Here is a 109,866-nt window from a genome sequence, read left to right as displayed (position 1 = left end):
GCCGCTGCTTGAGGATGTCAGGGATGAAAGCGCCGAGGACGTCCGCATTGTGCTCGTACCGAAGAGCCGTTCGGTCGATCCCGGCATTCTGATGGAATCGCTGTTCAAGCTGACCGAGCTCGAAAGCCGATTTCCCCTCAACATGAACGTTTTGTCGCGCGGCAAGGTGCCTAACGTCCTGTCGCTGAAGGGCGTGCTGAAGGAGTGGCTCGACCATCGGCGCGATGTGCTGATCCGCCGCTCGAAGCATCGGCTTGGCGAGATCGAGAAGCGGCTGGAAATCCTTGCCGGCTACCTGATCGCCTATCTCAACATCGACGAGGTCATCAGGATCATCCGCGAGGAGGATGAGCCCAAGCAGGTGATGATGGCCCGTTGGTCGCTCACCGACACCCAGGCCGAAGCCATCCTCAACATGCGGCTGCGGGCCTTGCGCAAGCTGGAAGAGTTCGAGATCCGCAAGGAGTTCGACGGTCTCACCACCGAGAAGAAGCAGATCGAGGCATTGCTCGCATCCGACGCCAAGCAATGGTCGACGATCAAATGGGAAGTCACGCAGGTTCGCGACAAGTTCGGCCCCGAGACCGAACTCGGCAAGCGCCGCACCCAGTTCGCCGACGCGCCGGAGCATGATCTGACCGACATTGCGCACGCCATGATCGAGCGCGAGCCGGTCACCGTGGTGGTCTCGGAAAAGGGCTGGCTGCGGGCGATGAAAGGCCATCTGGCCGACCATTCCACGCTCACCTTCAAGGAAGGCGACAGCCTCAAGCTCGCCTTCCATGCCCAGACCACCGACAAGATCCTGGTCTTCACCACCGGCGGAAAATTCTACACCATCGGCGCCGACCGGCTGCCGGGCGGCCGCGGCCATGGCGAACCGATCCGCATCATCGTCGACATGGACAACGACCAGGACATCGTCACCGCCTTCGTCCACGACCCGAAGCGCAAGCTGCTGCTCGTCTCCTACGATGCCAATGGTTTCGTCGTGCCGGAGGAGGAGGTCGTCGCCAACACCCGAAAGGGCAAGCAGGTGATGAACGTCAAGGCGCCCGACGAGGCCAAGGCCTGCGTCCCCGTGTCAGGCGATCATCTCGCCATTGTCGGCGAGAACCGCAAGATGCTGGTGTTTGCGCTCTCCGAAATTCCGGAGATGGGCCGCGGCAAGGGCGTTCGCCTGCAGAAATACAAGGATGGCGGTCTGCTCGACCTGAAACCCTTCACGCTGGCGAGCGGCCTGTCGTGGCAGGATTCCGCAGACCGCACCTTCGTCAGGTCGCGCGAGGAGCTGGCGGAATGGATCGGCGCGAGAGCGTCGGCCGGTCGCATGGTGCCGAAGGGATTCCCGCGGACCGGGAAATTTGGTTGAAGCTGCTGATCTCCCCCCAAGTGGGGGAGATGGCCGGCAGGCCAGAGGGGGGCGCTGTCCCGCCAGCGCATCAAATGGTCATGGCTCGCCACTCGGTCGCAACTCTTGGGTCTTCAATGTGGGGTGCCAGGCTGGCGATCCTTCGCGCCCCCCTCTGTCCTGCCGGACATNTCGGCCGGTCGCATGGTGCCGAAGGGATTCCCGCGGACCGGGAAATTTGGTTGAAGCTGCTGATCTCCCCCACAAGGGGGGAGATTGGCAGCTTCACCAACCATTTGGACTATCGTCACGATTGCGGCACTATAACAGTGCATAAACGCTGTGTAGGCTGGGGAGAATTGACCGTTTGAAGGAAGCGAAGATCCAGAAGCCGGAACGTCAGCAGCGCCTGTTCGGCCTGTCGACACCGTTGCGATCCGCCGTCATTCCGCCGCTGTCGGCTGCGCGCTGGCTGTTGGTGCTGATCGTCGCCGCCGGCGTCTATTTCTTCCACGGGTTCCTGTTTCCCGTGCTGGCAGCCCTCGTCATTGCTTTTGCCAGCTGGCCGCTCTACCGCCGGCTGCTTGCCGGTGTCGGCGGTAACCGCACCGTCGCCGCGACGCTCGCCATCCTGTTCATCCTCGCCTTCCTGGTGGTGCCGATAGCGCTCGCCGGCACCTACGCCATCAACGAGGTCCGCGAATGGGTGGGCTGGGCGATCGAGACCAACAGGCACGGCGCGGTCACACCGCACTGGATCACCTCGCTGCCTGTCGTCGGCGAGTGGCTGAACGAACAGTGGATCGACAATTTCGGCCATCCCGGCGGCATCGGCGAGCTGATCCAGCTGGTCAGCGGCGCCAATATCGGCAGCATCTATCGCGGCGTGCTGGCTGCCGGCGGCAGCGCCTTCGGCCTGTTGCTGACGCTGCTGTTCATGATGATCGCGCTGTTCTTCGCCTACCGCGACGGCGAACACTTTGCCAGCCAGATCGACCGGCTCGGCGAACGCATCCTGCCGACGCGCTGGGAGCGGATTTCGCGCGTCGTGCCGGCGACCATTTCCTCGACCGTTACCGGCATGACCGTGATCGCCATCGGCGAGGGGCTGGTGCTCGGCATCGCCTACTGGCTGGCCGGGGTGCCGTCGCCGGTGACGCTGGGCGCATTGACCGGCGTGATGGCGCTGATCCCCGGCGGCGCGCCGCTGTCGTTTACGCTTGTGTCGATCTACCTCGCCGCCAGCGGCTCGCCGATGGCGGGTCTGGCGCTGTTCATCTGGGGCGCGGTGGAACTGTTCATCGTCGACAAGACCTTGCGCCCGAAGCTGGTCGGCGGACCGATCAAATTGCCCTTCCTGCCCACCTTTTTCGGCCTGATCGGCGGCGTCAAGACGATGGGCTTTCTCGGCCTGTTCATCGGCCCCGTGCTGATGGCGCTGCTGGTGGCGATATGGCGCGAATGGCTGCGCGAGGTGGAACTGGCCGAAGAAACCGTTCCCGACGGGGCGGCCGAGCTCGAAGGCGGGCCGCCGCAGATCGAGATTGTCGCCGGCCCGGCGAAGAAAAGTCAGGCTGGGTAAGCGACGGCGGGCGCTGCCCGGCGCTTGCGCCCTTCATGCAACTGCCACAGGGAATGCGCGACCAGCGTGACGATCAGGATCACGCCGCCGATCAGGCTGTTGCGCGACGGCGCCTCGGCAAAGATCATCCATATCCAGACCGGCGCCAGAACCGTTTCCAGGAGATAGAACATCGCCACTTCCGGGCCTGAAATGTATTTCGGCCCATTGGCCAGGCAGAAGAAGGCGAACGGCATGATGACGGCGCCGTTGAAAACGATCCACCATGGCGCTTCCACCTGGAAACCGGTCCTGGAGACCATGAGCGCCGCCAGCCCGAACGGCAGCAGGACGCCGGTCAGCGCGGTGAATCCCATATCCCTGCCGCTGGCGCGTGAAACGGTGATGGCGCAGGCAATCGCCAAGGCCGAACACAGCGCCATCACATCGCCGAACAGATTTCCCGTGCCGACGGAATCGCCGACGATGATCGCGATGCCGACGATCATCAGCGCCATTGCCGCAAGCGTCAGCGGCTGTGGTCGCTCCTTCAGGAACAGCCACGACAGCAGCGCCGAGAACATGGTGGAGAAGGCCAGGATGAAAACCAGATTGGCGGTCGAGGTGTTGTAGACGGCAGTGATGAAGGCGATTGCGCCGAGCCCGTAGAGGGTGGCGACGACGAGCCCCGACCAGCCGGGTATCAGCTGCGGAGCATTCTTGCTGAACGAGCGCCAGATGGCCCATACGATCAGCCCTGCCACGAAGGTGCAGCCGGTGCGCAGCAAAAGGATCGTCCAGGCTTCGCCATGGGCGAGCCGGATCAGGGGAATGTCGATGGTCAGCGCCAGCCCGCCAAGCGCGGTGAGCAGGAGTCCTTTGGTGTGGGCATTGTGAGAGGACATGCAACGGCTTTCGCAATGATTTGAGCAGATGCCAGTCGGCGCAATCGCCCCGCCAACGGGCGGAAAGACCAGCATCGTCTCGGCTGAAAATGTTTAGATCAGGATCTGGTAAGAAGAAAAATCAGCGCGTGACCGCTTCGTGGTCGTAGCGTTCCCAGCCCTTCGGGCCGAGATGCTCCTGCGGCATGAAGCGCATCTTATAGTTCATCTTGCGCGAGCCGTTGACCCAGTAGCCGAGATAGACGTGGGGCAAGCCCATGGCCCGGGCGCGGGCGATATGGTCGAGGATCATGAAGGTGCCGAGCGAACGGTCCTCGAACTCGGGATTGAAGTAGGAATAGACCATCGACAGGCCATCGGCCATCTTGTCGGTCAGCGCCACGGCGATCAGCTCGCCCTGGCCCTTGCCGGTGATGAATGTGTCGGGGCCGCGGCGCCGGTATTCGATCACCTTGGTGTCGACATGGGTATCTTCGACCATCATGGCGTAGTCGAGCACCGTCATGTCGGACATGCCGCCGCGGCGATGGCGAGCGTCGAGATAGCCGCGAAACAGGGAATACTGCTCCGTCGAGGGCTGCGCGTCGTGCATGGCGCCGATCAGATCGGAATTGCGCTGGATCACCCGCTTCATGTTGCGGCTGGCGGTGAACTCCTGCGCCAGGATACGCACCGAGACGCAGGCGCGGCAGGTCTCGCAGGCGGGACGGTAAGCGATGTTCTGCGAGCGCCGGAAACCGCCTTGCGTCAACAGATCGTTCATCTCCGGCGCCTTGTCGCCGACCAGATGCGTGAACACCTTGCGTTCGAACTGGCCCTCGAGATACGGGCACGGCGATGGCGCGGTCAGGAAGAACTGCGGCGACTGGGTCGGATGGTGCGTCATCGAACCTTGGGAACACTCCTGCGAATCGCTCTACCTTTGGCTTGGCTGGCGAAAAATTCAACAGGATTGTGAAGGCGAGGTTGAACGGACCCCTTCACATTTGCACACAAATGCCTGTTGGCGTCGGTTGAACTCGGTTCAACGGTCGCTGCGGCTGACGACCGTGCCAAGCAGCAGGTCGTGCAGTGTGCGCTTGCGATCGGAAAACAGCGTCACCAGGAGGACGAGCGGCGTCAGGATGACCGTGCTCGCCCAGAACAGCACCGAATGGACAACGGCGGTGAGGCCGTCGATACGGCTGCCGTCGAGACGATCGAGCCGAATGCCCATCATCTTCATGCCTGATGTGGCCTGGTTGCGACCGCCCAGCGTGTTCCAGATGTAGAGAATGGCGACCGCCGGCACGAGGATGGAATACAGCGCCCAGCCAAGACCGAATGTCAAAAGGCCAAGCACGGCCACCAGGATCGCGAACGGAATGGTGAGCAGCGCCACGATGCAATAGTCGATGATGAAGGCCAGGATCCGCCGCGTGCGCACACCGTCATAGGCCCTGACGTCGTCGAGCCTGCTGGTGATGATTTCGCCGTCAAGTACGCGCGCGTTCATGTCATGTCCTCGCAACAGGCGCCACGCTAGGGTGCGCCGCCACTGAAATGGTGAAGACCGCGGGCGGAATCAAGATCGGTTCGTCCATCGGTCCTGCTCGGCAGTGTGACGCGGTTGAGCCGATTGAATTTGGTGGACGGATGGCGTTAGCTTGCTGCGGCGCAACAAGACGCCGAGGGGACGGGGTTACATGGATTACGACATGCTGGTCATCGGCAGCGGCCCTTCCGGGCGCCGCGCCGCGGTGCAATCGGCCAAGCTCGGCAAATCGGTGCTGGTGGTCGACAGGGGCCGGCGCCTCGGCGGCGTCTCGGTGCACACCGGCACCATCCCGTCGAAGACGCTGCGCGAGACGGTGCTGAACCTGTCCGGCTGGCGCGAGCNTCTCGGTGCACACCGGCACCATCCCGTCGAAGACGCTGCGCGAGACGGTGCTGAACCTGTCCGGCTGGCGCGAGCGGGGCTTTTACGGCCGCGGCTACCGGGTCAAGCAGGACATCTCCATCGCCGACCTGGTCGAGCGGCTGCACAAGACGCTCGACCACGAGGTCGAGGTGCTGCAGCACCAGTTTATGCGCAACGCCGTCAAAAGCGTGCGCGCCATGGCGAAATTCGTCGGCCCAAACAAGGTCAGCCTGACGGCAGACAATGGCGACTACTCGGAGGTTGGTTTCACCAATGCGCTGATCGCGGTCGGCACCAGGCCGCACCGGCCGCGCGACGTGCCTTTCGACAAGATCCGCGTCTTCGACAGCGATGAGATGCTGGAACTCGACCATCTGCCGCGCACGCTGACGGTGATCGGCGCCGGCGTCATCGGCGTTGAATATGCGACGATCTTTTCGGCGCTCGACGTGCCGGTGACGCTGGTGGAGCCGCGCAACACCATCCTCGATTTCGTCGACCGCGAGATCGTCGACGACTTCATCCACCAGATGCGCGACCGCGGCATGACCATTCGCCTCGGCAGTACGGTCAAGGAAATCGTCTCAAAACCCGACTATGCCGAAGTGACGCTCGCCGATGGCCGCACCATCCGCTCCGAGATCGTGCTTTACGCCGCCGGCCGCAGCGGCAATCTCGGCAGCCTCGGCCTCGACGTGGTCGGCATCGAGGCCGATTCCCGGGGCCGCATCAAGGTCGATCCGCAGACCTTCCAGACCAGTGCGCCCAACATCTATGCCACCGGCGACGTCATCGGTTTCCCCAGCCTTGCCTCGACATCGATGGAGCAAGGCAGGGTGGCCGCCTGCCACGCCTTCGGCGTGCAACTGCCACCGCCGCCGGAAACCTTCCCCTATGGCATCTACGCCGTGCCGGAAATCTCCACCGTTGGTCAGTCGGAGGAGCAGGTGCGCGAGAGCGGCGCTGCTTATGAAGTCGGTCTGGCGCGGTTCCGCGAAACCTCGCGCGGCCACATAATGGGCGTCAACTCCGGCTTTCTGAAACTGCTGTTCTCGGTCGAAACGCGCCGCCTGCTCGGCGCCCACATCGTCGGCGAAGGCGCCACCGAACTGATCCATATCGGCCAGGCGGTGATCAACCTCGGCGGCACGGTTGATTTCTTCGTCAACAACACCTTCAACTATCCGACGCTGGCCGAAGCCTACAAGATCGCCGGGCTCGATGCCTGGAACCGGATGGGACAGGGCTAGGCGACGAGCATCTGCTCAGCCGTTCCGCCGGGCGCCGATGCGGTCTACCAAGGTCTCTTAGCCTGCCTGGCGTGCGACCAATGCTGGTCCCGCCAGCCATTGGCGGACGATGGCGGCATCCGGGTCGCCGATTTCGTGACCTGAAGGCACGATGCGCGCATCGACCTCGGCGCCATGTTTGTTGAGCAGCCTCACCAGTGGCGGCGCAACCGGCCCGTAGGTCTCGTCCGCGGCACCGGCGACAATCAGGACGCGCGTTCCGGTCAGATTGGTTGCCGGCGCATCGTCAAGCACGGGCATTGCTCTCAGCAACGCCGCTTTTCGGACGAGGCCGGAGTTGAGCAGCATCAGGCTGGAAACCAGATTGGCGCCGTTGGAATAGCCGAGGAAAGTCGCCCGGGCGAGGTCGAGCCCGTGGCGCTTTGCGGCCTCGCTTGCGAAGGCGGCAAAGTACGATGTTTCGGCACGGATGCTCGCCTGTTCGAAACTGGTCGGCGTGATCCGCTCGAACCAGCGGAAGCCGTCTTCTTGGCGGATGCGGCCACGCACCGCGACCAGCGTGGCGTTAGGGGCGATCTGCCTCGCAATCGGGACCATCGTCGTTTCGTCGACACCCGATCCGTGCAGTAAAAACAGGCTCTCGCCGCCGGCATTCTCCGGCTTGAGGAGGCGGTAGGGAAAGGCCAGATCCTGGTGCAGAAAGGCGTTCTCGTCGCTATATCGAGCACGCTCATATCTCGTTGTTTTCACGGAGACATTGGTCCTTTGCCAGCTTCAAAACGGAATATTTTCACGCTCCGCCAAATGTGATTGCAACAGGCTCATTTCAGACCGTTTCTGCGCCGATATGCTCCCTGCGGGAGGAATCGAAGCGGTGTGCGCCGATGGTCGCATCCCGGCATGAACAACGCGAGCATCCTTGCTCTCCTTTGAGGCCTTTTGTCGATGACCCTGCCAGTCCCGCCCGATCGCGCCCCGCGTATCGCCGATCGCGCTCCGCGTATCGCCGATCGCGCTCCGCGTATCCCCGATCGCGACACGCGCATTGACGTGTTCCGTGCGCTCGCACTCCTGACCATCTATATCGACCACGTGCCGGGCACCGTCTTCGAAACGCTGACCTACAAGAATTTCGGATTCTCGGACGCGGCGGAAGCCTTCGTGCTGATTTCCGGCATGTCGGTCGCACTCGCCTATGGCAACAAGTTCCAGCCGGGCGGCCGGCTGCTGGCGATGTTGAAGATGTGGCGCCGGGCCGGCGTGCTTTACAGTGCCCACATCGTCACCACCATGGTTGTGATGGCGTTGTTCTGCGCCGCGGCGGTGTACGGCCGGCGGCCGGAACTGCTCAAGCTGATCAACATCGAGCCGCTGATGAAGAACACGCCGGAGGTCATGATCGGCATTGTCACGCTCGGCCACCAGCTTGGCTACAACAACATTTTGCCGGTCTATGCGGCGCTGCTGTTGATGGCGCCGCTTTTCCTGCTCTTCGTCAGCTACCGGCCGCTCCCGGCGCTGGTCTTTTCCGGCGCGCTGTGGCTTGCCGCCGGCCTCTGGCAGATCGCGCCGCCGAACTATCCCGAGCCCGGCTTCTGGTTCCTCAACCCGCTGTCCTGGCAATTCCTGTTCAACATCGGCCTTGCCGGCATGCTGCATGCCAGGCGCGGCGGCACAATTCCCGTCAATCGTTGGCTGGTGGGCGCCGCGGCGACCTATGTCGCGGCAGCGGCGGTCTGGGTGCACAGCCCGCTCTGGGGCGAGATAACGTGGTTTAACCTGCCCGTGGTGATCGGCGGCTTCGACAAGACGTTCCTGTCGCTGCCGCGGCTCCTGCACATATTGGCGGTGAGCTATCTGATCGTCGCCCTGCCGGCTTTCTCGAACCTGTTCCGTCTCAGCCCGGACCATCCGCTTGCCCTGCTCGGCAAGCGCTCCTTGCCGGTGTTCCTCGCCGGCACGCTGATCGCCATGGCGGCGCAGGTGATGAAGCTGATCAATCCGGGCGGCTTTGCCTATGACGTCTTGCTGATTTCGGCCGGCATCGCCATGCAATTCGCGCTCGCCTTCTATCTTGAGTGGCTGTCCGGCATCGGCTTGGGCAAAAAGCCGGTTCGCAAAGAAGCGCCAGCCGTTCACCAGACCTTCGGCATGCCCGCGATGCCAAGGCTAAGCCGATGATCCCACATCAGCCGCCTAGCTAGCAGGCGAGGGGCCGGACGACCCCCGCACCACAAGATCGACCGGCAGCAATTGCCGGTGCTGCGAGCCGTCATTTTCGAGGATCGCCTTGACGGCCAGCCGGCCCATCTCGGCGATCGGCTGGGCGACAGTGGTTAGTGGCGGCTCGGAGTCGGCGCCTTCCGGCACGCCGTCGAAGCCGACGATTGACACATCGCCCGGCACGGCAATGTTACGCTCGCGCAGCCAGTCGAGCGCATGCAGCGCGATCTTGTCCGACATGGCCAGGATTGCCGTCGGCGTCTGCGGCAGCGCGAAAATATGATCGAGGCCGGCCCGAACGCTCGCCTCGTCATTGAGGGTTTCGTAGATTGGCACTTGCGAGACGTCGATGCCGAAGCGGGAGAGCTCGCCGAAATAGCCACGCAGACGGTCGCGTGTGCCCGAGTAGAGGGATGTCGTCTCGACTTGCTCCTGCGTGACGGGACCAAAGCCAGCGTCGGCAGATTCCAGGGCGAGTACGGCAAAGCTGCGATGGCCGAACTCGGCCAGATGGCGCGCCGCCAGACCCGCGCCGGCGACGTTGTCGACGCCGATCGCAGCGACCGCCTCATTTTCCGAATCGAGATCAAGCGCCACGAAAGGCAGTTTGCGTTCGCGCGCCAGTTCGACCAGCCGCGACCCACCCTCGATGCAGAACACGATGAAGCCGTCGACCAGGGCGCTCTGGATGTTCCAGGCGAGCTGCTCGCTGTTGGCGGCCGAGACCAGCGAAATTCCGGCGCCGGTGGCGTCGCAGGCCTGCGAAATGCTGGCCATCATGACGCGGGCAAAGGGATCGTCGAAGAAATAGGACAATGGTTCTGCCGTTGCCACGCCGATGGCGTTGACCTTGCCGGCGCGCAGCAGCCGGCCCTTGGGATCCGGGCCGGCATAGCCCATCGCTTCCGCCGCCGCCTTGACCCGCTCGCGGACCTCTTCGCGCACGATTTCCGGGCGAGCGAACACGTTGGACGCGGTACCGTGCGAGACCCCGGCCGCCTTGGCGATGTCGGCAAGCCGCACTGGTCTCGTCTTGCCGGAGGTCAATGCCGTCATTTTCGTCTCCTGAACCGGAGCCTGTTTAGCACTTTCGTTGGATCGGTTCAAATTTTCCCTTGATCGGACGGCGGAGAGAGTCTATATTTGAATCGATCCAAGGGATTCACCAAGTACAACTTGGATCGATTCAAGAGGAGGGTGCCATGCATCCCGTGAATTATCTGTTCGAAGACATCTATGGCAATGATTGGGGCATAGTCTCCGACGCCGCCACCCGCAAGCGCCGCGACAAGGTCGGGCCGTGGAGGCGTGACCTGCAATACCTTGTGAAACGCAAGCGCAGCTGATCGGCCCCGGCATTTTCGTGCCAGCTGATTGGATCGATTCAAGTTCTTGAAGAGGAGCACGAACATGCATCCCGTGAAACATCTGTTCGAAGACAGTTATCGCAATTACTGGGGTATCTCGCCTGCCACGGAGCAGCCGCAACGGCGGCGGCCGACCAAGCCTGCCAAGCGCAACCGCGACCTGCTGCCGGAAAACCGGCAGGATTAAGCCTCGTGTGGTATCTGATGGGGCAGGGTTCTTGCCTCGTCAGGACCGTTGCCGCACGAGCGCCGAGGCCGCGATCACCAGCCAGCCCGCGATGAGCAAGGTGCCGCCGATCGGCGCCGACATCGGGAACAGCCGCGATCCCACGAAATCCCGTGCCAGCAGATCGCCGCAGAACAGAACAAGCCCGACGAGCAGCACCAGGCTGCCGATCCGCAAGATCCGGTTTGCGCCGGCGAGGCCGACGGCCAAAAACACCGGCGCATGCATGAGCAGGAAGGATGCGGCCGTGCCGACGAACGCGCCGCCGAGATGCGCTGAAGCCGCCGACAGCGCCACGCCCGCCGCGCCGGCAATGCCGCCGGCGAAAACGAGGATGCGCGCGCTGTTTGCTGGTGCTGACTCGGCGATGCTCATGTCTCGGGCTCCGTGATTGACGATAGGCGGCGCGACCTGTCTGTCAGGATTTTTCCGATATCGCCAGCATGTCGCGCGTGCGGCGCGCCTGGGCCAGCCAATTATACGCGGCACCGCCCGCCATCAGCAACGACGTGCCGAGAAACACCGCGCGCATGCCGAAATGGCCGCCGACGAAGCCGCCCAGCAGCGGCCCCGCAACCTGGCCGACATATTGCGCCGAGATTGCCAGGCCCAGCACATTGCCGCCGACCCCATCGGGAACATTGTGGCGGATGACGCTGGTGATGCAGGGCAACAGCCCGCCCAGCACCAGACCCATAAGGAACCGCAGCCCGACCAACTGCCAGCTCTCGGTGACGAAGGCCTGCGGTATCAACAGCAGCGCCGAGACGGCCAGCGATGCGACGATGACGTTCCAGTGGCCGATGCGGTCGGCGAGTTTGCCCAACCGTGACGCCGACAGGATGGCGCCGAGTGCGGCCGCCGACATGACGACACCTGAGACCAGGGTCACCCGGCTTGCGTCCGCGACCAGTTGCTGGACGTAGACGGTGATGATCGGCTCGATCGACATGTTGGCGAAGGTGAACAGCATGCCGGTCGCCAGCATGGCCACGACAGGGCGTTTGTCGGGGATCTGCGCCCAACTTCCCTTTGGTTTCTCCTCGCGTTTTGCCTGTACTGGCGGGCGAGGCATCTCCTTTATCAGGAACGTCGTCGCCAGCGCCGCCAGGAAAATGACGCCGCCCGCGATGAGGAAGGTGGCGCGAATACCGATCAGTGGCGGCAGCGCGCCGCCAAGCAACGGGCCGACCAGGGAGCCTGCGGTGATGCCGGCCGACAGCACGCCAAGCGCCCAGCCGGAGCGCTCCTTCGGCGTCTGCATGGCGACAAGGATCGTCGAGCCTGAGGAATAACCGCCGGCAAAGCCGATCAACAGGCGCAAAAGCACCAATTGCCAGACGGTCTGCACCATGCCGGTCAGCGACATGCAGATCGCCATGCCGAAACTGGCGCGCACCAGCATCACCTTGCGGCCATAACGGTCACCCAGCCGTCCCCACAGTGGCGCGACAAGGGCGGCGGCAAGGAAGGTGGCGCCGAAAGCGATGCCGGACCATTGCACGATCGCCGCGTGGCCGACGGCGCCCAGCTGTTCGACATAGAGCGGCAGGAACGGCAGCAGCAACGTCATCGCCACAAGCGTGCTGAATGATCCGGCAAAGCACACGAACAGGTTGCGCCGCCAATGAATGTTGTAGGTGGAAGGCGCTTCGGCGGCCTGCGCTGCACTGTCCTGCGGCATGTCCTGTCCTGTCCGCTTGCTGCGGATACCATTTTGGGATACCAACTTGGTACCTCATGGACGCAAAGCCCGGCTGCTGTCAATCAGGCGCTCTCAAAGTGATCGGCAAGACCAACGGCCGATCGCCAGCAATGGAAGCAACTATGTCGCAGATGCAGATCGTCGAAAAAGCGCTTCGCGAGATGATCCTTGGCCTCGAGATCGGTCCTGGCGAGCGGCTGACGGAGCGCTGGATCGAGAGCCGCTTCGGCGCCTCGCGCACGCCGGTCAGGGCAGCCCTGCTGCGGCTGGAGACGGAAGGGCTGATCTGCCGCGACGGGCGCGGTTGGACCGTGTCGCCGATCAACCTTGCCGAATTGGAACAGATCGCTGTGTACCGCGAAGCGGTCGAGGTCGCGGCGGTCAGGCTGACTTCGGCGCTGGCCGACAGGAGCGCAGCCGATGTCATCGAGGCGATGCTGGACTCCTGCGACACTGCCACGCCGCGCGAGGAATGGCACCGCGTCGGCATGGATTTCCATATCGAACTGGCGCGGCTCTCCGGCAACGAGTTCCTGTTTCGGGCCGTGCGCGATGCCATGACGCGCCTGTCGCGGGCGCGCTGGCTGGAGGTGCGCGACGAGGCGGCGCTTGGCCGCGCCTGGAGCGAGCATCACGCCATTCTGGCAGCGGTGCGGGCCGGCGATGCCGATGCGGCGGCGGCGCGACTTTCCGCCCATATCGCCGGCAGCCGCGCCCGCCTGGTGACGTCGTTGCACAATGACCGGCGCGGCCTGCGCGCCAGGGGTTTTGCCGTCGTCGCCGCTTGATACCGGTCACGAAAACGAAAGAACGCCGACGCCATCCGCTTTCGGCCTCGCTTCGCGGACGCCGATGGCGTAAGAGGCGGCCATGGAAAACAACCGATTTGAAACACCCGTGACCGTTAAGTCGGGCACGGAGGGAAGCACTCAGCTCTTGCGTACGGTGCGCGAGGCTTCCGATTACCTGCTCAACAGCTGGCCCGGCAAGCGCAGCCCCAAGCACCGCGAAGCGCTGCAGGCCTGCCATGACGCGCTGGCCGGCGACAAGCCGGCGATGATTGCAAGACGCGCCTTCATCGCCGCCGCGCGCGAGGTCAACGTCTTCGTCAGCGACAAGGCCCCGGCCTGATCACATCGGCCTGATCACACCGGCATTTTGCCAGGATCCGGCCCGTTTCGCGGGCCGGTGATCCTGTCTTGCCTATTTTTCTGTCTCGGTGTCGGTTTTGGAACTTGCCTCGTTCTCAGGCTCGGCGCGCTCCTTGGCCGCGACCTTGGCGGCGAGCTTCTCCGCCTTCTTGGCGGCCTTCTGCCGGTCGCGCTCTTTGCGTTCCTGACCGTAATTCGGTGGTCGAGCCATATCGTTTCCTTTCGCTGTGCCTGATCCTGCCTAGAAGCATTGGCCGGCAAACACAACAGCGCCGCGAGGGCAGATGCCAGCGGTTCTGGACTTGCGTGATGGCGAACACAATGGTTTAGAAAAGGCTGCGGGACAGTTGCTGGAGCCGCCGCCGACCGATTTCGAATCAAAACGACCGATGGCCACGCTTCAAAGAAACGCACAGAAGCTGATCTACTATGCGCGCAACGCCATGCGCGACATCGCGCCGCCGGTTCTTTTCCGGCGCCGGCTCGGCCGGCTGCTCGATCAGGCCAGGCTTTCCGACGCATCGGTCCGCCAGCGGCTCAATTACTACAACACGCTGCGGGAGCCTTTTAGCCCCAGCCCCGAGGCCGTGCCGGTCAGCCGGCTGCCGTCGGACCGCAGCATGTACTATTACGATCTGAAGGAGTTCACCCGTTATTTCGACCCAGATCTGCGCATCGACCTGGAATTCGGCGACGTCATCGAAGTGCCGAAGATGCCGTCGATCGTCAAGGACCGGCCGATAGCGGGCGACAACGGCAACGGCGTCCTGTTCAAGCTGAACAAGTTCCGTCATTTCTACATGCCGGCCGACCATGTCGCCTTCGCCGACAAGCATCCGCTCGTCGTTTGGCGCGGCGAACTCAACAATCCGATCCGCACCTTGTTGCTGGATGCAGCCCGCAATCTGCCGTTCTGCGATGTCGGCACGCCGAGGGCGACAGCACTTGCGGAATACCGCAAGCCCTATCTCAGCATCGATCAGCAGCGCCGCTATCGCTACATCATCTCGCTCGAAGGCAATGATGTCGCGACCAATCTGAAATGGATCATGAGCTCGAACTCGCTCTGCCTGATGCCGCCGCCGACTTACGAGACCTGGTTCGCCGAGGGGCAACTCGAGCCCGATGTCCATTATGTGCCGCTGGCGCCCGACTTCAGCGATCTGGCCGAGCGGGTGCATCATCTCGAGCAGCATCCGGCCGAGGCCCAGCGCATCGTTGCGGCGGCCAACGCCTATTGCCGCAAATTCGCCGACGAGCGGGCCGAGCAGGCGATCTGCCTGCTCGTGCTCTACAAATATTTCGTGCTCAGCGGCCAGATCGAGCCCGATCCGCAGGTCTGGCGGTTTATCGCGGGCTAGCCGCTTCCGGCGCCCTTAAGTCAGATAACGCTGCGGTCCATAACCAGATCGGCCGGGCCGAAGCGGTCCTTCGCCGTAAACTGCTGGTGCCAGTAGGGATAGAGCACCGGCGGCCGGCTGACGGCATCGAGGCGCTGGCGTTCATCAAAGGACAGCGTCAGGCTTGCCGCGGCGAGATTGTCTTTCAACTGGGCCTCGTTGCGTGCGCCAATCACCAGCGAACTGACGGCCGGCCGGCCAAGCAGCCAGGCCAGCGCCACCTGGGCCGCCGAGACGCCGCGAGTGGCGCCGATGTCGACCAGCACGTCGACGATCCGCCACAGCCGGTCCTCGTCGCGGATCGGTGGTTCCGACCAGCCGCCGATCTGGCGCGCCGTCGGACTGTCGCGGCGGTATTTTCCCGACATCAGGCCGCCGGCGAGCGGGCTCCACACCAGCACGCCAAGGCCCTGGTCGACCGAGATCGGCAAGAGCTCATACTCGGCCTCGCGTGCTTCCAGCGTGTAGTGGATCTGCTGGGTGACGAAGCGCGGCTGGTGCTGGCTGTCGCTGATGCCGAGCGCCTTCATGACCTGCCAGCCGGAATAGTTGGAGCAGCCGACATAGCGGATCTTGCCCTGGGCAACCAGCGTGTCGAGCGCGGCGATGGTTTCCTCGAGCGGCGTCGCGCCATCCCATTCGTGCAGGAAATAGATGTCGATGACATCTGTCCTGAGGCGCTTCAGGCTCTTCTCGCATTCGCGGATCAGATGATGGCGCGACAGGCCCTCGTCATTGGGGCCCTTGCCGATCCGCATGCGCGCCTTGGAGGCGATCAGCACGTCGTTCTTGCGCTTGCCGCCGAGCGCCTCGCCGATGATCTCTTCCGACAATCCGTTCGAATAGACATTGGCGGTGTCGATGAGATTGATGCCGGCATCGATGCAAGTGTCGATGATGCGCGAGGCCTCCGCGAGATCGGAATTGCCGACGGCAGCGAACGGCCCGCTGCCGCCGAAGGTCATGGTTCCCAAGGTCAGCGTCGAAACTTTCAAGCCGGAACGGCCAAGCGTGCGGTATTCCATGTCGGTCCTCGCAATTTTGGTGGGTGGGGATTTACTGGAGAAGGGCGGGCAGCCCGAACGGGTCGGCCATTTGTAGGACAATTTGAGCGGCTTGTCGCCATGCCACGGCGATGGATCAGCCATGCCTCGCCGATTTGCAGCGATGATCGGCTGGCTGGCGGGTTGCAATAAAACCGTCATTGCCGGCCTATATCAAGTCGGCTCAGGGTTTCATGTCAGCCGGCAAGCGGAGCAGTGGAAATGACCGAGTTGAAGCAGAATTCTCCGGCCAGGGATTGGCTGGAAGCCGAACTCGCCGACATGCTCGACGAGGACTATGAGCTTGAAATGTCGGAGCCGGCGCTGTCGCTGGAGATCTCCAAGATCTACAAGAACGCGCATCCGCCGTCGATCGACCGCATGCAGTATTTCCGCGACCTGATCGGCTTGCAGCCGGAACTAATCAAGCTGCAGTCCTGGGTCGCCTACCACAAGAAGAAGCTGGTGGTGGTTTTCGAAGGACGCGATTCCGCCGGCAAGGGCGGCGTCATCAAGCGCATCACCCAGCGCCTCAACCCGCGCATCTGCCGCGTCGTGGCGCTGCCGGCGCCGACCGAGCGCGAAAAATCGCAGTGGTATTTCCAGCGCTACGTGCCGCATCTGCCGGCCGGCGGCGAGATCGTGCTGTTCGACCGCTCCTGGTACAACCGCTCCGGCGTCGAGCGGGTGATGGGCTTTGCCGAACCCGATCAGGTCGAAGAGTTCTTCCGCGACGTGCCGGAGTTCGAGCGCATGTTGGTCCGCTCCGGCGTCACGCTGGTCAAATACTGGTTCTCGATCACCGACGAGGAACAGCAGATGCGCTTCATGATGCGCATCCACGACCCGATGAAGCAGTGGAAGCTGTCGCCGATGGACCTGCAGTCGCGCGTGCGCTGGGAGCAGTACACCAAGGCCAAGGAAGAGACGTTTGCCCGCACCAACATCCCCGAGGCACCGTGGTACATCGTCGAAGGCAACGACAAGAAGCGGGCGCGGCTGAACTGCATCGACCATCTCCTCAAACAGCTGCCCTATGAGGACGTGCCGCACGAAGAAATCACGCTGCCCGAGCGGGTGTTCAACCCGGAGTACGAGCGCCAGGTCCTGCCGCGCGAGCTTTACGTGCCGGAGAAGTATTGAGCGTCTTCGCAATTGAAGACACGAGAGGACGGCATTCTTTCGCGCCCCCCTCTGTCCTGCCGGACATCTCCCCCACAAGGGGGGAGATTGGCAGCTTCGCCGATGGCGCCCTTCTTGCTACGTTGATGAGTGGCGAAAGCCGGCGCGACATCCGATCTCCCCCGGCGTGGGGGAGATGTCCGGAAGGACAGAGGGGGCGCGACGGATCGCAATTTTCCCAAATGAGGCTTACACCCGCTTGATCGTCACATGCGTGGCGAGCGCTGTCGCCACCTGCTCGGTGCACTGGTAACCCAGCTTCAGCATATCCAGCCCGGCAAACAGGCTCTCGCCCCTCCCGAGCAACACCGGCGACACCGCCAGATGCAACTCGTCAATGAGCTTCTCTTGCAGATATTGCCGGATGGTGGAAACGCCGCCGCCGACGCGGACATCCTTGCCGCCGGCCGCGGCCTTTGCTTGTTCGAGCGCGGCGTGGATGCCGCCGGTAACGAAGTGGAAAATGGTGCCGCCTTCCATCACAATGGAGTCGCGCTCGTAGTGGGTCAGCACGAAGGTCGGCACATGATAGGGCGGGTTGTCGCCCCACCAGCCTTTCCAGCTCTCGTCTGGCCATTCGCCGCGGATTGGACCGAACATGTTGCGGCCGAGGATCCAGGCGCCGACATTGTCGAAGCTGCGGACGGTGAACCGGTCGTCCACATCGGTGCTGCCGCCATCCTTGCCGACCATCTCGTGGAAGGTGCGGGTGCCGGTCATCCATTTGTGCAGATCTTCGCCACCAACGCCGAGCGGATTTTGCAGGTCCTGGTCAGGACCGGCGCCGAAACCGTCGAGCGACAAGGTGAAGGCATTGACGCGGAGTTTGGACATGGAAGACTCCCTTTGATGACCAGTTGTGATTTGCAATCAGTATTCAAACTGATTGCATTTTGCAACTAGTATTTTAGAGGCAAGCCGATCTGTGGAATGCGCAGGGACCTCAAGCCGCCACGCGCTTCGGCATCACCGCAAACGGGCTGAGCCCAAGCCAGATCTGCATCTTGCCGGCGACGTCGAGATCGCCGGTCAGGCTGATCTTGTCGCGTTCCTTGTGAACTGTCGTCAGCCCCATCCAGATCGAGGTCATGGTGCACAGATCGGTCGAGACGTAGAGATCGACGTCGAAGCCCGGATCGTACCAGCAAAGATCGACCTCGCCCTGCTTTTCGACGATCAGCCACCACGATCGTTTTGACGCCGGCAGGTCATGGTACAGGAATTGTATCACGGTGCGCCCGTCCGGCAGCGGACTGGGGTTCAGATTGCGCCGCATGTCCCACATCAGCAGCGACGGATCGAGGTTTTTGAGCGACAGCCTGGCCTCGACCCATTTCTGGCCCCAAAACCCCATCGCCTCGACAACCGGGCGCAAATCCCGGCCCGCCTCGGTCAGCCGGTATTCGAACACGCCCTTCTCGGTCGCGATCTCGGTCCGCTCGACGATGCCGCCGGCCTCGAGGTCCTTGAGCCGTTGCGACAGAAGGGTTGGCGACATTTTCGGCACGCCGCGGCGCAAATCGTTGAAGCGGGTCGACCCCGCCACCAGTTCGCGCAGCAGCACCATGGTCCAGCGTGTGCAGAGCAGCTCGGCGGCCATGGAGAGCGGGCAGAATTGCTTGTAACCGGCTTGTGTCATGTGGTGAGCTCCAAAAGATGTTGCCGGACCTTATTCAGAAAACCTGAGTTCAGCCAGTACAGAAGCTGTACTGGCACCCCCGGTACAGTTCTGTGACTGGAGCGGTCCGGCGCCGCCATGCGAGGCAGCGGTCACGTCACCGGGCAGTCCGGTGCCGATCCATGAGGAGTTGGACAATGACCGCTTACGTGATCGCAGACATCAAGGTGAAGGACGACAAATGGGTGCCGGCCTATGCCGCTTCGGTGCATGACCTCGTCCACAAGCATGGCGGCAAGTATCTCGCCCGCAGCGGCAATGTGAAGACGCTGGAGGGCAAGCCGCTCGACACCAGCCTGATCGCCATCATGGCGTTTCCGTCGGCAAAGGCAGCCGAAGCCTTCACCAACGATCCGCAATACGCTCCGTTTGTGGCGGAGCGTCAGAAGGGCAGCGACAGCCGCTTCCAACTGATCGACGATACCGATCTCGCCGGAACGATTCCTTATTTGCCAAAGGCGTGAGGAAAAGCCGGAACCCGGAGCATCCAGGTTCCGGCTAACCCTTCAGCAGTTGCGCCACTTCCGGCGCGAAGTAAGTCAGGATGCCGTCACAGCCGGCGCGCTTGAAGGCGAGCAGCGATTCCAGCATCGCCTTTTCGCCGTCGATCCAGCCATTGGCGGCCGCCGCCTTGATCATCGAATATTCGCCTGACACCTGGTAGGCGAAGGTCGGCATCTGGAACTCGTCCTTCAGCCGGCGGATGATGTCGAGATAGGGCAGGCCGGGCTTGACCATCAGCATGTCGGCGCCCTCGGCGATATCCTGCTCGGCCTCGCGCACCGCTTCGTCGGAATTGGCGTGGTCGAGATAATAGGTCTTCTTGTCACCCTTGAGCAGGCCGGCGGTGCCCACCGCCTCGCGATAGGGGCCATAGAAGGCGGAGGCGAATTTCGTCGCATAGGACATGATCGCCACATCCGAAAAACCGTTGGCGTCGAGTGCGTCGCGAATGGCGCCGATGCGGCCGTCCATCATGTCGGACGGCGCGATGATGTCGGCGCCGGCCGCCGCCTGGATGACGGCCGCGGCGGTCACCTGTTCCACCGTCTCGTCATTGACGATGATGCCGTCGCGCAAGATGCCGTCATGGCCGTGCGAGGTGAACGGGTCGAGCGCCGCATCGGTGATGATGCCGATCTCCGGCACCGCGTCCTTGATGGCGCGGGTGGCGCGGTTGATGATGTTTTCCGGGTCGAGGATGTGCGATCCCGTCTGGTCGCGCAGGCTGAGTTCAACATTGGGGAAGGTGGCGATCGCCGGAATGCCGAGCTTAGCGGCCCGCTCGGCCTCCTTGACGGCGAGGTCCAGCGACAGGCGGAAGACGCCGGGCATGGCGGCGATCGGCTCGCGCGTGTTCTTGCCGTCGATGACGAAGATCGGCCAGATCAGATCGTTCACCGTAAGCCGGTTTTCCTGCACTAGGCGGCGCAACCAGTCGGCCTTGCGCATGCGCCGCAAGCGGCGGCTGCCGGTGATCTCGTCGACGCTGCGCGCACCGGCGGGCTTTGCCGGCGCGAATTTGTTGCTCGTCGCGGGGGTGAATTTGTTCATCGCAAAAACTCCGGGTCGAGGCGGCTTTTACCACGAGGCCTTGCCGCTGACCAATGCGACACGATTGTGCCAGCCGATGACGCGGTGCTTACGGCTTTGGCGGCCACGCCAGTTCTGGGCCGGTTTTGAACAACGACACATTGTTGGTGAAGGTGCTCTCCGGGGCGAGCCGGATCAGGCGCCCGTCCGGATGGCCGATGTCGGCGACATTGTCGATGAACCAGCGGTTCCAGGTCGCCTCCGGGCCGAGATATTTGTGCAGCAGCCGTTTGAAGCGGTTCGGCGCCATCGCTTCTATGGTGGCGACGCCGCGCAGGCCGAGATGCAGCAGGATGCCGGCCTCATTGTCGAAATGGACGATCTCCACGGCGCAGCGCGGGTCGCGTTCGAGGTGTTTGACAGCACTTGCGCCGGTCGAGCCGAGCAGCCAGATCGCAGCGTCCTCCCAGATGAACCACATCGGCGCGTTGCGCGGCGCGCCGTCAGCGGTCACGGTCGCCAGATTGGCCATCAGCGGGCGGCTGAGAACATCATCCGGGTCGAACTTTTTCGGCATCTCCCAGCCATGGCTCGGCGCTGCGGTTTCAAGCGTCATGCGTTTGTCCCTGCATCAGAAGAAAGGCTGTTTTGCCCGGCAATTTTGCGCGCATTTCTGTCGGGGGCAAAGCACGGTCGCGTTCCATTGCGAAAATCCAAACCGCGCCCGCCGGTTGACGCACCCATGCGCCACCTTTAGCACTTCAGTCCCGCAGGCGCGGGGAGGGATTCTCTGACGATGGATTTTGGCGGCGGCGACGAGATCCGCTTCGAACGGTTGGGCAAGGCAGGCGTCGTCACGCTGACGCGGCCGCAGGCGCTCAATGCGCTGACACATCGCATGATCAAGGCGCTGGACAAGGCGCTCGACGCTTTTGAGCGCGATACCGGCGTCGATGTCGTCATCGTCAAGGCCGAGGGCAGGGCGTTTTGCGCCGGCGGCGACATCATGCACGTCTACGAGGCCCGCGCCGGAAAGCCGCCGGTCGAGTTCTTCGCCGACGAATACCGGCTCAACGCCCGCATCAACAGTTACAAAAAGCCCTATGTCGCGCTGATCGACGGGATCGTTATGGGCGGCGGCGTCGGCATCTCTTTCCACGGTTCGCAGCGTGTGCTGACCGAGAACGCCCAGTTCGCCATGCCCGAAGTCGGCATCGGTTTCTTCCCCGATGTCGGCGGCAGCCATCTTCTGCCCGACCTTGGCGGCAGCTTCGGCATGTATCTGGCGCTGACCGGCAACCGCATTCGCTATGGCGATGCGCTGTGGTCTGGCCTGGCCACCCACACCATCAAGGCCGCCGACCAGGCTGCCTTTCTCGATCGGCTCTGCGCCAATGGCGATCCGGAATCGGTGCTGCGCGGCTTTTTCGTGCCGGCCAGGCGGGAGACCGGCCAGCCGGTGCTGGAAGCCATTGCCCGGCATTTTTCCCAACCCTCGCTCGCCGAAATCCTCGAGAGCCTGGAGCGGGCGGCAGGCGCCGACGAGTTTGCCGCCAAGACGCTGGCCACCATCCGCACCCGCTCGCCGACCAGCCTCAATGTCGCGTGGCGCCAGATCAGCGCCGGGCTGACGCTGTCGATGGAAGCCTGCATGAAGATGGAGTTCCGCATCCTCAACCGCATGCTGGCCGGGCACGACTTCTATGAAGGCATCCGCGCCGTCCTCGTCGACAAGGGTTCGACGCCGCAGTGGCGGCCGGCAAGCCTGGCCGAGGTCGACGCTGCTTCGGTGGACGCCTATTTCGCGCCGCTCGAACGGGAGCTCGAACTGTGAGCGAGGTCACGTCGCGGCGCATCGTGCTGCAGCCCTCGGGTGTCGAGATCATCTTCGCCTGGTTCCAGCGCGTCATAGCGGGCTATTGCCTGCTGTTCGGCATCCTGTACTGGATCCGGCTGATCGGCTTTTATCCCGGCCCGCTGTGGCGCTTCGACCTGATGCCGGTGCACTGGCAGGTCGTGGCGGTGATGCTGGCCGTGTTCTTCCCCTTCGCCGCCGCCGGCCTCTGGATGCTGGCGTCGTGGGGCCCGGTGATCTGGTTCATCTGCGCGGTGACCGAGACCATCATGTATGCCGGCTTCCCCGATCTGTACGGCCACCGGCCGCTGATCGTCTTCTCGCATGCCGCGGTGGCGCTGCTCTACATCGCCTTCCGCGCCGTTATCTGGATGCGCAAGCGCCCCGCGCGCGCCTGAAACGCCGCCCCGCAGCCATTGGGTAAATCTTTAGGTTAATTATCCTTGCTCGGGTGACCGTTCGTTAAGCGTCTTGCGAAACCTATTACCGGTAAGCTCTTGTTAGCCCTAGCGTTTAAGTCGAATTTTATGAGTATTCGATAGTGTCGCAATCAAGGTGAAAAACAAAAAATCACCAGGGCGACAAACGAGAGGCAAAGACAATGATCAATTCGCGTCCGGCGGCGAAGACCGCCAACGTATCCGACGATCGCCGCGAGGCTATCCGTTCGCTTTACATGGAATCGCTGCAGCTGGTGGAGCGTCTGCATCGCCGTCTGCTTGACGTGATCAAGGACGAGTTCGACCGCAACGGCCGTTCCGACATCAATGCCATCCAGGCGCTGCTTCTGTTCAATATCGGCAATTCCGAACTGACCGCCGGCGAGCTGCGCTCGCGTGGCTACTATCTCGGCTCGAACGTCTCCTACAATCTGAAGAAGCTGGTCGATCTCGGCTTCATCAACCACCAGCGCTCGCGCATCGACCGCCGTTCGGTCCGCGTTTCGCTGACGCCGAAGGGCAATGAAGTGGCGGAAGTCGTCGCCGGTCTCTATGAGCGCCATGTCGGCTCGATCGAACAGGTCGGCGGCATCAACAGCGAAGAGTTCAAGCAGATGAACCGCGCGCTGCAGCGCCTCGACCGCTTCTGGAACGACACCATCGCCTACCGGATGTAATCAGCGGGCCATTGAATAGCAGTTGCGCCGGAAGAAGCGCGGCCGGAGGCAAGTCTCAGTCAACAGGCCGGTGCCGAAAAGCACCGGCCTTTTCTTTTTCGAGCCGCCTGCGCTTCCAATTCGGCGCAAAGCCACGTTGCCGCCATATTCGCGGTGGAAGCGAGGGCTGTGGGTATGCGGCGGCGAAAGCTGTTCGCGCGCCTGTAAGGTCGCATCGCCGTCCGCTTTTGACGGCCAGGTGACGCAGGTCATGGTTGGCTAATTGTTAACAGTGCCAACTTTAGAGTGCGGGCGATATCGCCCAACATCGAGCACGTAGCCGAACGCTGCAACAGCCAAACGCTACAAGCCAAACACGACAAGAATGTCTGGAACGTCCATGAGAACCAGCCGCCGCTTTTTCCTTTCCGGAGCTTCCGCGCTCGCCGTTGCCATGGTTGCCAATGCCGCCAGCGCGCAGGATGTGATCGACGATATCCTGAAGTCTTCGAACCGTGGCAATTGGGACGACCAGTTCGACGCCCGCGTCTCCGAAGGCGGCAAGGTCGCCTCGACGCTGCCGATCTTCAGCCTGCAGACGGTCGCCTTCACCGAACAGGCGGTGGCGCAGTATCAGAACATCGTCGCCCAGGGCGGCTGGGGCGAGGTGCCGGCGACCAAGAAGCTGCAGCTTGGCGTCGACGATCCGGACGTGGTGCCGCTGCGCAAGCGGCTGATGGTTTCGGGCGACCTGGCGCAGAGCGCCGGCATTTCGACATCGTTCGATTCCTACGTCGACGCCGCGGTCAAGCGCTTCCAGGCGCGCCATGGCCTGCCGGCCGACGGCGCCATGGGCAAATACACCTACGCCGCGATGAACGTTTCGGCGCAGATCCGCCTCGGTCAGTTGCAGACCAACCTGGAGCGCCTGCGCGAAAAGGCCGGCACGCTGGGCAGCCGTTATGTGCTGGTCGATATCCCGGCGGCACAGATCGAGGCGGTCGAGAACGATCGCGTCGTGCTGCGCCACACCGCAATCGTCGGCAAGATCGACCGCCAGACCCCGGTGGTCAATTCCAAGATCAACGAGATCATCGTCAATCCTTACTGGAACGCGCCGGTCTCGATCGTGCGCAAGGACATCATTCCGCTGATGCGGAAGAACCCCGACTATCTCAAGGACAGCCATATCCGCCTGTTTGCGCCTGATGGCAGCGAAGTCGATCCGATGACTGTCGACTGGTCGACGGATGATGCCGCAAAATACCGCTTCCGCCAGGATCCGGGTTCCGGCAACGCCATGGCCTCGGTGAAGATCAACTTCCCCAGCCCCGACGGCGTCTACATGCACGACACGCCGCAGCAAAGCCTGTTCGGCAAGATGATGCGCTTCGATTCCTCGGGCTGCGTGCGTGTCCAGAACGTGCGCGACCTCGTCACATGGATCCTGCGCGACACACCCGGCTGGGACCGCCAGCATTTCGAGGCGACCATCAAGACCGGCGAGAACACGCCGGTGCAGGTCGTCAACCCGGTTCCGGTCCACTTCCTCTATGTGTCGGCCTGGTCGACGGGTCCGGGCGTCGTGCAGTTCCGCGACGACGTCTACGCGCTCGATGGCGCCAGCGAACTGCAGATCACCTCTTCGCTCTAAGCGGCTGATCTCCTTCAGGAAAGGCCACCGCAAGGTGGCCTTTTCCGTTCGACATCCCAACAGAAGAAGACTGGTGGCCGCCAGCCATGCAGGCCATGAACACTGCCGGACGTTGCGCCGCAGGCCCATCTGGACGGACTAACGGCAATTGCGCATGGTCCTCAAAACAGCCGGAATCGCGCCATGCAGGTCGCAATCTTCATCCTCGCCGTGCTGGTCTTCGTCGCTCTTTCCGGCGCACTGGTGCGGTTGGTTCGGGTGCCGCTGCCGGTGCTGCAGATTGCCATCGGCGCCGCGCTCGCCTGGCCGGTGAAAGGCATCCATGTCGAGATCGACCCCGAACTCTTCCTGCTGGTGTTCATTCCGCCGCTTTTGTTCGGCGATGCCTATGGAGCGCCCAAACGCGAGCTGATCGCGCTGCGCGGACCGATCCTCGATCTGGCCATCGGGCTGGTCTTCTTTGCCATTGTCGGCTTCGGTTATGCCTTGCACTGGTTGGTGCCGAGCATCCCGCTGGTCGTCGCCTTCGCGCTCGCCGCCGTGCTGTCCCCGACCGACGCCGTGGCGGTGTCCTCGATCGTCGACAGAAGCCTGGTGCCGGCGCGGCTGATGCATATTCTGGAAGGCGAGGCGCTGCTCAACGACGCCTCGGGCCTGGTCATGTTCCGCTTCGCCGTCGCCGCCGCCGTGACCGGCAGCTTTTCCTTCGCCGATGCATCGCTGTCCTTCGTCTATGCCGTCGCCATCGGCATCCTGGCCGGCATCGCCGCGTTGTTCATCGCCGCCAGGCTGCTGCAGCTTCTGAATCGCATCGGCGGCGTTCCGGCCGAGGCGCAGGTTCTGGTCATGGTCCTGCTGCCCTTCATTGCCTATCTCGTCGCCGAACATCTGCATGCCTCAGGCATTCTGGCGGCGGTCACCGCCGGGCTTTTGACCGGCGGCTCCGGCGTCTTCCGCTTCCTCGGCGTCTCGGCGCGCATGCAGACGATCTCGCTGTGGACGACCTTGTCCTTCGTCTACAATGGCGCGCTGTTCATCGTGCTCGGCATGCAGCTTCCCGAAATCATTCGCCGCGTGCCGCCCGAACTGACCGGCCATTACCCGATCATCCAGCCGGTCGCGACGGTGATAGCGCTGACGCTGTGCCTGATCGCGCTGCGCTTCCTCTGGATCTGGGTCGGCGATATCGCGGCAGGCCTCAAGGCAAAATGGGGAAAGCGCAAGGCCGAGCCGTTTGGCATGCGTGTGCGGCTTGCCGGCTCGGTGGCGGGCGTGCGCGGCGCGATCACGCTGGCCGGCATCCTGTCGCTGCCGGTTGCCATGCCGGACGGCTCGTCTTTTCCGGCGCGCGACCTGGTGATCTTCCTCGCCGCCGGCGTCATCATCTGTTCGCTCGCCATCGCCAGCGTGGCGCTGCCGAAGATAGCGCACGGACTGGTCGAGCCGGGCGAGGATGGCAGCGCCATCGAGGAGCGTCTCGCCCGCATCGGCGCCGCCAAGGCGGCCATCGCCCGCATCGAAAGCATGGCGGGCCCCAGCGACGACGACCAGGGCGAGGTGCCCGGCGCCAGGCTTGCCGCCGCCGAAAACATCGTCGCCGGCTACCGGCGCCGCATCGCCACCTCGGACGAGGCCGACGACGCCCGGGCGGAGGCCCGCGAAGCCGGGCGGCTGGAGCTCGAAATGCGGCTTGCCGGCATCGAGGCCGAGCGCATCGCCGTGCGCGACATGTTAAGCAGCGGCGCGATCAACGACCATACGGCGCGGGCGCTGTTTACCGAGATCACGCTCACCGAAGCCTTGCTGCAGGGGCGGCAGGAGCGAAAATAGCGGTTCAGGGCCGCTCTGGCGCAATCCGGCCAGCAAATTTCGCGCTGCAAACGTGGCGAGGCGAAAACAACTGTGTTAATGGCGCGGCAATGCATGTCGCCCGGAACCGTGCAGCGGTTTCGGGCAACGATATGCATAGATAAATGCCCCGAACCGAAGGATTTCAGGCCATGGCAACTGCAGCGGCAGCGTCGAACAAATTCGAATCCTTCTTCGAAACCACGCTGGAAGATGCCGATCCGGAGATCTTCGGCTCGATCCGCAACGAGCTTGGCCGCCAGCGTCACGAGATCGAGCTGATCGCCTCGGAAAACATCGTTTCGCGCGCCGTGCTCGAGGCGCAGGGCTCGATCATGACCAACAAATACGCCGAGGGTTATCCGGGCAAGCGCTATTATGGCGGCTGCCAGTTCGTCGACGTCGCCGAGGAACTCGCTATCGAGCGCGCCAAAAAGCTGTTCGGCTGCAACTTCGCCAATGTCCAGCCGAATTCCGGCAGCCAGATGAACCAGGCGGTCTTCCTGGCGCTGCTGCAGCCGGGCGATACCTTCATGGGCCTCGACCTGAACTCCGGCGGCCACCTGACGCACGGCTCGCCCGTCAATATGAGCGGCAAATGGTTCAAGGTCGTTTCCTATGGCGTGCGCAAGGACGACCATCTGCTCGACATGGATGCGATCGAAAAGACCGCGCATGAGACCAAGCCGAAGCTGATCCTGGCCGGCGGCACCGCCTATTCGCGCATCTGGGACTGGAAGCGCTTTCGCGAGATCGCCGATGCGGTCGGCGCCTATCTGATGGTCGACATGGCCCATATCGCCGGCCTGGTTGCCGGCGGCGTGCATCCGTCACCGCTGCCGCACGCCCATGTCGTGACCACGACCACGCACAAATCGTTGCGAGGCCCGCGCGGCGGCATGATCCTGTGCAATGACGAGGACATCGCCAAGAAGATGAACTCGGCGGTTTTCCCCGGCCTGCAGGGCGGCCCGCTGATGCATGTCATCGCCGCCAAGGCGGTCGCCTTCGGCGAGGCGCTGAAGCCGAGCTTCAAGCTCTATGCCGAGAGTGTCGCCGCCAACGCGAAGGCGCTGGCGTCGAGCCTCAAGGAAACCGGCCTCGACATCGTCTCCGGCGGCACCGACAACCATCTGATGCTGGTCGATCTCAGGCCCAAGAACGCCACCGGCAAGCGCGCCGAGGCAGCGCTCGGCCGCGCCAACATCACCTGCAACAAGAACGGCATCCCGTTCGATCCGGAAAAGCCTTTCGTCACCTCTGGCGTGCGTCTGGGCACGCCGGCCGGCACCACGCGCGGCTTCGGCCAGGCCGAGTTCCGCGAGATCGGCAAGCTGATCGCCGAAGTGCTGGACGGGCTGAAGGTCGCCAATTCCGACGAAGGCAATGCGGCTGTGGAAGCAGCCGTGAAGGCCAAGGTCGTGGCGCTGACCGATCGTTTCCCGCTCTATCCCTATCTCGGTTGACCGCCAGCGGCGCTTCGTCTTTTATCCCGCGCTCTGCGCCGCTTGCTGTCCGGGCGGCGCGGCCTGTGGAGATCTGACGATGCGCATGTTCCATCCTGCCGTTCTGGCCTTCCTCGGCTTGCTTGCCGCTTTCACCGCGTCAGGCGCGATCGCCCAGGAGCAGACGCAGCCGGGCACGGATATCCCGGCCACCAACACCTTTGGCAGGTGGACCACCATCATCGATGCGCTCGACACCGGCCAGGATTCGCACAAGACCTGTGCGGCCTCGACAGCCTTTGTCGACGGCAACGGCAATGCCGGCACGCTGACGCTTTCGATCTCGACCGGCGACGCCCTGCCGCCCGATGCCTATCCGGCGATCATGTTCACCATCGCCAACAAGGAGCTGCCGACCGGCAAGAAGATCGCCGCGACCTTCGGTGACCCCGGCGTCAAGGTTTCCGCGACCGTCTATTCCAATGATGCCGGCCGCCCGAGCTGGACCGTCGACAACCAGGCCAAGACCAGTCTCGCTTTGTTGCGGGCCATGCGCCAGGTCATCTCGCTCGACGTGACGTTCGGCAAGCAAGCCGTCGCCAGCATCCCTATGGACGGCTTCACCAAGGCCTACCGCAACCTCGGAACGTCCTGCGGCTTCCCGACCAAGGACGTCGCGCCCTGACATATCTGGCGCGGCTGGCAATTTTCCTCCCGCCTCGCTATCTCTGAGGGCGCGAGCGGCCGTTGCCGAACCTTTGCCGTCCCGGCAAAAACCTCTAAGCCTATCGTTCCGCCAGAATCGCCAACCTGAAGGCTCTCCATGCGCTGTCCCTATTGCCAGTCTGAAGATACGCAGGTGAAGGATTCGCGCCCCGCCGAGGATGGCGCGGCGATCCGCCGGCGGCGCGTCTGTCCCGATTGCGGTGGCCGTTTCACCACTTTCGAGCGCGTCCAGTTGCGCGACCTCGTGGTGGTGAAGAAGTCCGGCAGAAAGGTGCCGTTCGACCGCGACAAGCTCTTGCGTTCGGTGGAGATCGCGGTGCGCAAGCGCAATGTCGATCCCGAGCGCATCGACCGCGCCGTCACCGGCATCGTGCGCCAGCTCGAAAGCTCCGGCGAGACTGAAATCGCCTCGGGCGAGGTCGGCCGGCTCGTCATGGAAGCGCTGAAGTCGCTCGACGACGTCGCCTATGTCCGCTTCGCCTCGGTCTATCGCAATTTCCGTGAGGCCAAGGACTTCCATGACGTGCTGGGTGAGCTCAAAGGTGACGAACTCAAAGGCGACGAGCTGAAGAGCGAAGAGGACGCCGGCTGAGCATGGCAAGCCAAACGTCAGGGAAGGCCGATCAGCAGGCCCTCGATCGCCGCTTCATGGCCGCGGCGCTGAGGCTCTCGCGCAGAAATGCCGGCCGCACCTCGACCAACCCTTCCGTCGGCACCATAATCGTTCGCGACGATGGCGCCGGCCCGATGATCGTCGGCACAGGGGTCACCGCTGTTGGCGGCCGGCCGCATGCCGAGACCGAGGCGCTGACTGAAGCCGGCGAGTTGGCGCGCGGCGCCACCGCCTATGTCACGCTGGAGCCCTGCGCCCACCATGGCCGCACCCCGCCTTGCGCCAACGCGCTGGTCAATGCCGGAGTGGCGCGGGTCGTCGGCGCCGCCAGCGATCCCGATCCGCGCGTCTCCGGCAAAGGCTATGCCATCCTGCGCGCCGCCGGCATCGAAGTGGTCGAAAAGGTGCTGGTCGAGGAAGCCGCCGAGCAGATGGCCGGCTATTTGATTCGATCCATGAAAAAGCGTCCGGAAGTGACTCTGAAGCTTGCGCTTTCCAGCGACGGCAAGATCGGCAGGCATGGCGCCGGCCAGGTCGCGATCACCGGCGATATCGCCCGCCGCGAAGTCTATCTGATGCGCGCCGAAGCCGATGGCATACTGGTCGGCATCGGCACGGCGCTGGAGGATGATCCCGCGCTCACCGTGCGGCTGCCGGGGCTGGAGAACCGCTCGCCGGCGCGCATCGTGCTCGACCGCCAGATCAGGCTGCCGGAAGCCTCGAAGCTGGTCTCCGGCACCGACCGGGTGCCGCTCTATGTCGCCGCGAGCCTGGAGGCTGATCCGCTACGGCGGTCGGTGCTGGAGCGTGCCGGCGTGCGCTTCATCGGCACCGAAACCCATGAAGGCGGCGTGGCCTTGCCGGAACTGCTCGAGGATCTCGGCGCGCTCGGCATGGCCAGCGTTCTGGTCGAAGGCGGCGCCAAGGTGGCCAGCGCCTTCCTCGCCGAAGGACTGATCGACCGCATCGTGCTGTTCCAGGGACCGGAAGCGATCGGCGAGGGCGGCATTGCATCGCCCATCGACGCCAACCATATCCCGGCAGGCTTCCGCAAATTGCGCGAGATGCGCTTCGGGGAAGACAGCTATGCCGAATGGGTGAGAGATATCTGAAATGTTCACTGGAATTGTCACCGATATCGGCACCGTCGCGGCCGTCAAGCCGTTGAGCGAAGGCGTCGGCCTGCGCATCGACACCGCCTATGACCCCGCGACGATCGCCATCGGTGCCTCGATCTCCTGCGGCGGCGTCTGCCTGACGGTGACGGCGCTGCCAGATGGCGGCTCGAACGCCCGCTGGTTCGAGGTCGAAGCCTGGGAAGAGGCCCTCAGGCTGACCACGGCGTCGGGCTGGAAATCAGGCACCAAGGTCAATCTCGAGCGGGCACTGAAGATCGGCGACGAACTTGGCGGCCACATCGTGTCGGGCCATGTCGACGGCATGGCCGAAATCGTCGAGCGGAAGGATGAAGGCGATGCCGTTCGCTTCACGCTGGAGGCGCCGCGCGAACTGGCAAAATTCATTGCCCCAAAAGGCTCCGTCGCACTCGACGGCACCTCGCTCACCGTCAACAAGGTCGAAGGCGCCCGTTTCGATGTGCTGTTGATCCACCATTCGCTGACCGTGACCACTTGGGGCGAGCGCAAGGTCGGCGACAAGGTCAACCTCGAGATCGACACCATGGCCCGCTACGCCGCGCGCCTAGTCGAGGCGGCGAAAGAGGGGCTTTGATGGCCGCAAGACTCACAATCGAACAGAAAAAGCGGCTTACGCGCGAAGCAATGGCCGATGTAGACGCGGGTCGTGTAGTGGATCACGAAGCTGTTCTCGTCTGGGCTGAAAGCCTCTGCAGCGAGTGCCCGCTACCGACGCCCAGCCCAAAGACGCGCTAGGCCAGGCTTCGCCTCCAGCAATCTTCCGCTTGCGATCAAACCGGCTTCGGCCTAAGTCACCGGCTACCCCCGGAGACATTCATGGCAGGCACATCCCAACACGGCAAAGCGTTCATTCGCCCGAAGAAGAAGGCCCACCTTCTGATCATCGAGGCGCGCTTTCATGACGATCTTGCCGACGCGCTGCTCGACGGCGCGACGAGCGCGCTCGACGAAGCCGGCGCGACCTATGACGTCATCACCGTTCCCGGTTCGCTGGAAATTCCAGCAGTGATCACTTTTGCGCTCGACGGCATGGGCGAGGGCGGCAAGGACTATGATGGTTTTGTCGCGCTCGGCACCATCATTCGTGGCGACACTTATCATTTCGACATCGTCGCCAATGAATCGAGCCGCGCGCTGATGGATCTCTCCGTGCAGGAAGCGATTGCGATCGGCAACGGCATCCTGACCACCGAGAACGACGCGCAGGCCTGGACGCGCGCCAAGCGCTCGGAGGGCGACAAGGGCGGCTTTGCCGCGCGCGCGGCGCTGACCATGATCGCGCTCAAGGAGAAGCTGGGAGCGCAATCGTGAGCGAACCCGCTTCGCCCGGCCAGCCCGCGACACGCCATGCCAACAAGCGTGGCGCCGCCCGTCTGGCCGCCGTGCAGGCGCTTTACCAGATGGACGTGGCCGGCAGCGGCGTCTTCGAGATCACCGCCGAATACGAGGCGTTCCGGCTCGGCAAGGAAGTCGACGGCGCGCTTTATCGGGAGGCCGACGCGCAGTGGTTCCGCGCCATCCTGGCCGGCGTCGTCGAGAACCAGACGACCATCGATCCGATCATACGCCAGGCGCTGACGGAAGACTGGCCGCTGTCCAGACTCGATTCGACGTTGCGCGCCATCCTGCGCGCTGGCGTCTACGAACTGATGAAGCGCGACGACGTGCCGGTGGCCGTCATCGTTTCGGAATATGTCGACATCGCCAAGGCCTTCTACGAGGAAGACGAGCCGAAGCTGACCAACGCCGTGCTCGACCGTGTGTCGCGCCGGGTGCGGGGCGAGGGGCGCGGCAAGGACGCATTGTGACCGGCACCGTCGCCGGCGCAGCACGGGACGCGCGCCGCACGGCGATCATCCTGGCGACGTCGCAGGCGATTATCGGTTCGGCCGCGCCGATTGCCATTTCCATGGGCGGGCTGGCCGGGCAATATCTGCTTGGCCCCGATAAGTCGCTGGCAACGGCGCCAATCACCGGCTTCAACATCGGCGTGGCGCTCGGCGCGTTGCCGGCCGCGGCCATCATCCGTTGGCTCGGCCAGCGCGGCGGTTTCATGACCGGCACCATCGTCACCGCGCTTGGCGGCGTCATCTCCACGTTGGCTCTGTTCCACGCCAGCTTCTGGCTGTTCGCTTTCGCGCTGCTGGTGATCGGCGTCGGCGGCGCCTTCGTCCAGCAGTTCCGCTTCGCCGCCGCCGATAATGCTCCGCCCGAATTCAAGGCGCGCGCCATTTCCTTCGTGCTGGCCGGCGGCGTCATCACCGCGATTCTCGGGCCGCAGATCGTCATCTTCACCCGCGAATTGCTGGCGCCGGTGATGTTTGCCGGCTCGTTCGTGGCCATTCCGGTTCTGGCGGCGGCCGGCGCCATCATCCTGTCATTCCTGCGCATCCCGGCCAAGGCTCCCGGCCACGCGGAAGTCGCGTCAAGCGACGCCCGGCCGCTGTCCGAGATCGTCACCCGGCCGCGTTTCGTCGCGGCACTGTTTTGCGCCGTCGGCAGCTATGCGCTGATGAGTTTCGTCATGACCGGCGCGCCGCTGGCCATGGTCGGCTGCGGCCTGTCGACAGACGACGCCACGCTCGGCATTTCCTGGCATGTGATGGCGATGTTTGCGCCGAGCTTCTTCACCGGATCGCTGATCCATCGCTTCGGCGCCGAACGCATCGTCGCCACCGGCCTGGTCCTGCTCATCGGCTGCGCCGCGGTGGCATTGTCCGGCCTGCATTTGTGGCAGTTCTGGACGGCGCTGATCCTGCTTGGCCTCGGCTGGAATTTCGCCTTCATCGGCGCCACCTCCATGGTCGCCGACAGCTACCATCCGTCCGAAAAGAGCAAGGTGCAGGGCTTCCACGACTTCGTCCTGTTCGGCTCCGTCGCCTTCGCCTCGCTAATGTCGGGCGCCATCTACAATGCCTGGGGCTGGGAGATGCTGAACTGGCTGGTTTTCCCGGTCGTCGCCCTGTGTTTCGTCGCCCTTGGCGCGCTCAAACTGACCGGATCGCGCAAAGCCCGCGCCTGATCCGGTTCTATCTTTGGCTTGGCACGACCTGTCAGCATGGCGCCGACCGAATCGCGGCGACCGCACAAAATTATTGCGTCTGTACCCATTGTTATGAAACCGTGTGCCCCGACGGGGCGTTGAAGCCATGCTCATATGCGGCCACCGCATTTCGGTCCAAAGCAAGGGGTTTTCACAATGTTTTCAGTCAAGATTCTGGCCGGCGCGGCGTTGGCGCTCGGCATCACGGCCGCCTCCGCCAATGCCCAGGTGGTCGTCTCCTCGAAGATCGACACCGAGGGCGGCGTGCTCGGCAACATCATCCAGCTTGTGCTCAACGCCAACAACATCAAGACCACCGACCGCATCCAGCTCGGCGGCACGCCGGTGGTACGCAAGGCGATCACCGCCGGCGAGATCGACATCTATCCCGAGTACACCGGCAATGCCGCTTTCTTCTTCGAGAAGGCCGACGATCCGGTCTGGAAGGATGCCGCCAAGGCCTATGAGACCGCCAAGAAGCTCGACTATGATGCCAACAAGATCCTCTGGCTGTCGCCGTCACCGGCCAACAACACCTGGGCGATCGCGCTGCGCAAGGAGGTTGCCGAGACCAACAAGCTGGCGACCCTGACCGACTTCGGCAAATATGTCGCCGGCGGCGGCACGGTCGTTTTGGCGGCCTCGGCCGAGTTCGTCAATTCGGCGGCAGCCCTGCCGGCGTTCCAGACCACTTACGGCTTCACGCTGAAGCCCGAGCAGTTGATCACGCTTTCGGGCGGCGACACCGCCGCGACAATCGGTGCTGCCGCCAACCAGACCAACGGCGCCAACGCCGCCATGGTCTACGGCACCGACGGCGGCATCGCGCCGTCCGGCCTGGTCGTGCTCGCCGACGACAAGGGCGTGCAGCCGGTCTACCAGCCGGCGCCGATCATCCGCGAAGCGGTGCTGAAAGAGCATCCGGAGATCGAGACGCTGTTGAAGCCGGTGTTCGCCAAGCTCGACCTCGTCACGCTGCAGGAACTCAACGGCCGCGTCCAGGTCGGCGGCGAGCCGGTCAAGGGCGTTGCCGAGGACTTCCTGAAGAAGAACGGGTTTTTGAAGTAGTCAGCGCATAGCTGATCGTGACGCTGGTGCGAGACACCCCTCTCTGGAAGCTGCTGATCTCCCCCCTTGCGGGGGAGATGTCCGGCAGGACAGAGGGGGGTGCTGTCCCGCCGACCTCACAACCGGTAGCAGGTGCGTGCCTCGACAGGGTTGCTTCCGAACAAGCCGACGCTCGAAAGCTGGCGATCCTTCACACCCCCCTCTGGCCTGCCGGCCATCTCCCCCGCAAGGGGGGAGATCGGATTTCGCGTCGGCTTTCGCCGATCACCGGCGTAGTCTGCGCAACGTGGAAAATCGCTCCTCATGAGGGGCATCCATGACCCTGCGTTTCGACAAGCTCGGCGTGGTTATCGCGGCGATCGTTGCCTATGCGGCGTTTCTGGCCCCGTTCGCCACCTTCCGCGCCAATCGTATCGTTCCCGGTCAGGCGCGCTCGATCCTCGAGGCGCTGCCGGCCACAGTCGGGCCGCTGCTGCTGGCGGTCGTCGTCGTGGCCGCAATTGTTGCGTTGCTGAAAACCCCGCTTGTCCTGCGCCTGGCTGCAAGCGTCGTGGCGCTCGCCGCCCTTGCCATCCTGATCGGTGTCGCCGGCACCTTCCTGACGCCGGACGGCAACACCTTCGCCCGCATCTCGCCGGCTTCCGGGTTCTGGCTGTTGATCTTTGCCTTCACATTGTTGCTCGCCGACGTGCTGACCAGGCTCAACCTGTCGCCACCGGCCCGCATCGGCGTGCTCGTCCTCGCGGCGCTGGCCATCGGCTTGTTGCTGATATCGGGGCAGTGGGACAGCCTGTCGATCCTCAAGGAATATGCAAACCGCGCCGATAGTTTCTGGGCGGAAGGCTCTAAGCACATCACACTGGCGCTGGGGTCGCTGGCGGCGGCGGTGATCGTCGGCCTGCCGCTCGGCATCCTGTGCCACCGCGTCGAACGGGTGCGGGCCGGCGTGCTCAATGTGCTCAACATCGTCCAGACCATACCCTCGATCGCGCTGTTCGGCCTGCTGATCGCGCCGCTGGGCTGGGTCGCCGCGCATGTTCCGGGTGCCGCAGCGCTCGGTATCAGAGGCATCGGCACCGCGCCCGCCTTCGTGGCTTTGTTCCTCTATTCGCTGCTGCCGGTGGTGGCCAACACCGTGGTCGGGCTTGCCGGCGTACCCCGCGCGGCCAATGATGCAGCGCACGGCATGGGCATGACCGATGGCCAGCGCCTGTTCGGCGTCGAGTTTCCGTTGGCCTTTCCGGTGATCCTCACCGGCATCCGCATCGTGCTGGTGCAGAACATCGGCCTGGCCACCATCGCCGCACTGATCGGCGGCGGCGGCTTTGGCGTCTTCGTCTTCCAGGGCGTCGGCCAGACCGCAATGGACCTGGTGCTGCTCGGCGCCGTGCCGACGGTGGCGCTGGCCTTCGCCGGGGCCATCATCCTCGACGCAGTGATCGAAATGACCGCCACCAGGCGCAGGGTTGAAACGGCATGATCGAGATCGAAGGCATTACCAAGCGCTATGACGCGACGACCGTGGTCGACGACGTGTCCATGGTCGTCGAGCCGCGTACGGTTTGCGTCATTGTCGGTACCTCCGGTTCCGGCAAGACGACGCTGCTGCGAATGATCAACCGGCTGGTCGAGCCGACCGCCGGCGTCATCAAGCTCGACGGCAACGACAACCGCACGCTGCCCGGCTACGAGCTGCGCCGCAGCATCGGCTACGCTATCCAGGGCCACGGCCTGTTCCCGCACCGCACCGTTGCGCAGAACATCGCCACCGTGCCGGTCCTGCTGGGCTGGGACAAGGACCGCATCAAGGCCCGCGTCGATGAGTTGATGACACTCTACCAGCTCGACCCCGAGGCCTATGGCCAGCGCTACCCGCACGAACTGTCCGGCGGGCAACAGCAGCGTGTCGGCGTCGCGCGCGCGCTCGCCGCCGAGCCCAATGTGCTTCTGATGGACGAGCCGTTCGGCGCACTCGACCCGATCATCCGCACCAAGGCGCAGGAAGATCTGCTGGCGATCCAGAAGCGCTTCGGCACCACCATCATCCTCGTCACCCACGACATGGAGGAGGCGGTCCATATGGGCGACAAGATCGCCGTCATGGATGCCGGAAAGCTGGTGCAATACGCCAAGCCGGAAGAGATCCTGGCGCGGCCAGCGAACGCCTTCGTCGAAACCCTGGTCGGCGCCAGCGAAAAGCCGTTCCGGCTCTTGTCGCTCGGCCGCGTGCGCGACGCCGTGGAAAAGGGGACTGCCGAAGGCGAGGCGATCCCAGGCGACGCCAGCCAGCGCGACGCGCTGGCCGAGCTTCTGTGGTCGGGCCGGCCGGCGCTGCCGGTCAAGGGCGAAGACGGCAAGCTGCTCGGCCGCGTCACCGTCGACGGGCTGGTGAAGCGCGCGGCGAGGCCGGCATGAAAGGGGCCGGTCTAAAAGCCTGGCTGCCTTCGCTGCTCAGGCTTGCACTGGTGGTGCTTCTCATAGCCTTCGTCACCAATCCCGGCTGGTTCGAGCCGCTGTTGAAGCCGCTGACCGAAAACAATGCGCCGGCGATCTACAATCAGGGCAGCCTGCTGACGCTGACCCTGCTGCATCTCAGGACCGTGCTGATCGCTACCGTCGCCGCAACCATCGTTGCCGTGGCGCTTGCCATCCTGGTGACCAGGCCGGCGGGCGCCGAATTCCTGCCGCTGTCGCGCAGTCTGGTCAATATCGGCCAGACCTTTCCGCCGGTGGCGGTGCTGGCGCTGGCGGTGCCCGCCGTCGGTTTCGGCGAGAAGCCGACGCTGATTGCGCTGTTTCTCTACGGCCTGCTGCCGATCTTCGAGAACGCGCTGACCGGCCTCACAACGCTGCCCGGCAACATCATGGAGGCCGCGCGCGGCGCCGGCATGACGGGCTGGCAAAGACTGGTCAAGGTCGAATTGCCGCTGAGCGCGCCGATCATTCTGGGAGGAATAAGGCTGTCGGTGGTGATCAGCCTGGCCACGGCGACGATCGGCTCGACGGTTGCCGCCAAGACGCTGGGCGAGGTGATCATCGCCGGCCTGCTGTCCAACAATCTCGCCTTCGTCCTGCAAGGCGGCCTGATCGTCGCGGCGCTGGCGATGCTGATCTATGACGGACTGTCCGCCATCGAGCGCTATACGGCGCGCAAGATGGGGCAGGAGACTGGCGACTGACCTTCGCTGGACTGCGGGCAAAGCATTGACTGACGCAGCGTCATTTCAACCGATCTAATAGCAAGGCATCGGCCACGGGAATGTTCTGGCCTAAACCTTTTGGCTGAAAGCGGGGCAAAAACCGAACAATATCTTGACGTTCCGAGCCCTGTTTCGCATACACCGCTGCGAAGGACGGATTCCGCCTAGGCTTATCCGCTCCCCGCACCAACGGCCCAGGGAGGGGTTCTTTTGGGCCATCAATCGAGGAAAATTCGGCAATGACCATCATTTCTGCCGTCATCGCCTGCGGCTTGCTTTCAATCCTTTACGCCATCTGGGCGACACGATCGGTTCTTGCAGCCGATCAGGGCAACGCACGCATGCAGGAAATCTCCGCCGCCATCCGCGAAGGCGCGCAAGCCTATCTGGCGCGCCAGTACACCACCATCGCCATTGTCGGCGTGGTCGTGCTCGTGCTCGCCTGGTGGCTGCTTTCGATCACCGCCGCGGTCGGCTTCCTGATCGGCGCCGTGCTTTCGGGCGCCGCCGGTTTCATCGGCATGCACGTCTCGGTGCGCGCCAATGTGCGCACCGCGCAGGCTGCGTCCAACAGCCTCGCCGCCGGTCTCGACATCGCCTTCAAGTCGGGCGCCATCACCGGTATGCTGGTGGCTGGCCTGGCGCTGCTCGGCGTGTCGATTTACTACTATATTCTGACCGGCCCGATGGGCCTGCAGCCCAATGACCGCATCGTCATCGATGCGCTGGTTTCGCTCGGCTTCGGCGCTTCGCTGATCTCGATCTTCGCCCGTCTGGGCGGCGGCATCTTCACCAAGGGCGCCGACGTCGGCGGCGATCTCGTGGGCAAGGTCGAAGCCGGTATTCCCGAAGACGATCCGCGCAACCCGGCCACCATCGCCGACAATGTCGGCGATAATGTCGGTGATTGCGCCGGCATGGCCGCCGACCTCTTCGAGACCTATGCGGTGACCGTCGTTGCCACCATGGTGCTGGCTGCCATCTTCTTCGGCGGAACCGCCGCTCTGGGTGCGGCGATGCTCTATCCGCTCGCGATCTGCGGCGCCTGTATCCTGACCTCGATCGTCGGCACCTTCTTCGTCAAGCTCGGTTCCAACGGCTCGATCATGGGCGCCCTCTACAAAGGCCTGATCGTCACCGGCCTGCTGTCGATCGTCGGTCTCGGTGTCGCTACCTCGGCAACCGTCGGCTGGGGCGAGGTCGGCACCGTCGCCGGCATGACCATCATCGGCAAGAACCTGTTCATCTGCGGCCTGATCGGTCTCGTTGTGACCGGTCTTATCGTGGTGATCACCGAATACTATACCGGCACCAACAAGCGCCCGGTGAACTCCATCGCCCAGGCCTCGGTGACCGGTCACGGCACCAACGTCATCCAGGGACTTGCGGTGTCGCTCGAATCGACCGCACTGCCGGCAATCGTCATCGTCGGCGGCATCATCTCGACCTACCAGCTCGCCGGCCTGTTCGGCACGGCGATCGCGGTCACCACCATGCTCGGCCTTGCCGGCATGATCGTCGCCCTCGACGCCTTCGGCCCGGTCACCGACAATGCCGGCGGCATTGCCGAAATGGCCGGCCTGCCCAAGGAAGTGCGCCACTCCACCGACGCGCTCGACGCGGTCGGCAACACCACCAAGGCGGTGACCAAGGGCTATGCCATCGGTTCGGCCGGCCTCGGCGCGCTGGTGCTGTTTGCGGCCTATTCGAACGATTTGAAGTTCTTTGCCGCCAATGGCGACAAATATCCGTACTTCCAGGGCATGGGCGATGTCTCCTTCGACCTCTCCAATCCCTACGTCGTAGCCGGCCTGATCTTCGGCGGTCTGATCCCGTATCTGTTCGGCGGCATCGCCATGACGGCCGTCGGCCGTGCGGCCGGCGCCATCGTCGAGGAAGTGCGCAAGCAGTTCCGCGAGGATCCGGGCATCATGGCCGGCACCTCCAAGCCAAACTATGCCCGCGCCGTCGACCTTCTGACCAAGGCGGCGATCCGCGAAATGATCATCCCCTCGCTGCTGCCGGTGCTGGCGCCGCTCGTCGTCTATTTCGGCGTGCAGCTGATCTCGGGCTCCAAGGCGTCCGCCTTTGCGGCGCTCGGCGCCTCGTTGCTCGGCGTCATCGTCAACGGCCTGTTCGTCGCCATCTCGATGACTTCGGGCGGCGGCGCCTGGGACAATGCCAAGAAGTCGTTCGAGGACGGTTTTGTCGACAAGGACGGCGTCAAGCACCTCAAGGGGTCCGAAGCGCACAAGGCTTCGGTCACCGGCGACACGGTTGGCGATCCCTACAAGGACACCGCCGGCCCGGCGGTCAACCCGGCAATCAAGATCACCAACATCGTGGCGCTTCTGCTGCTGGCCGTGCTCGCGCACGGCTAAGGCAACGCCACTGCTTCAGGAACAAACCCGCGGGAGCGATCCCGCGGGTTTTTGTTTGAGATTTACGCTGGTGGCAGTCAACCCTCATCCGGCTCGGTCCCGGCATCGCCGCGCTTGCTGTAGCGATCGAGCAATTCGCTCACGCCAGGTTCGCGCTCAGGCATCGGCGCCAGGCCACGCAGGCGCCGCAGCTTGGCAAGGAAGGCGCCTCGCTTATACTTGCGGCGGAAGGCGCGGGCGCGGGGATGGATGCCAAGAGCCGCCATCAGCCTGCGCCTGAGATAACTCGATGCTGCCACGCGAATGGGTTCGCCCGCGCAGCCAAGGATTTTCACGCGCAAGGCGTCCGGCGTCTGCATGGCGTCCAGAAGATCCTTCTGTTCCTGCGCATTGTCGCCGAGATAGGAACCCTTGCGTATGCCGGAATGCAGCTTGATCACCGTGAGGTGCGGCATCGTCGCGATCACCGCGCCCTTTCGCCATGCCCGAAACAGCCAGTCCTGCGAGCTTTCGCAAAAGCACTGGCTGGCAGGTCGCCAAGGTCCGAGCAGGCTGAACGAAGCGCGGCGAAACATGTGTGCTGAGCCAAATCCTTCCGTCGTGACGGGGTCGTAAAAACCATCCTTGCCGATCCCGAAGATCGAATTGACAGGATTGCCGGCCGCCGACGGCGGCTGGATGACGGCACCGCGCGCCAGCACCACGTCGGCGCCCGAGGCGTCGATCCAGCCGGTCATCGCCGCCAAATGGTCGGGAAACCACAGATCGTCGTGGTTGAGCAAGGCGACGAAGCGGCCACGCGCCCTGGCAAAGCCGATATTGTTGGGACCGGACTGTTCGCCGAAATTGACGGGAAGATCGATGTAGACGATGCGGGTATCGTCAAATTCGGCGGCAACGGCCGCCGTATCCGGCCTGCAATCGTCGCCGATGACCAAGGCTTCCCAGTCTTGCAACGTCTGGCGCATGACGCTGGTCAATGCCTGCCGCAGTGCTGCCGGCCGGTTGTGCGTCGCGATCACGATCGAAACCAGCGGTTCGCCGCCGGCCTGATCGCGCTGCGCCGATGCTTCCACGCTACACCAGTCTGTAGGGAATGTGGTCGGTGTCTGGCGGCAGGCGCCAATGGTCGGGCTGATTGTAGGCATAGGCCTTGTCGACGAGGTTGAGCAGCACCGCCGTCTCCGCTCCGAGCGAAACAACACCGTGCCATATTCCGGGTGGAATGATGACGACCGCCGGGCGCAACGGGCCGATAATCTTGTGCCAGACGGCGCCGAAGGTCGGCGAGGCCTTGCGTCCGTCAAACAGCGAAATGCGAACGCTGCCGACGCAGCAGAACAGCCGGTCGGTCGTCACCGCATGGGCATGCCAGCCCGTCACCGCGCCGGGATACAAGGTGCGTTGGAAGACCTGGCCGACCGGCTCCGAATCGAGCTCCCACTCCTCGCGAAAGATCTCGGTCAGATAGCCGGTGGAGGTTGCGACCGGCCTGATCTCCTTGACCCTCACGCCATCGATCGTCACCGGCTCGATGGGCATCCAGTCAGGCGTGACCACTTGGCTGTCAGCCGTTCCGGTCGCCATCCAGCCTGTCGGTTTTGTCCGGGTTTTTTCCGGCACGGATGCTCCTCCCAATTCAGCGTGATGCTCCATTGGCCAGCACGGTCTGATACGAATTTGACCGGTCGCTGGCAAGTACGCGTCAAGGTTTGCTGATAGGTTTCGACCTCACGGCACTTGATGTTTCCGACGCAATCGGAGGGCCGCATTGCCCAAAACATCGTTCCATCCTACCCAAGCCCGGACCGTCCGCCTGCTTTAATACCCCGGCCATTGGCCAGGACATTGCAATAGGCGCGGTGTCGGGCTCGCCTCTGCGGCGATTTTGGCCAGGGAAACGACATTCGGGCAGGGAAAAGACATGGACATTTTCTTGATGGCGGCTTCGCTTGCGCTGGCTGGAATTATTGCCGGCATCTACGTGTCGGGCGTAATCCACGATTTTCGCATCGATGATCTTACCGCCGGCCAGTACATGGCCATGCATCAGATGCGCGACCGGACGTTTACCCGGGTGATGCCGTTCGTCAGGCTGACGACGCTGGTGCTGATCGCGGCGATGGCGATGTTTGCGGTCGATGCCGGCCTGCCGCGCATCCTGACCATCGTCGCCGCGGCGCTGGTGGTGCTCGACATTGGCTTCACCGTCAGCCGTCAGGTGCCGCTCAACAAACAGGTGCAGAGCTGGACGCCGGTGACCATCCCCGATGATTGGGCGCAGACGCGCGACAGCTGGGCGGCCAACCACAATTTGCGCCTTGTGCTTGGACTGGCCGAATACGCCTGCCTGTTTGCCGCGGTCATCCTGACGCTCAGCCGGTGATTCAGTTTTTGCGGAACGCCGCGGCATGGGTCGGCACTTCTGCCGGCCGCCGCCGTTGAAAACAGGAGTATTGCCATGCTGCATCACGCTTCATTCAACGCCCGCGATCCGCAGGCCGTCGCCAGCGTCCTTGCCGAAATGCTTGTCGCCACCGCGGTTCGTGCGCCGTCGCCGCCATTTCCTGAGGGCGCGTGGTTTGTCTGCCTCGGCGACGATTTCGGCTCGCTGATCGAAATCCTGCCGTGCGGCACGGTTCTGGACCAGCAAGCGCCGCTCGGCATCGGCTTCGACCCGAACATGCGCCTGCGCTCCGGCTCGCATGTGCTGCTCAGCACGCCCAATTCGACCGAAACCATCCAGGGCATTGCCGCCCGCATGGGCTGGCATAGCGGGCTGATCGATGCCCGCCTGTTCAAGGTGCTCAAGGTCTGGGTCGAGGACGAAACCCTGGTCGAATTCCTGACGCCCGAGATCGCACCGCTGTACCGCGCGACATTCGCCTGGGGCGGCATGGCGACACTCGACGCCAAGCTGCGCGAGCTGGAGAGCCAGATGGCGGCAGCGCTTGCCGCCAAGGCGGCGAACCAGTCGGGCCGCAAGGATGAGCAACTGGCCGATACGATGAGTCCGTGAGCCCCGACGCCTTCCGATGAGAGCTCCTGGACGGCCGCCGAGGTCAACCGTCGCCGGTGTTGTCGCCGGCTTCCGCCTTCAGCCAGTTGATGAACGATCTGGCAGGCTCCCAGGCGGAGATGGACGGGTGGACGACGACGTAGTGGTTCCAGTTCGTCGGTATGTCCGTCGTCAGGAGGCGGACGAGCCTGCCGGTGCGCAAATCGCTCTCGACCAGCGACTTCCTCGCGATGGCGACGCCCAGACCGCTCGCCGCCGCTTCGACCGCCAACAAGGTGCCATTCAGATTCATGCCGTCGCCAACCGTATCCAGCGGCAGATTGTTTCTCTCGAACCAGTGGCGCCAATTGGCGCCACTCTCGTCATTTTCGGCCGTCGTGTCGAGGATGCGGAACAGTCGCAGCACATCGTGCTGGTCTCTGACCGGGCCGTTGGCGGCGAGATAGTCGGGACTGACGACAGGAAAGATCGCATCTGCCATCAGCCATTCGGTCTCGACGGCCGGATAGTGTCCGCCGCCGAAGCGCAATGCGATGTCGACTGTTCGCTGCGAAAGGTCGACGACTGCAAGATCCGCATTGATGTCGATCTCTGTTTCGGGATGCTTTTTGCGAAACCTGTGCAGACGCGGGGCCAGCCAGCGCACGGCATGCGAAGGAATGGCGGTGACCCTCAGCCTCGTGCGCTCGTTGCGCGCGACACTGGCGATCGTGCTCTGGATTTCCAGCAGTGCGCGTCGCACGCCCGCGGACAATCTTTCGCCTTCAAGCGTGAGTTCGACGCGGCGGACATGGCGGGTGAACAGAAGCACGCCGAGATCGGCTTCGAGATCGGCGATGCGGTGGCTGAGCGCGCTTGGCGTAACATTCAGCTCATCGCCGGCGCGCTTGAAGCTGCCCAGCCGGGCAATGACCTCGAAAGCACGAATGGATTCCAGTTGTGGAAGCCGTCTTGTCATTTGCCGTTACCCGATCCCGCCATGGGTTCCTTAGCATGAATGAACAAAGCTCATCCATAGCTTCGTAAATAGTCTTTTGTCCAAGTGCGCAAATCATTGTAGCCATCCACTGCCCCCCGATTGCCGCCGTCGAATGAGAGGCCGTTCATGGAACGAGCCTCGACTACGAACGACAGTGAAATGAAGACAATCGCTTGGGAGTACCCCATGACTATTCGACCCCCCGAGTTTGCGCATGCGCGCTTTTCGACCGCCATGTGGCCGCGAGCGGAATGGCGAAACGTCTATTGCGACCTGTTGCGCCGGATGGTGACCGACATGGATTTTAACGTCACGGAGGAAAAGCTCTCCGTCGACGCGACCATCCTGCGGCTACCGGGCGTCGGCATTGCCGATTCGAGGACCANCGAGGACCACCGCCTTCCGCACCATCCGTTCCCGCGCCATGGCCAAGGGGACCGATGACTACATTTTCTTCATGTGTCTGGAGGGCGCTGCCACCTTCTCGCATCTCGGCCGCGAGGCCAGCATCGAGGCCGGCCAGGCAATCCTTCTGTCCTCCTCTGATCCGCATGTGATCGAACGGGCGATGTCGCATCATCTCTTCATCACCATCCCCAAGGCAGCGCTCGGGCCCATGGCTGCGAATGCGGATGCTGCCCTGATGACGCCGATGTCATGCGTGGGCGAAAAGTTCTTGCTGCTGACCAGCTATGTCCGTCTGCTGATGCAGGAGCCGAACCTGGCCGCATCCGAATTGCGCTGGCTTGCCGCCAAGCACATACAGGACCTTGTCGCGGTCGTGGTTGGGGCAACGCAGGACGCCACCGAGGTCGCCGCAGGTCGCGGCATACGCGCCGCGCGGCTGCGCGCCATCAAAGCCGATATCGAAAGCAATCTGGCTTCCGGCGATGTCGGGTCCGACGCGCTGGCCGGGCGCCACCGCGTCAGCGCGCGCTATATCAGAAAGCTGTTCGAGGGTGAGGGTACCTCGCTGTCGCAGTTCGTGCTTGGCCGGCGGCTGGCGCTGGTTTGCAGCAAGCTATCCGACCTGCGCCTGGCACACCGCACCATCGGCGCCATCGCCTTCGACGCCGGCTTCGGCGATCTCTCGACCTTCAACCACGCCTTCCGCCGGCATTTCGGCATGACGCCTTCGGAAGCGCGGCAGAGTGCGGCTGTGCACCGCGCCTCGCTGGAGCCCGGCGGCCGAACAGGCCACGCGCGGCAAAGCGCGACGGGTGTTGCGGCCGCATGACCTCAAAACAAAAGCCCGCAGGATCGCTCCCGCGGGCTTTTGGTCGCCTGAGATGGTGTCGCTTCGGGGGAAGCAAAAATCTAAGGAAGGCGGTCGCTTCTTAGGCGCCGCCGCCAGGAATGGGGGGCGCCAGCTTGCTGGCGCCTTTGATGATCTGGCTGAGGAAGTTCTGGTCCTTGCCGCCGGTCGGCGTGGTGCGCGAGATGAAGTCGAAAATCTTACCGTCCTTCAGACCGTAATTGGCAATCTGGGTGACGCGCCCGTCCTCGCCAAAATAGACCGCGAGCACTTTCTGGTCGACCAGGCGCGGCTTGTCGAAAGCGACATAGCGCTTGCGCGTCTGCGAAATGTAATAGAACGCCTCATTGTCGAAGGTGGCTTTCGTCGATGGCGTGCCGAGCGCCAGAAGCACCTGTTCGCGGCTGGAGCCCACCGGCACCGAATTGACCGCCTGCTGGTCGATAACATAGCCCTGCGTCAGCGTCTCGCTAGGGTTAAGGTCGCCGAACATCTTGGACGAATTGCAGCCCGACAGCGCGGAAGCCACCAGCACCAGCGAAACCGCGGCGGTGGCCCCAGGCAGAAAAGTCGACTTGAATTTCAGCGCGCGCAACAACAACTCCATTAGCTGGCCGCAACTTGCGCTGGGCGGCAAAACCGGTAAACCAGCTTGCTTGCCGATGCAACAAGGCCCATTCAAACAATCGGTCCCCAGGAGACCACCCTCAATGTTCCAGCGCCTTTTTGGCCGCGAACGCAACGCCAACCGCGCTATCACCGAGGCGCTTTACGCACAAATCGTGGCGGCGGCGCGGCAGACCGTGTTTTATTCCCACTGGAATGTGCCGGATACGCCGCTCGGCCGTTTCGAGATGCTGTCGCTGCACATGTTCCTGTTTCAGCACCGGCTCCGCGGCGAAGAGGGCGTCGCGCATGAGGTCGCGCAGGTGCTGATCGACGAGTTCTTTCTCGATGTCGAGCATTCGCTGCGGGAACTGGGCGTTGGCGATGTCGGCGTGCCCAAGCGCATGAAGAGGCTGGCCAAAATGTTCTACGGCCGTACCGCCGCCTATGACGACGCGCTGGAACGCAGCGACCGCGACGCGCTTGCTGCCGCCCTGGCGCGCAATGTCAGACCCGATGCCGGCGCCTGGCCGCAAGCCTTGCCGCTGGCGTCCTATGTAATCGATGCCGCAAGGCAGCTTGAAGCACAGCCGTCCGAATCGATCGTTTCCGGTGCCGTGGCGTTTCCCGTCGCGAAAGCGGAGTGAGGAGGGGAGACCAAGATGAAACATGTGGACACGCCTAGCCCGGTCTCATTTGCGGCCAATGTCGGCCGCCTGCCGCACAAAGGTTTGCAGGTGGTGATCGATGCCGACGCCGCGCAGCGCGCAATGCTTGCGCGCGAGCACGAGCTGCTTTCGGTCGAAAACTACCGTGCTGAGCTTTTGGTGGCGCCGTGGAAGCGCAATGGCGTCAAGGTCAGCGGCCGCGTCGAGGCTGATATCACCCAGGCCTGCATCGTCACCCTTGAGCCGGTCGCGGCCCATATCGACGAAGAGGTCGAGGCGCTGTTCCTGCCCGAACAATCCAAACTCGGACGGCAAGGTTTCGAAGGCGGTGGCGAAATCCTGCTCGACGCCGAAGGGCCGGACAGCCCGGAAACTTTCTCCGGCGACACGATCGACGTCGGCGCGCTCGCCGAACAGTTCTTCGGGCTGGCGATCGATCCCTATCCGCGCAAGGCAGGCGCCTCGCTCGATGCCGCCGGCCCGAACGAGCCCGTCGAGAATGAATTCCAGCAAAAGCTGCGATCCTTGCTTGGAAAATCCTAAAACACGAAGCGATCGGAGAAAAGCCGGTTGTGCGGCAGCCCAAAACCGCTATTTTCGCCGAACCTTCGCGAGCCCCTGAATTTCGCGAGTTTCGTATTTCTTTCGCGGGCCATGTGCCCTGGCCCAAGCTAGTGAGATAAAGACCGCGTGATCAGGATTTCCATCGATGCCATGGGTGGCGATCACGGGCCAAACGTGGTCATCCCGGCACTCATGACGGTCGCCGTCAGGCGTCCCGACATCCGCTTCGTCATATATGGGCGCGAGGAATTGGTGCGCCCCGAACTCGCCAAATTCCCCAAACTGGCCGAGGTCAGCGAGTTCCACCATTGTGAAGTCGCGGTCAGGATGGACGACAAGCCGAGCCAGGCGCTGCGCCACGGCCGCTGGAAGTCGTCGATGTGGAAGGCTGTCGAAGCAGTCAAGAGTGGCAGCGCGCAGGCCTGCATTTCGGCCGGCAATACCGGCGCGCTGATGGCGATGTCGAAATTCTGCCTGCGCACGATGGCGACCATCGACCGTCCGGCGATCGCGGCGATCTGGCCCACGATGCGCGGCGAGAGCGTGGTGCTGGATGTCGGCGCCACCATCGGCGCCGATGCGCACCAGCTGATCGACTTTGCCATTCTCGGCACCGGCATGGCGCGCTCGGTGTTCGGCATCGACCGGCCGAAAGTCGGCCTGCTCAATGTCGGCGTCGAGGAGATCAAGGGACAGGAAGAGGTCAAGGAAGCCGGGCGCATGCTGCGCGAGGCCAACATGGCCTCGATGAATTATCATGGCTTCGTCGAGGGTGACGACATCGGCAAGGGCACGGTCGACGTGGTCGTCACCGAGGGCTTTGCCGGCAACATCGCGCTCAAGACGGCAGAAGGCACTGTGCGCCAGATCTCAGGCTATCTGCGCGCCGCGATGAACCGCACGCTGATGGCCAGGATCGGCTATGTCTTCGCCAAGGGCGCTTTCGACCGCCTGCGCGAAAAGCTCGATCCAGGCCGCTCCAATGGCGGTGTTTTCCTGGGTCTGAACGGCATCGTGGTAAAGAGCCATGGCGGCGCCGATTCGGACGGTTTCGCGGCGGCCATCGAGCTTGGCTACGACATGGTGCGCAACAATCTGATCGACCGCATCGAGGCCGATCTCGACCTGTTCCATGCGCGCAACCCGCATGCCCAGGCAAACAGGAAATCCGACGCCACCGTCGACGAAAAGGAATAGGAAAGAGCTTTGATCAGATCAGTCGTGCGCGGCACCGGTGCTGCGCTGCCCCGCCGCATCATGAAGAATGCCGATTTCGAAGGCATGGTCGAGACCTCGGACGAGTGGATCGCCCAGCGCACCGGCATCCGCCAGCGCCATATCGCCGCCGATGACGAGACGACGGCATCCCTGGGCGAGGCGGCGGCGCGCGCAGCGCTCGACAATGCTGGTCTTTCGCCTGACGACATCGACCTGATCGTGCTGGCGACCTCGACGCCCAACAACACCTTTCCGGCAACCGCCGTCGAGATCCAGAACCGGCTCGGCATGCATCACGGCTTTGCCTTCGACCTGCAGGCGGTGTGCTCGGGCTTCGTCTATGCGGTGACCACCGCCGACCTCTACATCAGAGGCGGCCTCGCCAAGCGCGTGCTGGTGATCGGCGCGGAGACCTTTTCGCGCATCCTCGACTGGAGCGACCGCTCGACCTGCGTGTTGTTCGGCGACGGCGCCGGCGCGCTGGTGCTGGAAGCGGATGAGGGCACCGGCGGCATTGCCGACCGTGGCGTGCTGGCGATGAGCCTGCGCTCCGACGGCGCCCACAAGGACAAGCTTTTCGTCGATGGCGGTCCCTCGACCACCGGCACGGTCGGCCATCTCAGGATGGAAGGCCGCGAGGTGTTCAAGCACGCCGTCGGCATGATCACCGACGTTATCGAGGCGACGTTTTCGCAGGCCGGCATAACCGCCGACGACCTCGACTGGTTCGTGCCGCATCAGGCCAATAAACGCATTATTGACGCTTCGGCCAAGAAGCTCGGGATTGCTGAGCAAAAGGTGGTGGTCACCGTCGATTTGCACGGTAACACCTCGGCTGCTTCCGTGCCGCTGGCGCTTTCGGTGGCTGTCGCCGACGGTCGCATCAAGAAGGGTGATCTCGTGCTCCTGGAAGCGATGGGCGGCGGCTTCACCTGGGGCGCGGTTCTCGTTCGCTGGTAAGTGCCGAACGGTCCGGTTTCGGTCCTTGACCTTGCCGGATCAATTACTTAGGCTCTGCCTTTACCTGTATCGATTTATGTTTTTTGAACTGATGGGACGGTCGCATGGGGGGAAAGACACTTACGCGCGCCGACCTTGCCGAAGCTGTTTACCGTAAGGTCGGCTTGTCACGCACTGAATCGGCAGAACTCGTCGAAGCGGTGCTGGACGAAATCTGTGAAGCCATCGTACGCGGCGAGACGGTGAAGCTGTCGTCCTTCGCCACCTTCCACGTCCGTTCCAAGAACGAACGCATCGGCCGCAATCCCAAGACCGGCGAGGAAGTGCCGATCCTGCCGCGCCGGGTGATGACCTTCAAGTCGTCGAACGTGCTGAAAAGCCGTATCCTGCGCTCGCACCAGAACAGCAAGGCCAAGGGCGGCAAATAGGTTCTGCCGCAGGCTTCGGTTGAAAACGCCGGGCCGTTTTGACGCCGGGCTTGAATATTGTTTCATAAACCGCTGAAATGATACCCGATTCGGCAGACTGGGCCGGATCGCCGTCCAGCGTGAGGATTTCGCCCATGGACAAGAGCCCCGACGCTTTCCGCACCATCAGCGAGGTCGCGGAGGATCTCGATCTGCCGCAGCACGTGCTGCGCTTCTGGGAAACCCGTTTCAACCAGATCAAGCCGATGAAGCGCGGCGGCGGCCGCCGCTACTACCGGCCACAGGATGTCGAACTGATCAAGGGCATCCGCCATATGCTCTACGACCAGGGTTACACGATCAAGGGCGTGCAGAAACTGCTGCGCGAGAACGGCAACCATTTCCTGGTCGCCATCGGCAATGGCGACATGGCTGCCGTCGAAGCGATCTCGCAGCGCAGGCAGGCCGATCAGGTGCCGCTGACGCCAGCCGCCCAGCCGCGCGGCATGGATGACGAGATGCTGGTCGGTCAGCCCAAGGTAAAACCCAGCCGCCGCTTTTTCGGCCTGGGCAAGACCGAGGAGGAAGGTCCGGTCCAGCCCGGCGCATCGAAACTGTCGCGCGACAACCGGGCCTTGCTGCAGGAGGCGCTGTTTGACCTCCTGGAGTGCAAGCGCCTGCTCGACCAGGTGCGCTAACCTTTCCGCTGCCCTCGGGCAAGCAGACCGGAACCGGTTCTGCGGCCATGCGTTTGGCCTTCTCTCAAAAGAAGGAAAAACAATCATGGTATCGCTTTCGACCCTCTCCGATCTCGATCTCGAAAAGCAGGTCGCGACCCTTTCCAAAGAGCTCGCCGCGTTGCGCAAAGTCGTGGCCAAACGCGGCGGTGCTTACTACGAGGACGGGCGCGATGCCGCTTCGGACTATTATGGGCAGCTTGCCGACCTTGTCAGCGATGCGCTGCCGGCGATCAGGAAGCAGGGCAGGGCGATCGAAAAGACGGCGCGCGATCGTCCGGCAACAGCCGCTGCTGTTGGGTTGGTCGTGGTCGGCCTTCTCGCCAGCTTGTTGCTCAGCCGGCGCTAAAACAATTCACGAAAACAAAAAGAAAATGGCGGCCGTCCCGCGGACGACCGCCATTTCCCTGATCTGCGGCCGATTACTTGGCGAGCTTGATCTTGGCCTGCGGCGAAACCTGCGCGGTCTGGCTGCACTTGCCATAGACAGTGCCATTCTTGTCCGTGGCGTCCGTATAGGTGCCTTTGCACTCGATCGAGAGCACCAGGCAATGACCGGAGCCCTTGCAAACCGCGCCGCCGTCGCCCGTGGGATGCGTGCCGTTGGCGAAAGCCGAGGTCGGAACGGAAGCCGAACCGAAGGCCGAGACGATGAGGGCCGCGGCGAGCGTGATGCGCTTGAAGTTGGTCATTTGAGCATTTCCTTCTCTGGATCGAGGATCGCCACCATGGCGTCCTTCTGTGTTGGGATCGCCTTCTCGGCGTCCATGCCGGTTAGTGCGGCCTCCAAAGCAAAGGTTCATGCGTGGTTCGAATTTTCTTCGCCTTTTTTTGCGACGTCGATTTTTAGCCTTCGCCAACGGACGGCGCCTGGCGGGGCGGGCATCGATCATGCATTTCGCGTGAAGGGCGCTGACGTAGCAGCGCGGCATCCCATGCGAAGGTCACACGGTGGCGTGCCCAAATGGCCAGCCAAGACCGAGTCCGCCCCCGGCTCTTGTCAGGTGGCGGCAGCAGTCATTGCCGCCACTTGGCACCGCGCTTTCTGCCACTCCCGGCTGCGACTATAACGCCAGTCCAAAGGTACCGGCGGAGGAGACGGGCGTGGTCGCTAATTACATCGACGAGTTCATCATGTTCTGCGCTGGGTTGTGGATGACAGGCGTTGGTTTTGGGCTGCTCCAAAGTCCTTTTCAGGCCCAGCAAGGTCAGCAGCCATGGTGGCTGCAGGTCGCGAAGCATTTCAAATGGATGGGGCCGCTTTTGATTTTGATCGCAATAGTGCTCGCGTTCGCGGCGCCGTCCTAGCGGGTTCCGACGGCATTGAGAGACCCGGGGTGTCCTGCAGCTGGCTACCGCTGTGTTGTCGGCCTTGCGCCTGATACGTTCGTTGGGTGCGCTGTGGTTGCTCGCATTCTGGCGCATGGGCGCCATCGAATCCTGCCTTCAGCTTTTCCACGTGTCGCCTGGCAAAAACCAACGGGAAGGCGGCCTTGACGAGGACTCCAGGGCCAGCCTTCCCGTTGGGCAAGTCGGCCGTGTCAGGCCTTCTTGGCCTCCACCTTGTGGTGGTGGCGGTGGTGATGGGGATGGCGGTGATGCTTGTTGTGATGATGATGATGGTGGTGATGCTTCTTGTGCAGCGGTGCTGCGTCGGCGCTGCTGGCGCCGATGAGGGGCAGAGAGACAGCCAGGGCAAAAGCCAGCCCGAGAGCCGACAGGAGGGACTTCTTCATGACTTCGTTTCCTTTTCTGCGCGGGCTGAATTTGGCCGTCACCGAGCAAGATCGGTGCCGGTGAACCCCGCAGTCATGACTATCGCCTCCGAACTTTTCGACAGTTTTTCCGGACTGTAGAATTTTGTTTCTGGATTGTGTCTGGCGGCTTCGTCGGCAACCTACATCGGCGGAATGACGCCGTTGGTGCCGACAACGACCCGGCCCGCGGTCAGCTTGCCGTCGCTGCCGCGCTCGGCGTTGACGAACACCACAGCGCCAGGCTTGAGGTCGGCGGGCGTCGCCGGCGCGAAGGTCACCACCGGCGTCGTCTGCGGGATCGCGATCTGCTTTTTCTGGCCATTGTCGTAGGTCAGCGTCACCGTGCGACCTGCAATCTCGGTGACATCGGCGACCGTGCCGTTGGTCATCCGGCTGTTGGGCTCGAGATCCCACGGGCGGTCGCCTTCGCCGGCGCCCTTCAGCGCGGCCGGGAAGATCACCACCTCAAGCGCGCCGCTGCCGCCATCGGCCTTCGAAACAGAGGCAATGCCGAGGAAATCGCCTTGCTTGATATCCCCGGCATCCGCCTTGGCGACGCCGGAAATCTTCCACCCTTCAGCCAGCGCGATGGCGTCGGTAGCGCCTTCGCGGGTCTTCACCGTCAGCGTCGCTCCGGCAAAGGCGGTCACCGTGCCGCGAATGCGCACGGCCTCGGCGGCTTGCGCCGCGACCATGCTCGCGCCAGCGAGGCCTGAAATCGTGGCGAGCACGATGGCCGATGTCTTGAATGTCATGGATCTGATCCTCTTGGGAAAAGCTGGCCCGATGCGGCTGCCAGCAACATCAGGCTAACGCGCGAGCGGCGCAAAACCGCTGAACACTCCGGCGTGCGGCCCTTCAAAAGAACTTGATTGGGAGATCGGGGCAGAGATCCTATATGTGCCCTGGCGCCTGCGGTTTTGACGCCGGTTCACGATGCTGTGACGGTCGGTTTGGGCCTTGGCAAATCGCCGTCAAGCGGGCATTGTCCCGGCTCTCAGGCAACACCCTATCATTTGATCCAAAACTCTTTAGCCCCATGGAGTTGCCAATGCCCGAAACTGCAAAACACGAACCCTTCTCCAGGCTGGCGGCCGACGTTGCGCTCGAGCACTCCGGCCTCAAAGCCATCCGGGAGACAAAGGGATACAGTATTGAAGAGCTTTCCCTGACCTGCGGTCTGTCGACCAGCGAGATTGCCGACATAGAGAGCGGCAAGGACACCGATCCGACGAAACTTCGCCGGATCGCCGCAGCATTGCAATTGCCGGAAACGGCCCTGATCGATGCCCCGGCGCCCACGGCGCCTGTGGAAAACCGGTCCGTTTCATAAACAACGGCCGAGCGTCGTTCAACAAGCCCGCCATGGTTTGCCCTGGCGGGCTTGTTGCATTCGCCCAACGGCGAATGTCACTTCTTGCTCGGATCGTCCGCCGGGTTGACGTAGGTGATCGCGAACGGCCCCTCGCCATGAACCTGGACGATCGTAGCGCTTGTCGTCCAGGCGTAATGGTTCATTCCCTGTGGGGCTACGCCGAAGCCGCCGGCGGTCAGTTCGATGCCCTTGGTCTCGTCGAGCTTGTCGCCCATGCCGATATGAAAATTGCCGGAAATCACCGTCACATATTCCGAGGTGGGATGGTTGTGCGCGGCAATCCTGTAGCCGGCCGGCAGCTTCAACCGCAGCACGTAGATGCCATCCGTCGAGGGGTCCCCGGCGATGACAGCCATGTCCGCGCCGGCGGGCAGCACAGCAGGAGCAGGGCCCCATTTGATGGCGTCCGCGTTTATCGGCATGTCGTCGGCAAGCAGCGGCGCCGTCCCGATAAGCAGCAGCGCCAGAGCCGAGGCGAGCTTGAGCATGATGATCTCTCCGGTTGGTCGTGGGAGCACAGCATCAGCGCCGGCCCTGATCTATTGCGACCTACCAAGGCAGCAGCCCGAACACATCTCCCGCACGGGGGATGCGCCTTGCGTTGCTGACATGCGGCGCGACCCGCCTGGCCTGGTATCGCTGCAGCCGTCGAGGGGCGGGGAGGTTGCCGCCGACAGAGCGTGAAGCTATCCAGTGTGAACGCTAACCGTTTTCGAATGGGACAATGCCGAGATGAGCCTTGAATCCGTGCGCGCCTTCCTGGCTGCCCATGCGCCCGATGTCGAAGTGCTCGTCACCGAAGCGAGTTCCGCGACGGTGGCGCTGGCGGCTGAGGCGCATGGCGTGGAGCCGGCGCAGATCGCCAAGACCATCTGCCTGCGCGTCGGCGGTGAGACCATGCTGATCGTGGCCGGCGGCATGTCGAGGCTCGACAACCGCAAATTCAAGGACCGTTTCGGCGGCAAGCCGCGCATGCTTGACGCCGACGAGGTTGTCGCGATTACCAGCCATCCCGTCGGCGGCGTCTGCCCATTCGGCCTGCCGGCGCCGCTGCCGGTCTATTGCGACGTCTCGCTGCGCGCCTTCGATGAAGTCGTGCCCGCGGCCGGCGCTACCAACGCCGCGGTGCGGCTGAGCCCTGAGCGCATGGCACAGATTGTCGATGCCGAATGGGTCGATGTGTGCCAGTAGTAATCGTCGGCTGATTTCAGCAGGAGATTTCTGGGAGCAAAACGACTGCGAGCGCAGCTAGTAGAAGATTGAACGACCCATTATACGTGGCGGAATGAACGACGTTTTTGGTTACATCGCCTATGGTGAGAACGAGCTTTACCATCGCGGCGCGCTACTCAGCGCCCTCAAGCTTTTGCACCATTGCCCGACCGCCAGAATAGTCGTCGCAACGGACAGGACTGACCTATTTCGCGCTTATCCTGTTGAGACAATGCTCATAACGGCCGAACAGAAAGACCAGTGGTCTTTCGGCGGAAGCTACCATTTCGGTATCAAGGCCGGGGCTATGCGTGAGCTTTTGCAGCGAGCAGATCGGCTCCTTTTCATGGACACCGACATGTACCCGGTGGGTGACCCGTCGAAGGGCTTCCGCTCGATCTCTGCGACCCATTCCACTATGCGCCTGTGCGAAGGGCCGCATCGCATCTATCAGAACGCGCTGCCGGGCAAGAACATCAGCGTCGGCGGCCAGGTCCTGACCGGCCAGGAACCGATGTGGAACAGCGGCATCGTCGGGATCCACCGGGACAACCTCACAGCCATGGTGGACGCCTTCGCCGCTATCAAGGCCGTTCATAAGGTGACCGACACTTGGGCGCCCGAGCAGTTCTGCCTCGGGGTAGCCCTTTCTCAAAACGGCCGAACCATAAGCCCTCATAGCCTGCCGATCCGACACTACAATACCCGAGGCAAAAAGCAGTTCGCTGAGCCGCGTGTTCATGCGTTCTTTAACGCGCACGGCATGGCGCCAGTCGGCCAGCAGGTTGCAAAGGCCAGTCGATATCGTCTATGGCGGACTCCCGCGGATCTCTTGCTCCAGAAGCTTAAGAGGTCACCGTGACGGGCTGGCTGCGCATGAGGAATCTGTTTCGATCCAAGCTGCCCCCAAGCGTGACCGTTGGACGTCACACCTATGGGGTGAGCCGGAAGAAGGTGCTTGGAGCGTCTGCCGCCACTCCGTTGGCCCTTGGGGCGTTCTGTTCGGTCGCCGGCAACGTGAGCTTTGAATGTTCCGGGGGAAGCCACGTGCCTTGGGCTGCAACCACTTTTCCGATCCACAGCCGCATGATGAACGCGACCGATCTCAATTCGCACGGCGGCAAACCCGTCGGCATTACCATCGCCAATGATGTCTGGATCGGCCGCCAAGCGCTGATCATGCCAGGCGTCCACATCGCGGATGGCGCTATTGTTGCGGCCGGCGCCATTGTCACCAGGGATGTGCCGCCATACGCGATCGTCGGCGGGGTCCCGGCCAAGCTTATCCGGTATCGCTTTTCACAGGATGTTATTGCGAAATTGCTGGCGATCCGGTGGTGGGAATGGAGCGACGAGAAGATCAAGCAGGAGGCTGCTTTTCTCACAGGTCCCATCGAACTCTTTATCGAGCGGCACGCCTAGCATGACGGCTTAAGAATGCATCTTGTTTGCGGGAAGTCGAAAAGACGGTAACCACCTTGGGGGAAGCGGCCAACTATTTGTTTGGTCGGAGTGGCCGGATTCGAACCGACGACCCCTTGACCCCCAGTTTAAAATATCCGGTTTTATAGCCATTCCTAGCGTTGCACAAAGTAGGCCAAATCGGCAGAAATCCAACGTCGTCCAACCTAAGCCCGCTTGACTAACACACTGCCTATGCCTAAATGCTGGCTACATAGTGGCTATAAAGGGGATGGGCGTGGCTACAATCAAGATCACGGCAGCGGCAGTTTCAGGCATCATGGAAGGCGCAAGGCCGAACAAGACAACATACTACTTCGACGATGACCTGGCCGGGTTTGGCCTCTACCGGACGACAGGCAACACGGGAACGTATTTCGCCGAATATCGGCCGGTGGCTGGCGGCGCCAAGAAGCGATTGAAGCTCGGCCGCGTCGGTACACTAAAAGCCAGCGAGGCGCGCGAGGCGGCGCGCAGGGCGATTGCGAACGCTGCGCTTGGCAAGGATTTGGTCAAAGAGCGGTCGGACGAACGGGCCAGTTGCACAGTCAAGAAGCTGGTCGAGGACTATATCGCCGGTAAGGAAATGAAGGCGTCAACGCGCGCGTTCTACAAGATCACGCTGGCCAAGCACATCGAGCCGCTGCTTGGCGCCACAAAAGCCTTTGCCCTTACCCGCGTTGACGTCCAGCGTGCCCACTCAGCTATGTCGAAGAAGGCTCGCTACAGTGCAAATCGCGCGATGGCTTTGCTTTCCGCCTCTTATGTTTGGGGCGCCAAGCGCGCCTATGTGCCCGAAGGAACTAATCCCGCTGCGAAGATCGATCGTAACCGTGAGGAATCCCGCGAGCGGTACCTCACCGCGGAGGAAATGGCACGTCTTGGCGACGCCATGCGCGAGGCCGAAACGATTGGCATTCCACACAAGTTGTCCGCCAGCAAGCACGCGCCGAAAGAGAAGAACAGGACCGTCTACGGGCCACACGTGACGGGAGCCATTCGGCTGCTGATGTTGACCGGCTGCCGGTTGCGGGAAATCCTAAACTTGAGGTGGGCCGAATATGACGAAAGGCGCGGCCTTTTGCTACTGCCCGATTCAAAAACAGGGAAGAAAACCGTTGTGCTTTCTGCAGCCGCGCAGGCGGAGCTTGATAGCCTGCCTCGCATTGGCAAATATGTGATCGCCGGTCACTCAGCAGCAACGGAGCATGAGGCACCGCGCGCCGATCTAAAGAAGCCATGGGCTGCTATTGCAGGCAGGGCCAGCTTAGGGGACGTTCACCTTCATGATCTTCGTCATACTTTCGCCAGTGTCGGCGCCGGCGACGGCATGTCGCTGCAGATCATCGGCAAGCTATTAGGCCACGCCGACGCGGCGACGACGCAACGTTACGCGCATGTCGACGTCAACCCGACACGCGCCGCAGCCAACGTGATCGCTGGAAAGATCTCCGATGCGATCGGAGGCAAGTGAATGGCACCACTTCCGAAAGGGTTCAGCCTTCAGGCGATTCCAATTGAATCGGCGCTAAGCGAGGGGCGTATCGAGGACGCCAAAACGCTGTTGATCGATCTCCTGCGCTCAGGCAAGGCGGGCGCAGTAGTGCAACGGCTGGCCGCCGACATGCTCAAGCCGTCGAAGAGACCACGCGGGAGGACACGTGCACTTCCGCGGCATTGGATTGATATCGGCGAGCAGTTCAACGGGCTTCGAAATGACGGCGTCCGGTACGAAGAGGCAATGCGCCGGATGACTGAGAAATTTGGGTATTCAGAGACGCACGTACGCGGCGCAGTCGCGACATACGACCGAGCTAAGGAAGATCAGGACCGCGAATAAATTGAATTTGTTTGCCTAAAGAAGATTGGCGAAACGCCCATCTATCTCCATGCAACACCGTCAACGGAGGTAAACACATGGCAAACCTACGAGTAAGCCAAGCCGCTGATTATGTCGGCCTGTCCAAGTCATTCCTCGACAAAGCGCGATGCTACGGAACCGGGCCGGCCTACGTCAAACTTGGAAACAGCGTCATCTACAGCACGGACGATCTCGACGCATGGGTGGCTGAAAATCGACGCCTGCCTTCAAACGACAACAAACGCGCGAGGGCAGCCGCATGAAGATCGAACTTACCCCCGATGAAGAAGCCGTCGTTGCCAGGATCGAGTTCGATCCCGCCAAAGTTCGCGACCACGAAGCATGGAAACAGAATAGCGAACTGGCTTTCAGTCTGGGACGATCTATCCTCGATCGTGAGGCAGTTCCGGACCATCGGCATCGGTACTTCACAGACGCCGCCTACAACCCGGCCGGTCGCGGAAAATCACGAATGGAGCGCTGGCGCATAAACGGCAACAGCGATGGTGACATTCTGAGGCACAACAACTTCCTGCCGTACCTCCGGTATTTCATTTACGGGCCGAATCTTCCGCTGCACCTAATTGAGGCTTTCAAAACTCGCGTTACGGAGTGCGGCCAGGTCTCGTCAGGAGACATGCCCATGCTGACCAAATATGCGCGTCAGATTTGGCGTGAGTCCGGCAAGATATATGATGCCGATTCGTTCTATCAAATGGCATTGGAGTGCGGCTTGAACAACTTCCGCGCTCCTTCAATCTATCGCGCTATTCGGGAAGCCAGATAACCCCTTCCCGCGCCGCGGCCATCGTCCGGTCGTAACCCATTGCCGCAGTGCCGCGGCGCGGCATCCAACCCTTATCTTGAGCTCATAATTTCAAAGGCATTCCATGTCGATTGAGGACGCACCTCTCGAACTAACGGAGCAGCAGGCCGAATTCCTGCTCGGTTTCTACTACAAGACGGAACGGCTGGTTCAGTCCAGCGCCGCCATAGCTATCGTCACTGCGATCGCGCGCGAGACCGTTCTAGGCGGTGCTTGCCGTATCTCTCACAAGGAGTTCGGTCGCAGAACTGGGGCATGTCGCCGCTCCATTGATACGGCGATCAAGACGGCGAAGCGTGCCGGACTGATCGACCGCATCGGCACCACAGACGGCGGTGTTGCCATCTACCGCGCCTGTCTCGATTCGGAGCGCGCGGCGCATGGCCTGGCATAGGGTTCTGGCAAAGGACAAACTAGCTTTCCGCGAAGACCTGCAATCGGACCCGACCCTGACGGATCTCCAGAAGCGCATGATCTCGACCATTGCGACGCATTGGGACAACGAGCGTATGGCGGCTGAGTGCAGCGAGTCCTTCATAGCTAAGGGTGCAGGCACGACGGCTAAGATGGTCAAGCGCTATAAGGCGTCTCTGGTCGACAGCGGCCGCGTATCGATAAAGCGCGCCGCAACCTACACCGAATCCACGTTGTGGGATGTGAACTGGCGGTTCCGCGGGAGCGCGTGGGTGCGAATCAATAACGACGGCCAGCCGATGCGCAGCTGTGGGGTGGTCCCCAATGATGCGCAAGGGGTGGTCCCCGTAGATGCGCAGGGGTGGTCCCCAACAAGCACAGGGGGTGGTCCCCAAGCGGGGACCCAATTCCCTTCTCAAAAGAAGGATATAAGCGCCCCTGTGGAGCGGCCTCTTTGGGGAGGCCGCAGGGGAGCGCGGGAAAACGAAAACCCGAACAAGGTCGAGCCGGGATTTGCCAGATGGAAGATCATCCACGCCGAATATACCGGCCAGGACGAAGATACATTCGTTGCCCATATGCGTAGCGGTAAAAACCGCAAGTTCGTTCTGCGGTCTGACATCGACTCCGACGACTATGCCTCGATCAACGCCGCACTAGACGTCGACGGCGATGCGGACAATGTCATCGGCTCCATGGTGCAGATGTCGACCAACCGCAGCGGCCCGAAGACATTCATGCGTGCCGCACCGCTGCCGTGGTCTGACGTCACCATTTTGGAAGGCGAAGAGCGCGAGGACGGCGGGGCGAATATTCGCATCCGCTTCAACGATGGAGACGGTGGCGAGGCCACGCTCAAACTCGCGGCCGACAACGCCGCCACTATGATCGCGGAATGTGGCGGCGAGACCGAGGCCATCGGCGCCAGGATCATGTATCGATTGCACCCAAACGACAAGATTGAGTTTCGGCGAATTTCTTCAGGTTGATGTTTAATACGGGAGATCTCGCAACCCTATAAAGGTGTGGGGTCATTTGTCGACTCCACACCATTCCTCTATGCCGCTTCCCGCGTTCCCCATAAAAAGATTGCCGCTTACGGTAAGATCGTGGCGAGTTGTAGCGTATGTATATGAGAGGGTAGGGAAAGCGACCAGTTCGCAACCCTATCAATATGAAGGCGAAGAAAAGTGGCAGCCTAAAAAATAGTGGCGAGTTGTAGCGTATGTATATGAGAGGGTGATTGTTTGCGAACATCGCCGCTTTTCGCGATCTCGCAACCCTATCAATGAGACGCCGCTTCGGTGATCTCCACGCGCCGCCCTTGAGGCGGTTTCTTTTTACCCAAACAAAAAACTTGCGAGTGAAACTCAATGGACGCCTGGAGCTTGCGTGCTTTTACGCGCGCCGAGGCCGCAGCGCTATGCGGCCAAAACGTTAAATCGATCGATCTTCTTATCCACCGCGCAAAGACGGCGTCGGCGCTGTTTTGCGAAAAGCGCGGCAGCCGACGGATGTTCTCGCTGCAAGACATTTGCGTGTTGCGAGTGGCCTTCGAGCTCGAGCGCGCCGGCCGAACATGGCTGACAGCCTTGGGCGCCGCCTTCGACAATTTGCAGATCCCGCCAGACCCCGACGCGCTCCTGATTGCGCCTGCCGTTATTAAGCGCGGATGCGGCTTGCCGTTCATCAGTTTCGTGGCGCCAAGCGCTTTCGATCGATCCATCATCGTCGTGCCGATCGGCCTGATCTGCCAGCAAATCCTCGAGGAAGCACAGTATGTGGCCGTTTAAACCTACCCAGCCGCCCGTCGAGACCAAGAGCCTCGCCGAACCGGACGAGGAACTCCTCGCGCTGCTCGGCGCGGCAGTCGCTGGCGTGGCCGCCGTACCGGCGAGCGTGGCGTTGACTGTGCCTGGCGTGCGCAACGCTGTGTCCGTGATTGCGGAAAGCGCGGCCACGATGTCGCTGACCGTCAAGCGCCGTGTCGGCGACGAGGAAACCGACGTTGCGGACTTCCCCGCGCTGAAGCTTCTAACCGGCCAAGCCAATAGTTGGACGTCGGGTTATGAACTGACCCGCGATCTCGTCGCGCAAGCGTTGACGCAAGACAAGGGCGGCCTGGCCTGGGTCAATCGGCCAAGCGGTCGACCAGCCGAGATCATCCGGTATGAATCCAGCGTCATCGACGTGCATTATGACGCCGTTACCGGCGAGCCGACATACCGGCTAAGCGGCAAGGTCGTACCGACATCGGACATCATCCATGTCCGCGGCGCGTTCTCGAAATGCCCACTCACCCAGTGCGCCGAAGCCATCGGCGTTGCGAAGGCAATGGAAGCTTACGCGGCCAAGCTCTGGACAGCCGGATCTAAACCAAGCGGCGTGATCCAGTTTCCGAATAAGCTTGGCGACGAAGCGCTCAAGAAAATGAAGGCCGGATGGCAGGCTGCGCACTCTGGAAGCGCCAACGCCGGATCCACTGCTATCCTGTGGGAAGGCGCGACATGGCAGCAGATCACGCTGAACAGCACTGACGCGCAGTATCTGGAAAACAGGCAGTTCCAACTGGCTGAGATCGCCAGGGCATTCAATATTCCGCAGCATATGATAGGCAAACTCGACCGCGCAACGTGGTCGACGTCTGAGCAGGCCGCGAAGGAATATCTGACATTTACTTTGCTGCCATGGCTCCGCGCTCTGGAATCGGCCTTCAACCGCGCACTACTCAGTGACGAAGAGCGTGGCGAGTATCGGTTCTGCTTCGATCTGGACGACTTTACCCAGGCCGACATTACAGCCCGCGCTACAGCGATCAGCACGCTTATCACAGCCAAGGTGCTGAACTCGAATGAGGCCCGCGACTGGCTCGGCTTGCCGCCACGCACGGGTGGCGACGTCTACGAAAATCCGAACACCGGCGCAAAGCCGGCCAACGACAACAAACCTGCAAAGGCCGCCGCTGCATGAGCGATCTGACCCACATCGATGAATTCTTCGGCGACAGCGTGAAGCGGTTCGACCTTCACGCCAACGGCTTCGATCAACTGATCGAGTTGAACGAAAAACTGGGCGAAGGCCCGCTGGTCACTTTCCGTCGGATCTATTCTGGACAGTGGCGCGTCCAAGACATCCGAGAGGTGTTGCGCCTTGGCCTGATCGGTGGCGGTACGACGCCGGCTGAAGCTCATAAGCTAATGACCAGGTATTTCGAGCGCTCGCCGCTTGGGGAGCACGCCGCGCTAGCGTTGGCAGTCATGTCCGCCGCGATCGTCGGCCGCAAGTCGGAAGAAGATCCAGCGCCCACCGCCATCGAAGCCGCTGTCGTGGTGACGGGAGGGGACGCCTGATGGATATGGAAAAGCTTGTCCTAGAGACGAAATTCACCGGCGATCCTACCGGGGCAATCGAGGGCATCGCATGGGACTTTTCCAGTCCTGATCGTGTCGGCGATATGATCGAACCAACGGCCTTCGTTGGCCTGACTGGAAAGTCAATTCCCGCTCTCTTCGCGCATGACCAGTCACAGGTGGTCGGCGTATTTGACAGCATCACGGTGGAGGCGGACGGCCTTCATGTGAAGGGCAAACTGCTCATCGATACCGTTGAGCGTGCCCGTGAAGTCCGAAGCATGATCCAGGCGAATGCGGTTCGCGGTCTGAGCATCGGATTTCTAACTCGGAAGGCCGCACCTCGACGGGGCGGTGGCCGAACCATCCAGAGCCTTGAACTTCTGGAAATTAGCATTGTGGCGGTTCCGGCCAATCCGAACGCCCGCATTACCTCACAAAAGGATTTTCCCTTGACCACTGAAAACACCAATCCGACCGCCGAGCTCGAGACTAAACTGGCCGCGGCTGAGACCAAGATTACGGCTGCCGAGACCAAGGCCGCTGAAGCCGTTGCTGCTCTGAAGGCTCGCCTTGACGGCATGGAAACCAAGTTCAATCGTCCGGCCATTATCAAGGGCGCCAACGACAATGAACCTACTGCCGAGCGCAAGGCGTTCAAGTCGTTCTTGAAGTACGGCCCGGAGCGCATGCCCGGCGAGGAAACCAAATCGCTTGTCGTCTCTGATGACACGCGCGGCGGCTATCTCGCACCGGCTGAATTTCAGGCCGAAGTGATCAAGAACATCGTGCAGTTTAGCCCGGTTCGCCAGGCGGCTCGCGTTGGCGCTACCGCGTCGGCTTCGGTGATCCTGCCGAAGCGCACGGGCACGCCGACCGCCTCTTGGGTTGGTGAGACTGAAACTCGCCAGTCTACCGAAGGCGCGTACGGCCAGATCGAAATTCCGGTAAACGAGGCGGCCTGCTACGTCGACGTGTCGTTGCAGCTGCTCGAGGACGCCGCGATCAACGTCGAAACGGAGGTCGCCATGGATCTGGCCGAGGAGTTCGGTCGGCTCGAGGCTGTAGCCTTTGTGAACGGCGATGGCTTCAAGAAGCCGACCGGGTTCATGACCGATGCCGGCATTCCGTTTACGGTCTCCGGTTCGGCCGCGACGATCGCAGACGCTGACGGCACGGCGGATGGCCTGATCAACCTGATGTACGCGCTGAAGCCGGCTTATCGGGCGAATGGCGTGTGGATGGCCAACGGCACCACGATCGCCTATCTGCGGAAGCTGAAGGACACGACCAAGCAGTATATCTGGCAGCAGGGCGTACAGGCTGGCGAGCCATCGACGCTGCTGGGCCGACCGCTGGTCGAGGCTCCGGATATGCCTGACGTCGCTGCCGGTACGTTCCCGATCATCTTCGGCGACTTTACGCGCTACCGCATCTACGACCGCGTTGCGATGTCGATCCTGCGTGATCCTTACAGCCAGGCAACGAGCGGCAAGGTTCGCTTCCACGCGCGCCGTCGCGTTGGTGCTGCGAACACGCAGGCCGAAGCTTTCCGTAAGCTCAAGGTCTCTGTCTAAGCATTTCAGGGCGGTCCTTAGTGGCCGCCCGTTCTCCTTCCATTCTCATAATTAGGAATTACTAATGCGCGATCTCGCAAACAGTATCGGCGCGGTACAGGCCGTTGCTCCGGCCGTTCTTACCGCAACGAATACCTCGGCGGCCATTGACCTTCTGGGCTTCAACGGCGCGGCTGTCATCATCAACACTGGCGCTATCGCCGGCTCCGGCAATTTCACGCCCAAGCTGCAAGAATCCGACGACGGCACCAACTTCACGGACGTTGCAGCCGCCGACCTGGTTGGCGCCTTCCCGGCTGCGCTTGTCGCGGCCAGCGTTGTGAAGGTCGGCTATATCGGCAATCGTCGCTATGTCCGAACCGTGCTCACGCTCAATAGCGGCACGTCGATCGCTGCCAGTGCCACGATCATCAAGGGCCGCGCGGCAAGCCGTCCGGTCGCTTAACCAATCCCGGCGCGGGGCATTCTGAGGGTACCGCCATGCTAGCCGTGGCTTACGGGTCTGCTCAATAACGATATCACGGATGCGGCGCGCCACAGTTCAAAAACCGCACAATCTGTGAAGGTCCAGATACCAGCCGCTCACCCTCCTTTATCTCCGAGCGGCCAAGGGTCAACTGCGGGTGGCATGCTTTGCGCTGCCATCCGCTTTCATTTCAGGAGAGCGCATGCCTAACCGTATCACAGCTTGCGGCTGCTCTGTGCCCAAGGGCACGAAGTGCGTACACGAGCAGGCCAGCGCCAAGCGGCGCCAGGCATCGAACGATGCCGAACGCGGCACGCCTGCACAGCGCGGATATGATGCCGACTGGTCGAAGATCCGCTTCCGCTTTCTGCATCACCATCCAACTTGCTGTGTGTGTGGTGCCAAGGCAACGCACGTCGACCACATCAAAAGCATACGCGAAGCGCCTGAGTTGCGGTTAGTCGAGTCGAACCTGCGCGCCATGTGCTTGCCATGCCACTCACGCCGCACGGCGAAGGATCAGTCGCAAGCATGGGGCAAGCCGAAAGCCGCATAGGCGCTCAGCGCCTCAAAGAAGGCCGCACAAGGGCTTGCGTGATTTCCGGCACCTGACACCAGATGTAGCGCCGAACGCGTCCACGGGGGCCGGGTCAGCGACTTTGGGCCATTCCTGCCCTACCACCCGCGCCCCAAAACTCGCAATAAACCAGCCGTAGTTTTTCAGATAGGAAAAAAAGCCCATGGCCATCGTCACCTTGGACGAGCAGAAGCAATTTCTTGGCGTCACGCTCGATAGTGATGACGGCCTGATTTCTTCTCTTATCGATGCCGCCCAATCACATCTAGAGCAACTGCTAGGCTTTGTTATCTCGGAAGAATATGCAAGCCCGCTGGTAGTTCCAGATGACCTTGTTGGCGCCGTGAAGATGCTTGCCGCGCACTGGTTTGAGAACCGGGAAGCCGCAGTGGTCGGCGTGTCGGCTCAAGAAATCCCGTTCGGCGTGTGGGACATCGTCAAAGAACGCCGGAGCTACAGCTTCTAAGATGGCAAATGATGACCTGGCGAGCCTGCTAAAGGCGTTCGACGCCATCCCGAGAGAGGCGCGCAAGGCCATTCCTGCAGCCATTAACAGGGGTGCCGACGAGCTTCTAGCGCGCATGCAATACCTGGCGCCCGACGACACTGGCGAGCTTAAGCGGTCGATCAAAAAGACCGAGCTCAACGAACTGGCGGTGCGCGTAGGCAGCGACGATCCCAATGCGCAGTACCAGGAGTACGGCGTGCTCCACCACGGCGACACCAACCGCTCTGCGAACAGTCAGCCATGGTTTTGGCCGTCCGTGAACACGCTGAAAAAGCGTGTCCGCAGCCGCGTCGATCGCGCCATTAGCAAGGCCGTTAAGGAGGCGTTCAAATGAGTGAGGCAAGCCTCGCTGCGCAGAAGTTTCTGCGCGCACTTTTCATCGGCAGGGCCGCGCTAACCGCGCTCGTGCCGGCCGATAATATCTTCGACCGCAACAGCCGGCCGGAAATCTTTCCGTGCGTCAACCTCGGCGAGGGCCAATTCGTGGCCGATGACGCCGGCTGCATCCAAGCTGGCGACGTCTATGCGACGCTGCATGTATGGACCGCCGAGAACGGCTTCGCCGCGTGCAAAAACATCGTGGGCGAGATCCGCCGAGCGGTGCGGGAAGCGGATGATGTGGTCGACGGCTTCGCCCTGGCCGCGACTTTTCAAGATGCGATCTATCTCCGTGATCCAGACGGCGTGCACAGCCATGGGGTCGTAACGATTCGGCTGCTGGCCGAAGACACATTGGCAGGAGTCGTCTGATGCGCGCCGGCAAGCTCGATAGGGAAATCACCATCGAAGGCGTGACAACCGCGATCGATGAATACGGCAATACGGTTGATGCGTGGATGCCACGAGCGACGATGCGCGCACAGCTTGTGACCGCGAGCGCGGAAGAATTCCAGCGAGCCTACGGCGCCAGCGGCGAGACGGCAATCGTCTTTAGAACGCGTTGGCTGGACAGCGTGACCGTCGCCGATCGCGTCACCTATGAAGGCGCGCACCATAACATTGTCGAAACAAAAGAGATCGGCAGGCGCCGCGGCCTCGAGATCAGGACAAAGAGGATAGGCGCATGAGCCGCACCGCAATCGTTACCGCGCTCGACGGCGCATTGTCTAAGGCTCCGTCGCCGCCGCCATGGCTTCCAAAGCACGGCAAGGCCGAATGGAAGCGCGTTCTCCCGGTCCTCGTGGAAGCCCGAAAGATCGGCGCCCATGAGTTGCAGACGGTCGAAGCCTATTGCGTTGCCGTCGCCAGGATCCGGGAAGCCGAGGAGATCGTGCAGCGTGAGGGTCTGACCTTCATGTCGCAGTCCGGTCCCAAGCGCCACCCGGCAGGAACAATCTTGAAAGATGCCATGGAATCCGCGCGCCGCTTGGCAGATGCGCTTGGCCTGACGCCGGCCGCCCGGGCAAAGAATAAGGGAGGCGCCCGTGGCAATGACGACACTGACGACCTCAGTTCAATCTAACGACTGGATTTTTGATGACAGCGACATCCCGGATCCGCACAGCAAAGGCGAAGCGGCCGTCCGCTTCATCCGAGCACTGCGCCATCCAAAATCGCATCTTCCGAAAAATGCTTTCCAGCTGGACCGATGGCAAGAGCGCATCATTCGACGCGTCTACGGTGACACCAAGCCGGACGGCACGCGCCGCATAAAAACAGTCTTTGCGCTAATCCCGCGCGGCAACCGCAAAACCACGCTAGGCGCGGCGCTGTGCATGCTTCACCTTGGGCCGGAGCGAATCCCGCGTAGCCAAGTCGTATCGTCGGCTGTCGACCGCGACCAGGCGCGTATCGCGCTCGAGGAAATGACCGGCATCATCAAGGCGCATCCGCGAATTGAAGAAGCCTTTCAGATCCAAGATACCAAGAACCGCATTACGCACCGCAAGAGCGGCGCCTTCTATCGAGCTATGTCGGCTGACGCTGCCACGGCGCATGGACGCACGCCGGTCTTTGCCTTGGTCGACGAGCTTCACGCATGGAAGAAGCGCGACCTCTGGGACGCCATCAAGACCGGTCTGGTTAAGACGCCAGGGTCGCTGCTTGTGGTCACCACGACGGCCGGCATCGGGCGCGAAAATGTCGCCTACGACATGTACAGCTATGCGCGGCAAGTTGCGTCTGGCGCGATCGTAGACGAAGCGTTTTTGCCGATCCTGTTCGAGGCGGACAAGGACGAAGACTGGCGCGACGAAGCGGTCTGGCACCGGGTAAACCCGGGTCTGTCATGCGTGCCGCCATATCCCGATATCGACGGCATGCGCCAGATGGTGCGGGAAGCCGAACACCGGCCAGCCGATCGCGCCATGTTCCAGCAACTGCACCTCAACATTTGGCAGGACGGCGCAGCAGAGCCTGCATGGGATATGGCCATCTGGGACGAGAACTGTTCAAAGCTTGATCTGTCGGCTCTGGAAGGCCGACAGGCGTGGATTGGGGTCGATCTCAGCAAGCGTATCGATCTGAGCGCCTGCGCGATTGCAATACCGCTGGACGATGGCCGCATAGCACTCCACGTTCAGTCCTTCACGCCTGAACGAGACATCAGGCGGCGTGCCGACGAGACAGGCGCGCCGTACGGGCTATGGCGCGACCAGGGTTATCTGACCGCCTGCGAAGGCGACACGATCAACATCAAGCAGATTGAGGAATACATTCTCGACCTGGCTGGCCGCTTCCAGATTCAGGAAGTGGCGTTCGACCGCTGGCATGCGCAGGACGTTATGGCTTCGTTAGAGGGTGCTGGCCTTCCCGTTGCCGAGTTCCCGCAAAACATAGCTACATTCGCCAAGCCGGTAATCGACTTCGAAACTCTGATGTTCGAGCGCAAGCTTATCCACGGCGGCAACCCGCTTCTGCGATGGGCTGTGGCGAATGTGGTCCTGTACACCGACGCCTCCGGCAATAGGCGACCGCTCAAAGAAAAGTCGGTCGACAAGATTGACCCGGCGGTAGCGGCAATCACCGCGATCGGCCGTGCCGTAGCCGGCGCCAGCAGTCTCAGCATGTACGAAACGGCGTCCGAGGACGCCTTCTTTTTCTAAAAGGAGGCCGCGTGGCCAACGACCAATCAAAGACGCTCGCCGTCGACGTCATCGCCCGGGTGGACAAGCTTGAGAAGGCGATGGAGAAAGCGAAAAAGGTCGTAAACGACCGGTTTAACGACATCGAAAACCGCGGCAAGAAACTGACGGAGCGACTAAACGCTTCGTTTGCCGGCATCGGTAGCGGGATCAAGGGTAACTATCTCGATTTTTTCAAGGGAATTGGCGCGGGTGCTATCGCTGCACTGGGGCCTATTGCGCTGGTGGAACAGGCGCTGAAGGCGATCGACAACGCGTCACACTTGGTAGACACGGCCGACCGCATTGGTTTGACAACCACGGCGTTGCAGCAGTTGTCGTTCGGCTTCTCGCAGGCCGGCGTCGAGGCCTCTGAATTTGAATCCGCAATGGATAAATTCTCGAAGAATATCGGCGAAGCCGCGACAAGCGGCGGCCACCTGGCTGAAATCCTGAAGGCCAACGGAATCGCGATCCGCGACCAGAACGGCCATATCAAAACGTCCGAGCAATTGCTCGCTGACTATGCGGACTTGATCAAGAACGCGGCGTCCGAGCAAGAAAAAATGCTCTTGGTCACCGAGGCTTTCGGCAAGGGTGGCGCTGCCATGCTGGTCGGTCTCAACGATGGCGCGCAGGGCATCGTCAACATGAAAAAGGCCGCCGACGACGCTGGCGGTGCCATAGATGAGCAATTGCTGCGGCGGGCCGAGGAGATGGGCGACCGTTGGGACGCCGCATGGCACCGCTTCGCGGTCAGTTCGCAGTCGGCAATCCTCACCGCCATCGAGGGCATGGATGGCCTCAATAAAATATTTTTGGAACACGAACAGCGGAAAAACGCAGCGCTTGGCGGCGCTCTTGTCGGGTCGCTCGTTGGTAAGCCCGGAGACGTGCTTACGGGTTTGGGCAAAGGTGACAAGCCCGGAGCGGTAGACGTTCGCATTGCGCAGGCATTCGGCGGCGAGGTTACCAAGGCGGATGACGCATTGGTTGCACAACTGAAGGCCCGTTACGGCGATGCCAGCCGCAAGGCCACGATCATTCCGCCTAGCGGAGGCGGCGGCGCGAAAAGCTCCGGATCCAAGTTTACGCCTAAAACCGCCAACGATCGATTTGCGGAGGATCTCCAGACGGTCCGAGATCACACTGCGGCGCTGAACGAAGAAATCGCAACGCTCGGTCTGTCATTCGAGGCGCAGACCAAACGCAGGGTTGCACTCGATCTCGAGCAAACCGCGCTCAAGCAGGTTCGCGAGGAAGCTCGCAAAAAGGGCGATGCCGACTGGCAGAACGTGCAGCTTTCGCCTGCCCAGGTCGCCGCTATTAATTCGGTCTCGGATGCCTATGCAAAGCAGGCTGAGGAGTTGCGCAAGGCGCAGGGAATGCAAGCCCTGCAGCGCGATGTGCTGAAGGGTGTCTTTGATGATCTCCGCGGCGCGTTGGACGACGGTAAGTTGGACTGGCAGGACTTTGCCAACATCGCTGAGAGCGCACTCGACAAGATCATCGACAAGATCGAGAACGATCTGATCGATTCCATCATGCAGGCCAGCAACGCCGGCGGCGGTGGTGGTATCCTTGGTAGCATCTTGGGCATGTTTACCGGTGGCGGCGGGTCATCTTTCAATCCGACGCCGGGCGGATTCGCCCAGATGCTTGGCATTCCCGGCTATGCGAACGGCACGGATAACCACCCAGGCGGTTTTGCGATCGTTGGCGAGCGCGGGCCTGAGCTTCTGAACCTGCCCCGCGGTTCGCAGGTGATACCGCGCGTGCCCTCGATACAGGCCGTAGGCGGCGGCCGCGACCAGGCGGTAAGCGTCAGCTTCAATCCGACGATCAACATGCCGAACGCCCAAAAGGGCGCAGGCGATGAGGTTACGGCAGCGCTGAAAGCGTACCAAAAAGACTTCACCATGAACGTCGTCAAAGCGCTGCGGGAAGCCAAGCAGAGGGGAATGACTTAATGGCTATCTACCACGATGGCACCGTTGCGGTGCAGAAACACTCCGTAGCCGTGACAGGAACGGGACTCTGTGGTCCCACTTGCCGGGAGGCTTGTTCACGTATCGCGGCCTAGCGGTTCCTATCGCAAGCATTGAAAGTGATGCCTCGTTGCCTCTCAGAGTCGAGCGGTGCAGATCGCCTATGAATACAGCGGATCCTTCGTTCGCACTGAGCCAATGATGGCGGCTGGTTTTGCGGCGCTGGGACTTGGCGAAGCTGAGGTGGACGCCTTCTTTGTGGCTGCGGCCGAGATTTAAAGCCTTGTCGCCGCCGGTAGGCCGACCTATTCTACCTGCGGCATGCCGGATCGGGCGTGCTGGTTTTGGAAAGCCGGAACTTGACGCCTTGAGTTCGGAGCGCGTCCTGGCGTAGTCGCTGAGGCGCGCTTTTTACGTCCGCAGTTTCTTTTTGCGGGTCAGTTCCATCAGATGCATGGACGTTTGATAATCGGAATGGCTCTGCCATCTTGTGCCCCGCCGCGGCTCGGCCGGAGCGGCCCGCATCGTGTCTAAGATGGCCTCTATATCGCGTTCGGTGAACAGCAGTTTCCTACCGGTCACCATGCACAAGCCATGCCGTCGCGCTATTTTCGCAACGCCGCGGTTGGTTAGCCGAAGGCGTTCCGCAGCTTCTGTTAGCGTGTAGACTTTGTCATCCATGCCGCGATGGAATACATGGCTCTTCTAGGGAGTCAAGCCATTGATCTCATTACCAAATACCAATTTGGTAAGGCCACAAAACGGGTAAGCAACTCAAGCCGCAGCTAATACGGCGCATCTAGTGCATCCTGCGATTTCCTTCGTTCCCGTACCAGGTATCCATGGGCGATTTGGGATCGATATGCCGGCCGATCGATTTCAAATACGCGACGATCTCAAGCAGCAAAAAATCACGATCTCCGAACTCTTCCTCGATCCTCTCCAGCTCCTCCTCTGCCGCGTCCTGCTCCTCGAATTCGCCGAGGACGTACATGTCATCCCCAATGGCGCAGATATCGCAACCGGCCCTAATTACGCGATCGACAAAAGCAGGGATCTCGCTGGCCTTCATCAGCCGTTGCGTGCGCGCCATTTGTAAATCCTCCTTGCTGGCGTTTGGCTGGAAACTGCCAGAGCTCCGCGCTCCATGGCAACCTGTGGAGTTGCACAGGTTGTCTGGCCTGATCTAGCGCAGCTTGACGCCCGTGCCGTTAATGAACTCGACGCCGGCCGCCTCGAGCGCCGCGCGAATGGCCGCAATTGTACGAGGCTTAAGCTCCTCGCCTTTCTCAAACCGGGTTATTGTGTTTGTCGACACATCGGCCAATCTCGACACCTCTCTGACCCCAAGCAGGAGTGCGGCCCTGGCCATTCTGCATTGTGCTGGCGACATAATCGCTTCTCCGTAGCGAAAACGCCTTGACGTGGCGATTTCCAGTTGTATTGTTTACATAGTAGCGAAAACGCCACTATGAATCAACGAGGAGCCTAGAATGAATGCGATGACAGTTAATGTGGAAGCGGTGAGCGTGCCACACTTTGCCCTTCGCCAGTGTGTAACGGACGGCGAGTGGCTTGGGCACATCCTGGCTGGCCCGTGCGGTCGAGGCCTCTACGTTGTGGAGCGCATCTATGATGACGAAGCAGCATTTGTCATCGTCCACGGCAGCCGGCTCGTTCCTGCGGCGCTTGCCGCCGACGAGGAGTACCTGGCCGGCGAGATTTTGCTGGCCGCCTGAACGCTCTACGATTCGCGAACGACAACCCCGCTTCGGCGGGGTTTTTCGTAATGTGAGGTGTGACGACGAATGAGGGTTTACGAGACCCGGCATTGCCTATTGAGGGACGGGCAAATGCTCCGCCGTCACCAGACCCAACCTTCTCGCAGTCTGCAGGTTCCACGTAGAGTGATGTACAACGGAATCAGTCAGCCCCGCAGCGGCGGGGCTTCTTCATCGTAGCTGGCTACAATGTGGCTAGAAACTTTATAGCCACCTCTGGGGGAAGCAGCTAAGTCGTTGTTTTGTTTGGTCGGAGTGGCCGGATTCGAACCGACGACCCCTTGACCCCCAGTCAAGTGCGCTACCGGGCTGCGCTACACTCCGGACCGCGCAAAGCCATATATTTTCAAGGGGTATGGTGCAAGCGTTAAAACGGCGCGTTGGACCGGAAAAGTCGCGAGGCATCCGGCCTTGTCGGCGCAACGCCAAGACGGTATGGCTTGCCCAATACCGATAAGAAGGATTGCGCGTGGCAAATTCCTGTTTTTTTCTAGCGGCCGACGCCAACTATTTCCCATATGCATGCTTGGCGGCGCGCAGAATTCTGGACGTTTCGGGAGACGCAACGCCAGGCTTCATCCTGCATTTCGGCGCACGCGATGCCGATATGCGTGTTGCTGAACGCCTGCTGAAGAATCGCCTTCGCATAATGGACGTGTCGGCGTTGTTTGCGCAGGCCGGTCATACTTTCCGGCCAAGCAATGTCGGCACTTTTGTTCGGCTTTTCGCCGACCAACTGCCTCAGTTCGCGGACTATGACCGCATCGCCCATGTTGATTGTGATGTCCTCTTCAATCGGGATATAGGTGACCTGTTGGGCCAGACACTTCATGCCCCATTGTTGGCCGCCCATGACGATTATATGTACTTCCGCCCGGGCTACCGGCACAAATTGTCGATGCAGCCGGGAGCGCCTTACTTCAATGCCGGCATCATCGTCTTCAACATGCCGCTGGTGCGTGAACAGGGACTTTTGCACCGCGCCAGAGATGTCGCCGTTGCCGGGCAGATGAACGATCAGAACGCGCTGAACATCGTCTTCGAGGGCAAGTGGCAGACGATGCATCCGAACTGGAATTTGATGTCCAACGATACGAAGGAATTTCGGTTCGCCCAAGCCTATGCCCGGCATTTCGCCGGCGGCAAGCCGTGGGGGAGCCAGGTCGACGTGGAACTTGAGGCGCTTGCCGTCTGGCGCGGTCTGGCAAGGGATACGCCCTGGCTCCAGCCCTTCCGGCAGCGCATTCCCTTCGAGCGAGGCGTCATGAGGCGATTCGCTCGCAGGTTCGACGGCATCATGGGGATGTTGCCTGACAAGGATCGGTATCGGCGGCGGGCAAGGTATGATGGGAGCAAGGTGCATAGGATATATGCCGAGCATGCCCTTGCCGGTGCGATGGCCGTGCAATTTCCTGAAATACTCGGCGGCTTCGCTTGAGACATTCGCGACTTTGATCCGTAAGGCGCAGGGCAGGAGAATTAGACTGTGTCGCAAAAGCCATGCTTCTTTTTCGCCGCCGATCAAAGGTATTTTCCGTACACCTGCTTGGCGGCGCGCCGTGTGTTGGATTTGTCCGGCGCCGTCGACGGCTTTATTTTGCACACCGGCGTCATTCCCGGTGACGACCGGTCTGCCGGTGAGCGTTTGCTCGATGGGAGGATCGGCATCATCGACGTGACGAAATTCATGGAGGCGACGAACTTCAACCGTGGAACGCATCCCACCCTTGCGACCTACATCAGGCTGTTTGCCGATCAATTGCCTGAATTCGAGCCATACGACCGCATCGCCTATTCAGACGCCGACGTGCTTTTCAACCGATCGATAGCCGATCTCTGCAGCACCCCGCTCAATGCACCGTTGCTGGCCGCTCACGACGAGCAGAGTTACTTCGATGCAAAGTACAGGCAACATCTGCCGATGCAGCCTGGAGCGCCGAAATTCAACGCCGGCGTTCTTCTCTTCAACATGCCCCTGCTCAGGGCTGAGGGGCTTCTGGAGCGCACGCGGCAGCTGGCGTCCGAGCATGTCTACGGAATGGATCAGGGCGCATTGAACGTGGCCTTCGAAGGCCGATGGCAGACGATGCACCCGTTCTGGAACGTGATGACCAACTACAGCAGCCAGCTCCCTTTCAGCAGGTGCTATGCGCGGCACTTCGCGTGGGGCAAACCTTGGGAGCCTCGGCCAGTCGGTGTCGAGGTCGACGCCATGGCTGTCTATCGCGACCTGGCGAAAGGCACCCCCTGGGCCGGACGCTTCAGCCGCAGCTGGCCGGTCAAGAGAGGGTTGATGAAGAATTTTGGCCGCAAGTTCGATGCCATCAGCGGCATCTTGTTGAACGACGAGAAGCGCAAACGCAGGGCGCGGTTCGACGCCGAAAAGGTCAGCGCCATCTTTGCCGATCACGCCAACAAATCGATGCTGGCAGTGCGGTATCCCGAGCGGGTGACCGGTATCGCGAGATAGAAGAAATCGTCGGTCGCAATTCGTTCCGAAGGCGAAGTCATCCGAACTCGGCGGCTTTCCCATCGGTTCGGATTGCAGCCACCGCCCGCAACCCGCGCTGATGCCTGTATTCCAGCGCGATCGCGCCCCAGATCAGGCCGAGCAGCAGGTAGACATGGCGCCAGTGGTCGATGTCGATGAAGGTGCCGAGCCCGATATTGCCGATGAAAGCGACGTAGGCGCAGAGCAGATAGGGCTGCCATGGCCGGTCGCGCAAAAGGATGCGGAAGCCGGCGGCGATCGTCCACAGCGTCAGCGACAGGAACGAGACGAAGCCGAGCCAGCCATAATCCATCAACGTCTTCAGCCAGATGTCGTGCGTGTCTTCGCCAAAAATGGTGCCGAACACCAGCGGGCCGATGCCGAGCGGATATTCGAGCGCCATCTCGAAGCCGATCGTGTAGCGGGCGAAGCGGCCAAGGCGCGCCGTGTCGTAGCTCTGTTCCAGCTGGGCGCGGCTGGAAAACATCTCGCCGACGCCGGGCAGCTGCAGAATGACGATCATGGCGACCACCAGCAGGGTGACGGCGGCAATGGTCATGATGATGACGCGCAGCCGGAACTTGCCGCTGTTGCTTTGCAGGAACAGGGCGCCGGTGAGCAGGATGGCCGAGACGGCGAACATGCCCCAGGCGCCGCGCGAGAACGAAAAGAAGATGCCCGCGGTGATGATCAGCAGCGGCACCGCCAGAAGCGGCATGCGCGCGATTGAGCCGGTCAACAGCAGATAGAGCAGATAGATGCCGGGCAGCACCAGGAACGGCCCGAACACGTTCGGATCCTGGAAGGCGCCCTGGGCGCGGTCGTATCTGGTGAAGATTTCAGCGCCCGGGAAAGCGTGGAAATAGCCGGCAATGCCGAGCAGCGAGGTCACCACCGCGGAGACGACATAGGCGATGAAGATCAGCCGGTAGAGGCCGGGCTGCACCGCCGTCACCGACGAGAAGAACACCGCGGTGAACGCGAGAAACAGCGAGACGGCGAGATAGAGCGGTGTGTTGGCGAGATCGGCCATCTGCGTCATGGCAATCATGCCGCCGATGTTCATCGTGATCAGCAGCACGAGCAGCGGCACGGCGGCGCGCGATATGCGCAGGCCAAACAGCACCCACACCCCGATCAGCCCGAGCATGAAAAGATCGTAGGGCGCCGGTTCGTCGATGACGAAGCCTGACAGGAAGACGCCGAAAAACACCGCGCCGGAGGATATCAGCCCGATCAGCTTGGCATTGACCGCAGCCTGCGGCACATCATGGGAAATCGCGCTCAATAGGCGTTTTCCGTGTTGAGCAGCCGCAGCGGCGTCATGAGCAGGATGCGCAGATCGAACAGCATCGACCAGTTCTCGATGTAATAGAGGTCGTATTCCGTGCGCATGCGGATCTTCTCATTGGTGTCCATCTCGCCGCGCCAGCCATTGATCTGCGCCCAGCCGGTAACGCCGGGCTTGACCTTGTGGCGGGCGAAATAGCCGTCGACCACCTCATTGTAGAGAAGGTTGTGCGACTGCGCGGCAATCGCATGCGGGCGCGGACCGACCAGTGACAGCGTGCCGAACAGCGAGTTGAAGAACTGCGGCAGCTCGTCGATCGAGCTCTTGCGGATGAAGCGGCCGACGCGGGTGACGCGCGGATCGTTCTTGGTCACCGTCTGCTTGGCGGTCGGGTCGGAGCGGTCGGTATACATGGAGCGGAATTTGTAGACTTCGACGATCTCATTGTTGAAGCCGTGCCGCTTCTGCTTGAACAGCACCGGACCCTTGCTGTCGAGCTTGATGGCGATGGCAGTCGCCAGCATCACCGGTGAAAACAGGATGATGCCGATCAGCGAGAAGACGATGTCGAAGGCGCGCTTGGCGACCGAATCCCAGTCGTTGATCGGCCTGTCGAAGATGTCGAGCATCGGCACCGAGCCGATGTAGGAATAGGCGCGCGGGCGAAACTGCAGCGCGTTGGAATGCGCCGAGAGCCGGATGTCGACCGGCAGCACCCACAGCTTCTTCAGCAGTTGCAGCACGCGCGTTTCGGCAGTCAGCGGCAGCGACACGATCAGCATGTCGATGCGCGCGATGCGGGCGAATTCCATCAGCTCCGAAATGGTGCCGAGCTTGGGATAGCCGGCCACGATCGGCGGCGAGCGCTTGTCGCCGCGGTCATCGAAGATGCCGCAGATACGGATGTCGTTGTCTGGCTGCTTCTCGACCGAGCGGATCAGCATCTCGGCCGCCTTGCCGCCGCCGACGATGACGGCGCGGCGTTCCATGCGGCCGTTGCGCGCCCAGCGCCGGATCAGCTTCGACATCACCAGCCTGAGGCCGAACAGCAGAAGCAGGCCGACGACAAACCAGGTGCCGAACAGCAGACGCGAATAATCCTCCGACATTTTCATGATGAAGGCCGTCAGCGCCATCAGCGCGAAGGTGCCGGCCCAGACCATCAGCACGCGGCCGAGATTGGAGATCGGTCGCATCAAGGCGGAGATCTGGTAGCAATCGCTGACGTCGAGCAGCACCACGGCCACGAATGACGCCGCGGCAATGGTCAGCGGATATTGCCAGGCGAGATAGTTGAAGAAGCCGACAAAGTGGAAGTAGAGCGCGAGCCCCGACAGGAACAGCAAGCCGAATTCGCCTATGCGCAATACGCCGCTGACCATGACCGGCGACATCGTATCGCGCCGGTATTGCGAGGCGACCTGGCGGGCAACACTGTTCATGCCGCCGGGCGTGGGGCTCTCGGCAGGACTGTCGAATTTGTGCACCGCATCGGCCGAAAAGCGGCGCGTGGGGTCGGTCTCGTTCATCGGGTTTCCCACAAGCTTCCGCGATGACGATAGCAGAAAGAGAGCTAAAAAAACCTTGAGACAACTTGTGGTTTTGGAGGGTCGTCTATCTGTTAAGCGCGGCGAAATAGGCCTTTTCGATTTCGGCGGCCATCACATCGGCGCCGAATCGCGCCTTGAGGCTGGCCGTATCGGGCATGACGCGCCGGTAGGCGTCGAGATCGCGCAGCGCTTCACCCACCTTGTCGCCGAGTTGGCGCGGATCGGGACGGATCAGGGCAGGGGATCCCTCACCGAAGATTTCGGGAATGCCGCCGACGGCCGTGGCGATCATCGGCCTGCCGGCCGCTAGCGTCTCCAGAACGATATAGGGCATGGCTTCCGCGCGGGAGGGGACGACGACCAGATCGGCCAGCGAAAATGCCTCCCTGGCTGGCATAGGCGGCAAGAAGCGGACCTGTTTTTCGAGGCCCAGCCGTTTCACCTGCGCATGGTAGCGCGGCAGGTCGTCGCCATCGCCGACCATGACCGCGGTCAAGCGGCGCTCAAGCTGGGACCCGGCCAGCACCAGCGCCTCGATGAAAATGTCAGGCCCTTTGAGGTCGCGCATCATGCCGATGTAGAGCAGGTCGGCTGCGTCGGGCTGTGCGACCACCGGTTCGAACTCGGCGGCGCGCAGGCCGTTATAGACCAGCGTGTTCGGGATAGGCGGTTCGCCGACCTTCTTGCGATAGGTGCGCCGCTCATAGTCGGAGACGAACAGCAGGCAGTCGGTGAAGCGCGCCATGAAGCGCTCGAGCGCGAAGAACAGCTTCCCGGTCGTCGTCGTTTCGTCATAGTGGAGGGAGCCGCCATGCGGCGAATAGAGGCGGGCTACGCGAGACCTAGATACCCGCAACAATGAGCCGAACAGACGGGCATAGGCGCCACCTTTGGCGCCGTGCCCGTGCAACACGTCCGGCCGCAATTCCTTGATGATTCGATAGGTACGCCAGGCCGAGGCGAAGTCGCCCGGCCCGACATGGCGCTGCATCGGCGTGCGATGGATGCCGAGCGCCAGGCTGTCCTTCATCTGGTCGAACAGGCGTTCCTCGTATTCGCCGCCGGTGGTCGAATCGCAGACGATGCCGACAACATGTCCGGCGGCGAGCTGGGCCTCCGTCAGGTCGCGCACATGCCGGAAGATCCCGCCGACGGGTGAGCGAAAGCAGTGGACGATCCTGAGCTGGTCCGCCACGTTGATGTCAGAACAGGCGTTCGCGAACGTAGACCGTGTCGCCCGGCAGCAGCGGATCGGAGGTAACCACCCGGCCTGTCATCACCTTGCCGTTGATGTCGCGGGTGATGTCGACGCTTTCCTGGTTGGCGCGCGGCGAGAAACCGCCGGCAATCGCGATGGCCTTCTGCACGGTGAGGCCCGGCACGTAGGAATACTGGCCGGCGGCGCCCACTTCGCCCATGACGAAGATCGGCCGGTAGCGATCGATCTCGACCGACACGTCGGGGTCGCGCAGATAGCCTTGGCGCAGTTTGTCGGCGAGCGCTTTTTCCAGCTGCTGGGCCGTGTGGCCGCGCGCCGGCACCGCGCCGACCAGCGGGAAGGACATGTAGCCGGACTGATCGACACTGTAGGTGTTGGTCAGACCGTCCTGTTCGAACACGGTGACGCGGACACGGTCGCCGGCGCCGAGCCGATAGGGCTGGTCGAGTACCTCGTGGAAGGCCGCCGGCGTCGGCCGGTAGCTGGAGCAGCCGGCGAGCATCGACACGGCCAGCAGAGCGCGAAACAGACCAGCAGCGCTTTTCATGATCGGACACACACCTTCGTCGCTATGGCCGCCAGGACACGGCGGCAAACCTTAAGGATCTGGGTTCGTTATCATCCTGTTAGGGTTAATGGCCGGTAAAGGGACGCGGCCGATTTGGCGGCAATCGACAAAAAGCCGTATAGTTTTGCTGGCTTTGTTTACCGGATGTCAGCAAACCCTAACAGCTGCTTACCGCGATCTTAACGGCTGAGTTACCATAGTTGTTTACGCTACCATCTAGCCTCATGTCCGGAGCAGGAATGCATGTCCGACCAGTCCGCGGCCGCAGATGTCGATGTCGACCTGAGACAGCTCTTCGCCAGCCTGGCGCGGAACTGGCTGCGCATTCTTGTGATCACGCTTCTCGTCACTGGTCTCGCCTTCGCGTTCGCGTGGCTTGCCACGCCGCATTATAAGGCCACGACGCAGCTGAAAATCCAGTTGAGCGAATCGGCCTATACGCGGCCTGCCGGCACCAATGAAGACGACAAACCTGTGCTCGATGCGGAAGGTGTAGCAACCGAGGTTCAGGTCATTTCCTCGTCCGACATTCTCAAGCAGGTGGCTGCCGACCTTAAGCTGGGCGACAAGCCCGAGTTCAACTATGCGCTCGGCATGTCGCCGGTCACCCGGCTCCTGGTCATTGCCGGGCTGAAGAGCGATCCGGAAGAAATTCCGCTCGAAGAGCGCGTGCTGACGAAGATGCGCGACAAGCTCAATGTTTATGGCGTGGAAAAGACCCGCGTCATCGCCGTCGAATTTTCCTCTGAAGATCCCCAGCTTGCCGCTGACATTCCGAACGCCATCGCCAAGGCCTACCTGGCCTATCAGGCGGACGCCAAGACCAAGTCGAACGCCGCCGCGACCGCCTTCCTCGGGCCGGAAATCGACGATCTGCAGAAGCAGGTCAGGGATGCAGAGGCCAAGGTCGCGGCCTTCCGTTCCGCCCAGTCGGACCTGTTGATGGGCGGCAACAATTCGGTGCTGGCGACACAGCAATTGTCCGAGCTATCGACCGAACTGTCGCGTGTGCGCGCCAGCCGCGCTTCGGCCGAGGCGACGGCCGAAAGGGTGCGCCAGGCTTTGCAGAATGGCGGTTCGCTGGACGCTGTACCCGAAGTGCTGTCTTCCGATCTGATCCAGCGGCTGCGTGAGCGTCAGATCGAGCTCAGAACCAACATCGCCGATCTTTCCACCACCTTGCTCGACAACCATCCCCGCCTGCGGGCGATGAGGTCGCAGCTTGCCGATCTCGACGGCCAGATCCGCAACGAAGCGCAAAAAATCATGCGCGGGTTGCTGACGCAGGCGCAGACCGCCCAGGCGCGCGAAAACCAGCTGATATCGGACGTCAACAAGCTGAAAGCGGCGTCGTCGCGGGCCGGCGAGGAGCAGGTCCAGCTGGATGCGCTGCAGCGCGAGGCGAACGTCCGGCGCCAGCAGCTTGAATCCTATATGGCGAGCTTCCGCGAAGTGTCCTCGCGCAAGAATTACCTGCCGGTCGATGCCAGCGTGTTTTCCGAGGCGCGCGTGCCGTCGGAACCCTATTTCCCCAAGCTCGTGCCGATCGTCGGCGCCGCCTTAGTCGGCTCGCTGCTGCTGATGTCGGTCATCACGCTGCTGCAGGAGCTGTTTTCCGGCCGCGCCATGCGTCCGGCCCCAGGGGCGCGCTTCGAGCGTATCGAGCAGGTTGCGATGTCGGCAATGTCGGCGCCGGTCGTCCACCCGGAACCGGCTCCTGAGGTCGTGGAAGTGGACGATCAGCCGACGACCGTGGAGTCTGAACTGGTGCCAGAGCCCGAGCCGGCTCCTTCAGTGCTGGAAGGAGCAGCGGCTGCCGGTTCCGAACCGCAAGCCGAACCTGTCCGCTCCAGCCTTGGCGAGATCGATGTCGAGAAGGCGGCGGAAAAGCTGATCGCCAGCGGTGCTGCGCGCGCCATCTTCGTGTCGCCCGAAGGCGATGAGGCGGCTGCATCGGCAGTGCTGGTAGCGCGCGAAGTCTCCGACGCTGGCCTGCGCGTGCTGCTGCTCGATCTCACGGCGTCAGGTGCCGCCTCGCGGCCGATGCTGGACAGCGGACTTTTCCCCGGCATCACCAATCTGCTGGCTTCGGAAGCGCAGTTCAGCGACGTCATCCACGCCGACCTCTATTCGGACTGCCATGTCGTTCCCGTCGGCACCGCCGATCCGGTTCGCGCCATGCGCGCCGCCGACCGGCTGCCGATCATCATGCAGTCGCTGACCACCGCCTATGATCTGGTCATCGTCGAATGCGGACCGGCCGATGCGCAAGGCATCAGCCGACTGGTCGGCGACAGCACCGAGGTCTTCATGTCCATGCTGCAGGCGGACGATGAGGTGGCGCAGGCCGCCGTCGAGCTGATCGAAAGCGGCTATCCCGACCTCACTCTGGTGACGCCGATCGGCCACGAGACGCCGGGTAACCCCGTGCCGGGACGACGTAGCGCCGCCTGAGACATCAGACAATTCGACTTAGGCGGCGCTACTACGGATCGGCTCGTCCATCGCCCGCCGGCTCCCGAAAAACCAAGCCTGTCAGTCGGCGCCGGGATCTACCCCAACTCCAGGGTCGTCACGCCAAATATTCGGCGCGAGTCGACCTTCGGAGGCGGGCCCTTGTACATGCGCGTGGTGGTGAAGGTCGGGCTGAAACCAATTGCTGAAAGCGCCGTGGTGAAATCGAAATTTTCGGCAGGAACGTCGATATGCAGGTCGCCACCTTCGCATGCGGCAGCCAGACTGCCCATGAGCTGCATCGCCGTCTCGGTGTCGTCGGCAAACAGCGGGCCGATCTTGTAACCCGAACGGCAGGGACGAGCCACGGCGTAGCCTATGGTGCCGAGTGAACTGATCGCGGCGAACCCGCAATGCGGCGGCTGCGCCCAGCGGTGCAGGAAGGCTCGTCGAGGCGCGGGGAAACAGCGGGCGTCATAGACGATGATGTCGGGCACGAGTTGCGTGGTTATCATGCGCACCCCTTCGCTTCGGACGGGCGGGGTCGCGATACGGCCGCTGAAGCGGATGGTTTCGTACGCCGAGCTGAATCCCGTGCGGCGATAATTCGCCAGCTGCGCGGCGACCCCGTCGAGGCCGACCGTTCGGCCGGCCAGCCTGGCCATGCCCGCATTCCAGACTGCTTTGCCATGGCCTTTGCCGCGCATGTCTGGTCGGCAGATGTAGAGACCGATGAAACCGAAGTTGCCGCCATAGGCGACAGCCGAGATGGCGGCGGTCATCTCGTTGTCGACAAAAGCGCCGATGAACCCTTCAGGATCGGTTGGCCGGAACGCGGCGGCATCATCAAGGCCAGGGTTCCAGCCTTCAGCCGCCGCCCAGTCGATGAGAACGGTCAGTTCCGGCGGAGACAATGCGCGGACGGTAGGCTTCATAGCGTTCACTCCGCGGCGACCACCCCCGGCGAGAAGGATTTCAGCACGCCGCGATAGGGCTTGGCCAGCGGACTGGCATAGGAGCCGCGCTTCGAGGTCGACAGGCCCAATGCGATCAGCGCCTCGGCCTGTTTGAGGGCGGCGCCGACGCCGTCGATGACGGGCAGGTCGAACTCTTGCTGCAGCCGGTGTGCCAGGTCGGCCATGCCGGCGCAGCCGAGCACGATGGCCTCGGCGCGGTCTTCCGCTATGGCGCGGGCGATCTCGGCGCGCAGTTTCTCGACAGCGCCGGAAGCAGCGTCTTCAAGCGAGAGTACGGGAATGTCGGCGGCGCGCACGCGGGCACGCCCGGCCATGCCGTAGCGGTGCACCAGCCCCTCGACAGGGACACGCGAGCGTTCGGTGGTCGTCACCACTGTGAAGCGCTGGGCAATGTAGGAGGCGACACTGAGTGCGGCCTCGCAGATGCCGATGACCGGAATGGAGGCCATGGCGCGTGCCGCATCCAGGCCGGTATCGTCGAAGCAGGCGATGATGGCGGCCTGAGCCCCGGCACGTTCGCCGGCGGCGATCTCCATCAAAAGGCCGGGCACGGCCAATGCCTCGTCATAATAGCCCTCGATCGAGGCAGGACCCATCGAGGAGGTGACCGCGATCACCTCGGTCCCGGCGCCGGCAACGGCGCGCGCCGCCGCCGCGATCGTCTCGGTCATGCTCGCCGTCGTGTTGGGGTTCACCACCAGTATCTGCACGATCAAACCCTGGCCCGCTTGCGGCCGACATAGAGGATGGCGCCCAGTGTGGCCAGGATCACCAGGAAGGAGAACACGGTGGTCACCGTGCCCAGCGCATAGAGCACCGGCGTCGTGACATTGGTGGTCATGCCGTAGATCTCGAGCGGCAGCGTGTTGAAGGTGCCCGACGTCATCAGCGTGCGGGCGAACTCGTCATAGGACAGCGTGAAGCCGAACAGGCCGACGCCGATCAGGCTCGGCGCGATCATCGGCAGCACGACATGGGCGAAGGTCTGCCAGGAGTTGGCGCCCAGGTCACGCGCTGCTTCCTCATAGGCGGGCGAGAAGCGGTTGAAGACGGCGAACATGATGAGCACGCCGAAGGGCAAGGTCCAGGTCAGGTGCGCGCCGAAGGCCGATGTGTACCAGGCCGGGCGGAAGCCGACCTGCTGGAAGACGACGCCGATGCCGAGCGAAATGATGATCGAGGGTACGACGAGGCTGGCGACCGCCAGGTAGAACAAAGCGGTGGCGCCACGAAATTTTTGCCGGAAAGCGAGCCCTGCCAGCAGCGACACGACGACGGTGACGATCATCACCATGAGGCCGAGCACGAGCGAGCGCTTGAAGCTGCCGCCGAAATCGCCGACCGCCTGGCGCTCGAACAGATTGGCGAACCAGTGCAGCGACATGCCATTGAGCGGGAAGGTGAGGCCGCCGGTCTCGCCTTGGAAAGAAAGGATCAGGATCGCCGACAGCGGGCCATAGAGGAACAGCACGAACAGAGTGAAGAAGACCGCAAGCACATAGAAATCGAGGGTGCGTTTTTCGTGGCTCACCTCAGAGCTCCTTGCGGATATCGACGATGCGCAGGATGCCGGCGACCATCAAGAGCACCAACACCAGCAACACCACGGCATTGGCGGCGGCTGCGGGATACTGCAGCAGCGACATCTGGTTCTTCATCATCAGTGCGACCGACGCGCTCTGGCCGCCCGACATCACCTGCACGGTGGAGAAATCGGCCATCACCAGCGTGACGACGAAGATGGTGCCGATCGCCATGCCGGGCTTGGCCAGCGGGATGACGACGTTCCACAAGACCTGCCAGCCGGACGCGCCGGCATCGCGCGCGGCCTCAACCAGCGAGCGGTCGATGCGCATCAACGTGTTGAAGATCGGCGTTACCATGAACAGCGTGTAGAGATGCACCATGGCCAACACCACGGCGAATTCCGAATAGAGCAGCCATTCGATGGGTTTTGGCACCAGCCCCAACTGCACCAGCGCCGAGTTGATCAACCCGTTGCGGCCAAGCACCGGGATCCACGAGATCATGCGGATGATGTTGGAGGTCAGGAACGGCACCGTGCAGACAAGGAACAGCACCATCTGCATGGCGGTGGTGCGGATATGGAAGGCGAGGAAATAGGCCACCCAGAAGCCGATGAACAAGGTCAGGGCCCAGACGATGGCAGCGAATTTGATGGTGCTGAGATAGGTCTTCCAGGTGACCCATGATCCCAGCACGTCGAAATAGTTCGTCGTCAGGAAATCCGGATACATGGCGGCGAAGTCGTAGTCCCAGAAGGAGACGACGGCGATCATGATGATTGGCAAGAGCAGGAACGCACCGAGGATGACCGCCAGCGGCGCCGATTGCAAATAGGGCGTGACGGCGCCAAGGGAGACGCGGCGGCGTCTGGCGGGCTTGGCTGCTGCGATGGCGGGGCGTTCGAGCGCGACTGTCATTGGGAAAATCCTCCGCGTGATCGCGATGACTTGCGATCCTTCGCGCCCCCCTCTGTCCTGCCGGACATCTCCCCCACGAGCGGGGAGATCGAACTCTCATAACGGCCTTCGCCAAACTCCAACGTTGCTAACGAAGAGCCGGCCATGACGCTGCCAATCTCCCCCCAAGTGGGGGAGATGTCCGGCAGGACAGAGGGGGGCGCGAAGGATCGCAACATCACAGTGAACGCGTCCGCTCTACGCCGCGATGAATTCGTTCCAGCGCTTCACCATGTAGCGGTCCTCGTCCATGACCGAGTTCCAGCAGGCGACTTTGCCCATACGCTCTTCGAACGAGCCGCCGTCGCGCACGGCGCCGGCCTTTTCCATGACGGTGCCGTCCGGCGCCTTGATCTCGCCCTTGGCCGGCTTGCCTTCGATCCAGTAGCCCCATTCGTCCTCGGACATGAACTTCTTGGCCGAGACCATATTGGCGGAATAGTAGCCCTGGCGGTTGAGATAGCCGCCGACCCAGCCCGACGTATACCAGTTGATGTATTCGTAGGCGGCGTCGAGCTCGGCGCCCTTGAGATGGGCGGCAAGGCCAAGGCCGCCGCCCCATGAGCGATAGCCCTCCTTGAGCGGCTGGAAGCGGCATGCGATGCCTTTGGAGCGCACGGCAGCGACGGCCGGCGACCACATAGACTGGATGACCACTTCGCCCGATGCCATCAGGTTGACGCTCTCGTCGAACGACTTCCAGAAGGCGCGGAACTGGCCGGCCTGCTTGGCCTTGATGAGGAAGTCGATCGTCTTGTCGATCTCTTCCTTGGTCATGTTGCCCTTGTCGGCATATTTGATGTTGCCTGTGGCCTCCATGATCATGGCCGCATCCATGATGCCGATGGACGGGATGTTGAGGATCGCGGTCTTGCCCTTGAAGGCCGGGTCCATGATGTCGGCCCAGGTGGTGATGTCGCGGCCGACGAGGTCGGGCCGGATGCCTAGCGTATCGGCGTTGTAGATCGTCGGCACCATGGTGAACCACTTGGTCGGCGCCTTGGCGAAGGTCTTTGAGTCCTGCGCTTCGACATAGCCGACCGTGTGCGGCGCGGTGCCCTGGGCAATGATGCTGTCGGGCGTCAGCTTGCCGGTTTTGAACAACGGCACCAGTTCGTCGTAGTATTTAAGCTTACTGACATCCATCGGCTGCAGCACGCCGCTCGGGAACACCTTCTTGCAGATCCAGTATTCGATGTCGGCGATGTCATAGCTGTCGGGCTGGGTCACGGCGCGCTGGGCGGCCGCGTCCGAATCGGTCGCCGTCATTTCCAGCGTGATGCCGAGGTCGGCCTTGCACTTGTCGGCGATCGCGTTCAGGTTCGACACGCCGGTGCCGAACTGGCGCAGCGTGATGTTGGACTGCGCCCAGATGGTCGGGAAGCCTGTAATGGCGCCCGAGCCTGCGGCGAGGCCGACGGCGGCCGCACCTGTCTTGAGCAACGAACGGCGCGAAATTCCGGTCTTTGTTTCTACTGTTTTTGTCATTCTTATTTCCCTGTTTTTGTTTTGCTTCGTTGAATTCATGAATGAAGGCGGCCGAGGACGATGGCGTCCTCGGAATCCCAGGCGAGCGGTACGGCGTCGCCAAGGGCGACGGGTTTGGCGAAGAAGTCGGAATCGTCGATGATAACGGTGAAATCGTCGATGCCGCCGCCGGTGACCGACAGCTTCACCGTGGCGCCGCGATATTCGATGTTGGAGACGATGCCGGTGAAGCCGAGGCCGGGAGAGGGTGCTTCGCCGATGCGCACATGGTCGGTGCGGATGGCGATGTCGATCGGCGTGCCCACCTCCTGGCCCGCCTCCCGGCCTTGCCCGCGGGCGGCGAGCGAGGCGCCACCATTGACGTCGAAGACGACCATGCCGTCGCGCGCGCCGGTGACCCGGCCGGAGATGACATTGTGGTCGCCCATGAAGCGCGCGACGAAGGCGGTGGCCGGCCTTTCGAACACATCTCGTGGCGGCGCAGCCTGTTCGATGCGGCCGTCATTCATCACCACGATCAGGTCCGCCAATGCCATGGCCTCCTCCTGACTGTGGGTGACGTGGACAAAGGTGATGCCGAGCGAGGTCTGCAATTTCTTCAGCTCGGCGCGCATGCGTATCTTCAGGAACGGGTCGAGTGCCGACAGCGGCTCGTCGAGCAGCAGCGCCTCGGGATCGGTGATCAGAGCGCGGGCGAGTGCAACACGCTGCTGCTGGCCGCCGGAAAGCTGCGCCGGCCGGCGCGTCGCATAGGCCTCCATCTGCATCAGCTTGAGCATGTCGAGCGCCTTGGCACGGCGCTGCTCCTTGTCGACGCCCTTCATCTTCAGGCTGAAGGCGACATTGTCGACAAGGTCGAGATGCGGAAACAGCGCATAGGACTGGAACATCATCGCCGTGCCACGCTTTGCCGGCGGCAGGTCGGTGACGACAATGTTGCCGAGGCGGACATCGCCCGACGAAATGCTTTCGTGGCCGGCGATCATGCGCAGCGTCGAGGTCTTGCCGCAGCCGGAGGGGCCAAGCAGGCAGCAATAGGTGCCTGCCGGTATTTTCAGGCTGATGGCCTCGACGGCAGTCGTCGTTCCGTACACTTTCGAAACGGAGACGATGTCGATCTCGGCGGCTTTGGACATTCAGGCTTCCCCGTTTGGTCGCATTAACCAATGCATTATGCGTGCCAATCGGCGGCAATCGGCCCAAGCGTTTGAATCGACAGAAAAATCGGGGTTCTTGCCCACTGCCTAGCCGGTAGGCTATCTTGTGCATTGCACAAATTATGGGCGATTGTGCGCGATCTGCACAAGAATCGTATGCAATCTTTTTTGGCTTCGTGTCCACTTTGCCTCTCGTGCGCAGGCGACGAGTTGCGCTAGAAGAGGCTGGGAACCATCATCGCCATGAACATTGCCGATCAGATCCATTCCGCCGACAGCGCCAACCAGGATCGCGCCCAGGCGATTCGCGACAATCTGCGGGACGCCATCGTCGACCGTCGGCTGACGCCCGGCACCAAGCTGTCGGAAGGCGAGGTCGGCACGCTGTTTGACGTCTCGCGCACCGTCGCGCGCGCGGCGCTGCAGATGCTGTCCTTCGAGGGGCTGGTGCGTACCGAGCGCAACCGTGGCGCCTTCGTCGCCAACCCTTCGCCCGAGGAAGCGCGCCAGGTGTTCGCATCGCGCCGGCTGATCGAGCCGGGCATCGCCATTGCCGCCTGTGGGCGGGTCACAGCCACCGATATCGCTGCGTTCCGCGCGCAGCTCGACGAGGAAGGCCGCTTCATCGCCGAGCGCGGCCCAACCGCGCGGCGCTCCGAAATCAAGGCGTCGGGCGATTTCCATCTGCTGCTCGCCTCCGTCGCCGGCAATGCCATCCTGCAGCGCTTCATGGAGGAGCTGGTGGCGCGTTCGTCGCTGGTGATCGCCCTTTACGGACGATCCGGCGTGTCGGCCTGCGGGCACAGTGAGCACACGGAAATGGTCGGCGCGCTGGAGAGCGGCGATTGCGGGTTGGTGAGCCGGCTGATGCTGCACCATATCGACCACATCGAGGCGGATCTCGACCTGCGGGTCAGGGCCGGCCCGGCGCTCCGCGAAGCGCTGAATTTCTGAACGCTAGTTTTCGTCGTCCGTGGGAGCGGGCGCTGCCTGTCCGGCGGCCTTGCGGCGCAGCATCTTGGTCAGTTTCCAGACCGTCGGGTTGTTCTTGATGAAGGCTTTCGCCCGTGCGCCCTGCCGCAGCGCCGACGCCAGGGCGCGTCCCTTCAGCGTCAGGGGCGCCAGCACCTCGAAATGCTGGGTCTCGATATCGCACCAGAGCCGCTTGTAGGGCTCGTCGCCGACCGAGAAATCATAGACATCGAAGCCTGTTTGGCAGGCTTCCTCGATGATGTCGAAGAAAAGGAAATCGCCGGGGCTGGTGTGGCCGAGATCGTCCTCGGCGATGGCGCCGAATTCGCAGATCAGGCGTTTGCCCGAGCGGCTCGAGCCGGTGATTGCGCGCAGCTTGCCGGCCACTTCGAGCCCATGCAGCACAAAGGCCGGTTTCTCCTCGGCCAGCGCGCCGGCGAAGAGGGCACGGAAGAAAGCCCGCACCTCCGGCTCGCCGAAGACATTGGCGATGCCCATCTTGGCGAAGCGGAACTCCTTCATCTCGAAGAAAGCGTCGAGCAGCCGGTTCACGTCTTCCGGTGTCTGCGCCTCGATGCGGCGATGAACGCCGACCGCCTCGAACTTGCGTGTCTGCGAACGGTGCTTCTTGCGCTTGCGCTTGCCGCCCACACGCGACAGCAGCACATCGAAACCACCGTCGAGATTGACGGCGAGCGACAGGTTTGGGCTCGGAAAGTTGGAGAACGCCGCCAGCGGATTGGCAACGCCATCGAGGTCGGGGAGCAGCCTTTCCAAGGCAACGAGATCGATGTCGGGGCGCGCCTTGCCGATCGCCGTCACCAGCCTGCGGATCCCCCCGGCATCGGCCTTTGCCAGCCATGCCGGATCGGCGGCGGCGAAATTGCCGTTGGCATGGCGCCCGCCCATGAAGCGGGCGACGCGGAATGGACCAGTTCGCGTGATTTGCAGTGCCAGTGCAAAGACCGGCCTATCCTCGATTGTCAGCGTGGCGACGACCGCATCGGGATTGGCCTGCGCCGTCCAGGCATGAACCCAGGCCGCGCTTTGCGCCGGCGCAAACAGCGCCGAACGGCAGAATTCGCCGTAAGAGGCGAGCGCGGCAGCATCTGCGATCGACACCGACAGACTGGTCTGGTCGGCAGCCGGCGCACGCGCAGACGCCTTGCTTGCGGCGAGCCGATTGCCGTCAAATGACGCGGTGGCGTCAACCATACCTCAATCCTTAAGGCGTATTCGTCGCGATCAGGAGTTCGCGTCGGCGCGTTCCGTGCTTGGATCGAGCCTAGGCGCAAAAGGTGAATGAATGATCGACGGTGGTGAGGCAGTTCGGAAACTGGCGCTTAATATCGCCCGCTTTACCGGCCTTGCACCGCTGGCCAAGCCGTTCGTCGGCGGCATTGGCGCAATCCTCATGTTGCATCGGGTCACCGCCACGCCGGAGAAGCCGGACGGCGTCAACCGCCACCTCAACATCGCCCCGCGATTCCTCGACGCTCTCGTCGCCGACATGAAGGCGAGGGGCTATGCCTTCGTCACCCTCGACGAGGCGATCGAGCGCATCAAGGCCGGCGGCAAGGACGGCCAGTTCGCCACCATCACCGCCGACGACGCCTATCGCGACAACATGACCGAAGCGCTGCCAGTGCTGGAAAAGCACGACGCGCCGATCACCATCTATGTCGCGCCGGGTCTGATCGACGGCAGCGCCGATTTATGGTGGGACGTGGTCGAGGATATCGTCAACGCGCGGGAGCGTTTGACGCTGGCGACGCCGAAGGGGCCGGTGACCATCGACTGCTCGACCCACGGCAAGAAACTCCACGCCAATGCGCGTCTGCATGCCTATCTGACGCTCGAGGTGCGCGAGGAGGATCAGCGCGCTGTGCTGCGCGATCTGGCGCGCTCGAACGGCATCGACCTCGATGGCTTGCGCCCAAGCACGCTGATGACTTGGGACGATATCCGCGCCGTGGCCGGGCACAGGCTGGTGACGATCGGCGCGCATACGGTCAACCACCGCAATCTGAAGCGGCTCGACGAAGGCGATGCGCGCCATGAGATCGTCGACGTCAGGCGCCAACTGCAGGCGCAGCTCGGCGAAGACCCCCGTCATCTCGCTTACCCCTATGGTTACGCCAGCGCTGTCGGCTGCCGCGAAGTGGGCTTTGCCCGCGACGCCGGCTTCGCCTCGGCGGTGACCACTCGCCACGGCGTGCTGCACGCCGAGCACGCCGGCTTCCTGCACGCGCTGCCGCGCATTTCGATCAACGGCCGCTACCAGAGCGTCGCCCATATCCGCACCATGTTGTCGGGCTTAACGACGCCGCTGGCCAATGCCGGCAAAATGGTGGTCACCATCTAACCTGGGGCGGGCTCTTCAGCCTTTCGGCGGCGGCTCCAGGATCAGCCATTTGATGATGCCCATCGCAGGCAGCACCCAGAACAGGCCGCTGAACAGGAAGAACAGGAAGTGCACCAGCGGGCTGGATTGCGACAGCTGCGCGACCGCTATGATCGACGCGACCAGCGCATAGATGATGACCAGCGCCACCAGCAGGAAAGTTCCGATCAGCTTTTTCAGGCGGATGGGCATGAGCGTTCTCGTTGATCGCCTCCGCTTAGGCCCAACCGCGCGCCTGTGCAACCCGGGAGATGCGGCGCGACGGCGTGCCGCGCCGTCCGGTCTTGTCAGCCGGGTTGCGATGGTTCACCAATCCGCCACGTCAACCTGCCGGGACCAACCATGGCCGCCATATCAGCCGCCGCGCCTTACATTGACCGCGATCGCGACTTGAAAAATCGGGCGCTGGTGCGCGGCTGGCTGTATGTCGTGCTTCTGGTGCTGTTTGCGCTGGTGCTGGTCGGCGGCGCCACCAGGCTCACCAATTCCGGCCTGTCGATCACCGAGTGGAAGCCGATCCACGGTGTGATACCGCCGCTCAATGACGCGGAGTGGCAGGAGGAATTCCAGCTTTATCAAAAGATTCCGCAATATGCCGAGCTCAACAAGGGCATGAGCCTGGACGCCTTCAAATCGATCTTCTGGTGGGAATGGGCGCACCGCATCCTGGCGCGCAGTGTCGGCCTGGTCTTCGGCCTGCCGTTGCTGGTCTTGTGGGCGACGCGCCGCATCGAGCGCGGCCTTGGGCCAAAGCTGGTCGGTATTCTGCTGCTTGGTGGCCTGCAAGGCGCCATCGGCTGGTGGATGGTGGCCTCCGGCCTGGTCGACCGCGTCTCCGTCAGCCAGTACCGGCTGGCGACGCATTTGACGCTTGCCGCCCTGATCTTCACTGCCACCATGGTGGTCGCGCGCGGGCTGGCGCCGCATTCGGAGCCTGCCGCCGGCCGGTCGACGCAAAGACTGGCCGGTTTCATCGTGCTGCTGGCGCTGGTCCAGATCTATCTCGGCGGGCTGGTCGCAGGGCTCGACGCCGGCCTGAGCTACAACACCTGGCCGCTGATGGACGGCAAGATCATCCCCGGCGAGCTGCTGCTGCTCGAACCGGCCTGGCGCAATTTCTTCGAGAACCCGAAGACGGTGCAGTTCGTCCACCGGCTCGGCGCCTATACGGTCTTTGCCATCGCGCTCTGGCATATGATAGCGACGCGCCGGCGGCTGCCGGGCACGACACACGCACGCCGCGCAACGCTGCTGTTTCTGCTGGTGCTGGTGCAGGCCTCGATCGGCATCGGCACGCTGCTGATGCAGGTGCCGCTGCACATGGCGCTGACCCATCAGGCCTTCGCGCTGGTCCTGCTGGGATTTGCCGCCGCCCACTGGCGCGGCAACAAGGGCGCCTATCCACTGCCAACGCGGCCGCCCATGAACGCAGGTACATCGTCTACGGTGTCTTGGCCGTCGCAATAATCTATTTCGCGAACGAACTGCCTCGCTACGTCTAAAGCGCGAGGCTGCGCCGGTCAGAAGCTGAGCCGCACCTTTCGGATCACTCCCGCAACCGACAGCTCGCGGTTCTCGTCGACCGCATTCTCGTCCTCATGATGCCATGCGGCCGACAGGCAGCCATAGGCGATGGCATGGTCGAGAATGGCAGCCGGCGTCTGGCCGAGTGTCCTGGCGAAGATCTCAGCCATATGCGCGATGCGCTCGGGATCGAGGCAGAGGTCGTCGCGCCCCAGTGGGTTGTAGAACAGATTGGCGGCGTCGAAGCCGGGATCGCCGAGCACGCCCTTCGGGTCGATCGCCAGCCAGCCGCGCGCACCGTGCAAAATGTTGTCGTGATGCAGGTCGCCATGCAGCGGCTTGACCGCATGCGGGGCATCGAGCAGCCGGTCCGCGATTTCGGCGGCCTCGATATAGAGGCTGTGCTCTCCGGCGTCGCGATCGGCTCCGGCCTTTTTGAACAGGCTGGCAAACCGTGTCCGCAGCGGCTGCAGGTCCGGCGGGGCAGGGTGTCTTGAGGGCGAGAACAGTCTCCCCATCAACTCGGCCGCGATTGCGGTCGCGGCGTTGTCGCCTTCTTTGGCCAGAACGTCGGAAAGCAGGGTGTCGCCGGCATATTCGAGCAGCATGCGGTGGCCGTCCCGGCCAAGCAGCCGCACCGCGCCTTCGCCGCGCCGCCATGCGAGATAGTGCTCGCCGCGCAACTCGTCCTCGACATCGTCGAATGGTTTGAGCGCCTTGACGATGGCCGGCGAGCCGTCCTCACGCCGCACCTTCCAGATGCGGCTCGAAAACGTCTCCGCAATGAGCTCGGGCGCGCTGATCTTCCAGCGCTTTGGAAATGCAGGCGCGTCCATTCAGAGCGTGATGCCGAAAAGTGTTAAGCGGTTTTCGGGCAACATGCTCTCTCCAACTGGATTAAAGGCCGAGCATCAGATCCATGTTCTGAACGGCAGCACCCGAGGCGCCCTTTCCGAGATTGTCATAGACCGCAATCAGCAGCGCCTGCGCCCTGTCGTCATTGGCAAAGACATAGACCTTCATGCGGTTGGTGCCGTTATAGACCTCGGGATTGATCTCGGGCAGGCGCTCCACGTGCTCGTAAGGAGCTACCTCGACCACGCCGCCCTTGATGGCGGCAAAATGGTCGGCGATTGCCGCGTGCAGTTCGGCGCCGGCCGGCACATGGTCGAGCCCGCCGAGCTGCAGCGGCACCACTGTGATCATGCCTTGGGCGAAATTGCCGACCGCCGGCTGCATGATCGGATCGTGCGACAGCTTCGCATAGGTGCGCAGCTCCGGCACATGCTTGTGCTGCAGGGTCAGCCCATAGACCTGGAATTCAGAGGCATCCTCGCCCTTGGCGACATAGTCCTCGATCATCGGCCGGCCGCCGCCCGAATAGCCCGAAATGCCATTGACGGTGATCGGGAAATCCGCCGGCAGCAGGCCGGCGGCGACCAGCGGCCGCAGTGTCGCGATCGGTCCTTGCGGCCAGCAGCCGGGATTGGCGACGCGTTTTGCATTGGCGATGATCTTGGCCTGGCCCTTTTCCATCTCGGCAAAGCCATATTCCCAGCCCTCGGCTACGCGATGCGCCGTGGAGGCGTCGATCACCTTGGTGGTGTCGTTGGCAATCAGCGATACGCTTTCCTTGGCAGCCGCATCCGGCAGGCACAGGATGGCGACATCGGCTGCATTGAGGAACTCGGCGCGCGCCGCCGTTTCCTTGCGGCGCTCGGCCGGGATCGAGATGATCTCGAGGTCGCCGCGCTCGGCCAGCAGCGCCCGGATCTGCAGGCCGGTGGTGCCGTGTTCGCCATCGATGAAGATTTTCGGTTTCATGTGCCCGTCAATTCCCTGCTAATTCAGGCCTATATGCCCTGGCCATGGTTTGCCGCGCCATGGTTGCCGCTGTTCAGCTCTTCCGCCCGCGCTTTTCGCTCGGCCACCAGGCCGAGATAGTGCATGGCCACCATCGAGCCGGCGATCGCCGTTATATCGGCGTGATCATAGGCCGGCGCAACCTCGACGACGTCGGCGCCGACAATATCGACTTGGCCGAGCTGGCGCAGCGTCGACAGGATTTTCGCCGAGGACGGTCCGCCGGCAACCGGCGTGCCGGTGCCGGGCGCAAAGGCCGGGTCGAGGCAGTCGATGTCGAAGGTGAGATAGGTCTTCCTGCCGCCGGTGCGGTCGACGATCGCATAGGCGATGTCGGAAGCCCGCATCTCCTCGATCTCGTGACCGTAAAGGATCTTGATGCCGAACGTATCGGGGGCATGCGTGCGGATGCCGATCTGGATCGAACGATCAGGATCGATGATGCCCTCATTGACGGCGCGCCCGACGAACGAACCGTGGTCGATGCGCTTGCCATCGTCAGGCCAGGTGTCCTGATGCGCGTCGAACTGCACCAGCGCCAGCGGCCCATGGATGGCGGCATGCGCCTTGAGCAGCGGCCAGGTGACGAAATGGTCGCCGCCGAGCGACAACAGGAAGGCACCCGATTTCAGGATCTTCGCCGCCTCGCGCTCGATCGTGCCTGGTGTCTTCTGGTGATTGCCCGAATCGAGCAGGCAATCGCCATAGTCGATGACGGCGAGATGCTCGAACAGGTCGCGCGAGAACGGATATTGCGGGTCGTTGTCGAGGATCGCCGAGGCGCGGCGGATCGCCTGCGGCCCGAAGCGCGCGCCCGGCCGGTTGGTGACGGCGGCATCGAACGGAATGCCCCACACGACGGCGTCCGCGCCCTTTGCATCCTTGGTGTATTTGCGCCGCATGAACGACAGCGCGCCGGCATAGGTCGGCTCGAAGGAAGGCCCCGTCTTGGAGCGGGCGGTGAAGGCGTTATCGATGGTCTGGTTCGCCATTACGGGTCCTTCTTTGTTCATCGGGCTGCCACAACTACAGAACCGGCACGCAAGATGCCAGTCACAGCTTGGCGAAGGACTTGTATCGCCAAGGTGCAAGGCCCGGCGGCATCCTCTCCGGCGGCCGCGGCGATGAACTGGCGGTGCGGGCCGGCATGCCGGCCGAGACCACGGTTTCTGGGCCGAACGCGGCGCCACCATCATCCAGACCGACGAACCGAAGGCTGCCATTGGCTGGCTGGGGGCCAACGGGTTTAGGGTGCCTTATGTGGATGAGGCGAAGCCGGCCGAGCCGCGAATACGGCGAGTATCAATTAGAAATCGTACGTCGGCGCCATCACCCCACCCGGCGCTGCGCGCCGACCTCCCCATCGAGGGGAGGTAGGGCGTTGGCGCTTTAGATTCCGACAGTCGTAGCGATTGCGAGGCATGCAAGGCTGCCGCGACCTCCTACCTCCCCTCGATGGGGAGGTCGCGCCGAAGGCGCGGGTGGGGTGACAGCGCCGCCCGCAAAATCTTCACGCCGCTTTCGCCACCCCATCCAATTCCCTTAGCACATCGGCCGACAGCTCCAGTTCCGCCGCCGCCAGGTTCTCTCTCAAATGCCCGATCGACGACGTCCCCGGGATCAGCAGGATGTTCGGCGAGCGGCGCAGCAGCCAGGCGAGCGCAACCTGCAAGGGTGTGGCGCCGAGCCGCGCGGCCACATCCGACAAGGTCGACGACTGCAGCGGGCTGAAACCGCCGAGCGGGAAGAACGGCGTGTAGGCGATACCGGCGCGCGCCAGTTCATCGATCAACCCGTCGTCGTCGCGATGCGCCAGATTGTACTGGTTCTGCACGCAGACGATCTCGGCGATCCCACGGCCTTCCTCGACCTGCGCTGGGGTGACGTTGCTCAGGCCGATATGGCGCACCAGACCCTTGCGCTGCAGTTCGGCAAGCGCGGTCAACTGCGGCTCGATCGAGCCCTCGGCCGGACCCATCACCCCGAACATGATGCGCAGATTGACGACATCCAGCACCTCAAGGCCGAGATTCCTGAGATTGTCGTACACGGCCTGCTCTAGTTCCTTGGCGGAATAGGCAGGCAGCCAGGAGCCGTCGCTGCCGCGCCGCGCCCCGATCTTGGTGACGATGACGAGGTCTTGCGGATAGGGCGCCAGCGCTTCGCGGATCAGCTGGTTGGTTACATGCGGGCCATAGTAGTCGCTGGTGTCGATGTGGTTGACCCCGGAGGCCACCGCTTCGCGCAGCACTGCAATGGCCGCGTCATGATCCTTCGGCGGACCGAAAACGTGCGGGCCGGCAAGTTGCATGGCGCCGTAGCCGAGCCGTTTCACGGTGTGGCTGCCGAGGGTGAATGTGCCGGATTTTTGGATGGTGGACATGGTCGGTCTCCTTTGAGGAGGCGAAGATAGACGCTGCTCAACCTCGGGATAATAAGGTACAATCCGTACAGCTTGTGCGGAATGGCGAACAATGATGGACCTTGGCGATCTGAACGCTTTCGTGACGGTGGCGCGTGCCGGCGGTTTTCGGGAAGGGGCTCGCGCCAGCGGCGGCAGCGCGTCGGGCCTGAGCGAAGCGGTGCGCCGCCTGGAGACGCAGCTCGGCGTCAGGCTGTTCAACCGCACCACACGCAGCGTTGTTCCAACCGACGCAGGCCTCAGCCTCTTGGGAAGGCTTGGCCCGGCGCTGTCGGAGGTGGAGGCGGCCCTCGACGTGGTTAATGGCTTTCGCGACAGGCCGGCCGGTTCGCTGCGCCTCAACGTCCCGGTCAGCGCCGCGCGGCTGATATTGCCCGACATCGTTCCGGGCTTCCTCGCCGCCTATCCCGGCATTCGGCTGGAGGTCATCGCCGATGAGAACTTCGTCGACGTGTTGGCGGCCGGCTGCGACGCCGGCATCCGCTATGACGAGCGACTGGAGCAGGACATGATCGCGGTGCCGATCGGACCGCGCGTCCAGCGCTTCGCCACTGGCGCCAGCCCCGCCTATCTCGATCGCCATGGGCGGCCGCAGCACCCGAGCGATCTGCTTGGCCATGCTTGTCTGCGCGGCCGTTTTGCCAGTGGTTCGATGCTGCCGTGGGAATTCGAGCGCGACGGCGAGGTGGTGCGGGTCGACACGACGGGGCCGTTGATCGTGCGCATCGGCGGGGCGAGCGATCTTGCCGTCCATGCGGCGATTGCCGGCAGCGGCATCGTCGCTCTCTTTGAAGGGTGGCTTCGCCCTCACTTCGAAAGCGGTGACCTGGAGCCCGTGCTCGAACCATGGTGGCAGAGCTTTCCCGGGCCATTTCTGTACTATCCCGGACGGCGTCTGGTTCCGGCGCCGCTACGGGCGTTTATCGATTACATCAAGGCCGGCAAGTTCTGAGACTTGAACCGAGGCCGGCGCCATCACCCCACCCGGCGCTTCGCGCCGACCTCCCCATCGAGGGGAGGTAGGGTGCCGCGTTTTTATGGTCGAACTGGTTTGCTAGCCGCTGGACCATCGTGGATTGTCCGGGCGGCAAAACTGCCGCGACCTCCTACCTCCCCTCGATGGGGAGGTCGCGCCGAAGGCGCGGGTGGGGGGACAGCGNATCGTGGATTGTCCGGGCGGCAAAACTGCCGCGACCTCCTACCTCCCCTCGATGGGGAGGTCGGCGCGAAGCGCCGGGTGGGGTGACTGCCGAGACCCAAAAGAAAAGGCCGCCCGGAGGCGGCCTTTCGATGTCTGGAACGTCGCAGCGCTTAGCGCTTCGAGAACTGGAAGGAACGGCGGGCCTTCGCCTTGCCGTACTTCTTGCGCTCGACGACGCGGCTGTCGCGGGTCAGGAAGCCGCCCTTCTTGAGCACGGCGCGCAGTGCCGGCTCATAGTAGGTCAGCGCCTTGGAGATGCCGTGACGAACGGCACCGGCCTGGCCGGACAGGCCGCCGCCGATGACGGTGGCGACGATGTCGTACTGGCCGGCGCGGTTGGAAGCGATGATCGGCTGGTTGAGGATCATCTGCAGGACCGGACGCGCGAAATAGGTCGCGAATTCCTTGTCGTTGACGACGATCTTGCCCGAACCCGGCTTCACCCAGACGCGGGCGATGGCGTTCTTGCGCTTGCCGGTGGCATAGGCGCGGCCCGACTTGTCGAGCTTCTGGACATGGACGGGTGCTGCCGGCTGGGTGTTGGTGTTGCCGGTGGCGGCGCCCAATTCTGCGAGCGAGGAAAGCTCAGCCATCTTATGCAACCTTCTTGTTCTTGGCGTTCAGCGCGCCGACGTCGAGGGTGACGGGCTGCTGGGCGACATGCGGATGTTCCGTGCCTGCATAGACGCGGAGGTTCTTCATCTGGCGACGGCCGAGCGGCCCGCGCGGGATCATGCGTTCGACGGCCTTCTCGACGACACGCTCGGGGAAACGGCCCTCGAGCAGCTGGCGCGCGGTGCGCTCCTTGATGCCGCCGGGGTGACCGGTGTGCCAGTAATAGACCTTGTCGGTGAACTTCTTGCCGGTGAACACCACCTTGTCGGCATTGATGACGATGACGTTATCGCCGTCGTCGACATGCGGGGTGAAGGTGGGCTTGTGCTTGCCGCGAAGATGATTGGCGATGACAGTGGCGAGACGGCCGACGACGAGACCCTCGGCGTCGATCAGCACCCACTTCTTCACCACATCCGCAGGCTTCTGCGAAAAGGTTGCCATGGATTTCTGCTTTCGATTTTGACCTTCCGAAGAAGGCGTTTCTTGTTGCTTGGATTGGCGACAAGGCACTTGCCCGCCGCCAATAACAAAAACGGCGGCCTTTGCGGGCCGCTGCTTCGTGACGGCTTATAGGCGAGGGGAGTGGGCACGTCAAGGCGCGGGAAAAGCACGTCTGCTCGTAAAGTGCAATAAAAACAAAGGTTTGACTAAAAGGTATTATTTTACCACATCGGCGGCGAGCTTCGGCGGGATCGAATAGGTGCCGGTCGCATGCGCAACCGTGTGTTCCTTCGGTCCGGCGACGATGTCGATATCGAACACCATCAGGCTCTTGCCCAGCTTCAGGATGCGGCAATGGCCGTCGATCGGGCCGGCCTCGGCCTTGCGGACGAAATTGATGTTGAGGTTGACCGTAACCGAAAGCGCATCCGGCCCGGCATGGCTGAGCACGCAGACATAGCCGCCAATGTCGGCCAGCGTGAACAGCGAGGGCCCGGACACCGTGCCGCCGGGACGCAAATGCCGTTCGCTGGCGTTGAGCCGCACCGTGCAGCCGCCCGGAAACACATCGAGCGCCTCATACGACGTGAACTCGTCGTTGAGCTGCGGGTAGACGCTGGCCATCAGCGCATTGACTTCAGCCGCCGTCAGCACCGGCTTGAGATTGTCCTGGGCGGGCATGTCGGTCTCTCGTTCTATGCCGGGCCTGTATGAACGCAATGATGCGCTTCTGGCAACACCTCTGGCGCAAGCGATGGGTGTTGATGAAACTCGATCCGATATTAGATAGTCTGGCGGCGCCCGGCGGAATCGCGGAGACCCTTGTCATGGCCGAAATCCTTTCGATCAAACCTGTTGCCATAGACGGGCCGGTCATCGCCGGGCTGGACAAGGGCGTGCTGCGCCTGACGCTCGCCAATCCGCCCGCCAATGCCTTGTCGCTTTCCGTCATGGCGGCATTGAGCGCCGAGCTCGACCATGCCAAGGCCAACAAATCGGTCCGCGTCATCGTCCTGGCGGCCGCCGGGAAAGTCTTTTGCGCCGGCCACGATCTCAAGGAAATGACCGCGCGCCGCGCCGACGCCGACAAGGGCAAGGGGTTTTTCGAGCAGACATTTTCGGCTTGCGCGGCGTTGATGCAGCAGATCGTGCGCCATCCGCTCCCGATCATCGCCGAAGTCGATGGCCTCGCCACTGCTGCGGGGCTGCAGTTGGTTGGCAGTTGCGACCTCGCCATTGCCTCGCATGAAGCGACCTTCTGCACGCCGGGCGTCAATATCGGCCTGTTTTGTTCGACGCCGATGGTGGCGCTGTCACGCAACGTGTCTCACAAGCACGCCATGGAAATGCTGCTCACCGGCGAGACCATCGATGCCGCAACCGCCAAGGAATTCGGCCTGGTCAACCGCGTCGTGCCGCGCGAATACCTGAATCAGATCGTCACCAAATACGCGCAAACCATTGCCTCCAAATCATCTCTGGTGGTCAAGACCGGCAAGGAAGCCTTTTACGCGCAGGCCGAGATGGGGTTGGCGGACGCGTATGCCTATACCGGCCGCGTCATGGTCGAGAACATGCTGGCCCGCGACGCCGAGGAAGGCATCGGCGCCTTTATAGGCAAGCGTAAACCGGAATGGACGGACGAATAGGCTTTTCGATCCATGGAACCGCGCATCTCCATCATCACCATCGCCACCGACGATCTCGAGCGCGCCGTGCGCTTTTACGAGGGCATGGGCCTGAAGCGCCACGCCGGCATCACCGATGGCGTCGCCTTCTTCCAGATGGGCGGCGCCATTCTCGGCCTGTTCCCGAGGCCAAGCGCCGAGGAGGATTCAGGCATTGCCTTCGCCGCAGCACCGTCGGCGGTCTACCTCGCCTACAACACCCGCTCCGATGCCGAAGTCGACGACGTGCTGGCGGCCGCCGAGAAGGCCGGCGGCAGGATCGTCAAGCCGGCAGGCCGCGCCTTCTGGGGCGGCTGGTATGGATATTTCGCCGATGCCGACGGCCATGTCTGGGAAGTCGCACACAATCCGGCCTTCCCGATCGCGGATGACGGCACCATCTCGCTGCCGGACTGAGCGTCCGCATGGGCTATCGCAAGCAACTGACCCGGCTTAAGGCGCCTTATCTCAAACGCATCCTGATTGACCCCGAGCGCGTGGAAGATTGGGAAAAATATCCATGGAACCTGCCGCTGTTTCGCGGCCGTGAATTCGAGCTCGAATTCACCACGCCGATCACCATCATTGTCGGTGAAAACGGCACCGGCAAATCGACACTGCTGGAAGCCATCGGCGCGCTGGCCGGTTACGACGAGGCCGGCGGCGGCAAGGGCTATCGTCCGGTCGATCATTCCATCGCCATCGACAAGAGCGGTGCGGCACTGGCGAATACATTCCGCGGCCACTGGCTGCCAAAAGTCACCGCCGGTTGGTTCTTTCGTGCCGAATCTTTTTACTCGGTCGCGCGCTATCTCGACCAGGCGGCACTCGAAGACCCGTTCGGACCGCCGCCACCGGACTTTCTATCGTGGTCGCATGGCGAAGGGTTCATTCGCTTTTTCGAGGAGCGCTGCCGCCGGCAAGGCATCTACATCCTCGACGAGCCCGAAAGCGCGCTGTCGCCGTCGCGGCAGATCGAATTGTTGAAGATGCTGCGGCGCATGGACCAGTCAGGCACGGCGCAAGTGATCATGGCGACGCATTCGCCGCTGCTGATGGCTTGTCCCGGCGCGCGGCTCTTCCGAATCAGCCGTTTCGGCCTCGACCCCACAGATTTCACCGATACCGATCATTTTCGCATGATGCGCGACTTCTGCACGGACCCGCAGTCCTTTATGGAGGAAGCACTGAGGGAGACCGACGAGTGAATCACGATAGCTACGACAATGCCTATATCGGCGGCATCCTCAATTCTGTGAAGACCATCGCCATGGTCGGCGCGTCGGCCAACGATGTCAGGCCGAGCTTTTTCGTGCTGAAATATCTGCTGGCCAAGGGCTTTTCGGTGTTTCCGATCAATCCTGGGCAGGCCGGCAAGGAAATCCTCGGCCGCATGACCTATGCCAGCCTTGCCGATCTGCCGGAGCCGGTCGACATGGTCGACATCTTTCGCGCCTCTGCATCGGTGCCCGGCATTGTCGATGAGGTGCTGAAGCTCGACCCCTTGCCGAAGGTGATCTGGATGCAGCTTGGCGTGCGCGACGACGAGGCGGCCGCGCGTGCCGAGGCGGCCGGTATCAAGGTGGTGATGAACCGCTGCCCGAAGATCGAATATGGCAAGCTGTCGGGCGAGATCGGCTGGACCGGCGTCAACTCCGGTGTGCTTTCGTCGAAGAAGCCGCTGATGCGGTCGGGATTCCAGAGTTTCGGTGTGCGCCAGAAGTAAGGCAGTGAATGGTGAATGGTGAATAGAAGGATTTTCCTGGAAGCCGGGTAAAGCCGCATATGAGCGGCTTGCAATCAAGGTGGGACTGGCCGACTTTGCGACCACCATTCATCGCTCACCATTGACCATTTCATCATTCACACGTTTACCGCTCAGAGAGGTTTTCGATGACCCGCACGCCCGGTTTCAACACGCTCGCCGTCCATGCCGGCGCCAAGCCCGACCCGGCGACGGGCGCACGCGCCACGCCGATCTACCAGACGACCTCCTTTGTGTTCGACGATGCCGACCATGCCGCCTCGCTGTTCGGGCTGAAGGCCTTCGGCAACATCTACACCCGCATCATGAACCCGACCCAGGCGGTGCTGGAAGAGCGGATCGCGGCGCTCGAAGGCGGCACGGCTGCACTTGCCGTTGCTTCCGGCCATGCCGCACAGGTGATCGTGTTCCACAATCTCATGCGGCCTGGCGATAATTTCGTCGCCGCCACAAGGCTTTACGGTGGTTCGATCAATCAGTTCGGCCATGCCTTCAAGAATTTCGGCTGGGAGGTGCGTTGGGCCGACACCAACGACATCTCCACTTTCGAAAGCCAGATCGATGGCAAGACCAAGGCGATCTTCATCGAGAGCCTGGCCAATCCCGGCGGCACCTTCGTCGACATCGAGAAGATCGGCGACATCGCCCGCAAGCACGGCTTGCCGCTCATCGTCGACAACACGCTGGCCTCGCCCTATCTGGTGCGGCCGATCGAGCATGGCGCCGACATCGTCGTCCATTCGCTGACCAAGTTCATCGGCGGCCACGGCAATTCGATCGGCGGCGCCATCGTCGATGGCGGCACGTTCGACTGGTCGAAATCCGGCAAATATCCGATGCTGTCGGAGCCGCGCCCCGAATATGGCGGCCTTGTCCTGCACGAAACCTTCGGCAATTTCGCCTTCGCCATCGCCGCGCGCGTGCTTGGCCTGCGTGACATCGGCCCGGCCATTTCGCCGTTCAATGCCTTCCTGATCCTGACCGGGCTGGAGACCCTGCCGCTCAGGATGCAGCGCCATTGCGACAATGCGATCACCGTAGCCGGCTGGCTGTCCAACCACCCCAAGGTCGCCTGGGTCAACTATCCCGGCCTGCCCAGCGACAAGAACAACGCGCTGCAGAAGAAATACTCGCCGCAAGGCGCCGGTGCTGTCTTCACCTTCGGCCTGAAGGGCGGCTACGAGGCCGGCATCAAGTTCGTCGAGGCGCTCGAACTGTTCTCGCACCTCGCCAATGTCGGCGACACCAAGTCGCTGGTCATCCATCCGGCATCGACCACGCATCGCCAGCTTTCCGACGAGCAGAAGGTCAAGGCGGGCGCGGGACCGGACACGGTCCGGCTTTCCGTCGGCATCGAGGATGTCAACGACATCGTCGCCGATCTGGAACAGGCTTTGACCAAGGTTTGATTTTGAGCGAGTAGTGAGTAGTGGTCGGTATTCACTAGTTAGCAGTGACTAGTGATTAGCCACCCGTTCGAGGGAGCGCTTTCCGCTCACTACTCACTACTCACTACTCACTACTCACTGCACTACTCACTACTCACTAATCTGTTGGAGGCAAACCCTGTCCGCGCATTACTTGGCAATATCGACCGACAGCGTCGACGCCGAACATGGCGCCCCGGCGCCGGATCGTCTGATTGCGGGCGATCCGAAGTTCCGCACCTGGAATGTCGAGGAGCGCGATGGCCGCCTCTATGCCGGCATCTGGGAAGCGACGCCGGGCAAATGGCGCATCGAATATGACGAATGGGAGTTCTGCCACATCCTGTCCGGCGTCTCGGTGGTTGCCGAGGATGGCGGCGAGGCGCGCACGGTGCGCGCCGGCGACAGCTTCGTGCTCAGGCCAGGCTTCAGGGGCAGTTGGGAAGTGCTTGAAACGACCCGCAAGGAGTATGTGATCAAGCTCTGACCGCTCGGTCGCGCTTGGACTTCACAAAAGCCGATCGATGTCAGTGTCGGAAAAGCCGTATCCGCTCATCATCTCCCTGTGCCAGGGACTTCCAAGCAAATCACTGAGACATAAATCAACGCGCTGGAGCAGGGTGGCACTGCCTTTGGCGAGAGCGAAAGCGCCGGGCGCTGGCTGTTTTTCGACTGCCGGGACGTCGACGACGTCGAGAGGCGCGTCGGGTCGCCGGCTCAGATAGCCGCGATGCGCGAGCGCTACACTCGCATAGGCATGCACCACGCCGGCCGCGACGGCGTTAGCTGCTTCGGCCTGGGTGGCAAATATCCTTAGCCGTTCGGGCTGAATAGCGTTTTGCAGGGCCGTCCGGTGCTGGATCTGGCCCGATATGACGCCGATCAGCGCCGTCCGATCATTGGCGACGGACCGATAGCCATCAAAGGCGCGGGGATTGTCTTTCGCGACCAGCAATCCATCCGCCAGCATCCAGATCGGCCTTGTGAAGTCGACCAGCTTCCGGCGGTCTTCGGAAATGAACAGGCCGGTGGTCATGTCCCACCCCTTCGGCAAGCCCAGGCAGCAGCTCGGCAAACTCGGTCTCGATGGGCAAAAGTTCCAGCCCGAGCGTCAGGCAGACCCTCTTGGCCAGTTGGGCATCGCTGCCGCCCAGACGTCCCGATCCGTCGATAAAGCAGAAGGGTGGTTCCTGTAGAAAGGCGAATCTCATTTTCTCGGGCATGCGTCGGCTCCGCCGTCCTCACAAGCTCACAGTGAGCTTTTCCAGCCCATGGAAATGATAGGTGTCGCGGAAGCGCGGCTCCTCCGCAAGATGGAGTTGCGGCTGCCGCTCGAACAGGGTTTTCAGCGACACCTGCAACTCCAGCCGCGCCAGCGGCGCACCGATGCAGAAATGGATACCGGCGCCGAACGAGACATTCTTCTGGTCTGGTCGGCCGGGCCGGAAGGCGCCAGGTTCGGCAAGGGCAAGCGGATCATGATTGGCCATGCCGAGCAGCAGGCCGACCGTCTCCCCCGGTTGTACGACAACCCCGGATGTCACCTCGACCTCCTGATAGGCGTAGCGGGTGAACATGTGCAGCGGCGCGTCGAAGCGCAGGCACTCCTCGACCGTCGCAGCGGTTGCTTCCGGCGAGGTGAAGAAACGGCCGGGGTCGCCGCCTTGCGCCAGCAACGTGCGCACGGCGTTGCCGGTTTGATGGACGGTCGCCTCGTGGCCGGCATTGAGCAACAGAACGGCGGACGAGACCAACTCGTCTTCCGACAGCTTCTGGCCATCCTCTTGCGCCGCGATCAGCAGCGACAGCAGGTCGTCGCCAGGCTTCTTGCGCCGCTCAGCGACATAGCCACGCAAAAAGTCGGAAAAATCGTGCGCGGCGCGATTGGCCGCTTCTTCGATCTCGCGCGTCCGGCCATGCATGTACATGGCCACCATCCGGTGCGACCAGTCGAGCAGTTGCGGCCCCATTTCGACCGGCACACCGAGCATTTCGGCAATGATGGTGATCGGCAAAGGTGCGGCGAAGCTGGGCAATAGATCGACCTGGCGCGGTTCGAAACGGTCGATCAGCTCATTGGCCAGCGCCTCCACGCGCGGCCGCAGCCGCTCGACCTGGCGCGAGACGAAGGCGCGGTTGACCAGGGTTCTGAGCCTGGTGTGCACCGGCGGCTCCAGCTCCAGCATCGAATTGCTCTCGATGCCGTCGAAAGCGGCCAAATGCGAGCGATCCTCGCCGATGCCGCGGCTGTCGGGAATGCCGGCCGGGTTCTGGCGACCGAAGCGGCGGTCGCGCAACAGCCGGTTGACGTCGTCGAAGCCGCCAAAGCACCAAAAGCCGAATTCCTCCCAGAAGAAGGCATTCGATGCGCCATGCAGGACGGCATAGGCGTCGTAGGGGTTCTGGAAAAACGCCGGTTCGTGCGGATCGAGCCGCAGGCGGCGCGTGGCTGGATCAAAGGCGAGGTAGGGCGGCATGGATGTGGTCATGCCAGACCATTACCGCGGCTTGCCGGCTTGGTGCCAGACCGGATGTTGGCACCCGACGGCCCTATGGATTGAGCCAACCGAGGCGGACCTCGGCGAAGTACCGAAGTCTAATCCTCGCAATGCCTGGCAATATGCACGCGGCGCCAGCTGGTCGAGCCTTCCTGCACCACCACCCGGCGCGCCATCCTCTGGTATGACGGCGCTATCTGGGTGACGTGCCGCCGCTCGGGCCGCACCAGCACTTCATGGGCGACGCTCTCATATTCGGCCGGCAGCACAACCCGGCGGGTGCGCTCCGGTTCAACCACCACTGTTTCGGCCACACGCGCGTAGCGGGCCTTGCGCCACACCTTGCACAGCACCTTGCGGCCGTGGATGACGCGCCATTCCCAGGCATAGCCGCCATCGTCGACCTGGACCGTGCGGTAAACGGTGCGGGTTCTCGCCGGTACGATGTCATAGGTGACTCGGGGCGGCGCGATCTGCTCGACGCGCTCCATGGTGCCATAGATCGGCGGATCATAGTCGACCAACTGCCCGCCGGGACTGACCATGACGTCTTCATAGACGGTGTCATAGAGCGCCGGCCTGTGCACCGGCTCATAGCATTCGGCGGCCCGGCCGCCGGCAACCGCATCGGACACCATGCCGAGACCGGCAAGGCCGGAGATGGCGAGGCAAGCAGTTTTCCTGATCATGGCACTCCCCCTGTTTGAACCCGAAACGTGAGGTTCAATGTTGAATTGTAGGGGAAGGTTCTCCGGGGGAAAGCGGTTTCGCCGCATTTCGTTAAGCGACGCGGTTAAGGAATTGCTACACCGCAAAAACGCCGCTGGCCGCGTTCGGACTTTCCCTTGCGCGGAAACCTTGATTCGACTTAACCAGATGGCTAGGAGGAGGCGGCCTTGCGCTAGGGTGAGCCGGCATCCTATTTACATTCTAACCATCAAGAACCGATTCTGCCCGATGTTCCGGCGCCGGAATCCCCATCTCCAAAAAGGGTAGTCCATGAAGAACCCCGTCGAAACCTACATGAACCTCGTTCCGATGGTGGTCGAGCAGACCAATCGCGGCGAGCGGGCCTACGACATTTTCTCGCGCCTGCTGAAAGAGCGCATCATTTTCATCACCGGCCCGGTCGAAGACGGTATGGCGACGCTGGTTTGTGCACAGCTTTTGTTCCTCGAGGCCGAGAACCCGAAGAAAGAGATCAATCTCTACATCAACTCGCCGGGCGGCGTGGTGACCTCGGGCATGGCGATCTACGACACCATGCAGTTCATCAAGCCGGCGGTGTCGACGCTGTGCATCGGCCAGGCGGCGTCGATGGGCTCGCTGCTTCTGACCGCCGGCCACAAGGACATGCGTTTTGCCACGCCGAACGCCCGTATCATGGTTCACCAGCCTTCCGGCGGTTTCCAGGGCCAGGCCTCCGACATCGAGCGGCACGCGCAGGACATCATCAAGCTGAAGCGCCGCCTCAACGAGGTCTACGTCAAACACACCGGCAAGAGCTACGAAGACATTGAAAAGACGCTTGACCGCGACCATTTCATGACAGCCGACGAAGCCAAGGATTTCGGCCTCATCGACAAGGTCATTTCGTCGCGCGAGCCGGTCGAAGGCGCTGCGGCATAATCGCTGCATGGCAGTTGGGTGGCGGGATAACGCGCTTTTGCTGGGATTTGCGGCATTTCGGCCACAATTGGCTGTTCCCTCGGTGGATGGGATTGCCTACGTTAAGGCTATGTTGATTTTCGACGGCTTAGCTTTGTGCAGGGTTGGCGCGAATCATTGCGACGTTTTCTGATTTGTGTTTCGTACGGAATGCGTTGCGGGAGCCGGGACACTGGCGGCGGCGAATTCCCGCGATAGATAGAATATGCGCCCTTTCAGCCAGACCATCGGCGGGCGGCCATGAAAGGACAGGAAAATGAGCAAAGTCGGCAACAACAGCGGTGATTCGAAGAACACGCTTTATTGCTCGTTTTGCGGCAAAAGCCAGCACGAGGTGCGCAAGCTGATCGCCGGCCCAACGGTGTTCATCTGCGACGAGTGCGTCGAGCTATGCATGGACATCATCCGCGAGGAGAACAAGACCTCGATGGTGAAGTCGCGCGAGGGCGTGCCGACCCCGCAGGAGATCCTGAAGGTTCTTGACGACTATGTCATCGGCCAGCCCTACGCCAAGCGCGTGCTGTCGGTG

Annotated in this window: 125 protein-coding genes, 1 tRNA gene and 3 pseudogenes (2 of these 129 cut by a window edge); 81 read left to right on the top strand and 48 right to left on the bottom strand. The window is 62.4% G+C overall.

The annotated features are described in order from the left end of the window. On the top strand, positions 1-1,372 hold the 3' portion of the coding sequence (gene parC, locus X727_RS151380; RefSeq protein WP_023834260.1) for a DNA topoisomerase IV subunit A. 881 nt of this gene lie to the left of the window's left edge; only the last 1,372 of its 2,253 coding nucleotides appear in the window; its start codon lies beyond the left edge, outside the window; its stop codon occupies positions 1,370-1,372. A 346-nt stretch (positions 1,373-1,718) separates the two neighbouring features. Next, the gene (locus X727_RS151385) at positions 1,719-2,933 is read left to right on the top strand and encodes an AI-2E family transporter (RefSeq protein WP_023834259.1); all 1,215 of its coding nucleotides are present in this window, start codon (positions 1,719-1,721) and stop codon (positions 2,931-2,933) included. Here the strand turns inward: X727_RS151385 and X727_RS151390 are convergent. From X727_RS151390 to X727_RS151400, 3 genes are all read right to left on the bottom strand, one after another. Beyond that, on the bottom strand, positions 2,921-3,817 hold the full coding sequence (locus tag X727_RS151390; protein ID WP_023834258.1) for a DMT family transporter: 897 nt from the start codon (positions 3,815-3,817) through the stop codon (positions 2,921-2,923). The two genes, X727_RS151385 and X727_RS151390, sit on opposite strands and share 13 nt — an antisense overlap. A gap of 121 nt (positions 3,818-3,938) precedes the next feature. After that, positions 3,939-4,703, bottom strand: a complete 765-nt coding sequence (locus tag X727_RS151395; RefSeq protein WP_023682417.1) for an arginyltransferase — start codon at positions 4,701-4,703, stop codon at positions 3,939-3,941. A gap of 138 nt (positions 4,704-4,841) precedes the next feature. Then, positions 4,842-5,312 carry an RDD family protein gene (locus X727_RS151400; protein WP_023673020.1) on the bottom strand — a complete coding sequence of 157 codons (471 nt, stop codon included), beginning with the start codon at positions 5,310-5,312 and terminating at the stop codon, positions 4,842-4,844. Between the two features lie 190 nt (positions 5,313-5,502). On the opposite strand from X727_RS151400, the pseudogene sthA reads away from it, so the two are divergent. Then, a pseudogene (gene sthA / locus X727_RS01000000164700) lies at positions 5,503-6,967 on the top strand (Si-specific NAD(P)(+) transhydrogenase). 57 nt (positions 6,968-7,024) lie between these two features. Here sthA and X727_RS151405 read toward each other — a convergent pair. After that, complete coding sequence (locus X727_RS151405; RefSeq protein ID WP_023834257.1) at positions 7,025-7,717, bottom strand: alpha/beta hydrolase; 693 nt, start codon at positions 7,715-7,717, stop codon at positions 7,025-7,027. Between the two features lie 195 nt (positions 7,718-7,912). Here X727_RS151405 and opgC point away from each other — a divergent pair, with 195 nt between their 5' ends. After that, the gene (opgC, locus tag X727_RS151410) at positions 7,913-9,148 is read left to right on the top strand and encodes an OpgC domain-containing protein (RefSeq protein ID WP_023727508.1); all 1,236 of its coding nucleotides are present in this window, start codon (positions 7,913-7,915) and stop codon (positions 9,146-9,148) included. Between the two features lie 15 nt (positions 9,149-9,163). On the opposite strand, the gene X727_RS151415 is transcribed toward opgC, so the two are convergent. Continuing rightward, positions 9,164-10,246 (bottom strand): substrate-binding domain-containing protein, encoded by a 1,083-nt coding sequence (locus X727_RS151415; RefSeq protein ID WP_023682412.1) that lies wholly within the window; start codon positions 10,244-10,246, stop codon positions 9,164-9,166. Positions 10,247-10,392: 146 nt separating this feature from the next. Between X727_RS151415 and X727_RS1000000168530 the strand changes: the two genes are divergently transcribed. After that, positions 10,393-10,536 carry a hypothetical protein gene (locus X727_RS1000000168530; RefSeq protein WP_023705079.1) on the top strand — a complete coding sequence of 48 codons (144 nt, stop codon included), beginning with the start codon at positions 10,393-10,395 and terminating at the stop codon, positions 10,534-10,536. Positions 10,537-10,600: 64 nt separating this feature from the next. Then, positions 10,601-10,744, top strand: coding sequence for a hypothetical protein (locus tag X727_RS1000000168525; RefSeq protein WP_023834256.1), 144 nt, complete (start codon positions 10,601-10,603; stop codon positions 10,742-10,744). Positions 10,745-10,783: 39 nt separating this feature from the next. On the opposite strand, the gene X727_RS151420 is transcribed toward X727_RS1000000168525, so the two are convergent. Both X727_RS151420 and X727_RS151425 read right to left on the bottom strand, forming a co-directional pair. Next, positions 10,784-11,158, bottom strand: coding sequence for a DUF423 domain-containing protein (locus tag X727_RS151420; protein ID WP_023673013.1), 375 nt, complete (start codon positions 11,156-11,158; stop codon positions 10,784-10,786). Between the two features lie 43 nt (positions 11,159-11,201). Then, positions 11,202-12,467 carry a multidrug efflux MFS transporter gene (locus tag X727_RS151425; RefSeq protein WP_023727509.1) on the bottom strand — a complete coding sequence of 422 codons (1,266 nt, stop codon included), beginning with the start codon at positions 12,465-12,467 and terminating at the stop codon, positions 11,202-11,204. 143 nt (positions 12,468-12,610) lie between these two features. On the opposite strand from X727_RS151425, the gene X727_RS151430 reads away from it, so the two are divergent. Together X727_RS151430 and X727_RS151435 are read left to right on the top strand one after the other, a co-directional pair. Further along, positions 12,611-13,276 carry a GntR family transcriptional regulator gene (locus tag X727_RS151430; RefSeq protein WP_023727510.1) on the top strand — a complete coding sequence of 222 codons (666 nt, stop codon included), beginning with the start codon at positions 12,611-12,613 and terminating at the stop codon, positions 13,274-13,276. A 109-nt stretch (positions 13,277-13,385) separates the two neighbouring features. Beyond that, positions 13,386-13,619, top strand: coding sequence for a DUF982 domain-containing protein (locus X727_RS151435; protein WP_245259900.1), 234 nt, complete (start codon positions 13,386-13,388; stop codon positions 13,617-13,619). Between the two features lie 72 nt (positions 13,620-13,691). Here the strand turns inward: X727_RS151435 and X727_RS1000000166435 are convergent, their stop codons facing one another. Continuing rightward, positions 13,692-13,850 carry a hypothetical protein gene (locus X727_RS1000000166435; RefSeq protein WP_023673009.1) on the bottom strand — a complete coding sequence of 53 codons (159 nt, stop codon included), beginning with the start codon at positions 13,848-13,850 and terminating at the stop codon, positions 13,692-13,694. Between the two features lie 178 nt (positions 13,851-14,028). Between X727_RS1000000166435 and X727_RS151440 the strand changes: the two genes are divergently transcribed. Beyond that, a complete protein-coding gene (locus X727_RS151440; protein WP_023834255.1) occupies positions 14,029-15,000 on the top strand; it encodes a glycosyl transferase family 90 in 972 nt (323 codons plus the stop codon). Positions 15,001-15,020: 20 nt separating this feature from the next. On the opposite strand, the gene X727_RS151445 is transcribed toward X727_RS151440, so the two are convergent. Then, positions 15,021-16,064: an aldo/keto reductase gene (locus X727_RS151445; protein WP_023715391.1), complete on the bottom strand. Its 1,044-nt coding sequence runs from the start codon at positions 16,062-16,064 to the stop codon at positions 15,021-15,023. 240 nt (positions 16,065-16,304) lie between these two features. Between X727_RS151445 and ppk2 the strand changes: the two genes are divergently transcribed. Then, complete coding sequence (ppk2, locus tag X727_RS151450; protein WP_023834254.1) at positions 16,305-17,225, top strand: polyphosphate kinase 2; 921 nt, start codon at positions 16,305-16,307, stop codon at positions 17,223-17,225. Between the two features lie 228 nt (positions 17,226-17,453). On the opposite strand, the gene X727_RS151455 is transcribed toward ppk2, so the two are convergent. Together X727_RS151455 and X727_RS151460 are read right to left on the bottom strand one after the other, a co-directional pair. Continuing rightward, entirely contained in the window at positions 17,454-18,098 is a 645-nt protein-coding gene (locus X727_RS151455) for a dihydrofolate reductase family protein (RefSeq protein WP_023727512.1), read from the bottom strand. A 109-nt stretch (positions 18,099-18,207) separates the two neighbouring features. Continuing rightward, entirely contained in the window at positions 18,208-18,903 is a 696-nt protein-coding gene (locus tag X727_RS151460) for a helix-turn-helix domain-containing protein (RefSeq protein WP_023682403.1), read from the bottom strand. A 176-nt stretch (positions 18,904-19,079) separates the two neighbouring features. On the opposite strand from X727_RS151460, the gene X727_RS151465 reads away from it, so the two are divergent. After that, positions 19,080-19,406: a DUF1330 domain-containing protein gene (locus X727_RS151465; protein ID WP_023693250.1), complete on the top strand. Its 327-nt coding sequence runs from the start codon at positions 19,080-19,082 to the stop codon at positions 19,404-19,406. A 34-nt stretch (positions 19,407-19,440) separates the two neighbouring features. Here the strand turns inward: X727_RS151465 and hemB are convergent, their stop codons facing one another. Then, complete coding sequence (gene hemB / locus X727_RS151470; RefSeq protein ID WP_023724522.1) at positions 19,441-20,496, bottom strand: porphobilinogen synthase; 1,056 nt, start codon at positions 20,494-20,496, stop codon at positions 19,441-19,443. Between the two features lie 88 nt (positions 20,497-20,584). Then, positions 20,585-21,091: a pyridoxamine 5'-phosphate oxidase family protein gene (locus tag X727_RS151475; RefSeq protein ID WP_023705074.1), complete on the bottom strand. Its 507-nt coding sequence runs from the start codon at positions 21,089-21,091 to the stop codon at positions 20,585-20,587. A 180-nt stretch (positions 21,092-21,271) separates the two neighbouring features. On the opposite strand from X727_RS151475, the gene X727_RS151480 reads away from it, so the two are divergent. The 3 genes from X727_RS151480 (at position 21,272) to X727_RS151490 (ending at position 23,447) form a co-directional block, all read left to right on the top strand. Then, positions 21,272-22,309, top strand: coding sequence for an enoyl-CoA hydratase/isomerase family protein (locus tag X727_RS151480; protein WP_023672999.1), 1,038 nt, complete (start codon positions 21,272-21,274; stop codon positions 22,307-22,309). After that, a complete protein-coding gene (locus X727_RS151485; RefSeq protein WP_023736468.1) occupies positions 22,306-22,728 on the top strand; it encodes a DUF6163 family protein in 423 nt (140 codons plus the stop codon). The genes X727_RS151480 and X727_RS151485 overlap by 4 nt, the downstream gene beginning before the upstream one ends. 203 nt (positions 22,729-22,931) lie before the next feature. Next, positions 22,932-23,447 carry a winged helix DNA-binding protein gene (locus tag X727_RS151490; RefSeq protein ID WP_023672997.1) on the top strand — a complete coding sequence of 172 codons (516 nt, stop codon included), beginning with the start codon at positions 22,932-22,934 and terminating at the stop codon, positions 23,445-23,447. Here X727_RS151490 and X727_RS151495 read toward each other — a convergent pair whose 3' ends face one another. Further along, the gene (locus tag X727_RS151495; protein ID WP_023834253.1) at positions 23,448-23,699 is read right to left on the bottom strand and encodes a hypothetical protein; all 252 of its coding nucleotides are present in this window, start codon (positions 23,697-23,699) and stop codon (positions 23,448-23,450) included. A gap of 127 nt (positions 23,700-23,826) precedes the next feature. On the opposite strand from X727_RS151495, the gene X727_RS151500 reads away from it, so the two are divergent. The 15 genes from X727_RS151500 (at position 23,827) to X727_RS151570 (ending at position 40,561) form a co-directional block, all read left to right on the top strand. Continuing rightward, positions 23,827-25,080 carry a L,D-transpeptidase family protein gene (locus X727_RS151500; RefSeq protein WP_023834252.1) on the top strand — a complete coding sequence of 418 codons (1,254 nt, stop codon included), beginning with the start codon at positions 23,827-23,829 and terminating at the stop codon, positions 25,078-25,080. Positions 25,081-25,263: 183 nt separating this feature from the next. Further along, a complete protein-coding gene (locus X727_RS151505; protein ID WP_023834251.1) occupies positions 25,264-26,910 on the top strand; it encodes a Na+/H+ antiporter in 1,647 nt (548 codons plus the stop codon). 170 nt (positions 26,911-27,080) lie between these two features. Beyond that, complete coding sequence (gene glyA, locus X727_RS151510; protein WP_023669349.1) at positions 27,081-28,394, top strand: serine hydroxymethyltransferase; 1,314 nt, start codon at positions 27,081-27,083, stop codon at positions 28,392-28,394. Between the two features lie 79 nt (positions 28,395-28,473). Then, positions 28,474-29,058 carry a hypothetical protein gene (locus tag X727_RS151515; RefSeq protein WP_023821122.1) on the top strand — a complete coding sequence of 195 codons (585 nt, stop codon included), beginning with the start codon at positions 28,474-28,476 and terminating at the stop codon, positions 29,056-29,058. Positions 29,059-29,196: 138 nt separating this feature from the next. Continuing rightward, entirely contained in the window at positions 29,197-29,691 is a 495-nt protein-coding gene (gene nrdR / locus X727_RS151520) for a transcriptional regulator NrdR (protein ID WP_023669351.1), read from the top strand. Between the two features lie 2 nt (positions 29,692-29,693). Further along, positions 29,694-30,824, top strand: coding sequence for a bifunctional diaminohydroxyphosphoribosylaminopyrimidine deaminase/5-amino-6-(5-phosphoribosylamino)uracil reductase RibD (gene ribD, locus X727_RS151525; RefSeq protein ID WP_023753654.1), 1,131 nt, complete (start codon positions 29,694-29,696; stop codon positions 30,822-30,824). Between the two features lies 1 nt (position 30,825). Then, positions 30,826-31,443: a riboflavin synthase gene (locus X727_RS151530; RefSeq protein WP_023823267.1), complete on the top strand. Its 618-nt coding sequence runs from the start codon at positions 30,826-30,828 to the stop codon at positions 31,441-31,443. A 242-nt stretch (positions 31,444-31,685) separates the two neighbouring features. Next, positions 31,686-32,180 carry a 6,7-dimethyl-8-ribityllumazine synthase gene (gene ribH, locus X727_RS151535; RefSeq protein ID WP_023669354.1) on the top strand — a complete coding sequence of 165 codons (495 nt, stop codon included), beginning with the start codon at positions 31,686-31,688 and terminating at the stop codon, positions 32,178-32,180. After that, positions 32,177-32,677 (top strand): transcription antitermination factor NusB, encoded by a 501-nt coding sequence (gene nusB, locus X727_RS151540; protein WP_023669355.1) that lies wholly within the window; start codon positions 32,177-32,179, stop codon positions 32,675-32,677. Before ribH ends, nusB begins: the two co-directional genes overlap by 4 nt. Beyond that, positions 32,674-33,891, top strand: coding sequence for an MFS transporter (locus X727_RS151545; RefSeq protein ID WP_023689506.1), 1,218 nt, complete (start codon positions 32,674-32,676; stop codon positions 33,889-33,891). The genes nusB and X727_RS151545 overlap by 4 nt, the downstream gene beginning before the upstream one ends. A gap of 177 nt (positions 33,892-34,068) precedes the next feature. Continuing rightward, entirely contained in the window at positions 34,069-34,980 is a 912-nt protein-coding gene (locus tag X727_RS151550; RefSeq protein WP_023834250.1) for an ABC transporter substrate-binding protein, read from the top strand. 316 nt (positions 34,981-35,296) lie between these two features. Continuing rightward, positions 35,297-36,460: an ABC transporter permease gene (locus tag X727_RS151555; protein ID WP_023834249.1), complete on the top strand. Its 1,164-nt coding sequence runs from the start codon at positions 35,297-35,299 to the stop codon at positions 36,458-36,460. Then, entirely contained in the window at positions 36,457-37,395 is a 939-nt protein-coding gene (locus X727_RS151560; protein WP_023669359.1) for an ABC transporter ATP-binding protein, read from the top strand. The genes X727_RS151555 and X727_RS151560 overlap by 4 nt, the downstream gene beginning before the upstream one ends. Continuing rightward, positions 37,392-38,159, top strand: coding sequence for an ABC transporter permease (locus X727_RS151565; RefSeq protein ID WP_023834248.1), 768 nt, complete (start codon positions 37,392-37,394; stop codon positions 38,157-38,159). The genes X727_RS151560 and X727_RS151565 overlap by 4 nt, the downstream gene beginning before the upstream one ends. A gap of 260 nt (positions 38,160-38,419) precedes the next feature. Then, entirely contained in the window at positions 38,420-40,561 is a 2,142-nt protein-coding gene (locus tag X727_RS151570; RefSeq protein WP_023689501.1) for a sodium-translocating pyrophosphatase, read from the top strand. Between the two features lie 77 nt (positions 40,562-40,638). On the opposite strand, the gene X727_RS151575 is transcribed toward X727_RS151570, so the two are convergent. Beyond that, positions 40,639-41,637 carry a glycosyltransferase family 2 protein gene (locus tag X727_RS151575; RefSeq protein ID WP_023834247.1) on the bottom strand — a complete coding sequence of 333 codons (999 nt, stop codon included), beginning with the start codon at positions 41,635-41,637 and terminating at the stop codon, positions 40,639-40,641. Position 41,638: 1 nt separating this feature from the next. Further along, positions 41,639-42,184, bottom strand: coding sequence for a dTDP-4-dehydrorhamnose 3,5-epimerase family protein (locus tag X727_RS151580; protein WP_245274162.1), 546 nt, complete (start codon positions 42,182-42,184; stop codon positions 41,639-41,641). A gap of 301 nt (positions 42,185-42,485) precedes the next feature. On the opposite strand from X727_RS151580, the gene X727_RS151585 reads away from it, so the two are divergent. Further along, positions 42,486-42,947: a DUF1772 domain-containing protein gene (locus X727_RS151585; RefSeq protein WP_023743613.1), complete on the top strand. Its 462-nt coding sequence runs from the start codon at positions 42,486-42,488 to the stop codon at positions 42,945-42,947. 75 nt (positions 42,948-43,022) lie between these two features. Further along, positions 43,023-43,580, top strand: a complete 558-nt coding sequence (locus X727_RS151590) for a hypothetical protein (protein WP_023743612.1) — start codon at positions 43,023-43,025, stop codon at positions 43,578-43,580. Positions 43,581-43,623: 43 nt separating this feature from the next. Here the strand turns inward: X727_RS151590 and X727_RS151595 are convergent, their stop codons facing one another. Then, positions 43,624-44,538 (bottom strand): LysR substrate-binding domain-containing protein, encoded by a 915-nt coding sequence (locus tag X727_RS151595; protein WP_023730859.1) that lies wholly within the window; start codon positions 44,536-44,538, stop codon positions 43,624-43,626. 445 nt (positions 44,539-44,983) lie between these two features. Here X727_RS151595 and X727_RS1000000165600 point away from each other — a divergent pair, with 445 nt between their 5' ends. Beyond that, positions 44,984-45,796, top strand: a complete 813-nt coding sequence (locus X727_RS1000000165600) for an AraC family transcriptional regulator (protein ID WP_023697441.1) — start codon at positions 44,984-44,986, stop codon at positions 45,794-45,796. A gap of 100 nt (positions 45,797-45,896) precedes the next feature. Here the strand turns inward: X727_RS1000000165600 and X727_RS151605 are convergent, their stop codons facing one another. Then, positions 45,897-46,409, bottom strand: coding sequence for an outer membrane protein assembly factor BamE (locus X727_RS151605; protein ID WP_023834244.1), 513 nt, complete (start codon positions 46,407-46,409; stop codon positions 45,897-45,899). A gap of 115 nt (positions 46,410-46,524) precedes the next feature. Between X727_RS151605 and X727_RS151610 the strand changes: the two genes are divergently transcribed. The 7 genes from X727_RS151610 (at position 46,525) to X727_RS151640 (ending at position 51,323) form a co-directional block, all read left to right on the top strand. Beyond that, positions 46,525-47,067 (top strand): ubiquinol-cytochrome C chaperone family protein, encoded by a 543-nt coding sequence (locus X727_RS151610; RefSeq protein ID WP_023669369.1) that lies wholly within the window; start codon positions 46,525-46,527, stop codon positions 47,065-47,067. Between the two features lie 15 nt (positions 47,068-47,082). Then, positions 47,083-47,631, top strand: a complete 549-nt coding sequence (locus X727_RS151615; RefSeq protein ID WP_023715400.1) for a DUF177 domain-containing protein — start codon at positions 47,083-47,085, stop codon at positions 47,629-47,631. A gap of 147 nt (positions 47,632-47,778) precedes the next feature. Next, positions 47,779-48,849, top strand: a complete 1,071-nt coding sequence (gene plsX, locus X727_RS151620) for a phosphate acyltransferase PlsX (RefSeq protein WP_023669372.1) — start codon at positions 47,779-47,781, stop codon at positions 48,847-48,849. Positions 48,850-48,858: 9 nt separating this feature from the next. Next, entirely contained in the window at positions 48,859-49,830 is a 972-nt protein-coding gene (locus X727_RS151625) for a beta-ketoacyl-ACP synthase III (protein WP_023743609.1), read from the top strand. Between the two features lie 104 nt (positions 49,831-49,934). Next, positions 49,935-50,258 carry an integration host factor subunit alpha gene (locus X727_RS151630; RefSeq protein ID WP_006201891.1) on the top strand — a complete coding sequence of 108 codons (324 nt, stop codon included), beginning with the start codon at positions 49,935-49,937 and terminating at the stop codon, positions 50,256-50,258. A gap of 134 nt (positions 50,259-50,392) precedes the next feature. Beyond that, positions 50,393-50,935: a MerR family transcriptional regulator gene (locus X727_RS151635; protein WP_023669374.1), complete on the top strand. Its 543-nt coding sequence runs from the start codon at positions 50,393-50,395 to the stop codon at positions 50,933-50,935. Between the two features lie 85 nt (positions 50,936-51,020). Continuing rightward, the gene (locus X727_RS151640) at positions 51,021-51,323 is read left to right on the top strand and encodes a hypothetical protein (RefSeq protein WP_023669375.1); all 303 of its coding nucleotides are present in this window, start codon (positions 51,021-51,023) and stop codon (positions 51,321-51,323) included. 73 nt (positions 51,324-51,396) lie between these two features. Here the strand turns inward: X727_RS151640 and X727_RS151645 are convergent, their stop codons facing one another. Beyond that, positions 51,397-51,666: a hypothetical protein gene (locus tag X727_RS151645; RefSeq protein ID WP_023669376.1), complete on the bottom strand. Its 270-nt coding sequence runs from the start codon at positions 51,664-51,666 to the stop codon at positions 51,397-51,399. A 412-nt stretch (positions 51,667-52,078) separates the two neighbouring features. Between X727_RS151645 and X727_RS151650 the strand changes: the two genes are divergently transcribed. Beyond that, positions 52,079-52,282, top strand: a complete 204-nt coding sequence (locus tag X727_RS151650; RefSeq protein ID WP_023697438.1) for a hypothetical protein — start codon at positions 52,079-52,081, stop codon at positions 52,280-52,282. A 233-nt stretch (positions 52,283-52,515) separates the two neighbouring features. Here the strand turns inward: X727_RS151650 and X727_RS1000000166430 are convergent, their stop codons facing one another. Together X727_RS1000000166430 and X727_RS151660 are read right to left on the bottom strand one after the other, a co-directional pair. Further along, positions 52,516-52,710: a hypothetical protein gene (locus X727_RS1000000166430; protein ID WP_081726109.1), complete on the bottom strand. Its 195-nt coding sequence runs from the start codon at positions 52,708-52,710 to the stop codon at positions 52,516-52,518. 161 nt (positions 52,711-52,871) lie between these two features. Continuing rightward, complete coding sequence (locus X727_RS151660; protein WP_023669379.1) at positions 52,872-53,486, bottom strand: hypothetical protein; 615 nt, start codon at positions 53,484-53,486, stop codon at positions 52,872-52,874. Between the two features lie 296 nt (positions 53,487-53,782). Between X727_RS151660 and X727_RS151665 the strand changes: the two genes are divergently transcribed. Next, positions 53,783-54,064: a helix-turn-helix transcriptional regulator gene (locus X727_RS151665; protein WP_023743607.1), complete on the top strand. Its 282-nt coding sequence runs from the start codon at positions 53,783-53,785 to the stop codon at positions 54,062-54,064. Positions 54,065-54,141: 77 nt separating this feature from the next. On the opposite strand, the gene X727_RS151670 is transcribed toward X727_RS151665, so the two are convergent. Then, positions 54,142-54,594 (bottom strand): cupin domain-containing protein, encoded by a 453-nt coding sequence (locus tag X727_RS151670; protein WP_023743606.1) that lies wholly within the window; start codon positions 54,592-54,594, stop codon positions 54,142-54,144. Positions 54,595-54,838: 244 nt separating this feature from the next. Here X727_RS151670 and X727_RS151675 point away from each other — a divergent pair, with 244 nt between their 5' ends. The 23 genes and pseudogenes from X727_RS151675 (at position 54,839) to X727_RS1000000169610 (ending at position 71,687) form a co-directional block, all read left to right on the top strand. Beyond that, positions 54,839-55,297, top strand: a complete 459-nt coding sequence (locus X727_RS151675; protein ID WP_023743605.1) for a YbaK/EbsC family protein — start codon at positions 54,839-54,841, stop codon at positions 55,295-55,297. 94 nt (positions 55,298-55,391) lie between these two features. Beyond that, positions 55,392-56,180: a hypothetical protein gene (locus X727_RS151680; RefSeq protein ID WP_023743604.1), complete on the top strand. Its 789-nt coding sequence runs from the start codon at positions 55,392-55,394 to the stop codon at positions 56,178-56,180. Positions 56,181-56,443: 263 nt separating this feature from the next. Further along, a pseudogene (locus X727_RS1000000169805) lies at positions 56,444-56,740 on the top strand (CatB-related O-acetyltransferase); the annotation flags it as partial. A gap of 277 nt (positions 56,741-57,017) precedes the next feature. Continuing rightward, the gene (locus tag X727_RS151685; RefSeq protein WP_196814992.1) at positions 57,018-58,253 is read left to right on the top strand and encodes a site-specific integrase; all 1,236 of its coding nucleotides are present in this window, start codon (positions 57,018-57,020) and stop codon (positions 58,251-58,253) included. Beyond that, the gene (locus X727_RS151690) at positions 58,254-58,619 is read left to right on the top strand and encodes a hypothetical protein (RefSeq protein WP_023834241.1); all 366 of its coding nucleotides are present in this window, start codon (positions 58,254-58,256) and stop codon (positions 58,617-58,619) included. Positions 58,620-58,696: 77 nt separating this feature from the next. Continuing rightward, a complete protein-coding gene (locus X727_RS1000000166420) occupies positions 58,697-58,903 on the top strand; it encodes a helix-turn-helix domain-containing protein (RefSeq protein WP_023834240.1) in 207 nt (68 codons plus the stop codon). Next, a complete protein-coding gene (locus X727_RS1000000166415; protein ID WP_023834239.1) occupies positions 58,900-59,427 on the top strand; it encodes a hypothetical protein in 528 nt (175 codons plus the stop codon). Before X727_RS1000000166420 ends, X727_RS1000000166415 begins: the two co-directional genes overlap by 4 nt. Positions 59,428-59,530: 103 nt before the next feature. After that, positions 59,531-59,860: a hypothetical protein gene (locus X727_RS151705; RefSeq protein ID WP_023834238.1), complete on the top strand. Its 330-nt coding sequence runs from the start codon at positions 59,531-59,533 to the stop codon at positions 59,858-59,860. Continuing rightward, entirely contained in the window at positions 59,847-60,869 is a 1,023-nt protein-coding gene (locus tag X727_RS151710; RefSeq protein ID WP_023834237.1) for a hypothetical protein, read from the top strand. The genes X727_RS151705 and X727_RS151710 overlap by 14 nt, the downstream gene beginning before the upstream one ends. A gap of 384 nt (positions 60,870-61,253) precedes the next feature. Beyond that, the gene (locus tag X727_RS1000000168520; RefSeq protein ID WP_023834236.1) at positions 61,254-61,673 is read left to right on the top strand and encodes a hypothetical protein; all 420 of its coding nucleotides are present in this window, start codon (positions 61,254-61,256) and stop codon (positions 61,671-61,673) included. Then, positions 61,660-62,850: a phage portal protein gene (locus tag X727_RS151720; protein WP_023834235.1), complete on the top strand. Its 1,191-nt coding sequence runs from the start codon at positions 61,660-61,662 to the stop codon at positions 62,848-62,850. Before X727_RS1000000168520 ends, X727_RS151720 begins: the two co-directional genes overlap by 14 nt. Then, positions 62,847-63,230 (top strand): gene transfer agent family protein, encoded by a 384-nt coding sequence (locus X727_RS151725; RefSeq protein WP_023834234.1) that lies wholly within the window; start codon positions 62,847-62,849, stop codon positions 63,228-63,230. Before X727_RS151720 ends, X727_RS151725 begins: the two co-directional genes overlap by 4 nt. After that, positions 63,230-64,807 carry a phage major capsid protein gene (locus tag X727_RS151730; RefSeq protein ID WP_023834233.1) on the top strand — a complete coding sequence of 526 codons (1,578 nt, stop codon included), beginning with the start codon at positions 63,230-63,232 and terminating at the stop codon, positions 64,805-64,807. Before X727_RS151725 ends, X727_RS151730 begins: the two co-directional genes overlap by 1 nt. A gap of 64 nt (positions 64,808-64,871) precedes the next feature. Then, complete coding sequence (locus tag X727_RS151735) at positions 64,872-65,252, top strand: hypothetical protein (RefSeq protein WP_023834232.1); 381 nt, start codon at positions 64,872-64,874, stop codon at positions 65,250-65,252. Between the two features lie 223 nt (positions 65,253-65,475). Further along, a complete protein-coding gene (locus X727_RS1000000166410; protein ID WP_031204219.1) occupies positions 65,476-65,829 on the top strand; it encodes an HNH endonuclease in 354 nt (117 codons plus the stop codon). 184 nt (positions 65,830-66,013) lie between these two features. Next, positions 66,014-66,316 (top strand): head-tail connector protein, encoded by a 303-nt coding sequence (locus X727_RS151745; protein ID WP_023834230.1) that lies wholly within the window; start codon positions 66,014-66,016, stop codon positions 66,314-66,316. Position 66,317: 1 nt separating this feature from the next. Continuing rightward, complete coding sequence (locus X727_RS151750; RefSeq protein WP_023834229.1) at positions 66,318-66,692, top strand: HK97-gp10 family putative phage morphogenesis protein; 375 nt, start codon at positions 66,318-66,320, stop codon at positions 66,690-66,692. Beyond that, positions 66,689-67,108: a DUF3168 domain-containing protein gene (locus tag X727_RS151755; protein ID WP_023834228.1), complete on the top strand. Its 420-nt coding sequence runs from the start codon at positions 66,689-66,691 to the stop codon at positions 67,106-67,108. Before X727_RS151750 ends, X727_RS151755 begins: the two co-directional genes overlap by 4 nt. After that, a complete protein-coding gene (locus tag X727_RS151760) occupies positions 67,108-67,425 on the top strand; it encodes a phage head closure protein (protein WP_023834227.1) in 318 nt (105 codons plus the stop codon). The genes X727_RS151755 and X727_RS151760 overlap by 1 nt, the downstream gene beginning before the upstream one ends. Beyond that, positions 67,422-67,820 (top strand): phage terminase small subunit P27 family, encoded by a 399-nt coding sequence (locus X727_RS151765; protein WP_023834226.1) that lies wholly within the window; start codon positions 67,422-67,424, stop codon positions 67,818-67,820. The genes X727_RS151760 and X727_RS151765 overlap by 4 nt, the downstream gene beginning before the upstream one ends. Continuing rightward, positions 67,789-69,402 carry a terminase TerL endonuclease subunit gene (locus X727_RS151770; protein ID WP_032888981.1) on the top strand — a complete coding sequence of 538 codons (1,614 nt, stop codon included), beginning with the start codon at positions 67,789-67,791 and terminating at the stop codon, positions 69,400-69,402. The genes X727_RS151765 and X727_RS151770 overlap by 32 nt, the downstream gene beginning before the upstream one ends. A gap of 11 nt (positions 69,403-69,413) precedes the next feature. Continuing rightward, positions 69,414-71,390 carry a hypothetical protein gene (locus X727_RS151775; protein WP_023834224.1) on the top strand — a complete coding sequence of 659 codons (1,977 nt, stop codon included), beginning with the start codon at positions 69,414-69,416 and terminating at the stop codon, positions 71,388-71,390. A 168-nt stretch (positions 71,391-71,558) separates the two neighbouring features. After that, positions 71,559-71,687: a hypothetical protein gene (locus tag X727_RS1000000169610; RefSeq protein WP_023834223.1), complete on the top strand. Its 129-nt coding sequence runs from the start codon at positions 71,559-71,561 to the stop codon at positions 71,685-71,687. A gap of 520 nt (positions 71,688-72,207) precedes the next feature. Here X727_RS1000000169610 and X727_RS0133920 read toward each other — a convergent pair. Both X727_RS0133920 and X727_RS151780 read right to left on the bottom strand, forming a co-directional pair. Continuing rightward, a complete protein-coding gene (locus X727_RS0133920) occupies positions 72,208-72,501 on the bottom strand; it encodes a hypothetical protein (RefSeq protein WP_023834221.1) in 294 nt (97 codons plus the stop codon). A gap of 93 nt (positions 72,502-72,594) precedes the next feature. Then, positions 72,595-72,801: a hypothetical protein gene (locus X727_RS151780; RefSeq protein WP_023834220.1), complete on the bottom strand. Its 207-nt coding sequence runs from the start codon at positions 72,799-72,801 to the stop codon at positions 72,595-72,597. Between the two features lie 100 nt (positions 72,802-72,901). Here X727_RS151780 and X727_RS151785 point away from each other — a divergent pair, with 100 nt between their 5' ends. Continuing rightward, positions 72,902-73,147 (top strand): hypothetical protein, encoded by a 246-nt coding sequence (locus X727_RS151785; protein ID WP_023834219.1) that lies wholly within the window; start codon positions 72,902-72,904, stop codon positions 73,145-73,147. 289 nt (positions 73,148-73,436) lie between these two features. On the opposite strand, the gene X727_RS151790 is transcribed toward X727_RS151785, so the two are convergent. Then, a tRNA-Pro gene (locus tag X727_RS151790) sits at positions 73,437-73,513 on the bottom strand. A gap of 145 nt (positions 73,514-73,658) precedes the next feature. On the opposite strand from X727_RS151790, the gene X727_RS1000000166405 reads away from it, so the two are divergent. Next, on the top strand, positions 73,659-74,627 hold the full coding sequence (locus X727_RS1000000166405) for a glycosyltransferase (protein ID WP_084569958.1): 969 nt from the start codon (positions 73,659-73,661) through the stop codon (positions 74,625-74,627). 48 nt (positions 74,628-74,675) lie between these two features. Next, positions 74,676-75,659, top strand: a complete 984-nt coding sequence (locus X727_RS151805; protein WP_023743602.1) for a glycosyltransferase — start codon at positions 74,676-74,678, stop codon at positions 75,657-75,659. Positions 75,660-75,696: 37 nt separating this feature from the next. On the opposite strand, the gene X727_RS151810 is transcribed toward X727_RS151805, so the two are convergent. From X727_RS151810 to X727_RS151825, 4 genes are all read right to left on the bottom strand, one after another. Then, the gene (locus X727_RS151810) at positions 75,697-76,968 is read right to left on the bottom strand and encodes an O-antigen ligase family protein (RefSeq protein ID WP_023743601.1); all 1,272 of its coding nucleotides are present in this window, start codon (positions 76,966-76,968) and stop codon (positions 75,697-75,699) included. After that, positions 76,965-78,500 carry an undecaprenyl-phosphate glucose phosphotransferase gene (locus X727_RS151815; protein ID WP_023834217.1) on the bottom strand — a complete coding sequence of 512 codons (1,536 nt, stop codon included), beginning with the start codon at positions 78,498-78,500 and terminating at the stop codon, positions 76,965-76,967. Before X727_RS151815 ends, X727_RS151810 begins: the two co-directional genes overlap by 4 nt. An 85-nt stretch (positions 78,501-78,585) precedes the next feature. Further along, positions 78,586-79,716, bottom strand: coding sequence for a glycosyltransferase (locus X727_RS151820; RefSeq protein ID WP_023669389.1), 1,131 nt, complete (start codon positions 79,714-79,716; stop codon positions 78,586-78,588). 7 nt (positions 79,717-79,723) lie between these two features. Continuing rightward, positions 79,724-80,287: a polysaccharide biosynthesis/export family protein gene (locus tag X727_RS151825; RefSeq protein WP_023669390.1), complete on the bottom strand. Its 564-nt coding sequence runs from the start codon at positions 80,285-80,287 to the stop codon at positions 79,724-79,726. Between the two features lie 264 nt (positions 80,288-80,551). On the opposite strand from X727_RS151825, the gene X727_RS151830 reads away from it, so the two are divergent. Beyond that, the gene (locus tag X727_RS151830) at positions 80,552-82,762 is read left to right on the top strand and encodes an exopolysaccharide transport family protein (RefSeq protein WP_023821110.1); all 2,211 of its coding nucleotides are present in this window, start codon (positions 80,552-80,554) and stop codon (positions 82,760-82,762) included. A 98-nt stretch (positions 82,763-82,860) separates the two neighbouring features. On the opposite strand, the gene X727_RS151835 is transcribed toward X727_RS151830, so the two are convergent. The 6 genes from X727_RS151835 to X727_RS151860 all read right to left on the bottom strand — a co-directional run bounded on the left by X727_RS151835 (position 82,861) and on the right by X727_RS151860 (position 88,846). Continuing rightward, entirely contained in the window at positions 82,861-83,697 is an 837-nt protein-coding gene (locus tag X727_RS151835; protein ID WP_023834216.1) for a GNAT family N-acetyltransferase, read from the bottom strand. A gap of 5 nt (positions 83,698-83,702) precedes the next feature. Continuing rightward, a complete protein-coding gene (locus tag X727_RS151840; RefSeq protein ID WP_023682327.1) occupies positions 83,703-84,449 on the bottom strand; it encodes an aspartate/glutamate racemase family protein in 747 nt (248 codons plus the stop codon). 2 nt (positions 84,450-84,451) lie between these two features. After that, complete coding sequence (locus tag X727_RS151845) at positions 84,452-85,270, bottom strand: ABC transporter permease (protein WP_023834215.1); 819 nt, start codon at positions 85,268-85,270, stop codon at positions 84,452-84,454. A gap of 1 nt (position 85,271) precedes the next feature. Next, on the bottom strand, positions 85,272-86,183 hold the full coding sequence (locus tag X727_RS151850; RefSeq protein ID WP_023834214.1) for an ABC transporter permease: 912 nt from the start codon (positions 86,181-86,183) through the stop codon (positions 85,272-85,274). Between the two features lie 237 nt (positions 86,184-86,420). After that, the gene (locus X727_RS151855) at positions 86,421-87,710 is read right to left on the bottom strand and encodes a PotD/PotF family extracellular solute-binding protein (protein ID WP_023689479.1); all 1,290 of its coding nucleotides are present in this window, start codon (positions 87,708-87,710) and stop codon (positions 86,421-86,423) included. Between the two features lie 35 nt (positions 87,711-87,745). After that, positions 87,746-88,846, bottom strand: coding sequence for an ABC transporter ATP-binding protein (locus tag X727_RS151860; protein WP_023689478.1), 1,101 nt, complete (start codon positions 88,844-88,846; stop codon positions 87,746-87,748). 264 nt (positions 88,847-89,110) lie between these two features. Here X727_RS151860 and X727_RS151865 point away from each other — a divergent pair, with 264 nt between their 5' ends. Continuing rightward, positions 89,111-89,821, top strand: a complete 711-nt coding sequence (locus tag X727_RS151865) for a GntR family transcriptional regulator (RefSeq protein ID WP_023669398.1) — start codon at positions 89,111-89,113, stop codon at positions 89,819-89,821. Between the two features lie 3 nt (positions 89,822-89,824). Here the strand turns inward: X727_RS151865 and X727_RS151870 are convergent, their stop codons facing one another. After that, a complete protein-coding gene (locus X727_RS151870) occupies positions 89,825-91,054 on the bottom strand; it encodes a GNAT family N-acetyltransferase (protein ID WP_023689477.1) in 1,230 nt (409 codons plus the stop codon). Between the two features lie 91 nt (positions 91,055-91,145). Between X727_RS151870 and X727_RS151875 the strand changes: the two genes are divergently transcribed. Beyond that, on the top strand, positions 91,146-92,204 hold the full coding sequence (locus X727_RS151875) for a polysaccharide deacetylase family protein (RefSeq protein WP_023834213.1): 1,059 nt from the start codon (positions 91,146-91,148) through the stop codon (positions 92,202-92,204). A 15-nt stretch (positions 92,205-92,219) separates the two neighbouring features. Here the strand turns inward: X727_RS151875 and X727_RS151880 are convergent, their stop codons facing one another. Beyond that, positions 92,220-92,435 (bottom strand): DUF2842 domain-containing protein, encoded by a 216-nt coding sequence (locus tag X727_RS151880; RefSeq protein WP_023669401.1) that lies wholly within the window; start codon positions 92,433-92,435, stop codon positions 92,220-92,222. A gap of 150 nt (positions 92,436-92,585) precedes the next feature. Here X727_RS151880 and X727_RS151885 point away from each other — a divergent pair, with 150 nt between their 5' ends. Further along, positions 92,586-93,710, top strand: coding sequence for a COX15/CtaA family protein (locus X727_RS151885; RefSeq protein WP_023669402.1), 1,125 nt, complete (start codon positions 92,586-92,588; stop codon positions 93,708-93,710). 53 nt (positions 93,711-93,763) lie between these two features. Here X727_RS151885 and X727_RS151890 read toward each other — a convergent pair whose 3' ends face one another. The 3 genes from X727_RS151890 to speB form a co-directional block, all read right to left on the bottom strand. Next, a complete protein-coding gene (locus tag X727_RS151890) occupies positions 93,764-94,603 on the bottom strand; it encodes an aminoglycoside phosphotransferase family protein (RefSeq protein WP_023669403.1) in 840 nt (279 codons plus the stop codon). A gap of 61 nt (positions 94,604-94,664) precedes the next feature. After that, positions 94,665-95,591 carry an N-acetyl-gamma-glutamyl-phosphate reductase gene (gene argC, locus X727_RS151895; protein WP_023669404.1) on the bottom strand — a complete coding sequence of 309 codons (927 nt, stop codon included), beginning with the start codon at positions 95,589-95,591 and terminating at the stop codon, positions 94,665-94,667. 29 nt (positions 95,592-95,620) lie between these two features. Further along, positions 95,621-96,622 carry an agmatinase gene (gene speB, locus X727_RS151900; RefSeq protein WP_023669405.1) on the bottom strand — a complete coding sequence of 334 codons (1,002 nt, stop codon included), beginning with the start codon at positions 96,620-96,622 and terminating at the stop codon, positions 95,621-95,623. 98 nt (positions 96,623-96,720) lie between these two features. Here speB and X727_RS1000000169010 point away from each other — a divergent pair. Continuing rightward, positions 96,721-96,940, top strand: a pseudogene (locus X727_RS1000000169010) (glycerophosphodiester phosphodiesterase); the annotation flags it as partial. 200 nt (positions 96,941-97,140) lie between these two features. Here the strand turns inward: X727_RS1000000169010 and X727_RS151905 are convergent. Continuing rightward, positions 97,141-98,013 (bottom strand): aldo/keto reductase family oxidoreductase, encoded by an 873-nt coding sequence (locus X727_RS151905; protein WP_023834212.1) that lies wholly within the window; start codon positions 98,011-98,013, stop codon positions 97,141-97,143. A 91-nt stretch (positions 98,014-98,104) separates the two neighbouring features. Between X727_RS151905 and X727_RS151910 the strand changes: the two genes are divergently transcribed. Continuing rightward, positions 98,105-99,004: a LysR family transcriptional regulator gene (locus tag X727_RS151910; RefSeq protein WP_023834211.1), complete on the top strand. Its 900-nt coding sequence runs from the start codon at positions 98,105-98,107 to the stop codon at positions 99,002-99,004. Positions 99,005-99,363: 359 nt separating this feature from the next. On the opposite strand, the gene rpsI is transcribed toward X727_RS151910, so the two are convergent. From rpsI to X727_RS151925, 3 genes are all read right to left on the bottom strand, one after another. Next, positions 99,364-99,846, bottom strand: a complete 483-nt coding sequence (rpsI, locus tag X727_RS151915) for a 30S ribosomal protein S9 (RefSeq protein WP_023669408.1) — start codon at positions 99,844-99,846, stop codon at positions 99,364-99,366. A 1-nt stretch (position 99,847) separates the two neighbouring features. Then, positions 99,848-100,312: a 50S ribosomal protein L13 gene (rplM, locus tag X727_RS151920; protein WP_023669409.1), complete on the bottom strand. Its 465-nt coding sequence runs from the start codon at positions 100,310-100,312 to the stop codon at positions 99,848-99,850. Positions 100,313-100,528: 216 nt separating this feature from the next. Further along, positions 100,529-100,993: a PaaI family thioesterase gene (locus X727_RS151925; protein WP_023743589.1), complete on the bottom strand. Its 465-nt coding sequence runs from the start codon at positions 100,991-100,993 to the stop codon at positions 100,529-100,531. Between the two features lie 146 nt (positions 100,994-101,139). On the opposite strand from X727_RS151925, the gene X727_RS151930 reads away from it, so the two are divergent. The 6 genes from X727_RS151930 to X727_RS151955 all read left to right on the top strand — a co-directional run bounded on the left by X727_RS151930 (position 101,140) and on the right by X727_RS151955 (position 105,658). Further along, positions 101,140-101,961 carry an enoyl-CoA hydratase gene (locus X727_RS151930; protein WP_023743588.1) on the top strand — a complete coding sequence of 274 codons (822 nt, stop codon included), beginning with the start codon at positions 101,140-101,142 and terminating at the stop codon, positions 101,959-101,961. Between the two features lie 12 nt (positions 101,962-101,973). After that, positions 101,974-102,396, top strand: coding sequence for a VOC family protein (locus tag X727_RS151935; RefSeq protein ID WP_023689472.1), 423 nt, complete (start codon positions 101,974-101,976; stop codon positions 102,394-102,396). Between the two features lie 8 nt (positions 102,397-102,404). Beyond that, on the top strand, positions 102,405-103,187 hold the full coding sequence (locus tag X727_RS151940; RefSeq protein ID WP_023736498.1) for an AAA family ATPase: 783 nt from the start codon (positions 102,405-102,407) through the stop codon (positions 103,185-103,187). Continuing rightward, on the top strand, positions 103,184-103,705 hold the full coding sequence (locus X727_RS151945; RefSeq protein WP_023711525.1) for a CoA-binding protein: 522 nt from the start codon (positions 103,184-103,186) through the stop codon (positions 103,703-103,705). Before X727_RS151940 ends, X727_RS151945 begins: the two co-directional genes overlap by 4 nt. Positions 103,706-103,872: 167 nt before the next feature. Next, positions 103,873-105,153 (top strand): O-acetylhomoserine aminocarboxypropyltransferase, encoded by a 1,281-nt coding sequence (locus X727_RS151950; RefSeq protein ID WP_023743587.1) that lies wholly within the window; start codon positions 103,873-103,875, stop codon positions 105,151-105,153. Between the two features lie 157 nt (positions 105,154-105,310). Next, positions 105,311-105,658, top strand: coding sequence for a cupin domain-containing protein (locus X727_RS151955; protein WP_023669416.1), 348 nt, complete (start codon positions 105,311-105,313; stop codon positions 105,656-105,658). Positions 105,659-105,679: 21 nt separating this feature from the next. Here the strand turns inward: X727_RS151955 and X727_RS01000000164695 are convergent, their stop codons facing one another. From X727_RS01000000164695 to X727_RS151965, 4 genes are all read right to left on the bottom strand, one after another. After that, the gene (locus X727_RS01000000164695; RefSeq protein WP_280790547.1) at positions 105,680-106,207 is read right to left on the bottom strand and encodes a transporter substrate-binding domain-containing protein; all 528 of its coding nucleotides are present in this window, start codon (positions 106,205-106,207) and stop codon (positions 105,680-105,682) included. Continuing rightward, positions 106,092-106,382, bottom strand: coding sequence for a transporter substrate-binding domain-containing protein (locus X727_RS1000000169605; protein WP_280791137.1), 291 nt, complete (start codon positions 106,380-106,382; stop codon positions 106,092-106,094). Before X727_RS1000000169605 ends, X727_RS01000000164695 begins: the two co-directional genes overlap by 116 nt. Positions 106,383-106,412: 30 nt before the next feature. Beyond that, positions 106,413-107,660, bottom strand: coding sequence for a cytochrome P450 (locus X727_RS151960; RefSeq protein ID WP_023834210.1), 1,248 nt, complete (start codon positions 107,658-107,660; stop codon positions 106,413-106,415). Between the two features lie 107 nt (positions 107,661-107,767). Continuing rightward, positions 107,768-108,358, bottom strand: a complete 591-nt coding sequence (locus X727_RS151965; protein ID WP_023689466.1) for a hypothetical protein — start codon at positions 108,356-108,358, stop codon at positions 107,768-107,770. Positions 108,359-108,668: 310 nt separating this feature from the next. On the opposite strand from X727_RS151965, the gene clpP reads away from it, so the two are divergent. Both clpP and clpX read left to right on the top strand, forming a co-directional pair. Then, on the top strand, positions 108,669-109,298 hold the full coding sequence (gene clpP, locus X727_RS151970) for an ATP-dependent Clp endopeptidase proteolytic subunit ClpP (protein WP_023682306.1): 630 nt from the start codon (positions 108,669-108,671) through the stop codon (positions 109,296-109,298). 295 nt (positions 109,299-109,593) lie between these two features. Continuing rightward, a protein-coding gene (gene clpX, locus X727_RS151975; protein ID WP_023682305.1) for an ATP-dependent Clp protease ATP-binding subunit ClpX crosses the window boundary here: on the top strand, positions 109,594-109,866 show its beginning. The gene runs 1,002 nt beyond the window's last position; the window shows 273 of its 1,275 coding nt (coding positions 1-273); its start codon is at positions 109,594-109,596; its stop codon lies beyond the right edge, outside the window.

It is taken from the genome of Mesorhizobium sp. L103C105A0 (assembly GCF_000502215.1).
Taxonomy (GTDB): domain Bacteria; phylum Pseudomonadota; class Alphaproteobacteria; order Rhizobiales; family Rhizobiaceae; genus Mesorhizobium.
This window is presented reverse-complemented; position numbering and strand designations above follow the sequence as displayed.

What these genes read in the sequence shown, in the direction of transcription:
- rplM (WP_023669409.1), bottom strand. Translation starts at nt 100,312, where the DNA reads ATGGCAACCTTTTCGCAGAAGCCTGCGGATGTGGTGAAGAAGTGGGTG.
- X727_RS151515 (WP_023821122.1), top strand. Translation starts at nt 28,474, where the DNA reads ATGCGCATGTTCCATCCTGCCGTTCTGGCCTTCCTCGGCTTGCTTGCC.
- X727_RS151760 (WP_023834227.1), top strand. Translation starts at nt 67,108, where the DNA reads ATGCGCGCCGGCAAGCTCGATAGGGAAATCACCATCGAAGGCGTGACA.
- X727_RS151445 (WP_023715391.1), bottom strand. Translation starts at nt 16,064, where the DNA reads ATGGAATACCGCACGCTTGGCCGTTCCGGCTTGAAAGTTTCGACGCTG.
- X727_RS151640 (WP_023669375.1), top strand. Translation starts at nt 51,021, where the DNA reads ATGGTATCGCTTTCGACCCTCTCCGATCTCGATCTCGAAAAGCAGGTC.
- X727_RS151835 (WP_023834216.1), bottom strand. Translation starts at nt 83,697, where the DNA reads ATGAAGCCTACCGTCCGCGCATTGTCTCCGCCGGAACTGACCGTTCTC.
- ppk2 (WP_023834254.1), top strand. Translation starts at nt 16,305, where the DNA reads ATGACCGAGTTGAAGCAGAATTCTCCGGCCAGGGATTGGCTGGAAGCC.
- X727_RS151825 (WP_023669390.1), bottom strand. Translation starts at nt 80,287, where the DNA reads ATGAAAAGCGCTGCTGGTCTGTTTCGCGCTCTGCTGGCCGTGTCGATG.
- X727_RS151730 (WP_023834233.1), top strand. Translation starts at nt 63,230, where the DNA reads ATGGATATGGAAAAGCTTGTCCTAGAGACGAAATTCACCGGCGATCCT.
- X727_RS151555 (WP_023834249.1), top strand. Translation starts at nt 35,297, where the DNA reads ATGACCCTGCGTTTCGACAAGCTCGGCGTGGTTATCGCGGCGATCGTT.
- X727_RS151390 (WP_023834258.1), bottom strand. Translation starts at nt 3,817, where the DNA reads ATGTCCTCTCACAATGCCCACACCAAAGGACTCCTGCTCACCGCGCTT.
- X727_RS151950 (WP_023743587.1), top strand. Translation starts at nt 103,873, where the DNA reads ATGACCCGCACGCCCGGTTTCAACACGCTCGCCGTCCATGCCGGCGCC.
- X727_RS1000000166415 (WP_023834239.1), top strand. Translation starts at nt 58,900, where the DNA reads ATGAAGATCGAACTTACCCCCGATGAAGAAGCCGTCGTTGCCAGGATC.
- X727_RS151720 (WP_023834235.1), top strand. Translation starts at nt 61,660, where the DNA reads ATGTGGCCGTTTAAACCTACCCAGCCGCCCGTCGAGACCAAGAGCCTC.
- X727_RS1000000166420 (WP_023834240.1), top strand. Translation starts at nt 58,697, where the DNA reads ATGGCAAACCTACGAGTAAGCCAAGCCGCTGATTATGTCGGCCTGTCC.
- glyA (WP_023669349.1), top strand. Translation starts at nt 27,081, where the DNA reads ATGGCAACTGCAGCGGCAGCGTCGAACAAATTCGAATCCTTCTTCGAA.
- X727_RS151645 (WP_023669376.1), bottom strand. Translation starts at nt 51,666, where the DNA reads ATGACCAACTTCAAGCGCATCACGCTCGCCGCGGCCCTCATCGTCTCG.
- X727_RS0133920 (WP_023834221.1), bottom strand. Translation starts at nt 72,501, where the DNA reads ATGGCGCGCACGCAACGGCTGATGAAGGCCAGCGAGATCCCTGCTTTT.
- X727_RS151925 (WP_023743589.1), bottom strand. Translation starts at nt 100,993, where the DNA reads ATGCCCGCCCAGGACAATCTCAAGCCGGTGCTGACGGCGGCTGAAGTC.
- X727_RS151750 (WP_023834229.1), top strand. Translation starts at nt 66,318, where the DNA reads ATGGCAAATGATGACCTGGCGAGCCTGCTAAAGGCGTTCGACGCCATC.
- X727_RS151710 (WP_023834237.1), top strand. Translation starts at nt 59,847, where the DNA reads ATGGCCTGGCATAGGGTTCTGGCAAAGGACAAACTAGCTTTCCGCGAA.
- hemB (WP_023724522.1), bottom strand. Translation starts at nt 20,496, where the DNA reads ATGAACAAATTCACCCCCGCGACGAGCAACAAATTCGCGCCGGCAAAG.
- X727_RS151560 (WP_023669359.1), top strand. Translation starts at nt 36,457, where the DNA reads ATGATCGAGATCGAAGGCATTACCAAGCGCTATGACGCGACGACCGTG.
- X727_RS151745 (WP_023834230.1), top strand. Translation starts at nt 66,014, where the DNA reads ATGGCCATCGTCACCTTGGACGAGCAGAAGCAATTTCTTGGCGTCACG.
- X727_RS151965 (WP_023689466.1), bottom strand. Translation starts at nt 108,358, where the DNA reads ATGATCAGGAAAACTGCTTGCCTCGCCATCTCCGGCCTTGCCGGTCTC.
- X727_RS151585 (WP_023743613.1), top strand. Translation starts at nt 42,486, where the DNA reads ATGGACATTTTCTTGATGGCGGCTTCGCTTGCGCTGGCTGGAATTATT.
- X727_RS151565 (WP_023834248.1), top strand. Translation starts at nt 37,392, where the DNA reads ATGAAAGGGGCCGGTCTAAAAGCCTGGCTGCCTTCGCTGCTCAGGCTT.
- clpP (WP_023682306.1), top strand. Translation starts at nt 108,669, where the DNA reads ATGAAGAACCCCGTCGAAACCTACATGAACCTCGTTCCGATGGTGGTC.
- X727_RS151670 (WP_023743606.1), bottom strand. Translation starts at nt 54,594, where the DNA reads ATGCTCAAGCTCGCCTCGGCTCTGGCGCTGCTGCTTATCGGGACGGCG.
- X727_RS151610 (WP_023669369.1), top strand. Translation starts at nt 46,525, where the DNA reads ATGTTCCAGCGCCTTTTTGGCCGCGAACGCAACGCCAACCGCGCTATC.
- nrdR (WP_023669351.1), top strand. Translation starts at nt 29,197, where the DNA reads ATGCGCTGTCCCTATTGCCAGTCTGAAGATACGCAGGTGAAGGATTCG.
- X727_RS151480 (WP_023672999.1), top strand. Translation starts at nt 21,272, where the DNA reads ATGGATTTTGGCGGCGGCGACGAGATCCGCTTCGAACGGTTGGGCAAG.
- X727_RS151400 (WP_023673020.1), bottom strand. Translation starts at nt 5,312, where the DNA reads ATGAACGCGCGCGTACTTGACGGCGAAATCATCACCAGCAGGCTCGAC.
- opgC (WP_023727508.1), top strand. Translation starts at nt 7,913, where the DNA reads ATGACCCTGCCAGTCCCGCCCGATCGCGCCCCGCGTATCGCCGATCGC.
- X727_RS151830 (WP_023821110.1), top strand. Translation starts at nt 80,552, where the DNA reads ATGTCCGACCAGTCCGCGGCCGCAGATGTCGATGTCGACCTGAGACAG.
- X727_RS1000000168530 (WP_023705079.1), top strand. Translation starts at nt 10,393, where the DNA reads ATGCATCCCGTGAATTATCTGTTCGAAGACATCTATGGCAATGATTGG.
- argC (WP_023669404.1), bottom strand. Translation starts at nt 95,591, where the DNA reads ATGAAACCGAAAATCTTCATCGATGGCGAACACGGCACCACCGGCCTG.
- X727_RS151500 (WP_023834252.1), top strand. Translation starts at nt 23,827, where the DNA reads ATGAGAACCAGCCGCCGCTTTTTCCTTTCCGGAGCTTCCGCGCTCGCC.
- X727_RS151855 (WP_023689479.1), bottom strand. Translation starts at nt 87,710, where the DNA reads ATGACAAAAACAGTAGAAACAAAGACCGGAATTTCGCGCCGTTCGTTG.
- X727_RS151725 (WP_023834234.1), top strand. Translation starts at nt 62,847, where the DNA reads ATGAGCGATCTGACCCACATCGATGAATTCTTCGGCGACAGCGTGAAG.
- X727_RS151615 (WP_023715400.1), top strand. Translation starts at nt 47,083, where the DNA reads ATGAAACATGTGGACACGCCTAGCCCGGTCTCATTTGCGGCCAATGTC.
- X727_RS151415 (WP_023682412.1), bottom strand. Translation starts at nt 10,246, where the DNA reads ATGACGGCATTGACCTCCGGCAAGACGAGACCAGTGCGGCTTGCCGAC.
- X727_RS151785 (WP_023834219.1), top strand. Translation starts at nt 72,902, where the DNA reads ATGAATGCGATGACAGTTAATGTGGAAGCGGTGAGCGTGCCACACTTT.
- X727_RS151865 (WP_023669398.1), top strand. Translation starts at nt 89,111, where the DNA reads ATGAACATTGCCGATCAGATCCATTCCGCCGACAGCGCCAACCAGGAT.
- X727_RS151425 (WP_023727509.1), bottom strand. Translation starts at nt 12,467, where the DNA reads ATGCCGCAGGACAGTGCAGCGCAGGCCGCCGAAGCGCCTTCCACCTAC.
- X727_RS151660 (WP_023669379.1), bottom strand. Translation starts at nt 53,486, where the DNA reads ATGACATTCAAGACATCGGCCATCGTGCTCGCCACGATTTCAGGCCTC.
- X727_RS151910 (WP_023834211.1), top strand. Translation starts at nt 98,105, where the DNA reads ATGATGGACCTTGGCGATCTGAACGCTTTCGTGACGGTGGCGCGTGCC.
- X727_RS151690 (WP_023834241.1), top strand. Translation starts at nt 58,254, where the DNA reads ATGGCACCACTTCCGAAAGGGTTCAGCCTTCAGGCGATTCCAATTGAA.
- X727_RS1000000165600 (WP_023697441.1), top strand. Translation starts at nt 44,984, where the DNA reads ATGGCCAAGGGGACCGATGACTACATTTTCTTCATGTGTCTGGAGGGC.
- X727_RS1000000168525 (WP_023834256.1), top strand. Translation starts at nt 10,601, where the DNA reads ATGCATCCCGTGAAACATCTGTTCGAAGACAGTTATCGCAATTACTGG.
- X727_RS151880 (WP_023669401.1), bottom strand. Translation starts at nt 92,435, where the DNA reads ATGCCCATCCGCCTGAAAAAGCTGATCGGAACTTTCCTGCTGGTGGCG.
- X727_RS151940 (WP_023736498.1), top strand. Translation starts at nt 102,405, where the DNA reads ATGGGCTATCGCAAGCAACTGACCCGGCTTAAGGCGCCTTATCTCAAA.
- X727_RS151850 (WP_023834214.1), bottom strand. Translation starts at nt 86,183, where the DNA reads ATGACAGTCGCGCTCGAACGCCCCGCCATCGCAGCAGCCAAGCCCGCC.
- ribD (WP_023753654.1), top strand. Translation starts at nt 29,694, where the DNA reads ATGGCAAGCCAAACGTCAGGGAAGGCCGATCAGCAGGCCCTCGATCGC.
- X727_RS151870 (WP_023689477.1), bottom strand. Translation starts at nt 91,054, where the DNA reads ATGGTTGACGCCACCGCGTCATTTGACGGCAATCGGCTCGCCGCAAGC.
- X727_RS151780 (WP_023834220.1), bottom strand. Translation starts at nt 72,801, where the DNA reads ATGTCGCCAGCACAATGCAGAATGGCCAGGGCCGCACTCCTGCTTGGG.
- X727_RS151490 (WP_023672997.1), top strand. Translation starts at nt 22,932, where the DNA reads ATGATCAATTCGCGTCCGGCGGCGAAGACCGCCAACGTATCCGACGAT.
- X727_RS151440 (WP_023834255.1), top strand. Translation starts at nt 14,029, where the DNA reads ATGGCCACGCTTCAAAGAAACGCACAGAAGCTGATCTACTATGCGCGC.
- X727_RS151680 (WP_023743604.1), top strand. Translation starts at nt 55,392, where the DNA reads ATGAACGACGTTTTTGGTTACATCGCCTATGGTGAGAACGAGCTTTAC.
- X727_RS151935 (WP_023689472.1), top strand. Translation starts at nt 101,974, where the DNA reads ATGGAACCGCGCATCTCCATCATCACCATCGCCACCGACGATCTCGAG.
- X727_RS151460 (WP_023682403.1), bottom strand. Translation starts at nt 18,903, where the DNA reads ATGACACAAGCCGGTTACAAGCAATTCTGCCCGCTCTCCATGGCCGCC.
- speB (WP_023669405.1), bottom strand. Translation starts at nt 96,622, where the DNA reads ATGGCGAACCAGACCATCGATAACGCCTTCACCGCCCGCTCCAAGACG.
- X727_RS1000000166410 (WP_031204219.1), top strand. Translation starts at nt 65,476, where the DNA reads ATGCCTAACCGTATCACAGCTTGCGGCTGCTCTGTGCCCAAGGGCACG.
- X727_RS151590 (WP_023743612.1), top strand. Translation starts at nt 43,023, where the DNA reads ATGCTGCATCACGCTTCATTCAACGCCCGCGATCCGCAGGCCGTCGCC.
- X727_RS151465 (WP_023693250.1), top strand. Translation starts at nt 19,080, where the DNA reads ATGACCGCTTACGTGATCGCAGACATCAAGGTGAAGGACGACAAATGG.
- X727_RS01000000164695 (WP_280790547.1), bottom strand. Translation starts at nt 106,207, where the DNA reads ATGACCACCGGCCTGTTCATTTCCGAAGACCGCCGGAAGCTGGTCGAC.
- X727_RS151665 (WP_023743607.1), top strand. Translation starts at nt 53,783, where the DNA reads ATGCCCGAAACTGCAAAACACGAACCCTTCTCCAGGCTGGCGGCCGAC.
- X727_RS151550 (WP_023834250.1), top strand. Translation starts at nt 34,069, where the DNA reads ATGTTTTCAGTCAAGATTCTGGCCGGCGCGGCGTTGGCGCTCGGCATC.
- X727_RS151430 (WP_023727510.1), top strand. Translation starts at nt 12,611, where the DNA reads ATGTCGCAGATGCAGATCGTCGAAAAAGCGCTTCGCGAGATGATCCTT.
- X727_RS151395 (WP_023682417.1), bottom strand. Translation starts at nt 4,703, where the DNA reads ATGACGCACCATCCGACCCAGTCGCCGCAGTTCTTCCTGACCGCGCCA.
- X727_RS151675 (WP_023743605.1), top strand. Translation starts at nt 54,839, where the DNA reads ATGAGCCTTGAATCCGTGCGCGCCTTCCTGGCTGCCCATGCGCCCGAT.
- X727_RS151735 (WP_023834232.1), top strand. Translation starts at nt 64,872, where the DNA reads ATGCGCGATCTCGCAAACAGTATCGGCGCGGTACAGGCCGTTGCTCCG.
- X727_RS151765 (WP_023834226.1), top strand. Translation starts at nt 67,422, where the DNA reads ATGAGCCGCACCGCAATCGTTACCGCGCTCGACGGCGCATTGTCTAAG.
- rpsI (WP_023669408.1), bottom strand. Translation starts at nt 99,846, where the DNA reads ATGGCTGAGCTTTCCTCGCTCGCAGAATTGGGCGCCGCCACCGGCAAC.
- X727_RS151455 (WP_023727512.1), bottom strand. Translation starts at nt 18,098, where the DNA reads ATGTCCAAACTCCGCGTCAATGCCTTCACCTTGTCGCTCGACGGTTTC.
- X727_RS151475 (WP_023705074.1), bottom strand. Translation starts at nt 21,091, where the DNA reads ATGACGCTTGAAACCGCAGCGCCGAGCCATGGCTGGGAGATGCCGAAA.
- X727_RS1000000166435 (WP_023673009.1), bottom strand. Translation starts at nt 13,850, where the DNA reads ATGGCTCGACCACCGAATTACGGTCAGGAACGCAAAGAGCGCGACCGG.
- X727_RS151890 (WP_023669403.1), bottom strand. Translation starts at nt 94,603, where the DNA reads ATGGACGCGCCTGCATTTCCAAAGCGCTGGAAGATCAGCGCGCCCGAG.
- X727_RS151530 (WP_023823267.1), top strand. Translation starts at nt 30,826, where the DNA reads ATGTTCACTGGAATTGTCACCGATATCGGCACCGTCGCGGCCGTCAAG.
- X727_RS1000000166430 (WP_081726109.1), bottom strand. Translation starts at nt 52,710, where the DNA reads ATGAAGAAGTCCCTCCTGTCGGCTCTCGGGCTGGCTTTTGCCCTGGCT.
- X727_RS151905 (WP_023834212.1), bottom strand. Translation starts at nt 98,013, where the DNA reads ATGTCCACCATCCAAAAATCCGGCACATTCACCCTCGGCAGCCACACC.
- X727_RS151420 (WP_023673013.1), bottom strand. Translation starts at nt 11,158, where the DNA reads ATGAGCATCGCCGAGTCAGCACCAGCAAACAGCGCGCGCATCCTCGTT.
- X727_RS151930 (WP_023743588.1), top strand. Translation starts at nt 101,140, where the DNA reads ATGGCCGAAATCCTTTCGATCAAACCTGTTGCCATAGACGGGCCGGTC.
- X727_RS151630 (WP_006201891.1), top strand. Translation starts at nt 49,935, where the DNA reads ATGGGGGGAAAGACACTTACGCGCGCCGACCTTGCCGAAGCTGTTTAC.
- X727_RS1000000168520 (WP_023834236.1), top strand. Translation starts at nt 61,254, where the DNA reads ATGGACGCCTGGAGCTTGCGTGCTTTTACGCGCGCCGAGGCCGCAGCG.
- X727_RS151770 (WP_032888981.1), top strand. Translation starts at nt 67,789, where the DNA reads ATGACGACACTGACGACCTCAGTTCAATCTAACGACTGGATTTTTGAT.
- X727_RS151860 (WP_023689478.1), bottom strand. Translation starts at nt 88,846, where the DNA reads ATGTCCAAAGCCGCCGAGATCGACATCGTCTCCGTTTCGAAAGTGTAC.
- X727_RS151635 (WP_023669374.1), top strand. Translation starts at nt 50,393, where the DNA reads ATGGACAAGAGCCCCGACGCTTTCCGCACCATCAGCGAGGTCGCGGAG.
- X727_RS151570 (WP_023689501.1), top strand. Translation starts at nt 38,420, where the DNA reads ATGACCATCATTTCTGCCGTCATCGCCTGCGGCTTGCTTTCAATCCTT.
- X727_RS151495 (WP_023834253.1), bottom strand. Translation starts at nt 23,699, where the DNA reads ATGACCTGCGTCACCTGGCCGTCAAAAGCGGACGGCGATGCGACCTTA.
- X727_RS151595 (WP_023730859.1), bottom strand. Translation starts at nt 44,538, where the DNA reads ATGACAAGACGGCTTCCACAACTGGAATCCATTCGTGCTTTCGAGGTC.
- X727_RS151960 (WP_023834210.1), bottom strand. Translation starts at nt 107,660, where the DNA reads ATGACCACATCCATGCCGCCCTACCTCGCCTTTGATCCAGCCACGCGC.
- X727_RS151505 (WP_023834251.1), top strand. Translation starts at nt 25,264, where the DNA reads ATGCAGGTCGCAATCTTCATCCTCGCCGTGCTGGTCTTCGTCGCTCTT.
- X727_RS151815 (WP_023834217.1), bottom strand. Translation starts at nt 78,500, where the DNA reads ATGAACGAGACCGACCCCACGCGCCGCTTTTCGGCCGATGCGGTGCAC.
- X727_RS1000000169605 (WP_280791137.1), bottom strand. Translation starts at nt 106,382, where the DNA reads ATGAGATTCGCCTTTCTACAGGAACCACCCTTCTGCTTTATCGACGGA.
- X727_RS151755 (WP_023834228.1), top strand. Translation starts at nt 66,689, where the DNA reads ATGAGTGAGGCAAGCCTCGCTGCGCAGAAGTTTCTGCGCGCACTTTTC.
- X727_RS151705 (WP_023834238.1), top strand. Translation starts at nt 59,531, where the DNA reads ATGTCGATTGAGGACGCACCTCTCGAACTAACGGAGCAGCAGGCCGAA.
- X727_RS151875 (WP_023834213.1), top strand. Translation starts at nt 91,146, where the DNA reads ATGATCGACGGTGGTGAGGCAGTTCGGAAACTGGCGCTTAATATCGCC.
- X727_RS151885 (WP_023669402.1), top strand. Translation starts at nt 92,586, where the DNA reads ATGGCCGCCATATCAGCCGCCGCGCCTTACATTGACCGCGATCGCGAC.
- ribH (WP_023669354.1), top strand. Translation starts at nt 31,686, where the DNA reads ATGGCAGGCACATCCCAACACGGCAAAGCGTTCATTCGCCCGAAGAAG.